Origin of the sequence: Gemmatimonas aurantiaca T-27 (genome assembly GCF_000010305.1) — a bacterium.
Taxonomy (GTDB): Bacteria; Gemmatimonadota; Gemmatimonadetes; order Gemmatimonadales; family Gemmatimonadaceae; genus Gemmatimonas; species Gemmatimonas aurantiaca.
The window spans coordinates 3,689,328-3,804,670 of the sequence record NC_012489.1; the positions used below are offsets into that span (position 1 = coordinate 3,689,328).

The 115,343-nt window shown below is 64.3% G+C and carries 87 protein-coding genes (2 of these 87 cut by a window edge); 41 read left to right on the plus strand and 46 right to left on the minus strand.

Annotated features, from left to right (window positions below; translation table 11 throughout):
• A protein-coding gene (locus GAU_RS15985; RefSeq protein ID WP_197525997.1) for a type IV pilus twitching motility protein PilT crosses the window boundary here: on the plus strand, window positions 1–1,030 show its 3' portion. The gene continues 467 nt to the left of window position 1, outside the view; the window shows 1,030 of its 1,497 coding nt (coding positions 468–1,497); its start codon lies off the left edge, out of view; its stop codon occupies window positions 1,028–1,030.
• A 9-nt stretch (window positions 1,031–1,039) separates the two neighbouring features.
• On the opposite strand, the gene GAU_RS15990 is transcribed toward GAU_RS15985, so the two are convergent.
• Window positions 1,040–1,897, minus strand: coding sequence for a bestrophin family protein (locus GAU_RS15990; protein WP_015894940.1), 858 nt, complete (start codon window positions 1,895–1,897; stop codon window positions 1,040–1,042).
• Window positions 1,898–1,931: 34 nt separating this feature from the next.
• The gene (locus GAU_RS15995) at window positions 1,932–2,459 is read right to left on the minus strand and encodes a RidA family protein (RefSeq protein WP_052574497.1); all 528 of its coding nucleotides are present in this window, start codon (window positions 2,457–2,459) and stop codon (window positions 1,932–1,934) included.
• A 185-nt stretch (window positions 2,460–2,644) separates the two neighbouring features.
• On the opposite strand from GAU_RS15995, the gene GAU_RS16000 reads away from it, so the two are divergent.
• From GAU_RS16000 to GAU_RS16015, 4 genes are all read left to right on the plus strand, one after another.
• Entirely contained in the window at window positions 2,645–4,333 is a 1,689-nt protein-coding gene (locus GAU_RS16000) for a GMC oxidoreductase (protein WP_015894942.1), read from the plus strand.
• An 8-nt stretch (window positions 4,334–4,341) separates the two neighbouring features.
• Window positions 4,342–4,986 carry a gluconate 2-dehydrogenase subunit 3 family protein gene (locus tag GAU_RS16005; protein WP_015894943.1) on the plus strand — a complete coding sequence of 215 codons (645 nt, stop codon included), beginning with the start codon at window positions 4,342–4,344 and terminating at the stop codon, window positions 4,984–4,986.
• A 41-nt stretch (window positions 4,987–5,027) separates the two neighbouring features.
• Window positions 5,028–5,531: a DinB family protein gene (locus GAU_RS16010; RefSeq protein ID WP_015894944.1), complete on the plus strand. Its 504-nt coding sequence runs from the start codon at window positions 5,028–5,030 to the stop codon at window positions 5,529–5,531.
• A 129-nt stretch (window positions 5,532–5,660) separates the two neighbouring features.
• On the plus strand, window positions 5,661–6,098 hold the full coding sequence (locus tag GAU_RS16015) for a hypothetical protein (RefSeq protein ID WP_041265610.1): 438 nt from the start codon (window positions 5,661–5,663) through the stop codon (window positions 6,096–6,098).
• A 154-nt stretch (window positions 6,099–6,252) separates the two neighbouring features.
• On the opposite strand, the gene GAU_RS16020 is transcribed toward GAU_RS16015, so the two are convergent.
• Window positions 6,253–7,461 (minus strand): PQQ-dependent sugar dehydrogenase, encoded by a 1,209-nt coding sequence (locus GAU_RS16020; RefSeq protein WP_015894945.1) that lies wholly within the window; start codon window positions 7,459–7,461, stop codon window positions 6,253–6,255.
• A 61-nt stretch (window positions 7,462–7,522) separates the two neighbouring features.
• Window positions 7,523–8,458, minus strand: a complete 936-nt coding sequence (locus tag GAU_RS16025; protein ID WP_015894946.1) for a histone deacetylase family protein — start codon at window positions 8,456–8,458, stop codon at window positions 7,523–7,525.
• Between the two features lie 107 nt (window positions 8,459–8,565).
• Here GAU_RS16025 and GAU_RS16030 point away from each other — a divergent pair, with 107 nt between their 5' ends.
• Entirely contained in the window at window positions 8,566–10,470 is a 1,905-nt protein-coding gene (locus tag GAU_RS16030; protein ID WP_156799088.1) for a M20/M25/M40 family metallo-hydrolase, read from the plus strand.
• A 239-nt stretch (window positions 10,471–10,709) separates the two neighbouring features.
• Here GAU_RS16030 and GAU_RS16035 read toward each other — a convergent pair whose 3' ends face one another.
• Together GAU_RS16035 and GAU_RS16040 are read right to left on the minus strand one after the other, a co-directional pair.
• Entirely contained in the window at window positions 10,710–12,215 is a 1,506-nt protein-coding gene (locus GAU_RS16035) for an ATP-binding protein (RefSeq protein WP_083765715.1), read from the minus strand.
• A complete protein-coding gene (locus GAU_RS16040; protein ID WP_015894949.1) occupies window positions 12,202–12,882 on the minus strand; it encodes a response regulator transcription factor in 681 nt (226 codons plus the stop codon). Before GAU_RS16040 ends, GAU_RS16035 begins: the two co-directional genes overlap by 14 nt.
• A 123-nt stretch (window positions 12,883–13,005) precedes the next feature.
• Here GAU_RS16040 and GAU_RS16045 point away from each other — a divergent pair, with 123 nt between their 5' ends.
• The gene (locus GAU_RS16045; RefSeq protein ID WP_015894950.1) at window positions 13,006–13,251 is read left to right on the plus strand and encodes a hypothetical protein; all 246 of its coding nucleotides are present in this window, start codon (window positions 13,006–13,008) and stop codon (window positions 13,249–13,251) included.
• A gap of 83 nt (window positions 13,252–13,334) precedes the next feature.
• On the opposite strand, the gene mprF is transcribed toward GAU_RS16045, so the two are convergent.
• Entirely contained in the window at window positions 13,335–16,043 is a 2,709-nt protein-coding gene (mprF, locus tag GAU_RS16050) for a bifunctional lysylphosphatidylglycerol flippase/synthetase MprF (RefSeq protein ID WP_052574498.1), read from the minus strand.
• A 213-nt stretch (window positions 16,044–16,256) separates the two neighbouring features.
• Between mprF and GAU_RS16055 the strand changes: the two genes are divergently transcribed.
• Window positions 16,257–20,384: an AcvB/VirJ family lysyl-phosphatidylglycerol hydrolase gene (locus GAU_RS16055; RefSeq protein ID WP_015894952.1), complete on the plus strand. Its 4,128-nt coding sequence runs from the start codon at window positions 16,257–16,259 to the stop codon at window positions 20,382–20,384.
• Window positions 20,385–20,415: 31 nt separating this feature from the next.
• On the opposite strand, the gene GAU_RS16060 is transcribed toward GAU_RS16055, so the two are convergent.
• The 3 genes from GAU_RS16060 to GAU_RS16070 form a co-directional block, all read right to left on the minus strand.
• Window positions 20,416–20,907 (minus strand): nuclear transport factor 2 family protein, encoded by a 492-nt coding sequence (locus GAU_RS16060; protein ID WP_052574499.1) that lies wholly within the window; start codon window positions 20,905–20,907, stop codon window positions 20,416–20,418.
• Window positions 20,904–22,538, minus strand: a complete 1,635-nt coding sequence (locus GAU_RS21250) for a methyltransferase (protein ID WP_156799089.1) — start codon at window positions 22,536–22,538, stop codon at window positions 20,904–20,906. Before GAU_RS21250 ends, GAU_RS16060 begins: the two co-directional genes overlap by 4 nt.
• A 95-nt stretch (window positions 22,539–22,633) precedes the next feature.
• Entirely contained in the window at window positions 22,634–24,238 is a 1,605-nt protein-coding gene (locus tag GAU_RS16070) for a methyltransferase (RefSeq protein ID WP_041265612.1), read from the minus strand.
• Window positions 24,239–24,301: 63 nt separating this feature from the next.
• Between GAU_RS16070 and GAU_RS16075 the strand changes: the two genes are divergently transcribed.
• A complete protein-coding gene (locus tag GAU_RS16075) occupies window positions 24,302–24,766 on the plus strand; it encodes a hypothetical protein (RefSeq protein ID WP_015894956.1) in 465 nt (154 codons plus the stop codon).
• Window positions 24,767–24,773: 7 nt separating this feature from the next.
• Here the strand turns inward: GAU_RS16075 and GAU_RS16080 are convergent, their stop codons facing one another.
• From GAU_RS16080 to GAU_RS16105, 6 genes are all read right to left on the minus strand, one after another.
• The gene (locus GAU_RS16080; RefSeq protein ID WP_041265613.1) at window positions 24,774–25,589 is read right to left on the minus strand and encodes a hypothetical protein; all 816 of its coding nucleotides are present in this window, start codon (window positions 25,587–25,589) and stop codon (window positions 24,774–24,776) included.
• A 47-nt stretch (window positions 25,590–25,636) separates the two neighbouring features.
• Complete coding sequence (locus tag GAU_RS16085; RefSeq protein WP_015894958.1) at window positions 25,637–27,847, minus strand: penicillin acylase family protein; 2,211 nt, start codon at window positions 27,845–27,847, stop codon at window positions 25,637–25,639.
• Window positions 27,844–28,422, minus strand: coding sequence for an RsmD family RNA methyltransferase (locus GAU_RS16090; protein ID WP_015894959.1), 579 nt, complete (start codon window positions 28,420–28,422; stop codon window positions 27,844–27,846). Before GAU_RS16090 ends, GAU_RS16085 begins: the two co-directional genes overlap by 4 nt.
• Before the next feature lie 3 nt (window positions 28,423–28,425).
• Window positions 28,426–28,815 carry a group II truncated hemoglobin gene (locus GAU_RS16095; protein ID WP_015894960.1) on the minus strand — a complete coding sequence of 130 codons (390 nt, stop codon included), beginning with the start codon at window positions 28,813–28,815 and terminating at the stop codon, window positions 28,426–28,428.
• A 78-nt stretch (window positions 28,816–28,893) separates the two neighbouring features.
• Complete coding sequence (locus GAU_RS16100) at window positions 28,894–29,496, minus strand: hypothetical protein (protein ID WP_015894961.1); 603 nt, start codon at window positions 29,494–29,496, stop codon at window positions 28,894–28,896.
• Between the two features lie 373 nt (window positions 29,497–29,869).
• Window positions 29,870–30,571: a hypothetical protein gene (locus GAU_RS16105; protein ID WP_169307712.1), complete on the minus strand. Its 702-nt coding sequence runs from the start codon at window positions 30,569–30,571 to the stop codon at window positions 29,870–29,872.
• Between GAU_RS16105 and GAU_RS16110 the strand changes: the two genes are divergently transcribed.
• Entirely contained in the window at window positions 30,561–31,163 is a 603-nt protein-coding gene (locus GAU_RS16110; protein ID WP_015894963.1) for a YybH family protein, read from the plus strand. The two genes, GAU_RS16105 and GAU_RS16110, sit on opposite strands and share 11 nt — an antisense overlap.
• A gap of 10 nt (window positions 31,164–31,173) precedes the next feature.
• On the opposite strand, the gene GAU_RS16115 is transcribed toward GAU_RS16110, so the two are convergent.
• A complete protein-coding gene (locus GAU_RS16115; RefSeq protein ID WP_015894964.1) occupies window positions 31,174–32,748 on the minus strand; it encodes an FMN-binding glutamate synthase family protein in 1,575 nt (524 codons plus the stop codon).
• A 551-nt stretch (window positions 32,749–33,299) separates the two neighbouring features.
• On the opposite strand from GAU_RS16115, the gene GAU_RS16120 reads away from it, so the two are divergent.
• The 3 genes from GAU_RS16120 (at window position 33,300) to GAU_RS16130 (ending at window position 39,650) form a co-directional block, all read left to right on the plus strand.
• On the plus strand, window positions 33,300–36,461 hold the full coding sequence (locus tag GAU_RS16120) for a SusC/RagA family TonB-linked outer membrane protein (protein ID WP_015894965.1): 3,162 nt from the start codon (window positions 33,300–33,302) through the stop codon (window positions 36,459–36,461).
• 2 nt (window positions 36,462–36,463) lie between these two features.
• Window positions 36,464–37,900, plus strand: a complete 1,437-nt coding sequence (locus GAU_RS16125) for a RagB/SusD family nutrient uptake outer membrane protein (protein ID WP_015894966.1) — start codon at window positions 36,464–36,466, stop codon at window positions 37,898–37,900.
• Between the two features lie 76 nt (window positions 37,901–37,976).
• A complete protein-coding gene (locus GAU_RS16130) occupies window positions 37,977–39,650 on the plus strand; it encodes an alpha/beta hydrolase-fold protein (RefSeq protein WP_015894967.1) in 1,674 nt (557 codons plus the stop codon).
• A gap of 44 nt (window positions 39,651–39,694) precedes the next feature.
• Here GAU_RS16130 and GAU_RS16135 read toward each other — a convergent pair whose 3' ends face one another.
• The 3 genes from GAU_RS16135 to GAU_RS16145 are packed head-to-tail and all read right to left on the minus strand — an operon-like array spanning window position 39,695 to window position 42,292.
• Window positions 39,695–41,095 (minus strand): NAD(P)/FAD-dependent oxidoreductase, encoded by a 1,401-nt coding sequence (locus GAU_RS16135; RefSeq protein WP_015894968.1) that lies wholly within the window; start codon window positions 41,093–41,095, stop codon window positions 39,695–39,697.
• A gap of 2 nt (window positions 41,096–41,097) precedes the next feature.
• Window positions 41,098–41,679, minus strand: coding sequence for a hypothetical protein (locus GAU_RS16140; RefSeq protein ID WP_015894969.1), 582 nt, complete (start codon window positions 41,677–41,679; stop codon window positions 41,098–41,100).
• Between the two features lie 46 nt (window positions 41,680–41,725).
• A complete protein-coding gene (locus GAU_RS16145; protein ID WP_197525999.1) occupies window positions 41,726–42,292 on the minus strand; it encodes a DUF1697 domain-containing protein in 567 nt (188 codons plus the stop codon).
• A 179-nt stretch (window positions 42,293–42,471) separates the two neighbouring features.
• Between GAU_RS16145 and GAU_RS16150 the strand changes: the two genes are divergently transcribed.
• Together GAU_RS16150 and GAU_RS16155 are read left to right on the plus strand one after the other, a co-directional pair.
• Window positions 42,472–43,044 carry a hypothetical protein gene (locus GAU_RS16150; RefSeq protein ID WP_015894971.1) on the plus strand — a complete coding sequence of 191 codons (573 nt, stop codon included), beginning with the start codon at window positions 42,472–42,474 and terminating at the stop codon, window positions 43,042–43,044.
• 9 nt (window positions 43,045–43,053) lie between these two features.
• Window positions 43,054–44,103: a zinc-binding dehydrogenase gene (locus GAU_RS16155; RefSeq protein ID WP_197526000.1), complete on the plus strand. Its 1,050-nt coding sequence runs from the start codon at window positions 43,054–43,056 to the stop codon at window positions 44,101–44,103.
• Window positions 44,104–44,142: 39 nt separating this feature from the next.
• Here the strand turns inward: GAU_RS16155 and GAU_RS16160 are convergent, their stop codons facing one another.
• The 5 genes from GAU_RS16160 to GAU_RS16180 are packed head-to-tail and all read right to left on the minus strand — an operon-like array spanning window position 44,143 to window position 48,290.
• Window positions 44,143–44,589: a nucleotide triphosphate diphosphatase NUDT15 gene (locus GAU_RS16160; RefSeq protein WP_015894973.1), complete on the minus strand. Its 447-nt coding sequence runs from the start codon at window positions 44,587–44,589 to the stop codon at window positions 44,143–44,145.
• The gene (locus GAU_RS16165) at window positions 44,580–46,004 is read right to left on the minus strand and encodes a lanthionine synthetase LanC family protein (protein ID WP_015894974.1); all 1,425 of its coding nucleotides are present in this window, start codon (window positions 46,002–46,004) and stop codon (window positions 44,580–44,582) included. The genes GAU_RS16160 and GAU_RS16165 overlap by 10 nt, the downstream gene beginning before the upstream one ends.
• Window positions 45,991–46,464, minus strand: a complete 474-nt coding sequence (locus GAU_RS16170) for an OsmC family protein (protein WP_015894975.1) — start codon at window positions 46,462–46,464, stop codon at window positions 45,991–45,993. Before GAU_RS16170 ends, GAU_RS16165 begins: the two co-directional genes overlap by 14 nt.
• Window positions 46,465–46,507: 43 nt before the next feature.
• Window positions 46,508–47,803, minus strand: a complete 1,296-nt coding sequence (locus GAU_RS16175; RefSeq protein ID WP_041265616.1) for a TlpA family protein disulfide reductase — start codon at window positions 47,801–47,803, stop codon at window positions 46,508–46,510.
• 4 nt (window positions 47,804–47,807) lie between these two features.
• Complete coding sequence (locus tag GAU_RS16180; protein WP_015894977.1) at window positions 47,808–48,290, minus strand: protein-disulfide reductase DsbD domain-containing protein; 483 nt, start codon at window positions 48,288–48,290, stop codon at window positions 47,808–47,810.
• A gap of 542 nt (window positions 48,291–48,832) precedes the next feature.
• Here GAU_RS16180 and metB point away from each other — a divergent pair.
• Window positions 48,833–50,056 carry a cystathionine gamma-synthase gene (gene metB, locus GAU_RS16185; protein WP_197526001.1) on the plus strand — a complete coding sequence of 408 codons (1,224 nt, stop codon included), beginning with the start codon at window positions 48,833–48,835 and terminating at the stop codon, window positions 50,054–50,056.
• A gap of 66 nt (window positions 50,057–50,122) precedes the next feature.
• Here the strand turns inward: metB and GAU_RS21255 are convergent, their stop codons facing one another.
• Entirely contained in the window at window positions 50,123–52,126 is a 2,004-nt protein-coding gene (locus tag GAU_RS21255; RefSeq protein ID WP_052574502.1) for a HAMP domain-containing methyl-accepting chemotaxis protein, read from the minus strand.
• Between the two features lie 262 nt (window positions 52,127–52,388).
• On the opposite strand from GAU_RS21255, the gene GAU_RS16200 reads away from it, so the two are divergent.
• A complete protein-coding gene (locus GAU_RS16200; RefSeq protein ID WP_015894980.1) occupies window positions 52,389–53,528 on the plus strand; it encodes a ketoacyl-ACP synthase III in 1,140 nt (379 codons plus the stop codon).
• A gap of 47 nt (window positions 53,529–53,575) precedes the next feature.
• Here GAU_RS16200 and GAU_RS16205 read toward each other — a convergent pair whose 3' ends face one another.
• The gene (locus GAU_RS16205; protein WP_041265618.1) at window positions 53,576–54,895 is read right to left on the minus strand and encodes a sensor histidine kinase; all 1,320 of its coding nucleotides are present in this window, start codon (window positions 54,893–54,895) and stop codon (window positions 53,576–53,578) included.
• Window positions 54,886–57,309, minus strand: a complete 2,424-nt coding sequence (locus tag GAU_RS16210; protein ID WP_052574503.1) for a zinc-dependent metalloprotease — start codon at window positions 57,307–57,309, stop codon at window positions 54,886–54,888. The genes GAU_RS16205 and GAU_RS16210 overlap by 10 nt, the downstream gene beginning before the upstream one ends.
• Window positions 57,310–57,627: 318 nt before the next feature.
• Between GAU_RS16210 and GAU_RS16215 the strand changes: the two genes are divergently transcribed.
• The 3 genes from GAU_RS16215 to GAU_RS16225 are packed head-to-tail and all read left to right on the plus strand — an operon-like array spanning window position 57,628 to window position 63,716.
• Window positions 57,628–60,582 carry a TonB-dependent receptor domain-containing protein gene (locus GAU_RS16215; RefSeq protein WP_169307713.1) on the plus strand — a complete coding sequence of 985 codons (2,955 nt, stop codon included), beginning with the start codon at window positions 57,628–57,630 and terminating at the stop codon, window positions 60,580–60,582.
• Window positions 60,583–60,584: 2 nt separating this feature from the next.
• Window positions 60,585–62,054 carry a hypothetical protein gene (locus GAU_RS16220; protein WP_015894984.1) on the plus strand — a complete coding sequence of 490 codons (1,470 nt, stop codon included), beginning with the start codon at window positions 60,585–60,587 and terminating at the stop codon, window positions 62,052–62,054.
• Window positions 62,055–62,087: 33 nt separating this feature from the next.
• Window positions 62,088–63,716 (plus strand): alkaline phosphatase D family protein, encoded by a 1,629-nt coding sequence (locus tag GAU_RS16225; RefSeq protein WP_015894985.1) that lies wholly within the window; start codon window positions 62,088–62,090, stop codon window positions 63,714–63,716.
• 12 nt (window positions 63,717–63,728) lie between these two features.
• Here GAU_RS16225 and recD read toward each other — a convergent pair whose 3' ends face one another.
• The 5 genes from recD to map are packed head-to-tail and all read right to left on the minus strand — an operon-like array spanning window position 63,729 to window position 74,611.
• Complete coding sequence (recD, locus tag GAU_RS16230) at window positions 63,729–65,513, minus strand: exodeoxyribonuclease V subunit alpha (protein ID WP_052574505.1); 1,785 nt, start codon at window positions 65,511–65,513, stop codon at window positions 63,729–63,731.
• The gene (gene recB, locus GAU_RS16235) at window positions 65,510–69,142 is read right to left on the minus strand and encodes an exodeoxyribonuclease V subunit beta (protein ID WP_015894987.1); all 3,633 of its coding nucleotides are present in this window, start codon (window positions 69,140–69,142) and stop codon (window positions 65,510–65,512) included. The genes recD and recB overlap by 4 nt, the downstream gene beginning before the upstream one ends.
• A complete protein-coding gene (locus GAU_RS16240) occupies window positions 69,139–72,444 on the minus strand; it encodes an exodeoxyribonuclease V subunit gamma (RefSeq protein WP_015894988.1) in 3,306 nt (1,101 codons plus the stop codon). Before GAU_RS16240 ends, recB begins: the two co-directional genes overlap by 4 nt.
• 49 nt (window positions 72,445–72,493) lie before the next feature.
• Entirely contained in the window at window positions 72,494–73,813 is a 1,320-nt protein-coding gene (locus GAU_RS16245) for a Zn-dependent hydrolase (RefSeq protein ID WP_083765722.1), read from the minus strand.
• 54 nt (window positions 73,814–73,867) lie between these two features.
• Window positions 73,868–74,611, minus strand: a complete 744-nt coding sequence (gene map / locus GAU_RS16250) for a type I methionyl aminopeptidase (protein ID WP_015894990.1) — start codon at window positions 74,609–74,611, stop codon at window positions 73,868–73,870.
• A gap of 142 nt (window positions 74,612–74,753) precedes the next feature.
• Between map and GAU_RS16255 the strand changes: the two genes are divergently transcribed.
• Window positions 74,754–75,791 carry a putative inward rectifier potassium channel protein gene (locus GAU_RS16255; protein ID WP_015894991.1) on the plus strand — a complete coding sequence of 346 codons (1,038 nt, stop codon included), beginning with the start codon at window positions 74,754–74,756 and terminating at the stop codon, window positions 75,789–75,791.
• Window positions 75,792–75,808: 17 nt separating this feature from the next.
• On the opposite strand, the gene GAU_RS16260 is transcribed toward GAU_RS16255, so the two are convergent.
• Window positions 75,809–77,413 carry a Na+/H+ antiporter gene (locus GAU_RS16260; RefSeq protein WP_015894992.1) on the minus strand — a complete coding sequence of 535 codons (1,605 nt, stop codon included), beginning with the start codon at window positions 77,411–77,413 and terminating at the stop codon, window positions 75,809–75,811.
• Between the two features lie 186 nt (window positions 77,414–77,599).
• Between GAU_RS16260 and GAU_RS16265 the strand changes: the two genes are divergently transcribed.
• Window positions 77,600–78,670, plus strand: a complete 1,071-nt coding sequence (locus GAU_RS16265) for an NADH:flavin oxidoreductase/NADH oxidase (RefSeq protein ID WP_015894993.1) — start codon at window positions 77,600–77,602, stop codon at window positions 78,668–78,670.
• 239 nt (window positions 78,671–78,909) lie between these two features.
• Here GAU_RS16265 and GAU_RS16270 read toward each other — a convergent pair whose 3' ends face one another.
• The 3 genes from GAU_RS16270 to GAU_RS16280 all read right to left on the minus strand — a co-directional run bounded on the left by GAU_RS16270 (window position 78,910) and on the right by GAU_RS16280 (window position 80,399).
• A complete protein-coding gene (locus GAU_RS16270) occupies window positions 78,910–79,386 on the minus strand; it encodes a hypothetical protein (RefSeq protein WP_015894994.1) in 477 nt (158 codons plus the stop codon).
• A gap of 120 nt (window positions 79,387–79,506) precedes the next feature.
• Complete coding sequence (locus GAU_RS16275) at window positions 79,507–80,181, minus strand: EVE domain-containing protein (protein ID WP_197526002.1); 675 nt, start codon at window positions 80,179–80,181, stop codon at window positions 79,507–79,509.
• Window positions 80,151–80,399, minus strand: coding sequence for an FmdB family zinc ribbon protein (locus tag GAU_RS16280; protein ID WP_041265619.1), 249 nt, complete (start codon window positions 80,397–80,399; stop codon window positions 80,151–80,153). Before GAU_RS16280 ends, GAU_RS16275 begins: the two co-directional genes overlap by 31 nt.
• A gap of 29 nt (window positions 80,400–80,428) precedes the next feature.
• Here GAU_RS16280 and GAU_RS16285 point away from each other — a divergent pair, with 29 nt between their 5' ends.
• The 4 genes from GAU_RS16285 to GAU_RS16300 are packed head-to-tail and all read left to right on the plus strand — an operon-like array spanning window position 80,429 to window position 85,458.
• Window positions 80,429–82,090, plus strand: a complete 1,662-nt coding sequence (locus GAU_RS16285) for a serine hydrolase (protein WP_041265620.1) — start codon at window positions 80,429–80,431, stop codon at window positions 82,088–82,090.
• A gap of 7 nt (window positions 82,091–82,097) precedes the next feature.
• The gene (locus GAU_RS16290; protein ID WP_015894998.1) at window positions 82,098–82,868 is read left to right on the plus strand and encodes an SDR family NAD(P)-dependent oxidoreductase; all 771 of its coding nucleotides are present in this window, start codon (window positions 82,098–82,100) and stop codon (window positions 82,866–82,868) included.
• Entirely contained in the window at window positions 82,868–83,773 is a 906-nt protein-coding gene (locus tag GAU_RS16295; RefSeq protein WP_015894999.1) for an NAD(P)-dependent oxidoreductase, read from the plus strand. Before GAU_RS16290 ends, GAU_RS16295 begins: the two co-directional genes overlap by 1 nt.
• On the plus strand, window positions 83,770–85,458 hold the full coding sequence (locus tag GAU_RS16300; protein WP_015895000.1) for a dihydroxy-acid dehydratase: 1,689 nt from the start codon (window positions 83,770–83,772) through the stop codon (window positions 85,456–85,458). The genes GAU_RS16295 and GAU_RS16300 overlap by 4 nt, the downstream gene beginning before the upstream one ends.
• Before the next feature lie 196 nt (window positions 85,459–85,654).
• Here the strand turns inward: GAU_RS16300 and GAU_RS16305 are convergent, their stop codons facing one another.
• The gene (locus GAU_RS16305; protein WP_015895001.1) at window positions 85,655–86,170 is read right to left on the minus strand and encodes a hypothetical protein; all 516 of its coding nucleotides are present in this window, start codon (window positions 86,168–86,170) and stop codon (window positions 85,655–85,657) included.
• Window positions 86,171–86,268: 98 nt separating this feature from the next.
• Here GAU_RS16305 and GAU_RS16310 point away from each other — a divergent pair, with 98 nt between their 5' ends.
• Together GAU_RS16310 and GAU_RS21260 are read left to right on the plus strand one after the other, a co-directional pair.
• Window positions 86,269–88,224, plus strand: coding sequence for a propionyl-CoA synthetase (locus tag GAU_RS16310; protein ID WP_269446060.1), 1,956 nt, complete (start codon window positions 86,269–86,271; stop codon window positions 88,222–88,224).
• Window positions 88,225–88,240: 16 nt separating this feature from the next.
• Window positions 88,241–90,310 carry a hybrid sensor histidine kinase/response regulator gene (locus GAU_RS21260; protein ID WP_015895003.1) on the plus strand — a complete coding sequence of 690 codons (2,070 nt, stop codon included), beginning with the start codon at window positions 88,241–88,243 and terminating at the stop codon, window positions 90,308–90,310.
• A 17-nt stretch (window positions 90,311–90,327) separates the two neighbouring features.
• Here GAU_RS21260 and GAU_RS16320 read toward each other — a convergent pair whose 3' ends face one another.
• Window positions 90,328–90,918, minus strand: a complete 591-nt coding sequence (locus tag GAU_RS16320) for a hypothetical protein (RefSeq protein ID WP_015895004.1) — start codon at window positions 90,916–90,918, stop codon at window positions 90,328–90,330.
• Window positions 90,919–91,296: 378 nt separating this feature from the next.
• Between GAU_RS16320 and GAU_RS16325 the strand changes: the two genes are divergently transcribed.
• Window positions 91,297–91,944: an OmpW/AlkL family protein gene (locus tag GAU_RS16325; protein WP_041265621.1), complete on the plus strand. Its 648-nt coding sequence runs from the start codon at window positions 91,297–91,299 to the stop codon at window positions 91,942–91,944.
• A 91-nt stretch (window positions 91,945–92,035) separates the two neighbouring features.
• Window positions 92,036–93,109, plus strand: coding sequence for a dienelactone hydrolase family protein (locus tag GAU_RS21265; protein WP_169307714.1), 1,074 nt, complete (start codon window positions 92,036–92,038; stop codon window positions 93,107–93,109).
• An 87-nt stretch (window positions 93,110–93,196) separates the two neighbouring features.
• Here the strand turns inward: GAU_RS21265 and GAU_RS16335 are convergent, their stop codons facing one another.
• The 4 genes from GAU_RS16335 to GAU_RS21990 all read right to left on the minus strand — a co-directional run bounded on the left by GAU_RS16335 (window position 93,197) and on the right by GAU_RS21990 (window position 98,711).
• Window positions 93,197–93,997: a DUF4397 domain-containing protein gene (locus GAU_RS16335; RefSeq protein ID WP_156799093.1), complete on the minus strand. Its 801-nt coding sequence runs from the start codon at window positions 93,995–93,997 to the stop codon at window positions 93,197–93,199.
• Between the two features lie 5 nt (window positions 93,998–94,002).
• Entirely contained in the window at window positions 94,003–95,580 is a 1,578-nt protein-coding gene (locus GAU_RS16340; protein WP_015895008.1) for a RagB/SusD family nutrient uptake outer membrane protein, read from the minus strand.
• Between the two features lie 68 nt (window positions 95,581–95,648).
• On the minus strand, window positions 95,649–97,658 hold the full coding sequence (locus GAU_RS16345) for a TonB-dependent receptor domain-containing protein (protein WP_015895009.1): 2,010 nt from the start codon (window positions 97,656–97,658) through the stop codon (window positions 95,649–95,651).
• Between the two features lie 12 nt (window positions 97,659–97,670).
• Window positions 97,671–98,711: a carboxypeptidase-like regulatory domain-containing protein gene (locus GAU_RS21990; RefSeq protein ID WP_015895010.1), complete on the minus strand. Its 1,041-nt coding sequence runs from the start codon at window positions 98,709–98,711 to the stop codon at window positions 97,671–97,673.
• 412 nt (window positions 98,712–99,123) lie between these two features.
• Between GAU_RS21990 and rfaD the strand changes: the two genes are divergently transcribed.
• Genes rfaD through GAU_RS16360 form a run of 3 tightly spaced genes read left to right on the plus strand, consistent with a single transcriptional unit; the run spans window position 99,124 to window position 102,531 of the window.
• On the plus strand, window positions 99,124–100,167 hold the full coding sequence (gene rfaD / locus GAU_RS16350) for an ADP-glyceromanno-heptose 6-epimerase (protein WP_015895011.1): 1,044 nt from the start codon (window positions 99,124–99,126) through the stop codon (window positions 100,165–100,167).
• A gap of 40 nt (window positions 100,168–100,207) precedes the next feature.
• Window positions 100,208–101,767, plus strand: coding sequence for an ABC transporter substrate-binding protein/permease (locus GAU_RS16355; protein ID WP_015895012.1), 1,560 nt, complete (start codon window positions 100,208–100,210; stop codon window positions 101,765–101,767).
• Window positions 101,768–101,769: 2 nt separating this feature from the next.
• Entirely contained in the window at window positions 101,770–102,531 is a 762-nt protein-coding gene (locus GAU_RS16360) for an amino acid ABC transporter ATP-binding protein (protein ID WP_015895013.1), read from the plus strand.
• 143 nt (window positions 102,532–102,674) lie between these two features.
• Here GAU_RS16360 and glgA read toward each other — a convergent pair whose 3' ends face one another.
• On the minus strand, window positions 102,675–104,108 hold the full coding sequence (gene glgA, locus GAU_RS16365) for a glycogen synthase GlgA (protein ID WP_015895014.1): 1,434 nt from the start codon (window positions 104,106–104,108) through the stop codon (window positions 102,675–102,677).
• A gap of 112 nt (window positions 104,109–104,220) precedes the next feature.
• Here glgA and glgC point away from each other — a divergent pair, with 112 nt between their 5' ends.
• The 5 genes from glgC to GAU_RS16385 all read left to right on the plus strand — a co-directional run bounded on the left by glgC (window position 104,221) and on the right by GAU_RS16385 (window position 108,692).
• Window positions 104,221–105,477 carry a glucose-1-phosphate adenylyltransferase gene (gene glgC / locus GAU_RS16370; protein WP_015895015.1) on the plus strand — a complete coding sequence of 419 codons (1,257 nt, stop codon included), beginning with the start codon at window positions 104,221–104,223 and terminating at the stop codon, window positions 105,475–105,477.
• An 11-nt stretch (window positions 105,478–105,488) separates the two neighbouring features.
• Window positions 105,489–105,923, plus strand: coding sequence for a hypothetical protein (locus tag GAU_RS16375; protein ID WP_015895016.1), 435 nt, complete (start codon window positions 105,489–105,491; stop codon window positions 105,921–105,923).
• A gap of 140 nt (window positions 105,924–106,063) precedes the next feature.
• Entirely contained in the window at window positions 106,064–107,065 is a 1,002-nt protein-coding gene (locus GAU_RS16380) for a sensor histidine kinase (RefSeq protein WP_015895017.1), read from the plus strand.
• A 13-nt stretch (window positions 107,066–107,078) separates the two neighbouring features.
• The gene (locus tag GAU_RS21275) at window positions 107,079–108,350 is read left to right on the plus strand and encodes a response regulator (RefSeq protein ID WP_015895018.1); all 1,272 of its coding nucleotides are present in this window, start codon (window positions 107,079–107,081) and stop codon (window positions 108,348–108,350) included.
• Between the two features lie 12 nt (window positions 108,351–108,362).
• On the plus strand, window positions 108,363–108,692 hold the full coding sequence (locus GAU_RS16385; RefSeq protein ID WP_015895019.1) for a response regulator: 330 nt from the start codon (window positions 108,363–108,365) through the stop codon (window positions 108,690–108,692).
• Between the two features lie 9 nt (window positions 108,693–108,701).
• Here the strand turns inward: GAU_RS16385 and GAU_RS16390 are convergent, their stop codons facing one another.
• On the minus strand, window positions 108,702–109,616 hold the full coding sequence (locus GAU_RS16390) for a serine hydrolase (protein ID WP_015895020.1): 915 nt from the start codon (window positions 109,614–109,616) through the stop codon (window positions 108,702–108,704).
• A gap of 144 nt (window positions 109,617–109,760) precedes the next feature.
• On the minus strand, window positions 109,761–110,636 hold the full coding sequence (locus GAU_RS16395) for an intradiol ring-cleavage dioxygenase (RefSeq protein WP_015895021.1): 876 nt from the start codon (window positions 110,634–110,636) through the stop codon (window positions 109,761–109,763).
• A 249-nt stretch (window positions 110,637–110,885) separates the two neighbouring features.
• On the opposite strand from GAU_RS16395, the gene GAU_RS16400 reads away from it, so the two are divergent.
• The 3 genes in view from GAU_RS16400 to GAU_RS16410 are tightly spaced (at most 31 nt apart) and all read left to right on the plus strand, a layout consistent with a single transcriptional unit that may run on beyond the window.
• Window positions 110,886–112,331, plus strand: a complete 1,446-nt coding sequence (locus tag GAU_RS16400; protein WP_015895022.1) for a nitronate monooxygenase — start codon at window positions 110,886–110,888, stop codon at window positions 112,329–112,331.
• A 31-nt stretch (window positions 112,332–112,362) separates the two neighbouring features.
• On the plus strand, window positions 112,363–113,934 hold the full coding sequence (locus GAU_RS16405; protein ID WP_015895023.1) for an aminopeptidase P N-terminal domain-containing protein: 1,572 nt from the start codon (window positions 112,363–112,365) through the stop codon (window positions 113,932–113,934).
• Window positions 113,935–113,939: 5 nt separating this feature from the next.
• Window positions 113,940–115,343 carry the 5' portion of a S9 family peptidase gene (locus tag GAU_RS16410; RefSeq protein WP_015895024.1) on the plus strand. The gene runs 1,332 nt beyond the window's last position, so the window shows 1,404 of its 2,736 coding nt (coding positions 1–1,404); the start codon lies at window positions 113,940–113,942; the stop codon falls past the right edge of the window.

Below are 115,343 nucleotides of genomic sequence, written 5' to 3' on the forward strand. Positions count from 1 at the left end.
AGTTGGCGAGCCGCCCATCCTGCGCATGGGGGGAGACCTCCTGCGCATCGAGGGCGAGCCGGTGCTCGATGACCCCACCGTATCGGGCATGCTGTGGTCGATCATGCCCGACAAGAACAAGGCGGAATTCGACGGTAGCTGGGACACCGATTTTGCCCATGAGATTCAGGGCCTTTCACGTTTCCGCGTGAATGTCCTGCGGGACCGGAACGGCGTCGCCTCCGTGATCCGCACCATCGCCACGGGTACGGTCACCGTGGAGCAGATGGGCATTTCAGCGGAAGTCCAGCAGCTCTGTCACCTCACCAAGGGACTGGTGCTGGTGACCGGCCCCACCGGCTCCGGCAAATCGACGACCCTGTGTGCGCTGGTGGACCTCATCAATCGCACACGCTCCGATCACATCATCACGATCGAAGATCCGATCGAGTTCGTGCACCAGAGCAAGAAGTGTCTGATCACGCAGCGTCAGGTGGGCGTGCACACGCAGTCGTTCAAGAGCGCTCTGCGCGCGGCGCTGCGTGAGGATCCGGACATCGTCCTCGTGGGCGAACTACGCGACCTGGAAACCATTGCCATAGCGCTCGAGACGGCCGAAACAGGCCACCTGGTGTTCGGCACACTGCACACCAGCACCGCCGCGTCGACCATCAATCGCATCGTGGACCAGTTTCCGGCCGACCGGCAGGATCAGATCCGCGTGATGCTCTCCGAGTCGCTCAAGGGTGTGGTATCGCAGACACTGTGCCGCAAGATCGGCGGTGGGCGTGTGGCCGCACGTGAGATTCTGCTCGTCAACAAGGCGGTCAGTTCGCTCATCCGCGAAGGCAAGACGGTGCAGATCCCCAACATCATCCAGACCAACCGCCGACTGGGCATGGAAACGCTCAACGACGCCCTGCTCACGCTGGTCCGCAACAAGACCATCGAGGCGGAAGAAGCGTTCGTGAAGTCGGTCGAAAAGAAGGAAATGGCGGGCAAACTCAAGGCGATGGGCTACAACCTCGACGGGCTGACGTCCGAGGAGTAGCAGCGCCCGTCAGTCCGTCGTTGCCGGTCCGGCATCGGGAGCGGCGCCCGTGAGAATAGCGGCCGTATCCCGCGCGATCCGATCGGCGATCTGATCCAGCGGCAGATCGTTGCGATCGGTGCCGAACGGCTCTTCGATTTCGGTGGCCAGCAGTTCCAGGCCCATCGTCGCAAAAAACGTGAACATGCTCGCGATGATCGTCCCGTAGCCGAACTCGCGGGCGAGACCGAACGGCAGTACCAGCGCGTACAGAATCACGAACTGCTTCACGTACGAACTGTACGAAAAGGGGATGGGCGTGTTGCGGATACGCTCGCAGGCGCCCGTGACATCATCGAATTGCACCACCAGCGGCGTGAGGGCCACCGTTGCTTCGCGCGGTAGCTGCCCTGCGGCGATATCGGCGTGCAGCCGCCGCGACAGTCGCTGCACAATATCGTTTGGCACATGAGGGCCGAGTGTGCCGCGCGGTGCACGCAGGTGCGCCGCCAACGCGACCGGGAACTCCTCGAACAATCGAACGTACTCCGCCCGCTGCGGCGCCTGCACCGGCAACAGCGCGTCGAGTTGATGCGCCAGCCCCCGTGAGATGTTCACCAACTGGCCCCACAACCGACGGCCCTCCCACCAGCGATCGTAGGAGGTGTTGGTCCGGAATACCAACAGCAGACCGAGAATGATGCCCAGGATGGACAACAACGACGGCCCCAGCGGCACGGCCACGCGGAAATAGTCGGTTTCCACCCACACCACGAGCGCGGCATACAAACCGGCCCCCACCACATCCAGCGCCAGCGTGCGAAACACCGGGCTGTGCGGAAAGTCCAGCAGGATGCGCAGCCAGTTTTTCGGATCGTACGTGATCATGACCGCGTGTACCGACAGAGAGGCATGTAGGGATCTACTTGGCCGCGGCCACGCATTCCATCTCGACCCGGGCGCCAAACAGCAGCGTCGCCTGCACCGCCGCGCGGGCCGGATACTTCCCGTTCGTGAAATACGATCGGTAGATCTCATTCATCGCCGGCCACTCGGCGAGATCCGCCATGTACACCGTGCAGCGCGCCACCCGCTCCATGCCCACTCCGACGGCACCCAGCGTGCCCTTGATGTTCTCGAGCAACTGCTTGGTCTCCGCCTGAATCCCGCCCGGAGCCAGCTTGCCGTCTGGCAAGGTGCCCAGCGTCCCCGACACGAAGATCAGATTCCCCACCCGCACCGCCGGCGAGAATGGATTGGCCGGTGGTCCGTCGGGCTGGATGAACTCGGGATCGGCGGCCGCGGAGGCGGGGCTGGCAGCAGCCGGCGCAGCGGCATCCTTGGGAGCGGCGCAGCCCGCCTGCAGGAGCACGGCGATCGCAGCGGTGCTCGCCGCCACGACAGCGGCCCGGGCCAGACGGAGGTGGTTCGGCGTGTTGGTGTTTTCCATTCCACCGAACCTGAACGGGAATCGGGCGGCGTCAAGCGGTACACCGTTCTTCGTCAATTCGGCCCTCATGCGTGCACCGCGCGGTTTCCGGCCGCATACTTGGAAGAGACGCGGCTCGCGCCTTCCTCGAGCCGTCCGCATGCACCGAGCGAGCACGCCCCCTGTGCTCGCGCCGAGGAGACCACGTGCAGACACCACAGACGACTGAGTTCGACGCGATCGTCGTTGGCTCCGGGATCTCGGGCGGTTGGGCCGCCAAAGAACTGACCGAGAAGGGCCTCAAGGTCCTGATGCTCGAACGGGGACGCAACGTCGAGCATATCAAGGACTACCCCAACGCCACCAAAGGCCCGTGGGAATACCCGCACCGCGGCGGGCGCACGCAGCAGATGATCGCCGACTATCCGGTGCTGCGCCGTGACTATCCGCTCAACGAGAAGAATCTCGACTTCTGGGTGAACGAGAAGGAATCCCCATACACCGAAGCGAAGCGCTTCGACTGGTATCGCGGCTACCATGTTGGTGGCCGGTCGCTGATGTGGGGACGTCAGTCATACCGCTGGAGCGATTTCGATTTCGAAGCCAATGCCCGCGAAGGCATCGCCATCGACTGGCCTATTCGGTACAACGACATCGCGTCGTGGTACTCGTATGTAGAGAAACACGCCGGCATTCAAGGTACCCGGGAAGGACTGCCGCACCTGCCGGACAGTGAGTTTTTGCCGGGCTTTCCGCTCAATTGCGGCGAGGAACACGTCGCGGCGCAGATCAAGAAGAACTACGGCGGCAAGCGGCACCTCATCATCGGACGCAGCGCCAACCTGACGCAACCACTGCCGGGTCGCGGGCAGTGTCAGACCCGCAACGCCTGCTGGTTGGGGTGCACGTTCGGCGCCTACTTCAGCACCCAGTCGTCCACGCTGCCGGCGGCCGTGAAAACCGGCAATCTCACACTCAAGACACACGCCATCGTGCACGAACTCGTGTACGACAAGGACCGCAAACGGGTGTCCGGTGTGCGTGTCGTGGATGCGCTCACCAACGAGGCCACGGAGTATCGTGCGAAGATCTTCTTCGTATGTGCCTCGACGCTCAACAGCACCTGGCTGCTCATGCGTTCGGCGCGCGACATCTGGCCTGGCGGTTTGGGCAGTGCGAGTGGCGCCCTCGGGCACAACCTGATGGATCACCACTTCCGCCTGGGCGCGAGCGGGTCACTCGAGGGATTCGACGACAAGTACTACAATGGGCGTCGTCCCACGGGCTACTACATCCCGCGCTTCCAGAACCTCTTCGGTGACAAACGGCCCTATCTGCGTGGGTTCGGCTATCAGGGCAGCGCCAGCCGACAGGGGTGGGAACGTGCGGTGGCGGAACTGGGCATTGGCGGCGCGTTCAAGGACAGCATGGCGCAGCCGGGTAGCTGGACCATCGGCGGCACCGCGTTTGGCGAGATGTTGCCCGACCATCGCAACATGATCAGCATCGATGAAAACACGCGCGACAAGTGGGGCTTGCCGGTGCTCAAGATCGACTGTGAGATCGGTGAAAACGAGCGCATGATGCGCAAGGACATGACCACCGAACTGGCCGAGATGTTCGAAAGCAGCGGGGCCAAGAATGTCCGCACTTTCGACAACGGCTACACACCCGGGCAGGGTATTCACGAGATGGGGACGGCGCGCATGGGCCGCGACCCCAAGACCTCGGTGTTGAATGCCAACAATCAGGTGTGGGACGCGCTGAACGTGTTTGTCACCGATGGATCGTGCATGACATCGGCCGCCGCCGTGAATCCCTCGCTCACGTACATGGCACTCACTGCACGCGCCGCCGATTTCGCGGTGAACGAACTCAATCGCCGCAACCTGTAGGAGCGCCCATGTCGAGCGATGCAGACACCACCATCTCCCCCCTCGGCCTCCACCGCCGCGAAGCGATCCGACGTGTGAGCCTGCTGCTTGGCGGCGTGGCCTTTGTCGGTGGCACTTCACTGCTTGAAGCCTGCGCCGGTGATGCGCCCGCGGGCGCGCGCACCGCGGGCGGCAGCAAGCCGATCGGCACATTCAGTGTGCAGGATCAGGCATATCTCGACGAGATCGCCGATACGATCCTGCCTACGACCGACAAGTCTCCCGGTGCCAAGGCGGCCGCGACCGGTGCGTTCATGGCGCTGATGGTCACGGACACCTACACAGCGGAAGATCAGGCCATTTTCCGATCCGGCATGTCGTCAGTGGATCACGCCTGCCGTACGGCACACCAGACATCGTTCATGGATGCCACCCCTGAACAGCGCGTGGCGGTGCTCACACAGCTCGATCAGGAACAACATGGTTACATGCGTAGCCGGAAATCCGGTGAACCCACGCATTATTTTCGCATGATGAAGGAACTGAGCCTGCTGGGTTTCTTCACCTCCGAAATCGGCTACAACCAGGCCATGCGCTACAAGGAAACCCCGGGTGCGTACGAGCCGTGCGTGCCGTACACCCCAGGCGAAACCATCTGGGCCTCACACGCGTGAGGCCACGCAGCGCAAACCGTTCCACTTCCCCTACCTGACCAATGTTTCACACCATCGACGAATTCCGCACGCAGTGGGCCTGGGAGTCCGAGCAGACACAGAATGTGCTCGACGCACTCACCGATGCCTCGCTGGCGCAACCCATCGACGCCCAGAGCCGCACCCTGGGCCGTCTGGCCTGGCACGTGGCACAGACTGTTCCGGAGATGATGAACAAGACGGGCCTCGCCGTTGGTGGACTGAGCGAGCACGATCCCGTCCCCGCCACCGCTGCCGCGATCAGCGCAGCGTATCGTGCCGCCTGCGTGTCGTTGCTGGAAGAGCTGGCATCCAAGTGGACGGATGCATCGCTCACCACGGAAGACGACATGTACGACATGCGCTGGACAAAGGCGCAAACACTTGGCGCACTCATCGGCCACCAGAATCATCATCGTGGCCAGATGACGGTGCTCATGCGTCAGGCCGGACTCCGCGTGCCAGGCATCTACGGTCCTGCACGGGAAGACTGGGCCGCATGGGGCATGGAGCCTCCCGTCATCTGAGTGGCGGAACCGGGTGGTGAGCGAGCGATCATGAGCTCTCTCACCACCTCCAGTCACCAGTGACGCGTCATCGTGCTACATGGTTGTCATGGTGAGACGACCCACTGGAGGTATGACGTGAGAAATCGAATGGCGGCACTATTGCTGCTGGCAGCTTGCCATGGCGATGCTGCTGGACCGGCGGCAGGTGTACAACTCACACTGGTGTCGCCCCCTGCTGAAGTAACGCTGGGCGATATACGCCGCCTGGAGGCGCTCGTGACGAACACAAGCCCCGATCCGGTGGTCGTCGAGACCAATTGTGCATTGTTCATCGAGACCTTCCTTCAAAGACGTTTCATGACTGCCGGCCCTCGTGTCTGCGCCGCGTACTCACGACCCGTTGTGGTACCGCCTGGAGAATCGACGCGACTCGTCGCCGGCTGGCACATCGGCACCATGGAGAACGAGACAGGCGAACGCACGCTCTTGCCGCCTGGTCGCTACGTCATGCGCGGCAGACTGCACATTGATGATGCCACCGTGTATACCACACCGCATGCCATGGACATCCGCCCCGCGCAGTAACAAGCACGTGGCGCATGACATGCCGCATCCTGTCGGGCACCGACGTTCGTGCCATACGCTGCGAACCACGGCTTCGATCGTCAAACCGGATCAGTCGCAAAAAACAAAACGGGCTCCCGTACAGGAGCCCGTTCGTCGTACTGGTGCGGAGCGTTTACTTCCGCGCGACCGGCTCGAGGCGCACGATCGGCGTCGGCTTGCCGGCCTGATCGTCGATGGCCAGATAGATCAGACCATCCGGTCCCTGACGCACGTCACGGATGCGCCCCTGACCCTTCACGAGATTGTCGGCCACTTCCGCCTTCTGTCCGTCGAGCGTCACACGCACCAGACGCATGCCGGCCAATCCGCCCACAAACAGGCTGTTGCGCCATTCCGGGAAACGTGTGCCGGTGTAGAGCAACAAGCCCGACACCGCGATGGACGGCACCCACACGTTCTTTGCGTTCTCCATGCCCGGTGCCATCGTGCCCGCGTGAATGGCTTTGCCCGGGCCGTAATTCACGCCGAAGCCCACCACCGGCCAGCCATAGTTCTTGCCGGCCTGTGAGAGATTGAGTTCATCGCCGCCCTGCGGACCATGCTCCGTCTCCCACACATCGCCCGTGGTGGGATGCACCACCAGTCCCTGCATGTTGCGATGACCGTAGCTCCAGATCTCCGGCTTCGCGCCCGCCTGCTTCACGAACGGATTGTCGGGCGGCACACGACCATCGTCCATCAGGCGCAGCACCTTACCGTGATGGTTGCTGAGATCCTGCGCGGGATGCTTCGTCAGATCACCCTCGGGCGGGATCTGACGATCACCCACGGTCATGAACAGGTGACCGCTCTTGTCGAACGCCACGCGTGAACCGAAGTGGCCCGGACGTCCACGCGTTTCCGCCACGAAGATGTCCTTGCCGTCCACCAGCGCGTCGTTCTCGAAACGCGCCCGGAACAGCGCAGTGGTGGAACCACCCTCGACCTGCTTGCTGTAGGTGAGGTACACGAAGTGGTTCTGCGCGAAGTTGGGATGCACCACCACATCGAGCAAACCACCCTGCCCCGCTGCCACCACGGCCGGCACACCCGCCACCGGCGTCGCGACCAGCGCACCGCGGCGCACAATACGCAGACGGCCCGGACGCTCGGTCACCAGCATGTCACCCGAAGGCAGGAAGGCGATGGCCCACGGATTCACGAAACCATCCGCGACCTTCACCACGCGGTAGTCCTGCAAGGACGACTTTTGCACGCCCGTCAGGATCACCGGCGATGGCGCGGTTTGCGCCTGCGCCTGCAACGCGGTCTGCGGCACGGCGGACAACAGGCTCGACAGCGACGCGGCCAGGGCAACACGTCCTGCGGAGGGGCGAATCATGCAATGCTCCAGTGAACGGGGGAAACGGACCCGCGAAAGGTACGTGCGAAACGGTGTGATTTCACGCCAACAGGCCGCGCGATCCGGCGAATGGCTCGTCGGCGTAGGCGGACAGCACCCGGACCGTGTTGACATGGACCGCCACGGTGTCATCGATGTTCCGACCGTACCCGCCCGACATCGTCACACACACGGGAATGCCCACCTCACGGCAGCTCGCAATCACATACCGGTCGCGTGTCATCAGTCCGTCGAAGGTCAGGGCCAGACGACCCAGCCGGTCCCCTTCGTGCGGATCGGCACCAGCCAGATACACCACCAGATCGGGCCGGGAAATCCGCAGCACCCGGGGCAGATGCGTCTGCAGCAGCGCGAGATAGGCCTCATCGCCCGTGCCATCCTCCAGCTCCACATCCAGGGTGCCGGGCACCTTGTGGAACGGAAAGTTCTTCGCGCCATGCATGCTGAACGTGAACACCTGCTCGTCGCCGGCGAAACAGCCGTGCGTGCCGTTGCCCTGATGCACATCGAGATCCACGATCGCCACCCGCTGCACCGCCCCCTCGGCCTGCAAACGGCGCACCGCCACGGCCACATCGTTGAAGGTGCAGAAGCCTTCTCCCCGATCCGGAAAGGCGTGATGTGTGCCTCCGGCCAGGTTCATGGCCAGCCCTTCACGCAGAGCGCACGCACTGGCTTCGATCGTGCCCTGCACCACACGAAAGGCCCGTTCCACAAAAGACGGGCTCCAGGGCAAGCCAATCCGTCGCTGTTCGGCCGCCGGCAGGGTACCATCGCGAATCTGCGCCACATAGTCGACCGTGTGGACGCGCCGCAGATCCTCCTCCAACGCCCGCTGTGGGTCGTGTACACGATCCGGCGCGACCAGCCCCTCGGCCAGCACGGCCTCGCGCAACAGGCGGTACTTGTCCATCGGAAACCGGTGCCCCTCGGGCAGGTCGATGGCATAGCTGGCGGAAGACCAGAGGTGCAGCATGCCGCAAGCTATGCGCAGACCCAGCAGGGGGTGGCCGCGTCGCGTAATTTCAGGGGTGGCGGGCGACGGACGTCCGCCGTCATACGACTTCCCTCCCGGTGATCCCTGTGTCCCGAGTCCTTTTGGCGACGGTGCTACTGACCGTCACCACCGGCGCCGCCAGTGCAGCCCTGCCCGCGCAGAACAGTCCGACGCGTGCGACCTCTGTGCCCTCCAAAGGCACTCCCACGAAGTCCGCTCGTCCCGTGTGGTCCGACGAAGGGCCGGCCAAGTGGGCCCCACGCCCGACCGAGTCGGCCATCACGGCCAACGACCTGCGTACCCGTCTCTATCAGTTTGCCGACGACTCCATGTCGGGGCGTCGCATCGGCGAACGTGGCAACTGGGTGGGCACTGAATACATCGCGCGCGAGTTCAAGCGCATGGGGCTCAAGCCGGCCGGCGACAGCGGCACCTACTTCCAGACGCTCCCCTTCGGCCCGATCGGCATCGACAGCAGCAGCGCCACGCTAACAGTGGGTGGCAAGGCACTCACCCAGCGTTCGCAGTGGGTGCCCACGGTCCCGTCGGCCGCCAACGGTGTGGGCTCGTCGGTCTCCATTCAGAATGTGCCGGCGGTGTTTGCTGGCCAGTGGGGCGACACCACGGTGATGCTCGACGCCGCAGCCATGCGCGGCAAGGTGCTGGTGTTCACGGCCTCCCCGGCCATGCGTGCGGTGGCCGCCAGCAGCGGCGCTCCGGCCAGCTTCGTGAGCTGCATGGACGTGCCCGACAAGTTCGGTGCCAATGCCGCCATCGCCGAAGAAGCGCGGCAGCGGGCCAATCCAAGCGCGCCGCCGGCTCGCCGTCCGGCCATCGCGACGGCGGTACGTGACGCCCGCGCACAGGCTGCGGGTGCGGCAGCGGTCCTGATCATCGGTCTCGACGACATGCAGCAGACCGCGATCAACGCCGCGTTCGCGCAGCCCATGGGCATGCGTCCGGCTTCTCCGCTCAACGCCGCGGCACCGGCCGGCGCCTCCATCTCACGCGCGGTGGCCGAGCAGTTGTTCGGCAAGCCCATCGATCAGGTGGCCGTTGGCACCACCGGCCAACCGGTGACCGCGTCGTGGCAGCACCGCTGGCGCGTGTCTCCGCATCCCGCCCGCAATGTGGTCGCCGTGCTGCCGGGGTCGGATCCGACCATCGGCGCCGAATATGTGCTGGTGGGCGCACACAACGATCATGTGGGCGTGAACCCGGTCGTGGTGGACCACGATTCGGTGCGCGCCTACAACACGGTGGTGCGGCGTCAGGGCGCCAACGATCCGGTGTGCACGCCAAGCCCCGAGCAGCAGAAGAAAATCGACTCGCTCATCGCGCACGCGCGCAGCATTCGCGCGCCGCGTCGCGACTCCATCATGAATGGCGCCGACGATGACGGCTCGGGCACGGTGGTGCTGCTCGAGATCGCCGAAAAGTTCGCGAAGGAGAAGCCGAAGCGCTCCATCATCTTCGTGTCACATCAGGGTGAAGAAGGCGGCCTGCTCGGCTCGCGCTGGTTCACCGACAATCCGACCATCCCACTCGACAAGATCGTTGCCGCCCACAACATGGACATGGTGGGCAAGGGCAAGAACTGGCAGGTGAAGTACGGCGGCCCCAACTCCGTACAGATGCTCGGCGCACGCCGCCTGTCACGGGAATTCGGCGATATGATCGACTCGGTGAATTCCAACAGCAAGGAGCCGATGGCGATCGACAAGAGCTGGGACGTGCCCGCGAATCCGCTCAACCGTTTCTGCCGCAGCGATCAGGTGAACTATGTCCGCAAGGACATTCCCACCGTGTACATGTCGCTGGGGTACGCCATCGACTATCACCAGCACACCGACGAGCCGCAGTACATCGACTACGACCACTCGGCGCGCCTTGGTCGTTTTGTGCACGAAGTCATGACGGCCATTGCGAACCGGCCCAACAAGCCGGCCATCGCCGGTCCCGATCCGACCATGCCCACCTGCGGGCGCTGATTTCGCAGGCAGTGAAGATTTGTCGGCCCATCGGACCTTGTGGTTCGGTGGGCCGATTTCTTTCAACATCGGTGGGAACGCAGATCGCACAGAAACTGAGCAGATTTACACAGATACCACCAAAGAAATCAAAACCATCAAATTGAACAGTTTTGGCGTTGATGGTTGGCTCGCCGTATCTGTGCCCTATCTGTTCTGTTTCGGTGTGATCTGTGTTCCCCCCGCTGTACCCCAGGGCACTACGCCAATCTCCCCGGAAGCGTAAGCTCGAATACACTGCCCGAGTCATCGCTGCGCACGAGCTGCAACGAACCACCATGTGCCTGCGCAATCCACGCCGCGATCGGCAGGCCCAGACCGGCGCCGGATGCGTCGGCAAGCCCCGAACGATCGGTGGTGTGCTGCACCCGGTAGAACCGCTCGAAGATGCGCGGCTGATGTTCAGCCGGAATGCCGACACCAGTGTCAGACACTCGCACCACCGCGCCTTCATGCGGACGTGGCTGGGCTTCCACACGCACACGACCACCCGCTGGTGTGTACTTGATGGCATTGTCGAGCAGGTTCATGACCACGCGTCGCAGCATGGCGTCATCACCCGTATACGGCACCTCGCTCATGGGGGAGAACTCCAGCGTAAGCCCTTTGGAGCGGGCAATGCCGCCGATCGCATCGACACAGTCGCCGACCAGTTCCTCGAGGAACAAGGGCACGGGGGCGATGGCCTGCTCCGCTCCATCGCGACGGGCAAGCAGGAACAGGTCACCCACAATGGATGCCAACCGGCGTGCCTCGCCGTGAATGATGCGCAGCGCCGAACGGTACTGATCAGCCGAACGATCGCTGCTCAGTGCCAGTTCACTTTCGCCGATCACAATGGCCACCGGCGTACGCAACTCGTGTGACGCATCGGCCGTGAAGCGACGACGTTGCTCGAAGGCGTCCTCCACCCGATCGAGCAGGGCGTTGAAGGTGCGCGAAAGACGAGAAAGCTCGTCCTCCGTGGACGGCACCGGCAATCGTTCGTGCAGATTGCTGGCCGTGATCTGCTCGGCTTGCGCGCGCATGGCATCCACCGGCCGCAGGCTCGCCGCCGCCAGCCCCAGTCCACCGGCCATGGCCAGCAGCAAGGCAATCGGTACTCCGATCCACATGGTTTCGCGCACACGGGCAAACAGCACGTCGCGTGCGGCCAGCGATTGACTCACCGCCACCACATACAACCCCCGACGTGTGGACACGGGTAGAGACACCACCCGTTCACGATGTGGATCGAGTGTCACGAGATCGGTGTCCATCAGCGCCAGCGCACGCACCGCCGATGTGCTGGCGATCTGCCATCCGGCCGCACCGCCGAAGTACCGCGTGGCGCTCGACGTGGTGTCCACCGCCAGCAGATGCAACACCGGTCCGTCGGCATTGGAGGTCCGCGCCTGAAAGATCGCCACGCCGATGTCTCGAAACCGATGATTCTCCAGTGTGCGATCTGCCGCCCACCGCGGCGCCAGGGAATCCTGCGCAAACGCCGGCGGCACACCGGCCAATGCCAACTGCAGCGACGCAGCAACCGCATCCGCCGTGTCGGTGAGATACGCATCACTGTCGGCACGGGTGACCCGCTTGAGCACCGCGTAGGTGGCACTGCCCATGATGAGCAGCAGGACACCGAGTGCGGCAGTGTACCACAGCGTGAGCCGCGTGCGGATGGACCAGCCGCGCGACGCCGGCATCTCAGTCGGTGACATCCGCCGACAGCAGGTACCCCGCCCCACGTCGTGTGTGCAGCAGTGGTGTATCGCTCACGCTTTCGAGCTTCTTGCGCACCCGTCCGACATAGACCTCGAGAGCATTGGATGCGGGATCATGATTCGCGTCCCAGACATGGTCGGTCAGTTCGGCGCGCCCAATCACCCGACCCGCCTGACGGGCGAGGTACGCGAGCAGCGTGTACTCGCGTGTCGTGAGGTTGAGCGGCACACCGGCACGCGTGGCCTGCTGCGCGCGGGTATCCACGACCAGATCGCCCACCACGATGCGTTCGTCCTGCAGCACTGGCCCTCGCCGCATGATGGCTCGCAGACGGGCCAGCAACTCGTCCAGCTCGAACGGCTTCACGAGATAGTCGTCGGCCCCGGCGTCCAGTCCCGCCACGCGATCAGTGAGTGCATCACGCGCGGTCAACATCAGGATAGGTGTGCGCTTGCCGCGCTTGCGCAATTCGGCGCACACCTCGAGCCCCGACCGACGCGGCATGGTCACATCGAGAATGATGGCGTCGTAGTCGTTGACCGCCGCCTCGATGATGGCCGCCTCGCCATCGGCGACGACGTCCACGGCAAATGCACGCTCGCGCAGAGCCCGGGCGAGCAGATCGTGGAGTCGGGTATCGTCTTCCGCAAGCAGGATGCGCATGGGACGAACGTCGTTACCTGTCGTTCAGGTTGAGGAACGCAGCTTTCGGTCGCACCATCTGCGGAGCCCGGCCGGTTGACCGATTGCCCTGCGGGAGTGCCATCGAAGACTTCAGGAGATCATATGTCGGCCATCCGCGCAACTGCATCCCTCGTCGCACTCGCGTTTGCCACCGTCGCCGGCGCACAGCAGCCCGCGAAGCATGAGCCTCAGGCCGCCAAGCCACCCGCGAAGGCCGCTCCAGCCAAGCCGGTCGCGCATGACTCGACCAAGCATGCCGCGCCTGGCACCGCCGCAACGCCGGCCGGCAAGACCAGCCACGACAGCACGAAGCACGCACCGGCCAAGCCGGCTGGCAAGAAGCCGTAAACGCGGACGGCGCTCCGACGCCGTCAGGCCCATGGCGAGTCAATCGGTCCCCCCACCGGTCGGCTCGCCGTGGTGCTTGTACGCTACTTGTGCACGATGCCACCGACACCGCCGGCGATCAGAGTCGCAACGTTCGCCAGCACACGTGGCAACGCGATCCCACCGGGTGACGCCAGATACCGCGGCTCCCACACGGGCGAGAACTTCTCTTTGAACGCACGCAGTCCCTGGAAGTTGTACAGCGACTCACCACGACCGTAGAGAAACGTGCCCGCACGCGCCCACAAGGGCGCCAGTTCAGGCCGCGCCAACGCCGGATCCATGAGACCGGCGAGTGGAGTCATGCCCAGATTCGCCGCGCGATAGCCCTGCGCCTGACCCCAGAGCAACAAATGGACGAAGAGCAGGTCCATCGTACCGCGTGGGGCATCGGCCGTGCGCCGCATCAGATCCGGCGAGACTTCTCCGCCGCTGGCACCCGCCCAGATATTCGCAAACGCCACAATGCGCGTACTGCTCGGACCATGCTCGCGAATGAGCGCCATGGGAAAGTGAGACAGGTATCGCTCGTCGAAACGCCCCAGGGAGAAGCCCTTTTCGCGTGCCGTCTTGCCACCCAGCCATTCGTCGGAAATACGGCGCAGTTCCGGCAGCAGCGGAGGCACCTCCGATGCCGGCACCACCACGAACTCGAGTCCCGCCTTGTCGGCGTCCTTGAGCACGCGGCGCATCCACTTGCGTTCACCACCTTCGAGTGTGAACCCCTCGAGTGGTACCACGGCCTCTTCACCCAACTTGAGCAGCGTCAGTCCAAGGTCGATGTACAGTGGCAGTCGTTGCGGTGTCACCTGGTAGAACACCGGCCACGCACCATGCGCATCGGCCTCCTCACGAAAGCGCCACGCCACATCGGATTGCCGCGTACCCACTCCCACCGGATCACCCATCGCAATCCAACTGCGTCCTGACACGCCATACATCACGAACGCTTCGGCATCATCGGCAAACAGCAATGCCTTGTCGCCCAGGAGAGCGAGTGCCGGCGTGCACTCCGGCACCTGGTGGATGACCGTATGCGCCTGTGCCAACTCCACGTCCGTGGGCAGGACCGCGTGATGCGAGGCGGGTCGAAAGAGTCGCCACAACCCCACCGTGAGCACCGCGACAATGGTGCCGGCACTCGCCCGCAGGAAACGCGGCGCATTGCCTCGCACCGCAAACTCCCACCAGAGGTCATTCGAAAAGTCGACCCGGCGATAGGCGAAGAACCCCAGCCAGATGCTCGCCCCTACCACACCGATCACGGCCACCATCCATCCCGGCGTGAGCAGGTTGGTGGTGAGTGCCGTGGGACGATAGAACGCGCGCCGTGACGCGACGACCGCCAGCAACACAATGCCCAGCAGCGTCGCTTCTTCCCAGTCGAGGCCTTTGAGCAGAGAGGTCGCAATGCCGAGTGTCAGCACCACCACGGTGGCGCCCCACGCAGCATCGAGCCGCCGTCGCAGAGCCGCCCCCAACACCATCAACCCCACGCCCGCCAGACTAGCCGTGAAATGGCTGAACTCGACAAGACCAAGTGGTAGCACCGCCGTCAGGGCACGCACCCGACCATGTGCCGCCGGAGTGGCGCCGGAGAACAGCAGCATCGCGCCGCCCACGAAGGTGCTGAACCCGATCGCGGTGGGCAGCAATGGCTGCAGCATCACCGCCACACGCGTCGCACCGCCGAGCACTGTGGCGGCCGTGGACGACACCGTGCCCAGAAACTCCGGCACCCGCGCACGATGCTGCCGGAGTTCCATCGTGGCCAGCGTGATCAGGCCCATCGTGAACGGCACGAAGTAGTACACCACCCGATAGGCCACCAGCATGGCCAGCAACTGCGCCGGGGGCGCCACACCACGCAGTGCCACGAGCATCACCGACTCGAACACACCCAGTCCGCCGGGCACGTGGCTCACGACGGCCACGAACTGCGCCAGCACGAACACACCAAGAAACGCCAGCAGCGGCAAATCGTGACCGACTGGCAGGAGTGCATACAACACCAGTCCTGCGACCCCCCAGTCGAGCAGCGCCAACAGCACCTGCGCCACCGCCAGCTTTGGGGCCGGCACGGCAATGCGCCACCCACGCACTTCGATGCTGGTGTTCGCCCGCAGTGTGGCCCAGCCGATGTAAGCCCCAACCGACGCCAGCAGACACACGCCGAGCACCCGGGCCAGCACCACCGGCACACCCAACACGCCCAGCATGGCGTGACTTTCCAGCGACAACGCAAACCCACACACCGCCAGCACACCCACAACAAATGTGGCACTCACGAATCCCGCGGCCTGCGCGATCTGCTGCGTGGACAATCCCCACATGCTCCAGAAACGCACACGAACCGCACCACCCGTCAGCAGCGCAAACCCCAGCGTCTGGCTGAGCGCATAGGCCAACAACGAAGTGAGCGCCGCACGTGCGATGCCCAGCGGTGTGCCCACATACCGCAGCGCCAACAGGTCGTATCCACACAACAACAGATAGGACAGCGCCGTAAGCAGTGCTGCCCGCTGCAGCGCGGCCCCGGGAATCTCCTGCAGCGACGCCCGCAGATGTGCGTACCCAGTGCCCGCGAGCTCGTGATGGACCACGAGCATGGCGCCGGCCAGCAACAGCAGCATCGCCACTGGAGGCAGCCACGCGCGCCACACCGCCGGCTGCTCTCGAGTCACGCTCGCAGAAGCGCCCGGTGCGGCTGGCGTGGATGCGGGATCGATGGAACTCACGGATGGATTGGGCATTGCCACAAAGAGTCGTTGACGATCAGGAATGTACGGGCGAATGCACGACTCTGGCGCATGACCGAGGCCGTCCCTGCAAACAAGGCGGCGAACCTGACAGCACCATGACACACGCGTGTGTCACGTGTTACCGCCGTGTCAGGCGCGCCGCGGTTGTTTGCGGGCGAGCCCCGTGCCACCGATTCTCCTGCTCTGCGCTAGTCGAGGTGCGTCATGTCGCAGCCCGTCAACCTGCTTCCGGTCTTTCTCGACCCCACCGGTCGTCGGTGGCGACGCATGCGGTACGCGGGCCTCGCCCTCCTGTTACTCGCCACCGTGGGCCTGTTCTACCTCGCGGTGGGCGTGCTCGTGCCGCCTGCACTCCCGGGATGGACAGGAGGTGACTCCACCATGCCGCCGACCCATCGTCGTCACCCTTCGTGGTCGACCAGACTGGCCTGGCTTCGGCATGCGGGACGTGCCGCATACTCCGGCACGGCGACGCGTCCCTCCCGTGTCCATCATTCACACGATCCGGTGCGCCGGGCGGCACCCATCCGCGCAGGTTTTTATGTGAACTGGGACGACGATGCCTGGCAGTCGCTCACCCAACATGTGCAGCAACTCGACTGGCTCATCGCCGAGTGGGGATTTCTCCGCGCCGACACAGGCGCGCTCGAAATGCGTCCGGACCCACGCGTGCAAACCCTATTGGCACAACAACCCGCGGATCGACGTCCACGGTTGCTCACCATGATCACCAACGTCGACAGTGGAGGCCGTGCGTTTTCCGGAGCCCGGGTCGCGACACTGGTGGCCTCGCCCCATGCACGTGCGGCATTTGTCCATAGTGTCGCACGCATGGTACAGCAGTACCATCTGGGTGGTGTGGTGATCGATTTCGAGATGGTGCCTGCTGACGCCCATCGAGGTGTCACCACATTGCTTCGTGAGTTACGACAGACGCTCGCTCCGGCACACGCATTGGTGGCCGTCACCGTGGCAGCCGACGCCGAACCCGCCATGCTGCAGCAGTGGTCCGCCGCCAGCGATATGGTCATCGCCATGCTGTATGACGAACACAGCAGCCGCGATGAGCCCGGCCCTGTGGCCAGTCAGGCGTGGTTCGAACGCAGTGCACGTCGCATGCTGCAGGTGATCCCGGCCAATCGCCTCATGCTCGCATTCGGTGCATTTGGCTATGAGTGGAATGATGCGGATGGTGCACCGCAGGCCACCGCCATGACGTACGCCGAGGCCATCGCGGCCGCACGGCAACACCATGTGCTGCCACAGTGGAATGCCGATCTCATGCAGCCCAGTATCCAGTGGATCGATGCCGATTCCACGGACCATGTGCTCTGGTACCTCGATGCGGTCACCAGTTGGAATGCGCTGCAATCGGCATCGTCGTTGGGCGTGGCCGGTGAGGCCGTGTGGAGGCTCGGTGCAGAAGACCCCTCGTTGTGGCGGATATTCGGCCGCAATACCAGCCCCATGGCGTGGCCGGAACTCGGACCGCTTCCGCCGGGATACGGCGTGGAGATTCAGGGCAACGGGGAGTTGTTGCGCGTCACATCGCACCCCTCAGCGGGTGAACGACAGCTCGTACACGATTCCGTGAGCGGCATGCTCACCAACGAACGATGGCTTTCACTGCCCAGTGCCTGGACCGTGGAGCGCACCGGCGCATCTCATCCGCATCGGGTGGCACTGACCTTCGATGATGGACCGGACGACCGGTGGACGCCGATGCTGCTCGATACGCTCCGCGCCAGACACGCACAGGCCACGTTTTTTGTCATCGGAGAGCAGGTCCAGCAGCACATCGCGCTCACACGTCGCATGGCGGCCGAGGGACACGCGTTGGGCAGTCACACGTTCACACATCCCGATCTGTCGCGTGTTTCGCCCTTTGCCACCCGGCTCGAGCTCGACGCCACCGCGCGTCTGCTGGAAGCGGTCGTGGGGCGGCACACCATGCTTTTTCGTCCACCGTACTTCGGCGACGCGGAGCCCAGCACGATCGACGAACTTGAACCGGTGGAAGCCGCCACTGCACTGGGCTACCTCACGGCCGGTGTGCACATCGACAGCGACGACTGGAAGCGCCCCGGCGTGACAGCGATCATTGCCCGCACCCTGCATCAGCGGGAACGCGGCAACATCGTGCTGCTGCACGACGGAGGTGGCGACCGGGCGCAAACCGTGGCCGCCGTGGGGCCTCTCATCGACTCGCTGCGCGCACGCGGCGACACCATCGTACCACTCGAAGCACTGGTAGACGCGCCCATGCAGACGTTCATGCCGCCGCTTTCCCCGGAAAGTGCTCGGCATCGTTGGCTGGCCTTGGGCGGCTACAGCGCGGTCAGTGCCTTGGAATGGCTGATCGTCACCACGCTGACCGTGGCCGTGTCGATGGGTGTCGTGCGCATGCTGTTGCTCACCGCACTGGCCATTCGGCAACGCTGGCAGTCGGCACACCATCCATTGCCCATCACCTTCGCGCCATCGGTGAGTGTGATCGTCCCGGCCTACCGGGAACAGTCGGTGATTGTCGCCACCGTGCACAGTCTGCTGCAGCAACAGTATGCCGGCGCACTCGAGATCATCGTGGTGGATGATGGCTCTCCCGATGATACCTATGCCATCGCGCGCAATACCTTTGCGGCCGACAAGCGGGTGATGGTGCTGACCAAGCCGAACGGCGGTAAGGCGTCAGCGCTCAACCTCGGCATTGCCCGTGCGCATGGCGAGGTCATCGTGGGGCTCGATGCCGACACGGTCTTTGCCCCCGACGCCATCGCAGAGCTGGTGCAACCATTGCGTGATCCGCAGGTGGGAGCGGTCGCGGGCAATGCTAAGGTCGGAAATCGGATCAATCTCGTGACCCGTTGGCAGGCGGTGGAATACATCACCAGCCAGAACCTCGACCGTCGCGCCTTCACCAACCTGAATGCCATCACGGTGGTACCCGGCGCTATCGGTGCCTGGCGCGCTTCGGCCGTGCGCGAGGCGGGGGGATTCACGCAAGACACGCTGGCCGAAGATCAGGATCTCACGATCACGCTGCGGCGACGCGGCTGGCGCATCGCCTACGCCGATGCCGCCGTGGCGTACACCGAAGCGCCAGACTCGCTGCGCACACTCGCACGGCAGCGTTTCCGCTGGGCATTCGGCACACTGCAGTGCGCCTGGAAACATCGCGACACACTGCTGCGCCCCACCTATGGCTCGCTGGGGCTGATCGCCATGCCCAACACCTGGCTGTTCCAGTTGGCGTTCACCGCACTTTCACCGCTGGCCGACCTGCTGTTTGTACTCAGCCTGACCCGCGTGGCAATCGTCTGGCAGCAACATGGTGCCACCTACGCCGGCACCGATGTCAGGCACATCATCAGTCTCTATCTGCTCTTCCTGCTCACCGATGTGGGATCGGCCGTCATCGCACTGCTCATGGAACCCCTCGAATCTCATCGCCTCGCCTGGCTCGTGCCGCTGCAGCGCTTCGCCTATCGCCAGGTCATGTACTGGGTGGTGTTGCGATCTCTGGCTGCCGCAGCACGCGGCCGTGTGGTAGGCTGGGGCAATCTCGAACGCAAAGCCACCGTTTCACCACTGTTGCCGGCGATCGTGCTGGTGTGTTGCCTGACCAGCATCGCACCGGTCGTCGGTCGTGCCCAACCCGTCACCACCTCCGCTGTCACGGCCGTCGCACCTGCGGCGCAGCTCACGCCCGCGCAGTTGCGCCGCTTCCCCCTCACCGAAATGCCGGCGGCCAACGGACGCACACTGGCGCTCTTCTGGAGTGGTGACGGCGGATGGAAAGAACTGGTGGATGGCGTGTCGCAGGAGCTCGTGCGGCAAGGCGTTGCGGTCGTGGGCATGAATTCGCGGTCCTGGCTCACATCGGCCACGCGCACGCCCGACTCCCTGAGCCATGACAGCGTGCTGCTGTTGCGGCACTATCTCGCCGCCTGGCAACGCGATCGCATCCTGCTCATCGGCTATTCACGCGGGGCAGGCTTCTCCGCCCTGCTGGCAGAACAATTGCCACCGGACTTGCGCGCGAAGGTGATCGGTGTGGCTCTCCTGGGCATGGAGCACACCGCCAGTTTCGAGTTCCATCTCCTCGATCTCGTACGCACCGTGAGTCGACCCACCGACATCCTGGTGAAGCCGTTCATCGAGCGCATCACGTGGACGCCCGTGCTGTGCATATACGGCAAGACGGAAGACGACACCGTCTGCCCGGAACTGGATGCCACCCGCGCACACATCCTGCCACGCGACGGTGACCATCATTTTGACCGCAATTACCCGCAGATCGCACACGACATCCTGACCAGAGTGGCGCACTGATTCCCCCCAGTGCGCCACGCCATTCCCGCAACTACTTCGTCCACATCTCGCAGTTCGTCATGCGACGCGTATCGGCCAGCTCCAGAATCTTCCACGCCCCGTCGGACTTCACGAGCAGGAAGTGATCGATGCCGCAGTGTGAAAACTTGGGACCGATGAAGAGACCGTAGTCCACCCACACCGACGCCAGGTCGCCATCGATGTGCACACGCTCATTGCGAATACGCTCATCGATCTTCTCGGGCCGCGGTGTACCCACCGATTTCACGAAACCGTCGGCCCCCTGCTGCACCGAGAGTGTCGGCGCGCCGTTGCGGGAAGCCGACGTGATCATGCGGACGCGGGCATCGAACACCGAACGCAGCATCGTGGAATCACCGGCGCGCATGCCATCGAACAGACGATTCACCACCGCCATCACGGCCTTCTGGTCTTCGGCGGGGCCAAAGGACTGAGCAGAAGCCGCTGGGGCGCTGGCCGCCATCAGGCCGGCGACAAGGAGTGTACGGAATGCGTGAGTCATGACGCCATCGTGCGATTGGGGAACGGCAGGAGATCCGTCTCCAGCACGCCTTTGGCCACCAGTGACACCATGGTGTGCATGAACTGCAAGGGTGGGAGATCGGGCGGAAGTGCGCCTTCAGCCTGAAGTTGGTGGAAAATCTCCGCAAACGTGCGTCCGCCGGTACAGGAGGCGTAAAACGCCGCATCGGCGGCATTCGCGGAGATCCGATCCGGAAACGGATGCGTGACCGATATCGCGCCTTCGGCCGGCGTCCATGCCTCTTCGGCGCCAGGGGTGGCCGTGTAGGTGAGTGACAGCCGCGCCGTTGCCGCCAGTCGGGGACGCGCTTCCAACATCGCCGCGAGTGCGCGCTCACCTTCGCCGAGAAAGTCCTGCATGCGCAGCAGCCACAGCACCTCTGCCCATCTCGTGCCGCCGTCCCGCTCCACAGCAACCGTTCCTCCCACACGCGGTTTGCCATGTCGTCGCATGACGATGGTGCAGAACTGCAACTGTTCGACCTCGAGGTCCCGGAGGCGCCGCATCTGCGTCACCACACCCGGGATGGCCTCGTCGGTGGCAGCCGCCAGTTCCTTGCCGTAGTGCTGCATGAAGTCCGAGAAGCCGTTGCTGAGCACCACGAGATCGAACTCGTCGGCCTGCGCGCCCAGGATATCCCGCAAGCGACGAGCAATGGGCTTGTTCTTGCGCGAACTGAAGAGGCAGGTGCAGTGGAAGATGCCTTCCGGTGCCAGAAAATCGGGCAATCGCGCCATGATCGCCCGAGAGATCTGTTCCCCGTCTTCCCCACCATCGCGGTAGATGAGCGCGGTCGATGTGGCGGGCACATACGGCGGGTGCGCCGAGATCACGTCGAACTGCTGTCCTTCCACCGGCGCATACAGATCGCCCTGAAGGGCGGTCACATTCGGTAGAGCGTTCATGCGGGCATTGAACGCCGCGAAATGCGTGGAGCGGGCCGTGATGTCGATGGCCCACGCATGCTCGGCGCCACGGTGCGCCGCATCGAGCGCAGCGATGCCCGTGCCCGAGCACAGTTCGAGATATCGCTTGCCGCGTGACGGCGGCAGCGTCGACACAAAAACGCGCACCGAGTTGGTGATGGCCGGATACACCAGGTCGGTTGCCCCGTCTTCCGGCCGCACGCCCTTTTCTCCGAACGTCGGCCGATCGGAGATCAGGTACAGTCCCGACGTGGGGTACAAAAGCACCGTGCCGACGATCGTGTCGCCGACTGCCTCGACCAACCCAAGGCGGCCGAGCAGTGCCGCGCTCCCGGAACCAAGCAGCGCATCGGCTTCCCCGGCCGGCATGGCGTGACAATCCAGGAACAGCCAGATCAAGGCATCGAGACCGTGCTCCGGCGTCGCCGTGCCGCGCTTGTGGTTCTGGCTGTGGAAGTCGTACAGCGACGGACTCTCAGTTCGGGCGCAGATCGTGGGCTCGTCGAACCGATGGGTCGCCAGCAGGGTCCTCAGCGCGGCGTAGTCCTCCTCGGGAGCGTCGAGACGGGGAGGGGCGGCCTGTGCCAAGGACCGGGGGGAAGAGCCAGCCGACGGGCCGGTCCGCGTGGAGACCGACGGATGATCACCGGCCACGTCGTTTTCTGGGAGCATTTCAGATGACATGCGCCATATCGTATCGTGCGTTGTGCACAACGACAATTCTGGTGCCGACGCGAACCGTCACGCTTCGCAGGAGAACAACACTCGACAGGCGCACTTCACCGCACCGAAGGCACAAAGGGAATCGGCAGCGCATCGGTCTCCAGCACACCGCTGAGTACCAGGGGCAGCATCGTGTGCATGAACTCATGGGGCGTGAGCGTCGGTGGCATCGTGCCCTCCGCCTGCAGGTCGCGAAGAATGTGTGCGAAGGTGCGATCGCCGGCGCAGGACGAGAGAAATGCCGCATCGGCGCCGTTGGCCGATATCCGCGCGGGGACCGGCTGCTCCACCGAAAGGAAACCCTCGGCTGCCCGCCACGGATCCTCGGGATTCCCACTGATCTGGTAGTTCAGCGAGAACTTCGCGACCGGGGACAGTCGGGGCCGCGACGCCAGCAACACGTCCAGTGCGTTCGTACCATCCGCGAGCAGCTCTTGCATCGCCAACAGCCAGGCCACCTGTCCCCACGTACCATCCAGATGACGCGTCACGGCCATCGCGGTACCTCTGCGCGGCATGCCGTGGCGACGGATGATGATCGTGCCGTACTCCATCTGCCGCACTTTGAGCGTCGTGAATCGCCTCATCAGGGCCACCACCCCCGGCTCGGTTTCGACGTCCGCGTTGAGCAACTGCTTCACAAAATGACTCTTCACATCCGTGACGCCCCTGCCGAACAGAATCAGATCGAATTCGTCAGCGGCATCACCCAGCATGGCACGCACACGATCCAATGCCGGTGCCCCTTCACGCGCCGTGATCTGACAGGTGCAGTGAAAGATGCCGTCCAGCGCCAGATATTCGGGCAGCTTGCCGATGATGGCGCGGGTGATCTGTTCTCCGTCCTCGCCACCATCCCGGTAGATGATTTCGGTGGATGTCGAGGGGATGTACGGCGGATGCGCGACGATGCAGTCGAACTGCTGGCCTTCGAGCGGTGCGTAGAGGTCACCTTGCAGCGAGGTTACGTGCTCGAGGTCATTGAGACGCGCGTTGAAGGCGGCGAAGTGCGTGCACCGTTCCGTGATGTCCACGGCCCATGCATGCGTCGCGCCGGCCTTGGCGGCCATGAGCGTTGCCACGCCCGTGCCGGAGCACAGTTCCAGAACACGCTTCCCGCGGCTGGGAGGCAATGTCGCCAGAAACACCCGAACAGATTTTGTGTTTGAGGGATACACAAAATCGGAGACAGCTTCGTAGCTGATGCTTCCTGCAGCGGAGAAGACGGGGCGGTCGGACACGAGCCACAATGCTTCCGTGGGGTACATGAGCACGGTGCCCATGATCTCGCCTTCATGCAGCGAGGCGAGTCCCAGACGAAGCAGCAAATCGCCACTCCCCTCACCCAGCAGCCGGTCACATACCCCACGATCCAGGGTGTGGCAGTCGTAGTAAAGATGGATCAGCGCATCGAGCCCCGTCTCCGGCGCCTGGCCATGACGCGCATGGGTGCGGGGTGTGAAGTCGTACAGATCCCCCCGCTCCGTGCGCGCACAGACACCCGGCACATCGTACCGGTGCCCGGTCAGCAGCGTGCGCAGCGCCACAAAATCTGCCGCCGACACGTCGAGGTTCGGACGAGGCAAGGCGAGCGCGGGATCGAGCGCAGAGGACGGTGCAGCCGTCGCCGACTGGGCGGTGGGTGGCATTGTCAGTGTCATAGGCCATATCGTACTCCTCATCGCAGGCACTGACAATTTCCCTGCCCCTCGCCCGGATCACCGATGCACATCGCTCCGCGTTCCGTCACGTCCATTGCGCGCCCCAGCGTCCCGATCACCGGTGCGACGATTTTGTCGGCGATCGCGCTGCTCTTGGCCATGCCATCGACCGCATGGGCACAGTCCACCGCGATGCCTCAGATCGGCACGATTTCCGGAGGCAACACCGTCCTGCTCGAAAGTCGCACGGTGAAACGCACACCGCAGGAGATCACAGCCACTCTGCGCGTGCCCTTCCTCAAACCGGCCAAAGTGCCGGGCGGCGAATGGTTCGGTTCACGCACGCTGGTGGCGGTGCGTTGCGCAGAGGGAACGGTGGCCGTGAAGGAAAATCGCTACTACGCCGATGCCAAGTTTGCGAAGGTGGCCAACGAGCGCATCGTGAAGATTCCAGGCTATGCCGCACCGGTGCCGGGTTCAGTGCCCGCCGTGGCCATGGCGCATCTGTGCAAACCCGCGAAACCCTGATCGCCCCTTACGCCAATCGATCCTGCACCACGAGCAGGGCCCCCAGTGCCGTGGCCGCGCCGCCATGTTCGGGCATAAGCAGCGACGCGCCATAAAATTGTGCCACCAGCTCGAAGACATGTCGCACACTCGGCATGTCTGCCAAATGGCCGACAATCACGGCGTCGGTCATCTGCTCGGCGCGCGTGGCGTTGATCGCAATCACGGCGATCACCTGCCCCACCATGTTCACGAGTGCCGCGGCCGTGTCTTCGCGCGACGCACTCACCGCGTGCCGAGCAACGCGACCGAAATTCACGGCCGTGGTGTCCACCGGCAGGCTGCCAATGGCCTCACCCAGCACTTCGTGCAGCATCAGGTTGTGCGTCGTGTCGGTACCGGCGCGGGACAGGGCATCGATCTCCGTCGGGTCAACAGTACCAATCAGCAGGCGCGACAGCCCCAGCAACGTCCCCCCGCCGACACCCGTGCCGGTGACATGACGTGCACGGTCTCGTGTGGCTGCAATCACCGCCGTGCCGGAACCCGCGCTCACCACCACGGCGGCGTCGCGTTGCGCCATCGCCAGTCCGCCACGACCAATGCCCTGCACTTCTTCGACACGATGCAGCGTACATCCATCGATGATGGACGGCACCAGCGCACGATTGCCGCCCGTGACGGCGATCCATGCCACGTACTGCGGGTCCAGATCCACCGCCGCCAATGCGCGGCGCACACGGGTTTCGTCGGGCTGCCCTTCGCTCGGAATACTCTCGTGCCGCGTCACGGCACCAGCCCGCCACACGATGTCGGTATTGCTGACCCCAAAATCAACCGCCACGACCGGAGTACTCTCCAGCCGTGGCGGTAGAAGGACATGCAGTGCGTTCACTTGCCCGGCTTGTATGTCCGCGTGGCGTTCTTCTCGACGTCCGCACGATAGTAGTTGACGTCCTTGAAATTGCCCGCGGCGTAGCGCTCGGCCTGATTGAAGAAGTACGGCGAGGACGGGCTGCTGTTCACACCACCAGCCAGCACACTCTTCGCACGCACCTTGGGGCCGAACTCGACCGCCGCCACGAAGCTGTTGCCGCGATTGCCGTACATGCGCTTGGTGGTGCGAGCGCCCGTTTGACCAAATGCCGCCAGCGAACCCCAGTTGGCGGAGGCAAACGGCACCGCGATGCTCGGCTTGTTGTCGTCGAACGCGGCACCGATGTCACCACTGAGGCGCTGGTAGCGATTGATCTCCCCCCACGGTGTCTTCCACGTGCCGAAATCCCGCGTCAGGCGATCCGATGCCCGGGACAGCGCCCCCAGCACCAGTGAAGCCGGTGCCTTGGTCTTCACGAACTCCAAGGTCAGCGTGCCACTCGCGCGCGCCGGTGCAGCGGCCGCCTGCGACACTTCTTCGCCGTAGGCATTGGCCAACGCCATCGGCACCGAATTGGCCGCAAAGCGATAGTCCCAGCTTCTCAACTGCGCCACCTGTTCGGCCAGCTTGGTCTTGAGCGAGTCACCGGCCGGCAACGCATCGTAGGCCGCCAGCAGTGGCGGCATGAGCTGCTCGAACGCGGGCAGGTAACTGTCGTACGCCGCACCGATCAGGCCATCGAGCGTGAAGTCCTTGCGATTCTGCAGCACCCGCACCGCGTGCACACCGCGCGGATTGTCATCGCGCTGCTCCGACATGTACACCGGCCAGTCCCCGATCTTCGGGCTGTCGGCGCCAGACGCCGTGAACGGCCAGTTGTTGGTGTTCATGAGCCAGCCGCTCTTCGGGTTGTGCACCGTGATCATCTCGTTGAGCGCGTGCAGTCCCTGCCAGTCGTTCTTCGCATCGCTGCCATCCACCGGCTTGCTGAAGTCGATGCCGGCGTTGCGCTTGGGGATGAAGTTGCCGTGGAAATACGAGATCACCCCATCCGCGTCGGCATACACGGTGTTGTTCGACGAGTTCGTGCGCAGCTCCATGATCTTGCGGAACGACGCATAGTCCTTGGCCTTGGTGCGCAGGTAGCTCTGCTGCAGCGCCTTGAGCGGCTCCTGCATCATGGCCACGGCCACCCACTTGCCATCCTGAGAGCGGATGACCGGGCCGTGGTGCGTGAAGTAGGCCGTCACGGTACGACGCTGCATGCCCGACGCGGTCTTGTACGGCAACACGATGGTCCGCACGCGCACCGGCTTCTCCACGCCACCATGGCGATAGGTGAAACCACTGCCCTTGGGCGTCACCGTCTCGAGATACTCATCGATGACGTCGCCACCGCCCGACGTGTGCATCCAGCCCAACCGGCTGTTGAAGCCCTGGTAGATGAAGAACTGCCCCCAGGTCACCGCGCCGTACGCATCCAACCCTTCTTCACTCGCCATGTGGATCTCGGGGCGAAAGTAGAAAGACGTGTGCGGATTGATCATCAGCAGCGCGTGGCCATTGGTCGTGTTGCCCGGCGCGATCGCAAAGCCATTGGAACCACCGGGTTCCTGACCGAACGGCGACAACGCGGCGTCAGCACCCGCCTCGACATCACCACCGGCACCGGCGCCACCGCGCGCGCCATAGAACTGCTCGATGCCGCGCAGGTTCACCGATTCGATATCACCACCGATGCTGCCTTCGCTGAAGGACAACGCCATCCAGGGCTGGAAGCGCGTGATCAGACGCGGCTTCACCTCGGGGTGCGTGTGCAGATAGTAGTTGAGGCCATCGGCAAAACCATTCATCAGCGCCTTGAGCCACGCCGGGCTGGCGGCGTACTGCTTCTTCATGTCCAGCGTATCGATGAACATCTTCATGCGCAGGTCGCGCCAGATCTCCTTCTCGCCCTCCACTTCGGCGAGACGCCCCATCGCGTTGATGTAGTTCGTCTCCACGCGATTGAAGTCGTCCTCCGCCTGCGCGTACACCATGCCGAACACGGCATCGGCGTCGGTCTTGCCGTAGACATGCGCAATACCCCACTGATCGCGCATGATCGTGACGCGCTGCGCCTGCTGGGTCCAGCGGGCCGGCTGTGCAGGGAGCGACGACGCAGCGAGTGACGGAGCAGCGAGCAACAGACTCGCCGCCAGGAGGCGACGGAAGCGTGTCTTCATGACGAGGCGGGGGCTGGAGCGAGGGGAGGAGCGGACACCGGGAGCTGATGGCGGTATACGGAGATCGCGCTGTCATCCACGATCACCTGCTGCATCGTGACGTAGCGGACCGTCCGTGGAAGCTTGTGCGTGCTCGCATGTTCGGCCACCAGAATGGGTGACCACGGCGCCTCCAGCCAGCGTTCGATGAGCCGATCGAGCATCCGGGATTCGTAGGGCGGATCCACAAAGGCCAGATCATATCGGCCAGCGATCAGGGCGTTGGCAAACGGCAACGCATCCTTCTTGTAGACGCGCGCCTTCGTCGTCACCCGCAGCGCGGCGATGTTGGCCTTGAGTGCGTGCAAACTGGACGGACGGAACTCCACGAAGTCCACGTACTTCGCCCCACGCGACAGCGCTTCGAGTCCGATCGCACCGGTGCCGGCGAACAGGTCGATGACCCGGGCACCTTCGAGATCGGCGCGCACCAGCTTCATCATCTCCACCCGCACCGCTTCGGCCGTGGGCCGCACGCGGAAGTCCTTCGGCGAGGTGAGGTTACGCCCGGCGTACTTGCCTCCCACAATGCGCATCGGTCAGCCCTCCTGGTTGCGCATGTGATCGGCCAGGGCATGCAGGCGCTGACGCAAATAGTCCTTGAGCTCTTGGGGAGCTTCATGTTCCGCCAGTGCGCGGTCCATGCACCACAGCCATTCATCGCGCTCACGCTCGCCGATGGCGAACGGGAAATGCCGCATGCGCAGGCGGGGGTGGCCGAACTTCTCGACGTATAGCTGCGGACCACCGGTCCACCCTGTCATGAAGAGGTACAGCTTTTCGCGCGAGGCCTTGAGGCTCGCCGCATGCAGCGCCCGGACGTTGGTGGCCTCGGGCGCGGTGTCCATCAGGTCGTAGAAGCGGTCCACCAGCGAGCGGATCCCCGTCTCGCCACCCAACTGCTCGTATTGCGTCTGCTCATGGGTCATCGTGAGGAAAGCCTAGTCCCCCGCGCCCGCACGAAGCAAGGCACAGCAGGCCCTGACCCTCACCGGGCAAACCGCCGATCAGTACCTCGGGTACCGTCCACGGGGCATGTTGCCGCCGATCGTGCCGCCAATGACTCCACCGATCACGCCGCCAATCACACCGCCCATGCCCGTGCCCGGCATGCCAACCGGTGGCATGCCACGACGCCCGCCACGCCGGCGATCATGCTCTTCACAGTGGTCCTCACCCGCCCCACCGCCCCGAATGATCACGCCGCCGCCACGGCCACGGCCCATGCCCTCCGTACCCCGACGCCCCTCACCTTCATCGGAGGCGCTGCCGGCCGAAGGCCCGCCGTCCGTCGGATACGAAATGCCCACCGGGGCTGGAGCACGCGTTTCCGGTTCCGGAACCGGGGCTGGCGTGGGCTCGACCTGCTCTGCCACGACCATCGCCGGAGCGGGCGCCTCGTCGACCACCGGTGCCACCGCCACTTCCTGCTCTTCGGCCTGTGGGGCAGGCCGCGGGGCCTGACGTCGGGTGGCCACCGCCTCCCGTCGCCCGCGCTGATCCCCACTCGGGGAGCCTGGACGCCCTCCCTCGAGCGCCGACACAATGCCGGTGCGTGGCCGCTGGGCGTTGACCGCCATCTGGAGATCACGCTCCAGGTCAGCGGTCATCGCCCCGGACTCCTCCCCCCCACAGCCCGCCATCCCCAGCGCGGCCGTCGCACCGAAGAGCGCAACCCAGGCACGACGACGTGTCGGAAGCCGAAAGCTCTGACTTTGCCACAGTGCTCGCATGCGAACCTCGGGCCGATCTGGCCGTGGGCGGTGTGTCCGGGCGGACACGGGAGATGATGCGCTTCGTCACCGAGAAAGGGTGCCGTGCAACAAGTCTAGCCCTGCAATTCCCGCACCAGTCGGTGAATTGCTCGTGGCGCAGGTGGAACCGCGCCAAGTGCCAGTTGCGCCGTCCCCAGCAGAGGACGAGAGGCGTCCTCCTTTGATGTCATTGATGTCGTCATCCGAACTCAGCATTACCGCCGCCGAGCTACCGCACCGCCCCCATCGTACCCGGAATTGTGAGGCTGTGGCGGTCGAGGATCGCCCGAATCGGCGCCTGCCGTTCGAGCACCTCGCGATAGACCCAGGGGTAGTGCTGCCAGGCGGCGAGGGTCCGGCGAGCCACCGCCTCGCCGAACAACTGACGAACCACGTCGAACTCCCCCAGACACACGAGTAAATGCAAATAGGTGCTCTGTCGATCCCGGGCGCCCAGCGGCGGTCCGTCCGGTGCGTCGGGGTACAGTTGCTGCAGTTCTCCCATCGCCGCATCGGTGGCAGCCTGCCGGCCGGCGAACCACCAGTGCAGTTGTTCGTGCAGGAAAGTCGCCAGTTGCGCCGTATCATTCGCCAGGTAGGCGGTGTTGACCGTCAGTACCGGATGGCTGTGGGGCACCACCCGCGACTGAATCCGCACCGTACGGGTGAATAGCCATGGGGAAAGGTCGTACGCCACCAGCAGTCGATCGAGCTGCTCCCGACCGCGCTGTTCGAAGGACGAGCCACCAGCCAATTCAATAGTCAACGACGCAGGTGAAACCGGCGGTGCCGCTTGTGCGAGGAGTTCCGCGTTGGAAACGCCGAGTGTCAGAAACAATCCCGCGATCACAGAGTTCGTCATGATGCATTCGTCCGATGAAAAGTCGCGTCGACAGCGGCCAATTCCCCACCCTGTGGTGATGACAGCCACACCGTCGTCACGGTTGGCTCCGACATCGTGGTGCACGGCTCTGCGATGGCCGTGGCTGCTGCTGCTCCTCGTGACCACGGCCTGCGCAGACCAGTCACAGGTCTCCGCATCTGCACGTCGCACCATCGCCGACAGCCTCAGCGGGCTCATCACGCGCGCCTACGACTTCTCGGCACCGGGGGCTGCCGATCGGTTGCTGGCACTCTACCCCGACAGCGGACGTGTCATTTCCGGCGTCGCGGGACACGTGACGACCACGCGCGACACGCTCGCGGGCGAAATCCGCGGCTTCTGGGAACGTGTGGGGCAGAACATGCGCGCGCCGCAATTTGTCCTGGGCTCCACATACGTGGATGTGATCACACGCGACGCGGTCGTGATGACATTGACGTACAGCATTCCACACACCACGCCGCGGAACACACCACACACCGTGAGTGGCGCATGGACCATGTTGTGGCGCAATCAGAACGGGCGGTGGATGATCGTACAGGAGCACCTCTCGGACACCCCTGAAAGCACGGCCCCGGGACCATCGCCAGCCGCATCACGACCAGCGGACACGGCTGCGGCGATGGTCCACCGTCATTGATGGTCCGTCATCAGAACTGCGCCACGCTCGCCTGCGCCCACGCGCGCGACATGCCCGTCGTCTCGGGATTCCGGAACAACTGACCAGGTTCGAGGTGAGGATAGATGTCCGCGTAGCTGCGGATTTCCATCGCGCTCACCCGCTTCATGATGAACCAGGGCTTGAGGTCGCGCGGGCGTGCCAATCCTGTCGCCCCCAGCACCTCCATGAAGCTCTTCACGGTTTCACGGTGATAGCGCGCCACACGCTGCGACTTGTCGCCCACATGCAGACCGTTCACCAGAGCCGCATCCTGTGTGGCCACACCCGTGGGACAGGCATTGCTGTTGCAGCGCAGCGCCTGGATGCATCCCAGTGCGATCATCATCGCCCGCGCCGCGTTACAGGCATCCGCGCCCAGCGCCACCTTCGTGGCCAGGGCAAAACCGGTATTCACCTTGCCCGAGGCAATCACCTTGATGTGATCACGCAGCTCGGTACCCACGAGAGCGTTGTGCACGAACGACAACCCTTCGTTGAGCGGTGTGCCCACTGAATCGGAAAACTCGATCGGGGCCGCGCCGGTGCCACCTTCACCGCCGTCCACGGTGATGAAGTCGGGGAGAATGCCGGTATCGAGCATGGCCTTCACGATGCCCAGGAACTCGTGACGCTTGCCCACACACAGCTTGAAGCCGATGGGTTTTCCACCCGACAGATCGCGCAGCTTCTTGATGAAGTGCACCATCTCGAGCGGTGTGCGGAACGACGAATGTGCCGGCGGTGAAATCACGTCATGGCCAGGCTCCACGCCACGAATATCCACGATCTCTTGCGTGAGCTTCGCTGCAGGCAGGATGCCACCGTGCCCAGGCTTGGCGCCTTGCGAGAGCTTGATCTCGATCATCTTCACGTTCGGCAGCGCCGCACGTTCCGCAAATGCATCCGGATTGAAGCGCCCCTGCTTGTCACGGCAACTGAAGTACCCGGTGCCGATCTGCCAGACGAGATCACCACCAGGCTCGAGATGGTACGGACTCAATCCCCCTTCACCGGTGCTGTGGGCGAAGTTGCCCATCTTGGCACCCGCGTTGAGTGCCAGCACGGCATTTTTGCTGAGCGAGCCATAGCTCATCCCCGACACGTTGAAAATCGAGGCCGAGTACGGCTGCTTGCAGTCGGCACCACCGATCAGGACACGAGCTTCCGCCGGATCGGGATGCACCGGTGCGAGCGAGTGGTTGATCCACTCGTAGCCGGTTTCGTACACGTCCTTCTGCGTGCCAAAGGGCAGCGTGTCCAGATCACCCTTCGCGCGCTGATAGATCACCGAGCGATCGTTGCGACTGAACGGTTTGCCGTCGCTGTTGGATTCGACGAAGTACTGGTTGATCTCGGGACGGATCATTTCCATCAGGTATCGCGCATTCCCGATCAGCGGAAAGTTACGACGGATGGCCTGCTTGGTCTGCAGCATGTCGACGACGCCACGACCGATGGCCGGCAGGATGATCACATAGGACCAGAGGATCGGCTGCCACAGGAACGACAGCCCGGCGACAAGCGCCACGACCAGCGCGGACAGGGAGAGAAAGAGTATGCGCATGGTCTATTCTACACATTCGGCTCGCCATTGACCCGATCCGGCACACTCCACTACAGTTCCCTGCATGTTCGCGTCCCTGCGCACCTCCATCTCCCTGCTCCCGGCCCCACACTGTCCGTGTGTCGCCGTGCGTGCCGCGTGTTGTCGCCGCGGTGCCGTTGCAGGCGGAGTGTGCTGACCCAGGTTATTTCCCACTGACGGATTGTTTCCGTCACCGGTGATCCTGGCATGCCGCCCGTCTCGTTTCCGAGTCGGGCGTTTTTGTTTTGCGGTGCGGTCATCCCGAACGCACATGTCCCCCTTTGAGCCCCGTTCATGTCGCTGACCCCGGTCCTGTTCACGTGTTGCTGTCCCTCGTGCTGTAAGCACCGGGGGAGGCACCTGCACGACCGGAACACTCGCCGTCACTGACGGACAGATCATTCGGCTTCGTTCTCCAAGGTCCACCCCCACGTACCCCGGGGGTGGACCTTCGTGCATTGCGGTTCCCGCACGTCCGACGTCCTTCACGTCACCCCCGGATCTCCCCTCCATTCTCTGCTGGAGTTCCGATGGGCCTGCAGGATCCTGTTCTTTCACGTCGGTTGGCGCTGTTGGCCGCCGGCTTGCTGACATTCACACCTCACGCGGCACTGACGGCACAATCGCCCCGGGGTGGCGCTGCTGCCAGCACGACCGGCGCACAGGCACAACGCCGCGTGACCGGCGTCGTGAAGGATGGCACCGGCCGTCCGATCACCTTCGCGACCATCGCCGTCACGGGCGGCGGCACGTCTCGCGTCGACGAAGCGGGGCGCTATACCGTGACGCTGCCTGCATCGGCCGCCACGATTCTCGTACGCGCCATCGGTTTCTCCGCACGCGAACTCCGTGTCGCGGCCGAAGTCTCCACACTCGATGTGGTGCTCGAACCGCAGGCGCTGTCCCTTGGCGAAATCACCATCGTGGGCTCCGCCTCCGATGTCGCCCGTCAACGCGCCACCACCGCCACGGCCAACGTATCCGCCGAGCAAGTCACCCGTGCGCCCGCGCAGTCCATCGAACAGGCGCTGCAGGGCAAGATCGTGGGCGCCAGCGTGAACATGAACACCGGCGCCCCCGGTGGTGGTGGTCAGATCCAGATCCGCGGCACGAGTTCCATTCTCGGGAGTGGTGAGCCCCTGGTGGTCATCGACGGCGTGATCTCGTCGAATGACGCCTACTCGGCCGGCGCCTCCACCGTGACACGCGGCGGCACCAGCCAGGACCAGAACGTGAATCGCCTGGCCGACATCAATCCCGCCGAAATCGAAAGCATCGAAATCGTGAAGGACGCATCGGCGACCGCCATTTACGGCTCACGCGCCAGCAATGGCGTGGTCGTGATCCGCACCAAACGCGGCAGCGCGGGCGCGCCACGCATTGCGGTGCGTCAGTCGGTGGGCACGGCGAGTCCGCTGCGATATCTCGGTGCCCGCAACTACAGCAACGTGAGCGAAGTGCTCGCGCTGCGGTACGGCGCCACGACCAACGCGGCGTCGCAGGCGTATCTCAACAGCCGTTTCCCCACGGGCGTGATTCCCGCCGAGGCCAATATCGATCTCGAGCGCGAATTTTTCCGCAACCGGCAGCCGTCGTACGAAACCACCATCTCGGTGTCGGGTGGTACCTCGGCCACCAAGTACTTCGCCTCGGCCACGCAGCGCAACGAAGAAGGCATCGCGGTGAACAATGCCGCGCGACTGCAGTCGTTGCGTCTCAATCTCGATCAGACCATTTCGCCGGACGTGAACCTCACGGTGAGCTTGGGCGTGATCCGCAACTTCCTCCGGCGCGGCCTCGCCAACAACGACAATTCGTTCACTAGCCCGGTGTATGCGTTTGCCTACACGCCGGGGGTGTTCGATCTGCGTGAGCGCACGGCATCGGGTGGCTATGTGCGCAATCCCATCTTCGGTGGTGGGTTTGCGGCATCCAATCCGTTCGAGACCTACGAGTATCTCGACTACTCGCAGGACGTATGGCGACAGATCGGCAGCGCCAACCTCACCTACACGCCGGTGCAGTCGGCGCGCCATCGTGTGACGCTTGGTGTGCTGTCGGGCTTTGACCGTTACCAGCAGGCCGGCCGCCTCTATTCGCCGGGCTTCCTGCAGTACGAAGGGCGCAACAACCTGTTCGGTACGTCGGAACAGACCACGGTGGATGGACTCAACTACAACCTGCAACCCACGGCGTCGTGGACCTTCGCGCCTGGTGGTGTGACGTTCAATACCTCGGTGGGTGGCAGCGTCGAACAGCAGTCGGTGAACAACTATGCACTGATCGGCCGCGGTCTCACGCCGGGGTCCGAGCTGGCCAGCCAGGGCACGCTCTCGGCGTCACACGGCATGACCCGCTTCCGCGATCAAGCCGTATTCGTCAGTGAACAGTTGCTCGCCTTCGACGAACGACTGGTGCTGAACGCCGGCCTGCGTGCCGATCGCTCCAGCGCCAACGGTGACACGGAGCGGTTCTTCGTTTTCCCACGGGCGTCGGCCGCCTATCGTTTCCTCGCGCCGGTGTCGGGCGTGGACGAACTCAAGCTGCGCGCCGGGTGGGGGCAGACCGGCAATCGTCCACGTTTCGGCGATCGAAACCAGACGCTCGATGCCGGCGGCATCGTGCAGGGGCAGCCGAGTGTCCAGGCGTCATCGATCATCGGCAACCCGGATATCACGCCTGAGACGCTGACGGAAGTCAGCGGTGGACTCGATCTGCGGGCGTTTGGCGGCCGTCTCGGATTTGAAGGCACACTGTACCGTCGCACCATCACCGACCTGCTGCTGCAGCCGCCAGCCAGGCCGTCTTCGGGCTACGGCACGTTGGTCATCAATGCCGGTGCGCTGCGCAATCAGGGTGTCGAACTGGCGCTCAATGGCACGCCCCTGCAGACCCGCTCGTTTTCACTCGACTCGCGCGTGACGTTCCAGCGCAAGAACGAATTGGTGACCAACCTGCCCGAGTCGGTGCCACCCTTCTCGCCGGCGAGCAGCTTCAATGCTTCGTTCGGCCGCAATCGCATCACGCAGGGCCATCAGAGCAGTGAGATCTGGGGCAACGTGCCCGTTGACGCCTCAGGACGCATTCTGCCCGTGGGATCGTACGTCACCAATCCCACCGCCATCGCGGCGCGTGTGGACACGGTGATCGGTAATGCGAACCCCGACTTCCAGATGTTCTTCGAGAACTCGCTGCGCTGGCGCCGCGTGCGTCTGAGCGCCACGGCCGACTGGCGTCACGGCGGTGATGTGGCCAACACCACCACCAAGCTGTACGACGAAGGGGGCAACAGCCGCGACTTCACCACGGGCATCACGTCGTCCAACGTGCCACGCGGCACGCCGGCATCGACGCTGGGCAACGTGCCGTCCACCGTGCTGGGGCTTGGCGATTTCCGTTTCCGCTCATGGAGTGGCGGCTCGGATGCGCGTGTGTACCTGCAGGACGGCTCGTACTTCCGCGTGCGTGAAGTCGCGCTCACGCTGGATGCACCGGAGCGCCTGGCCAAGGTCTTCCGTGCCTCGACTCTGAATGTGGCCGTGCGCGCCCGCAACCTGCTGCTGATCTCGGACTACTGGGGTTACGACCCCGAGTTCAACAACTTCGGCAACCAGAACCTCAATCGTTTCATCGACACCGCTCCGTATCCCGGCGCGCGTTCGTTCCACCTGACCTTCGATCTCACGTACTGATCATGCGCACGCTTTCAACACCGAAGCGTCGCTTCGGTCACGCTCTTTCGCTGTTCCCGATTGCGCTCACCGCCGCACTGGCGGCCTGCAGCGCCAGTGAACTCACCAACCCCAACAAGCCCACGCCGGGTGCACTGGCCACCGACCCGGCGCAGGCACTGCGTCTGGGGGCCACGGGACTCGTGGCCGGTGAACGGAGCAGCATTTCCGGTTTCATCAGTGGCAGTGGTCAGTTCGGACGCGAGCTGTTCAGCATCTCACCCACGGAAAGCCGCTCGGTCACGTCGTTTTATCTCAACTTCAGTGATCCGTCCGGGCAGTCCACTGGCGGCTGGTCCGATCGTTACGCCAATCTGCGCAACGTCAACATCTTCCTGCAGACGGCCTCGCAAGCCACCTCGCTGACACCAGCGCAGCAAGCGGCGGCGAAGGGATTTGGCCTGACCACCGAATCACTCAACCTGCTGTACATCATCCTGTCGCGGCACAACCTCGGCGCGGTGATCGAGATCCTGCCGGCGGCCAACGATCTGGCACCGTTTGTATCGCGAGATTCGGTGTACACCTACGTCGCCGCGCGCCTGGATGAAGGGTTCGCGCAGCTCCGGCAGGCCGGCAGCACGGCGTTCCCGTTCACGCTGCCGACGGGCACCGGTATCGGGTACGGTGGTTTCGACAACCCTGCGACCTACGCCACGTACAACCGGGCGCTCAAGGCCCGCGTGCAGGTGTACCGGGCCTCGCTGGCGTCGCGCAATCCGGCGCTGTACCAGAGTGCGCTCGACGCATTGGAGGGATCGTTCCTGCAACCCCTCGCCGCCGATCGCAGCAACCTCAAGCGGGGGCCACAGTACTTCTACGGCAATGTGAGCGGTGATGCATCGAATGGTCTGTCATCGAACAACGCGAACCTGTATGCCCATCCGTCCATCCGTGACGATGGCACGGTCAGCCTCACCGACCGTCGGTATGTGACCAAGATTCTCACCGGGCAGCCGCTGCGTGTGCCTGCCGAATCGAACACACCCACCGATTTGCGATTCCAGGCATACCCGGCGCTGACCAGTGGCATCCCGATCATCGACAACGAAGAACTCATCCTGCTGCGTGCGGAGGCGCGGTACTTCACCGGCAACACCACTGGGGCGCTCGAAGACATCAACGCGGTGCGCACGATCAGTGGCGGCCTCGCGGCACGTGGCGCGTTTGCATCGACGGATGATTTCATCACCGAGTTGCTGCAGCAGCGGCGTCTCTCACTACTGTTGCAGGGGCATCGTTGGGTGGATGTGCGCCGTTTCGGCCGACTGACCACGCTGCCGCTCAGCGGTGTGAACTTCCAGCTCACCAACAATCAGGTGGTGCCACAGGCCGAGTGCCTCGCCCGTATTCGGGCCGGCGTGACGTCGCTTGCGTGCCCCGCGTACACCGCGAACTGAGTGGTGTTAGTCCGGTATTGAGGCAGCGCTGACGAGCGGGCCGCGCAAAAGGAGGGAGGTCGCATAGATTCGTCACATGCGACTTCCCTCCTTTCGTGTACTCGCCGCGGTCACGGGCCTCCTGCTGACGCCGAGCTTCACACACGCCCAGACGTTTGCCATTTCGTTTCCGGCGACTGCCAGCGCCACGCCCATCACCGGACGTGCGTTTGTCTACATCGCCCGTACCGATCGCACCGAGCCGCGTCTGCAGGCCGGCGCCCGCCGCGGCAGTGAACAGTTCCTTGGCGTCGACGTAGAGCAGTTGGCACCCGGTGCCTCGGCCACGATCGATCAGAGCACGCTGGGGTTTCCCTTTGCGTCGCTCAAGGAGCTGCCAGCCGGCGAGTACTTCGTGCAGGGCATTGTCGTGCCCTACACCCGGTTTGCTCGGGCCGATGGCCACACCATCTGGGCACATATGGACCAATGGGAAGGCCAGCGCTACAACGACGCACCGGGGACCATCGTGAGCGCGGTACAGAAGGTGCGCGTTGATGGCGCCGCCCGCATCACATTGTCGGCCGACCGGGTGTTGCCGCCAGTGAAGAAGACCGCTGACACGGAATGGGTGCAGCGCTTCACGATGAAGTCGAAACTCGTCAGCGCGTTCTGGAATCATGACATGACAGTGGGCGCCGTGGTGCTGCTGCCCAAGGGGTACGCGCAGAACACCGCCAAGCGTTATCCGGTGGTGTACACCATCGGCCACTTCAACGACCGTGCGCCCTTTGGCTTCACGTTCGAGGGCTGCGATCGCCCGGAAACCGCCGAAGCCCGCACCATCCGTCTCGCGCGCAGTGCCCGTGAACCGGGATGTGAATTCCAGCAGGCGTGGACCACCGGCAAGGTGCCAGAGTTCATCGCCGTGTTCATCCAGCACCCCACGCCGTTTTACGACGACAGCTACGCACTCAATTCCGCCAACAACGGCCCCTACGGCGACGCCATCACCAAGGAACTCATCCCCGAGATCGATCGCCGCTATCGTACCGTCGCCTCGGGACATGCGCGTATGCTCACCGGTGGCTCGACGGGTGGCTGGGATGTGCTCGGCCTACAGATCCACTACCCCGATGTGTTCGGCGGCGCGTGGTCGCTGTATCCCGATCAGCTCGATTTCCGGAACTACCAGTTCGGCAACATCTACGCCGACTCCAATGCCTTCGAGCGCCGTGACGGGGCGTGGCTGTCGCGGGAAATTCCCTCGAGCCGAAGCCCGGAAGGCATGATGGAGCTGAGCATGCGCGAAGAGAATCAGGCCGAAATGGTGGTCGCGTCACGCGGCCGCTCTGGTGGCCAGTGGGATGGGTGGCAGGCGGCGTGGGCCCCAGTGGGCGCCGACGGATATCCCAAGCCGCTCTGGGACAAGCGTACCGGCGTGATCGATCACAGCGTGGCCGAAGCCATGCGCGCCAAGGGCTACGACCTGCGCGACTACGTGGAGAGGAACTGGTCGACCATTGGCCCCAAGCTGGTGGGCAAGCTGCACGTGGCCGTCGGTGACATGGACAACTACTTCCTCAACCTCGGCGTGTATCGCTTCGAGACATTCCTCGAGAGCACGAAGCAGCCAGGCAAGGGGCCGTATTACGGTGGCAAGTTCGAGTATGGTCGACCGCTCAAGCCACACGGCTGGCAGCCATGGAGCAACCAGGAGCTGCTGCGCATGATGGACGCGCAGGTGAAGAAGGGCGCGACGCGGCAGTAACAACCATCGGGGAACGGCACCGGATGGAGTGGCGGCGATTGCTGCTACAACTGCCCGGTGCCACCCCACGTGGCAACCCGCGCACGATAGGCCGGATCCTCATATCGGTCGGGACGGAATGCGGCCGCATGTGAGGGCACCGCTTCACCAGCCATGAGTTGCGCGAGTATTTCACCCGCTGCGGGTGCGGCCATGAGGCCAAACCCCGAAAAGCCAGCACACACATAGGCGCCTTGTGCACCTGACGCACCAATCAGCGGCCTGTTCTCGGCGGTCTTGGTGTAGTAGCCACCGTCGACATACATCGACGGCAGGCGATCGACATACTGCGCGAATCCCGGCACTAGTGCGGCCATGCCTCGGAGCACGATTTCGGCATAACTGAGATCATCCGGCATCGGAAACTCCGGTTCATCGAATCGGTGATCGCCGTGATAGTCCCACAGCATCAGCACGGTCTTCGACGCACCGTACCCCTCGGGGCGCAGATGAATGCCTGCCGGCATGACCTCGATGAAGCGGCGCGTTTCGTCAGATGCCGCAAGCTCCTCGCGCTCGTCATCAGCCCACCGGAGTTGTTGCACATCGTCCAGAATGACGAGTCCCGTATCTCGATCCAGCGCGCCGTGCACATCCTCGATGGCCACCTTGTAATGCGCTTCCGAGAACAGTGGCAAATCGCTCTGCACCATCCGCGCGACCTGCCGAGCATGAGGACCGGCGGCATTTACAAAGTGGGAGGTGGCAATGCGCTGCTCGATGCCCTGCGCATCACGCACGGCAACCCCGGCGACACGCGCGTGATCGTGATCGGGTTCGAAGGCAACATCGGTGATGCGGCCTTCCACCAGCACGACTCCCGCTTCACGCGCTTCCTCGAGCAGGTGCATGCCCAATTGCTGGCCACTGAACCAGCCACAGCGCCGCGCATGCAGCACGCCGCAGATGTCCGGTGCGAGCCAGGGAAACCAGTGGCGAATGGCGTCGCGGTCCAGAAAGAGATCGGCGCCCTCCGGATGATCGTGGTACCCACGGTGCCGGGAAGGCAGGTAGGACTCGCTTTCAGCGCGTGTCCGATACACTCGCACGGGACCGGCGCCCTGCGCCGCGGCGAGGGCCGCTTCCGTTTCGAACCGTTGAGCGCGCACCGGGTCGGCGGTGGTGTAGAGATACCCGCGGCGGTTGAGATGGAAACGATTGCCACAGGCATCGGCCCACGATTCCAGCAGGTCGATACTCCGGTTCATCAACCGCACCATGGCATCGTCGGGCCCGGGCCACCAATTGCGATACGCCTCGGTGGACTTGTCACTGGTCAGCGAGAGTGGCGGCCGTTCGTCCACCAGCACCACGTCGCGCCACCCCTGCTGCACCGCCAGGGCATGGGCCACCGCAATGCCCGCGATACCGGCCCCGCAGATCACCGCACTCGCCTGCACCGGCATGCTCACGTCGACGCCCCATTGGCCCAGAGCGCACGCTCGACCATCACGGCGTCCCATCCAGCACCGAGTTGTGACGCGCGCTCGACCAGTGCTGCGGCGTAACGCCGATAGTAGGTGGTGCTCCACGCCACTGGACCGAGTTCCTCCACCTGTGCGGCGACCAACTCATCGAAGAAGGGATAGCGATCGGGTGCCACGAGAGCGAGCACCGCAGAGGCCGTGGCAGGCCCCACACCGGCCAGTGTCGTGTAGGCGCCAATGGCCTTGCTGAGCTGCGTGATATGCGTGGCAGCCAACACCCCGGCATCGTGCACGGCGTCCGGCGTATTGCTGCGCACCAACGTGAGATTGGGGCCTCGCCACACTCCACGCGTCATCTTCCATTCGGTGAGGCGCACCAGTTCTTCCTGCGTCACCAGTCGCGGCGTTCTCGCCTGCACGTCGGACGTCAACGTGCCACGATACCACGTGTCCAGCTCCACAAGCCGCGCGGGAGGCTGCAGGGCGACCACCGCAGGATACGCGTCGAGGGCCGCCCGCCAGGGCGCTTCCGCGGGTGCGGTCCAGAGTCCGGGAGTGAGCATCGCGAGAATCTGTCAGCACCAATGCCCACGGCGGAAGAACCGAAACTCAGGGGCCCGCGACGTCCGTGGCCATGGTCAGCAGCTTTTGCATCGTGTTCCAGTTGCGTGCGGTGATCCGGTCCCCCAGACCGCGCGTCGCCTTCTCGTACACGGTGCTCGCCGACATGCCATCGGGGAACCACAGGTACGCCGCATGCGCGCCCACCAGGAACCGCTCGCGCACCGTCGGCGCCTCGGCGATGCACCGAAGATCCGCCGGCGTGACATCCGCACTCCACACGGTCACCACGAATCGTGATGGGTTGTCGAGGGCTTCCTCCGGCATCGGATTTTCCTGCAGTAGCTGTCGCATCTGTGCCGGCGTGCGCACAAACACCCGGGAATCCACACCCAGGACATCGAGAATCCCGTCATGCAGGGAAAGCGCTGCGGCATCGGGTTTCAGGCGGGTGCGGTACACCAGATTGCCGCTGTTGAGCAGGGAGCGTACGTCGGTACACCCGAGAGACTCCGCAATGGCGCGGAGCTCCGCCATGGGCACCTTCTTGCCACCTCCCACATTCACACCACGCAGGAGCGCTATCTGGAGGGACGATCGACTCTCTGGCATCATTTCCAAGGGCGAGGTTTCCGTGTCGTGTTGTGCGCGACGTCCCACCAGTCTAGCTTTCCCAAGGTGAGATGTCAGCGATTGTCGCTGCCCATCCGCCACGGGCCTGCCACCGCGCGCGGGCCCCATGCCATCCGTCAATTTTGTGACCTTGGCATCGCACACTGCCGGAGGATACCGGCATGATCCCACACGCTTCACCTGAGTTCGTGCGCGATTCGCGCCTGGGATTTGACCGGGGCGCGTTTCTGGTGACACATCGCGCGCAATCGGCCGCGTCGCGCGAGTTCACGCAACTCTCCGAACGCGCGATCGAAATCGCGAACCAGATCGCGGTCACACTCGACACCGATCCGCCCGAGCTGCGGCGCGCGCCGGAACGCTGCGTCATCCAGCTTGGCCTTGTGGCCCTGACGCTGGCCTATCTGCGAGCGGGTGGCGAAGTGCAGGCTGGTGGCCAGTTGCTGGCCATCGTCTGGCACGGCGTCATCGCTCCACGCGGTGATCACGCACCAGAACGTGGGCCGCGCCATGCGCCGCCGCCGCCGAAGCCGGTGTGGGAAGAAACACACCTGGTATCGGCCGAAAACGAATCGGGGTGGAACTGGCACCCCTTCGGCTTTGAACGGGAAGGCTTCACGTCGTTGGAAACGGCGGAGCGCTGCGTCGAACAACTGCGCCTCGCGCTCGTGGATGTGCCGCCGGGGCCGCGCACGTTGCCGCCGCCGCGTTCGTCAGCGCGGATGCGCCGATAGCCTGTGGATATGCCGGTGACGATGAAGGCCGTGCAGATGGTGCGCGCGGGCGATCCGGTCGTGTCTCATGAGGTTCCGGTACCATCGCTGGGCCCCGACGACGTGCTGGTGCGCGTGCGGGCCGCCGGCATCTGTCACTCGGATGCACACTATCGGAGCGGTCGCTCACCAGCGCACCCGCTCCCGCTCACCCTCGGACATGAGATCGCCGGAGAAGTCGCGGCCGTCGGCTCGGATGTCACGACGCTGGCGATCGGCGCCCGGGTGGCGCTGCACTACCTCGTGATCTGCGGCGCCTGCGATGACTGCCTCGCCGGGCGCGAACAGTTCTGCCGGACCGGTCTCATGCTCGGCCACTACACCAATGGTGGCTGGGCCGAGTACATCGTGGTACCAGCGTGGAACGCCGTACCACTGCCCGATGCGGTGTCGTACGAGCATGGCGCGGTCATGATGTGTTCGTCTTCCACGTCGCTGCATGCGTTGCGCAAAGGACGGATGCAGCCCGGTGAATCGGTGCTTGTCATCGGCGCGGGGGGACTGGGCATGTCGGCCATTCAGTTGGCGACTCACCTGGGCGCGTCGCAGGTCATCGCCGTGGACCGGGATGCCAAAAAGCTCGCGCTGGCGGCGCAGTTTGGTGCAACGCCGGTGTCGGCGGCGGACCTCACCGTGGATCAGGTCGTGGCAGCCGTTCGTGATGCGTCGAACGGCCGCGGTGTGAATGTGGCCCTCGAACTGGTGGGCAGTGTCGACACGGTGCAGGTGTCCCTGAAGGCCCTCGCTCCCCTCGGCCGCGCTGCCGTGGTTGGGCTCAACAACGTCGCCGTGCCGGTGGACAGCTACCGCGACATCATTGGCCGCGAGGCAGAGCTGATCGGGTCAAACGATCACCTGCGCAGTGAGCTCGAGGAGCTGATGGCACTGGCCGCCGCAGGACACCTCGATCTGCGTCACGTCGTCACCAACACCGTGCCACTCGACGCCGACGCCATCAATGGGGTGCTCGACGCGCTCGATCGTCACGCCGCACCGGTGCGCACCGTTATTCTGCCGTAGATCGGGTGATGATATGCCGTCTCACGGTGCCGAACATCGCTACCGTGGCGGCAGCACAAATCCCTGATCGAGCAGATGATCGATGGGGAGAAAACGTGGCGTCGGCAGTGCATCCCACCGAAACCACTCCCAGCCATCGCACTTGTCCGGCTCCTGCACCACGGCCTCACCATGAGGCGCCTCGGCAATCACGAACAGCGTGACGTAGTGACGCCCGCGCTGCGTGCCTTGCGCAGGAAAGACATCGTTGGTCCAGGGACCGTCGTGCGTGTCCGTCAGCACGAGTCCCGTTTCTTCGAGGGTTTCCCGGCGCGCGCAGTCGTGCACCGACTCCCCCCACTCGAGATGGCCGCCCGGAAACTGCCATACGCCGTCGCCATGAGAGGTGCTGCGACGCCGGCCGAGCAGTACGCGATCGGCGCGGCGAATGATCACCGCCACCCCGATCCGGGGCTGCAGCGCACCGGCCGATTCAGTCACGTCCACGACGGCGAATCAGGCAGTACGACCAGCGGCCTCCGTTCACGCAGCGCACCTTCCATGTGCAGCAATGCGATGCCCACGCCCGCAGCCCCCTGCATGAAACCCGTCTGCGCAATGACGTCATCGGGGCTGGTCCGATTTTCCGCTTGCACCCACTTGAGTCCACCCGCGTCGGGTGTGGCACGCCGGATCACGTCGTCCATGACCCGCTGCGCAAACGCCAGATCATCGGCACTGCGCGTCGCCGCATGGCGCGCCACGAAATACTCGGCCACGCCACAATTGCCGCAACACTGCGAGATGTTGTTCCAGAAACCCGAGCGATCAGGATGTTGTTCCGGGACACCGCTCTCGACGATCGCCTTGGCCAGCGCTGGCTGATAACGACGCCACGTGGCATCACCGGTGAGACGCTCGAGCTGCCGGTACAAACGCCCGGTGCCGGCCGGTCCATGGCACCAGCTCAGGTAATACAGCGACTCATTGCCCGGTTCGGAGTGGAAGATCTTCCGTGCACCGCTTGGCGATGTGGTGGTGATGCCATCGAGATAGCGCGCACCCGACAACGCACCTTCACGAGCAGCCCGTTGCAGCGTCCGATCGTCAGCGAGCGCGGGATGCATGGCCAGGGTAGCCAGCGTATAGCTCACCCCCGCCGTACCGTGCGAGAAGTTGGGGTAGCGGCGGGGGGTCGACGACGAAATCGCCCACTTGGTTCCGTTGCCTTCACTGACGCCGGCGTCCAACAGTGAGCGCGCCGCCCCCCGCAACACCCGGCTGGAATCCCGCCATGGTGAGGCGGAAGCACGATCACGCGCTTGCAGCCACACCAGGGCCAGAGCGAGACCTGCGGTACCAGAAATGATATCCGTGGAATCCTGCCAGACGGCCGCCTCGCCTTTCCACGAGGCGCTGCCGCGCACACGTTCGGCGATCTGCGCGAGTGCCGTCTGACCGGCCGCAAACGGTGCGCGCTCCTGTACGAGCTGCAACACGTAGGCGATGCCCGTGAGCCCGGTATACAGGCCCGCTCCAGCGGCGCCCACTCCTTCCGGGGGCAACGCGGCGACCAGTGCGCGCGCACCGCTCTGCGCTTCACGCAGGTAGCGCGCGTCGCCCGTGGCGTGATGCAGTTCGAGATAGAACAGCACCACGCCGGGCATCCCCGAGTAGAGACTCTGGTCCACGACCTTGGGCTTGAGCGGATCCACCGGCCATCGCACAGTGTCCCCTTCGCGCTGCGCAACGCTGTTGAGCCATCGCTCGGCGGCCAGCGCCGCCGCCCGGTAGTCTTCGGCCGATGACGTCGCCGACAGCACAGCGCTAGACGCCGTGGACTCCGATGCCGCCAGCCATCGCGGAGCCGCCAGCAGACTGGAACCCATCAGCACGTGCTTCAACAATTCACGGCGTTCCATGCGTTGCCTCCACCACCACGTCGGTCCGTACCGAGTTGGCGATAAAACAGGATTCATGCGCCTCATGATGCGCGGCATCTTCTTCAGCAGCCGAGGGCGGGTCACCGGCAAATCGCACGGCGGGGCGCAACGTCACCCGTGACATCACCAGTTGTCCGCGCTCGTTCCTGGTCATCTCGCCCTGTGCTTCATCGAGATAGCTGTCGACGGTCCAGCCACGTTCGGCAGCGATGGACAGAAACCAGAGCATGTGGCACGACGACAGCGACGCGACAAAGGCTTCTTCCGGATCCACACCCGACGGATCGGAGAGCGGAATGCGTACGACCTGCGGCGAGGACGACGCGGGCACCACAGCCCCGCCATCGAAGCGCCACTGATGTGCGCGGCTGTAGCGATTGTCGGTGAATCGCGCCTCACCGCGCGACCACTCGATGGTGGCGGAGTAGAGATGAGCCATACGGTCACACTACTCCGCCGCCACCGAGTGCGCTACCGAATGTTCAGCGCCCGCTCGCGCCGCTCACCGGTTCCTTCAGCAGTCCCTCCACGATGGCTTCGTACTCGGCCACCAAAGTCTCGTGGTGCACCCCGCTCGCCTTGGCTGCAAAACCGGTGCGTACCGCCCGCACCGTGCCGTCACGTCCCAGGAAAAACGTGGCCGGCCAGGTGTTCAGATTCACGGCCTGCGGCAGCTTGGCGGTGACCTCCTTGGGCTCACCGGCCACCAGATAGGCATAGTCCACGTCGTAGCGCTTCACGAACGCCTTGAGGCGGGAGAGATCCTGCAGTTCTTCGGTCTCCTCGAAATCCAGCGCCACCACCTCCAGCCCCTGCTCGCGATACTTGCGATAGAGCGACGACAGGAACGGCGCTTCGTCGTGGCAGTTCGGGCACCAGGTGCCGGTGACATTCACGACCACCACTTTGCCCGCATACCGCGCATCGCGGTTCGTGACTCGCGCTCCACTCACGTCCTTGAAGTCGAAGGCGAAGGTCTCACGCGCATCACGCACGGAGGTGTGCGTCGCCACATCGGCCGGCTCGGCCAATCCGCGGGCCCGCGCGTCAGCGTCGCGCCATGCCACATACCGGCGTGCCGCACCACGCGGAGAACGCTGCACAATTGTCAGCGAACCATCAGCATTGGGTTCGACATCGATACGCCCAGGCCGCGTGCCATCGAAGTGTGACAACGCGAATCGTCCATCGGCAAACGTGCCGGTATGTGCGCCAGCGTCACCATCCACCCGCAGGATGGTAGCCGTCACATTGGCGCCCGACTGCTGCGCGACAAAACGCCACGCGCGTTCGCCCTTGGAGCTTTCTACGGGGAAGATCCAGGTGCCGGCAATCGACGGGGCCTTGCCCGACGCCGCCACACGCGCGCGACCGGGATGTGCGGTCACCCGCACCGAATCCCGCCGGCGCGGATTGCCGAACCATCCTTCGAAACCGTCTGCCGTGCGGGTGCCGCGCAACCGCGATGCCAGGTGGGCAAAGTCGACGATGACCGAATCACCGGTGTTCACCGTGCCTGCCGTTCCTCGGCCTTTCGGCACGACGCGCACCGATGTGGACGTGATCGAATCGGTGCCATTGTACAGCGCGAGTTGCACGGCGCGTGACGTACCGGTGGTGCTCCACGTGAGGGGGAAGACCACCGTGAGCGAATCGTAGTGCAACGTGCCTTCCCAACGTCCTGTCAGCGCTGACGGCGCCTGGGCGGCAAGTGTTGTGCCGTGCACGCCGAGCAATCCCGCTGCAACGGCCAGCACAGTCTTCGTGCGATGTGTCATGTGTTCACCGTGCGGCAAGCCGCGTTGAGAGTTCGATGGTCTTGGGGGGCAGGCAGAGCGTGTCGCTGCAAGCCTGGTAGCGCACGCGGACAACTGCTGTGGTGTTCGCTCCTTTCCCGGGCGTTGCCACGACAGGCACGGAGAACTGCGGCGCACCGCTATACCACTCCACGGGAATACCAAACGGCGACGTGGGCTGCCGTTCGGGCGCCGGCCCTTTCACCGCGCCGGCAATCGTCCAACCACTGGCGGCACCCGTCGGTGCAGGCACCGTCACACGCAGTGGAAACGGACCGTCCGGATCCTGGGTGAGCGAATAGACATGCCAACCCGGATCGATCCGGGCGCCAAGCTCCACAAACTGCGTATCACCACGCACGGCGCGCGTCACGCGCGTGATGGCCCACTTCACCCGTTCAGCGGGTTGTGTGGGCGGAAAAGAAACGCTGCTGCCGATCAGCAGCGCGATGGAGGCCAACACCGACATGAAACCACCATGATGGAGGTGAACACATGCGGGGGCCTGAATGAAAAACGCCCGCCCCTCGCATGAGGGGCGGGCGCCGAAGCCGTACTGTACGCGATCAGCAAGAGTGCGATGCGCGTACTAGCCCGAACAGACGGACGTCACCAAGCCCCCGACGTGCGGTGTGCGACAGCACACCACGCGACAGCGGGGACAACAACAGGTGACATCGCGATGCGACACGTGAGCGTGGGCTCGGGTGATCGACAGTCCGCTCGGCAACCACCGGTCGGATATCTTCACGCAGCGTAATGTGGCTTGTCACGCCGTGTCAAGCGGCATACGCCGAATTGTATGACGCCCCCCTTGACTTCACGGGCCGGTCGACACTAACCTCAAAAGAGCAACACCAAGCAACAAGACAACCGAAGACGCAGTTCGCTCCGTGGTCATTTGCCGCTATTGCCGCCACGCTAAACAAGGTGCTAAAACGCGAATACCCGGCACGCGCTGGGTTTTTTGTTTTGGGACCTCGTCTATTCACCCAGCTCACGAGGCCCAAGATGTGCGCTCCCGCTGTCACTGCCGCCGCCGATTCTGTTTTGCCCGAGGCCATCAGTGCCCCGTCCCGCCGCACGCGTGCCGTGCGGGTCGGGATCGACACTGACGTAGCCCATGGCGCCGTGGTGCCGCCATTGCATCTCTCGTCGAACTTCTCGTTCGCGGCCTTCGGAGAGAAGCGCCCGTTCGACTACACGCGCAGCGGCAATCCCACGCGGCAGATTCTCGCCGACGCGCTGGCCGAACTCGAAGAAGGACATGGCGCCGTCGTGACGTCCAGCGGCATGTCGGCCGTCACACTGGTCCTGCAACTCGTGCCAGCGGGCGGTAGCATCGTGTGCGCGCACGATTGTTACGGCGGCACCTGGCGCCTGCTGCAGTCGCTGGCCACACGGGGGCTTTTCACCCTGCATCTGGTCGACCTCACGCAGGACAGCGCGGTGGCACGCATCGAGGCGCTCGCTCCGTCGCTGGTGTGGATCGAAACGCCCAGCAACCCGCTGCTGCGCATCACCGACGTGCGAACGATCTGTGCCGCCGCGCAGCGCGCCGGCGCGCTCAGTGTCGTGGACAACACCTTCCTGTCACCGGCCCTGCAACGCCCGCTGACACTCGGTGCCGACATCGTGGTGCACTCCACCACCAAGTACCTGAATGGTCACAGCGATGTCGTGGGCGGTGCCGTCATTGCGCGCAACGAACAAATCATCGAACAACTGTCCTTCTGGGCCAACTGCCTGGGTGTCACCGGCGCCCCATTCGACAGCTATCTCACGCTCCGCGGGGTGCGCACGCTGTATCCCCGACTGGCGCTGCATGAGGCCAACGCGCAACTGATCGCGGAAGCCCTGGATGGCCATCCGGCCGTGCGTGCGGTGCACTATCCGGGCCTGCGCTCACACCCTGGACATGCACTTGCCGCGTCACAACAGGATGGCTTTGGCGCGATGCTGAGTTTCGAACTGGCGGGCGGATCGGACGCGGTGCGCGCACTCACGGCATCGTTGCGCTGTTTCACGCTGGCCGAATCGCTGGGCGGAGTGGAGAGCCTCATCGCTCACCCGGCCACCATGACACATGCCTCCATGGCACCGGAGGCCCGTGCCGTGGCGGGCATCACCGACGGTCTCGTGCGCCTGTCGGTGGGGATCGAACACGGGGAAGATCTGCGTGACGATCTGCTCTCTGGTCTCGATCGTGTGCTCAATACGGGCTGGGCGCGCTGAACGACACGCGCTGCTGCCATGCACCTGCTGGTGAGTGAGACAGTCCCACTCACCAGCAGGTGCTGATCATGCCGCCACGCCGACACGGCGGCGGGATATCGACCGCGCGTGCTGCTGGATGCTGCCATCGCGCCGCACCTGGAACTGACCAACGAGTGACGTGAGTTCCTGTGCCTGCCCGGCCAACTCTTCGGAAGCGCTCGCCGACTCCTCGGCATTGGCCGCGACATGCTGGGTCGTGCCATTGAGCTGATTGACGGCGACTTCGATCTGCAGGATGCCATCCGCCTGTTGCCCACTGGCATCAGCGACCTGCGTGATCGCTTCACCCACCGAATGCACGGTGCGGTCGATGACGTCGAGACGTTCGGCCACCCGGGCGTTGAGCGCGACGCCTTCCGCCGCAATCTGCTGCGAGCGTTCGATCAGATCGGTGGTGTTGCGCGCCGCTTCCGCAGAGCGCAACGCGAGGGCACGCACCTCATCGGCCACCACGGCAAATCCGCGTCCGGCATCGCCGGCCCGCGCAGCTTCAACGGCGGCATTGAGCGCGAGCAGATTGGTCTGGAACGCGATCTCGTCGATGCTCTTGACGATACGCGCGGTCTGACTCGCCGCATCCTGGATTTCGCGCACCGTCGTGGACAACCGCGCCATCTCCGTCGTGCCCTCCCGCGCAGCTTCCCGGGCGCTGTCCGACAACCGCCGCCCTTCGGCCGCGTACTCCGCGCTGACCTTGGCTTGTGCACTGAGTTCGGTCAGCGAGCTGCTGATCTCTTCCAGCGATGCCGCCTGCTCCGACGACCCGGAGGCGAGGGCCTGACTGCCGCTGGCGATCTGTGCACCGGCCGAGGAGACCTGCTGCGCGGCGCCTCCCACCTGCGCCATCGCTTCTTCGAGATTGTTCGCCGCCGTATCGATCGCCGTGGCCATCGCGGCAAATTCGCCACGATACTGCCCCTGCACCCGAGCCGTCAGCTCGCGTTCGGCGATGGCTTCCAGCGTGCGCCCGGCATCACGCATCGGTGCGACCACGGCATCGAGCAGCGCGTTCACTTCCAACGTGAGCTGTCGGTAGCCTCCCTGCAGCGAACCCGCGTCTGCGCGCGAGGTGAGATCACCATTGGATGCACTGCCCACCAGTGACGAGGTCTGCGTGATGAGCTGCCGGAGGACACTGCGACCATTCTGGATGGCCTCTCCAGCTTCACGGGCTTCCGACGCCATGGTGTCGAAGGTGCGCGCCACATCGCCGATCTCGTCGGTGCGCGTCAGGCCCAATCGCGGAGCCGGCACGGCGATATCCGTGGTCAGATCGCCCTGCGCGATCGCGGACCCCATACGACCAACGGCATTGATGGTCTGCTCACGCACGGCATTGGCCGCCTGCACCACGGCGTGAATGGCCCGACCGAGTCGGTTGGCAATCAGCAGCCCCAGTCCGAGGCCGGCCAGCACCGACGTGACAATGACCAGCACCATGAAGTTCCGGCTCGAGCGATACAGCGCATCGGCTTCCACGCTGGCCGTCGCCGCATTGGCCGTCTTCATGTCCGACAGGAGCGTCATGAGCGTGTCGGCATGTGTGGCACGCGGGTTCAATTCGCTCTTGAGCAGCTCCACCGACGTCCGCTGCTGCGCCATGGGTTCGGCCAGCGTCGCTACCTGCACCTGCTTGTAGACGCGGAGATAGTCCTCGGCGGCAGCGCGCACCTGCGCCAGAGCCGCCTGACCGGCGGGTGTGTAGAATCGGGTGCCGGCGCTGTCGAGTTGCTCGAGGAGCACGATGCGTGCGTCTTCACCGGACTTGAGCGCGGCCTGCCGTTCCTCTTCGGACGTGGCCAGCACGAGGGCGCGGATGGAGCGGCCCAGATACACGAGGTTGATGTTCGCTTCCTTCACGAACGACAACCCGAGCAGTTCCTTGTTGTAGATGGTTCGGCTGGATTCACTCAGCTTCGCCATGTTGCTGATGCCCACCAGGCCGACCAGGGCCGTCAGTGTGGACAAGACGGTGAACGAGACCAACAGTTTGGTGCGGAGCTTCCAGTTGTCGAAGGCGGTCAGCATGGATGGCGGTTTCAACGAACGTCGGCCGTGCACTGAGCGGCGTGCTGCCGAACACATGATGAAGATCAGTATCGTCCGTCCGATGACCGACTTGATGGGTCTTTTCTCTCCTGTGATCCCCGGTGACGAGAGGCGCCAACAGAGTGGCAACTGGGGACTTTGTCTTGTCGACTATCGCATTCATGGGTAGGCTTTCCTCAGTCGTTCCCTCCTCCCCGCGCTGCGCCCATAGGCCCGCGCCTCCCCATCGTTCCCAAGTGCCATGACTCAGGCCCGCTACGCTGCCATCACCGGATGGGGGGAGGGACTTCCGCCCGCCATCCTGACCAACGAGGATCTCTCCACTTTTCTCGACACGTCGGACGAGTGGATCGTGCAGCGCACGGGCATGCAGGAACGTCGGATCTCGCATGTCTCTGCCATCGACATGGCCACGCTGGCCTCACGCCGTGCCCTGGCCTGTGCCGATCTCGATGCGGGAGCGCTGGAACTCATCGTCTACGGTAGTTGCAGCAACGACGAACAAGTGCCCAACTGCGCCTCCGGCGTGCAGATCGCACTGGGGGCGACTCGCGCGGCGTCGATGGATGTGAATACCGCGTGCACCAGCTTTCTCTACGGGCTGTCGACGGCCACGGCGATGATCCAGACCGGTGTGGTCAAGAACGCCCTGGTGATCGGCGTGGAACTGATCAGCCAGTTCATGGACTGGAGCAATCGCAACGTGGCGGTGCTGTTTGGCGATGGCGCGGCCGCTGTGGTACTGCAGGCGAGCGAAACGCCAGGCGGCGTGATCGGCACCGTCCTGGGGTGTGATGCTGAAGGGCGACAGACGCTGCGCGTACGTGGCATGGGGTGTGACTATGCCCGTGGCGCGCTGACCTATGGCGACACCATCTGGGACTTCGACGGACAGGCGATCTTCAAGCGCGCCGTGCATGGCATGAGCAATGCTTGCGCGCGGGTGCTCAGCGAGGCCGGGGTCGATGCGCAGGACATCGACCTGCTGGTTCCGCACCAGGCGAACCTGCGCATCATCGAATCGGTGGCGAAGTACGCCGGTGTCTCGATGGAACGCGTCATGCTCACCGTGCAGCGATACGGCAACATGAGCGCGGCCACCGTGCCCGTTGCATTGGTGGACGCGCTACGCGAAGGGCGCGTCAAGCCGGGCAGCCTGCTGCTCATGCCGGGCTTTGGTGGGGGACTGACGTATGGCGCACTACTGGTGCGCTGGGGCGATCGTGTGACGCCGCTCCGGGAAAGTGATGCCACCTTCCCGCCGGTGGAGCAGTCGGCACTCGACATGGTGAACGCCATCCGGCAGCGTCAGGATCCGCATGGCCGCTCACGCGAAGCGCTCTACGCCCCGCAGTTCATCGAAACCCATCTGCCCACGTGATATCGCCGTGTGAGATCGCGGTGATCTCACACGGTGCTCTGGGTCTCTCAGGCTCCCACCGTCGGCACCCAAAGCGTGAACGTGGTGCCGACACCGGGGGCACTCTGCACGGCCAACGTGCCTCCGGCTTCGCGCACCACCCGATCCACCAGCGACAAACCGAGCCCCGAGCCACCACGATGTGCACGGGTGGTGAAGTGCGCTTCGAAGATCCGCCCGCGCGTGGCCTCGTCCATGCCCACGCCATTGTCCTGCACTTGCAGCTCGATGCCTCGCACCCCTCCGGCGTCGACATCCGCGGTGCGCAGATGGAGCGTGCCACCACTGGGCATCGCGTCGCGTGCGTTGAGCGACAGATTGATCACCGCCTGCTCGAGCTGCAGACGACTCGCCGCCGGCTTGTTACGGGCGCCGTCCTCCACGACCAGCGTGATGCGCCGTCCAACCAAGGCCCGCAGCAGGTGCGTCATCCGATCGAGCCCGAAGGGCGCGGCGCCGTCTTCGTCTTCCACCTGCTGACGACCCATGGCCAGCAGGGTGCGCACGGTGGCAGAGGCCTGTGCACCAACCGTCCGGATGTCACTGACGACACGACGCGTTTCATCATCCAGCTCGTGGCCGTCCAGCATGTCGGCGCTGGACGTCATCACCTGCACCACATTGGCGATGTCGTGGGCCATGCCGGCCGCCATGGCCGCCACCAGTTCACCACGCTGCAACAATTCGGCTTCGCGCTGCGCCGCCAGCATGGCCTGCTGACGCGACGCCAGCGCCACCTGGGCATCGCGATAGATGCGCACCGTCTGATCCACCACGCCCGCACAGAACCACAGGCCGGAGAACATGATCAGCATCGTGACACCGCGATCCAGCCAAGGCAGATCCGACTCGGCCGTTGATGTGGCGTGCATGCCGTACGCATTGAGAGCGAGGCCCACGAGCACCATCACAATGAAAAAGAGCAGCAGACTGATGGCCGTCTTCCGGCGGAAGAACAACACCGTCAGTGTGAGCGTGACCGCAACGCCGGTGGCACTGGTGGCGCGTGGCCCACTGAGCAACAGACCAATGGCGGTGCCGATCGACGCGAGAATCACCGCACTGCCGGCACGCGCCATCGCCGATCGATGTGGTGAGGGCAACAGCAGCCAGCCCACCATCGGAATCAGCAAATAAAGCACATAGGGCAGCGAAAACCGTCCCCCTTGCAGCCATCGCACGAGGATGCTGGCGGCAAAGGCGGGGGTCCACACCCACAACACAATACGGGCAAGGAGCAATACGGCCGATTCACGTGTGGCCGCCAGAGGACCTTCCACCTCTGACGGCCAATGCCCATCATCCCCAGAGGAGACGATCAGGGCCACGGAAGCGTGATCACCGGATAGCGCGGACGCAATTCCGGCTTGTCATTGCCATCGAGGAAGCGCTGGATGTCATGGCGAGCCGCCACGACATGTGCAGCGGCGGCCGCATCACCCGCCCCTGCTGCGCCCGCGAGGCGTGTCTGCAGTTGCCGCACATGCGTGAGCGCCGTAGCGCGCACGTCCGGCATGGCACGCACATCGCCCGCGAGATCGAGCAGCACATCGAGTGTGGCACGCTGGGAGGCGCGCAACACGGCCCGTTCCGCAGCGGCGGTGGGGACGGCGGCCCCCCAGGTGCGCGACACGATCGTGCGCATCACCTCATCGAGTGTGAGCGCCTGTGGGTCACGGGCGGCAAACAGCACCACGCGAGCCGCACGATCACGGTCAAGCAGGTAGCCAACGACCTCGTTGGCCAATCCACCGGCCAGCGTGATGGCATCGAATGCCGGGCCACCGCTGCCTTCGATCCACGTCTGATCGGTGTTGAATCCCGGCGGCGGCGGCGGGATCAGCTTCTGCACCCGCTCAGGTACCGTGAGTTCTGCCGGTGCGAGTGCGTCGAGTGCCAGCTTGAGCGCGCGGCGCTGATCGGCAGCCGGCAATACGCGGGTGGGCACCTGTCCGTCGCCACGCAGGGCAAAGCTGAAGTCCATGCCGCCCACATACTTGCTCACCCCTTCGAGTGAGTAGCGGTGATGCAGGTACACGTGCGCAAACCGCATGTTGAGCAACGCCAGCGGCTCACCGGGCTGGATGGCCCGTTCGTCGAACTTGTCCATCAGGACGCGGCGCACCTTGCTGCTACGGGTGACGGCATCGAACATGGTGGCGCCTTCATCCCAGCGCGTGACTTCGGGGATGGACCCATTGGCATTGGCGTACGTGTCGTTGATGAAGCGCACGTTACGCGTTATGCCATCCTTCATGATGGCCGCCAGCCCCGACTTCTCGGCGTTGACATCCGGATACCAAGTGTATCCCAGCTTGATGGACAGCGAATCCCAGGCACCGGGTCCGGTACGGAAGGCATCCCGCAGATCCACACCACCATTCGCATCGAGCGTGATGAGCGGGAAGGGATAGTCCATCACACTGGAGCGACCCTGAGAGGACGCGATGTAGTTGTGCGACAGGCCGATCGTGTGGCCGATTTCATGCGCCGCGTGCTGACGACGGCGTGCCATCGCAAACGATTCCGCGCTCACATTCGGACCTGCCGTCCCAAACGCCGGCACCGTGCCGGCCCAGATGTTGTAATCGATGAGCGAGCGCCAGGCGTCCATACGCACCACGGCGCGAATGATCTCGCCCGTACGTGGATCGGAGTAGCTCGGCCCCACGCTGGGGCCTGGCCCGGTGCGGTGCACCCACATCAGCATGGAATAGCGGGCATCCATCGGGTCGGCACCAGCCGGTAGATCGAGCACGCGGAACGCATTGCGGAACCCGGCGGCTTCGAAGACTTTGGCCCACCAGTTCCCACCCTCGCGCATCGCCTCGCGATACGGTGCCGGAATGCCGGGATCGAGATAGTAGGTGATCGGCGTGACCGGCTCCACCACTTCGCCACGCGCGTAGGCGGCCGGATCCTTCGGCACGAGGCGCCAGCGGTTGATGAAACCCGACCGGTAGTCACCGTCGAAGCCTTCCGAGAGATCGGCGAACTGCGTGCCGCCATAGCCGAAACGCGGATCGTAGTCACGCGGACGGAACCCGTCCCGCTCAGGCAGTACGACCAGCGAATGATGCTCCTCGAAGGTCAGTGCGCGCGCATCAGGCACGGTGCGCTGCAAGGCCCGATTGGGCTGATCGGCCACGAACGTCAACACCGCATGCACTTCGGCGTTCTTCGGGAAGCCCTTGGTGCGTTCGGCGTCGAGATAGCTGCGCGCCGGATCCACACGATACGGGCCGCCACCAGCCCCGCCCTGCCCGCGCAAGCCATCGGCAACACCGTAGGCATCCGCGAGGAACAGCGAGGTGGCATCGACGGTGAGCACACCAGCGTTGTCGCTCTCCACCGGGAACGACGCGACGATGGAGCGCGGAAATCCTTCCCGTGCGGCGCGTTGGTTGGCCGCATCACCAGCGGGCGCGCGCACCGAATAGTTGTCGCGCACCATCAGCACACGATTGCCACGGCGCTCGAGGCGCACGATGCCACTGGAGCCCGTGTTGCCGCGGTCGAGGCTTCCTGTCCCCAATCCGGTGGCGAGCGTGACCTGATGCAGGAAGTCCCGATTCAACTGAGCGGCCGGAATCTCCAGCAGCGCGCGGTTGCGGGTGTCGTCCACGCGGACGCGGAGAAACGGCTCATCGGACTGTGCGCCGGCGGGCGCCGCGGCTGCGATGGCCAGCAGCGCGCCGGCGGGTATCGAGCGGAGGGCGGTGCGGAACAGAGACATGACCATTCGGTTCGAGGGAGGGAACGTCTGCGGCCATAGCCTAACGATTGTAACGGCCCGCGGCGAGAGTGAGAACGCACTCGATCGTCACGAATCGGTCGTCCGCCCACGCCAGAATGGCGACCGGATGCCGACCGGCTCGTTGCGGCGGCGTTACCGGTCTGTCGTCGGTCTGGCGAGCACGGCCGATAGCGTGGGACACACGATGGCATGCGTCGACGGGCACCGCTCGTGGCGCCTGCCTGCGGCGTCGGCTTGCAGCACTGGCTCCGGCATCCTCCGACAGTGCACGCCGCATCGTGTCCTCCACATCTCGAGATCCTCGTGACTTCCGAACCGTTCATGCCACGCCGCCACGGGTGGTTGCCGGGCATGTGGCGTCTGGTGCACGTCGCCATGACGCTCCTGCTTTTTGCGACCACTGTGCCGAGTGAGACCCTCCAGGCCCAGAGTGCCACCAGCGTAACGGGACTCGTACGCGACGAAACCGGCGCTCCGGTCGCCAACGCCCAGTTGCGCATTGTGGGCCAGGAGCGCGGCGGCCAGACCGACGAGCGAGGCCGCTTTGTCATCCAGAACGTGACACCGGGCGAACACACGCTGGAAGTGCGTCGCATCGGATTTGCCGTCAAGCGTTTGCCGATCACGGTACGTGCCGGCACCAACGAAGTACCGGTGGCCCTCGAACACTCTGCCCTCGCCCTCGATGGCGTCGTCGTGACCGGTCAGGGCGGTGAGATGGAACGCCGTCGCCTCTCCACCAACGTCGATGTCATTTCGCGCGACGAAATCGAGGCCTCACCCACCACGCGACTCGACCAACTGCTGCAAACCAAGTTGCCCGGCGCACAGATCCGCATGACCTCGGGCCAGCCCGGCACCACGTCGCTGATCCGGACCCGCGGCATCAATTCGGTGAGCACGAATTCCACGCCGGTCATCTACGTGGACGGTGTACGTGTGGACAACCTCAATACACCGGCCACACTGGGCATGAATGTGTCGGGTGGCGCGCACCAGGGCACGGCCACCAGCGCCCTGGCCGACATCCCGCTCGACAACATCGAGCGCATCGAACACATCCCGGGCGGCGCCGCCACCACGCTGTACGGATCCGATGCTGCCAATGGTGTGATCCAGATCTTCACCCGTCGCGGTGTCGCAGGCCCCACGCGGGCGAACATCGAAGTGGAGACGGGGATGGAAACCCCGCAGACACAGTTTCAGTTCTTCAATCGCACGCGCGATCTGCTGTACCGCAACGGTGCGACGCAGAAATACAGCGCCGGCGTGGAAGGTGGCACCGGCGGCTTCACCTACAGCATCTCCGGTAGCGCGCGCGCATCACAGAGCCACCGCGTCGAAGGCGAGAACAACGCCTTGTCGTTCCGCTCGGGCTTCGGCGCGGAAATGGGACGCAGTGGCCGATACCAGGGTTCGTTGTCGTACAACCAGGACGCGTACCCGCGTTTCCGGAATGGCAACTCCGGCGGATACAACTCGATCTGGTTCGTGGAAGGCGGACGGTCCAACGCCTTCGGCTTCAATCCAAACATCGACCAACTCGGCGATTCGGCCTGGCGTGCCCTGCAGGGGTTTGTGTCGAAGGCGGAAGCGTTGCAGGACAACTCCGTGCGTGTGCGCCGCTTCACCACCTCACACGGATTCACCATCGAGCCAATGACCGGGCTGTCGGTGAAGGCCAACGTGGGCATCGATCAGCGCCTCACGCATGAACGGGCCATCACCACCAACGAGTTCCTGATTCACACGAAACAGGTCGCCGTCGGCACGTCCGATCGTGGCACCATCCAGAACTACGATCGCACGTTCCAGGGGCTCACGGGTGAGCTCACGGCGCAACATCGGTACGACCGCGGCGCAGTATCGATCGTGTCGGCCGTTGGCGGGCAGCTCTTCCGCAACGACGACGAACAGGTTGCATACACCGCCACCAATGTGCGCGATGGCGCGCAGACGGTCACCGGTGCCGGCACCACCACGGGCGCGGACGCCACGTTGCGTGTGGCCAACTACGGCCTGTACGGCCAGACCAACATCGGCCTGAGCGACAAGTATTTCCTCGAGTTGGGCGTGCGGGCCGACCAGAACACCGCATTCGGTTCGACGGTGGGGGCGCAGTACTACCCGAAGGTCGGCCTCGTGTACGAACTCACGCAGGAATCGTGGGTGCGCAGCGTGGTGAGTGAGCGGTGGCTGCCCAAGTTCCGCCTGCGCGGCAACTACGGCGTGGCTGGCAACTTCCCGCGTCCCTTCGCCAACGATCAGACGATCAACTTCTCGTCGCTGGGCGGCGCTCTTGCCGCCACGTTTGGTCAGCCGGGTGATGCCAGCCTGCGCCCGGAGCGGACCAGCACGTTCGAAGGCGGTTTCGATGCGAGCCTATTGTCGGACCGTGCCACGGTGAGCCTCACCGTCTACAAGTCGCGTACCGACGACGCCCTGCTCAACGCACCGTCGGCTCCATCGTCGGGACAGACGGCGCAGCTACGCAACGTGGGCGTGATCGAGAATCGCGGCATCGAACTGCGCTCCTCGGTCGTGCCGTGGTCGGGCCCGTCCGGTCGTCTCACACTCACCGGTTCGCTCAACACGCTCAAGAACAAGATGGTGAGCACGGGCAACACCCCGGTGTTCAATCTCGGCGGCTTGAGTGAGCGCACCATTCAGGCGGTGGTGGAAGCGGGACAGCCGGTGGGCTACCTGCGCGGCACGAAGGCCACGTTCAATGCCGACGGCACCGTGGCAAAAATCGAGCAGCTTCAGTACCTCGGCAAGCCGCACCCCGATGCGTTTGGCTCGATGTCGGCGCAGCTCCGACTGGGCAGCCGTTTCACGATCAACGCCGACGGCGATTACCAGTTCGGCGCGTCGTCGCACTCGTTCGATCGTCACTTCCGCTTCCAGTACGGTCTGCCGGAAACGATCGTGCCCGCAGCCGCGGTGAAGGCGGCCGGTGGCCCGGCCAATATCTGGCTCGACGTATTCAACCTGTTCGTCGAGAAGACCGATTTTGTGAAGCTGCGGAACGTATCGGTGGAATACCGCCTGCCCGATCGCTTCATCCCGCGTGGTGCACGCTCGGCCCGCATCAGCTTCGCCGCCAACAACCTGCTCACCTGGGCCGCTTCGAGCTTCGATCCGGAAGTGGACCTCTCTGGCGCCATCGGCCAGGGCGGCGCGGCCGTGGGCGGTTTCAACTACTCCACCGACTCCGCGGCGCGCAGCTTCCTGCTGTCGATCGGCGTGGGCTTCTGATCATGACACCACTCTCTGCCATTCCGACCACCTCGCGTCGCCTCCTGTGCGGCGCGACGGCTGCGGCCGCCCTGCTGCTCTCGGCCTGCGATCAGTTCAATCCGACCGGGGTCGAAAACCCCAACGTCACCAACAATGCGTTTCTGCGCACGCCGGATGCATCGAAGATCTGGGTGAAGGGCGTTGAGCGCACGTACCTGTCCACGATCAACTCGCTGATGGCGAACGTGGAGATCGTGTCGGACAACTACTTCAACAACTACACCACGCAGAACAAGGTTTTTGACCAGCCGCGTATCGACAATCAGGATCTCGACGTGCGGTCGATGTTCATCGATCTCGCCCGCCTGCGGGAAAGTGCCACCTACGGCATCGATGTGGTGCTGCCGGCCGACACCCTGAACCGGGTGCGCAACGAAGCGGACCTGCTGTTCTATCGCGCGATGGCCTCCATCTGGGCGGGTGAGTACTTCGCGGGCATGCCGGCCGTGGCGCTCGGACCGATCGTCGATGGGCCGGGCCACCTGCGCCTCGCCATCGATGATCTCAAGCGCGCCCGCACGCTCTACACCGACGTCGCGCTGCGCAATGCGTGCACGGCAGCACTGGCTCGTGCGTACTACCGCCTGGGCGATCGAGCCAATGCCACCACCGAAGCCACGGCACTGCTCGCGGCCGCACCGTCATTCCTGCGCAACGCCACGTTCGACGGCATCACCGGCCCGTCCAACTCGTTCCAGGGGTTGATCACCGGCTCCACGAACAACTATCAGCCACTCCCCCGTCTCGACTTCCTCGACCCCAAGTACCCGAACCGCGGGGCGCAGGTGCAAAGCCCCCTGGCGGTGCTGAAAGCCGAAGAAGCCCATGCGATCCTGGCCGAAGCGGCGCTGGCCACCAGCGACGTGACGACCGCCCGCACGCGTCTCCGGGCACTGCTCACACTCATCCAGTCACGTCCCACGGAACTGGTGGATTCCCGTACGCAGAATCGCGGGCGTTCCGGCGGCACGGTCATCTACCCCGACAGCACCGACTACCGCGTGGCGTTCTCCCCGGGCGCGCCGTTCCAGTCCGGCTTTGTGCTCTACCGCCGTGGCGCAACCGTGCGCGTGGCCACAGTTTCGGGCACGTCGGTGACCGCTGAGCGGATCGACCAGATCACCAGCGCGAACGATGGCTACTACGTGCTGTATCTCATGCGGCAGGAGATGTTCTTCGCTGAAGGCCGGCGTTCCACCGATATCGGCCTGCGATTCCCGGTGCCGTTTGCCGAGGCGCAGGTGAACACGAACATCTCGATGAGTGCACCGTACATGTCCGGTGTGATTCCGTCGTTCCTGCCTACCAACCTGGGCATGGACAGCTTCGTGATGAGCACCACGGCCCGCACCGTGGAAATCCGCAACGACGTCAACGCCATCCTCGTGGCCAACCGCACGTCGCCGCTCATCATGCCGTTCAAGAACTGATCCCCACGTCTTCCACTTCATCAGGCTCTGCGCATGACCGACCCCACGATCTCCCGGCGTCTGTTTCTTGGTGCCACTGTCGCTTCCGGCGCCGCCCTGCTGCGTTCTCCGCAGCCCGCGTCGATCTGGTCGGCGCGCGGATTGCTCGAGGGAGCACCGGGGATCGTGACCTCGGAGCGCTTGCGACCGGTGTTGCCGGGCGGTGTGCAGACCGGCGACGTGCTGCATGACCGCGCGATTCTCTGGGGGCGCGTGGATCGGCCAGCCCAGTGCCTGGTGGAGTGGTCCACGTCGGAGAAGTTCACCAACGTGCGACGGGTAAAAGGTGGTGTGACCAACGCAGCGTCGGCCTTCACATCACATCTCGACGTGACAGGCCTGCCCCCCGGTCAAACCATTCACTATCGCATGCAGTACGAAAGTGCGGACTCGCCGGGTGCGTTCAGCGAACCGGTGATCGGCAGTCTCCGCACCCCTCAGCGCCCCGATGCGCGCGGCAACGTACGCCCCGTACGCATTGCCTGGTCGGGCGACATGGTCGGCCAGGGATGGGGCATCGACGAAGCGCGGGGTGGTCTGCGCATTTACGACGCCCTGCGCCGGGCCGAGCCCGATGTGTTCGTGCACTCGGGTGACAACATCTACGCCGATCAGCCCCTGCTGGCTGAAGTGAAGCTCGACGACGGTACGATCTGGAAGAACGTCGTCACCGAAGCCAAGTCGAAGGTGGCCGAAACCCTCGACGAGTTCCGAGGCTGTTTTGCGTACAACATGCTCGATCCGCATGCACAGAAGTTCGGATCCAGCGTGCCGCTCATCACCCAGTGGGATGATCACGAGGTGGTGGACAACTGGTTCCACGATCTGGTGCTGCAGAACGACACGCGTTTCACCGAAAAGCGCGTGCGCGTGCTGGCCGAGCGGGCCAAGCAGGCGGTGTTCGAGTTCCTGCCCATCCGGCGCCATGCCGTGGAGCGGGATCGCATCTATCGCTCGTTCTCGTATGGGCCACTGGTCGAGATCTTCGTGGTGGACCTGCGCAGCTATCGCGGCGCCAACTCGGGCAACAAACAGACGGAGCTCAATGCGGCGTCCTCCATTCTTGGCCCTGATCAGTTCAAGTGGCTGGAGCAAGGGCTCAAGAACAGCCGCGCCACGTGGAAGGTCGTGGCCTGCGACATGCCGATCGGCCTGATCGTCCCCGATCGCATGCGCAACGGTGAGCGCAACTACGAGGCCATTGCCAACGCCGACAACGGCGTGCCACTCGGGCGGGAACTCGAGATTGCGCAGTTGTTGCGCTCACTCAAGGCAGGCAACGTCCGCAATGTGGTGTGGGTGACGGCCGACGTACACTATGCCGCCGCGCACCACTATGCCCCGGACCGCGCAGCCTTCACCGAGTTCAATCCGTTCTGGGAACTCGTGGCGGGCCCGATGCATTCCGGCACCTTTGGCCCGAATCAACTGGATGGCACTTTTGGCCCCGAAGTGCGGTTTGCGAGCCCCGCCCCAAAGCCGAACCGTCCGCCCAGCGACAATATGCAGTTCTACGGCACGCTCGATGTGGATCCGCGCACACGCGCACTCACGGCCGGTCTGTGGGATGTGACCGGCAAGCGCCTCTGGAGCATCGAGATGCCGGACGAAACCGCGCGATAAGCTCGCGCGGCGCTATGACGCGCCAGCCTGTGCCAACAATCGATCCGTAAGACCGGAGCCGCGCACCACCGATCGGTGGATCGCGGCTTCGATCATTCGGTCACTGCCGCTGATGGTGACTGATCGGCGAGCCCGGGTCACGGCCGTATAGAGCAACTCGCGGGTCAGTACACGACTGTCCGCTTCCGGCAGCACCACCAGCACATGATCGAATTCTGATCCCTGTGATTTGTGCACGGTCATCGCCCATGCCGTCTCGTGGGCCGGCAATTGTGATGGCATGAAGGATCGCACCCCACCGTCAGACGCCGGGAAGTGCACCATGGGCACACCATCGATGGCCAGCGTGACACCGACATCACCGTTGTAGAGCTGCGTGGCCGCGTCATTGGCCGTGACAAGCACCGGTCGATGATCATACCATCCCATCACAGCACGTCCCTGCCGCTGCAGCCAACCCTCGGTCAGTGCATTGAGCCCCGTCACACCACCGGGGCCATCACGCAGCGCACAGAGCACACGGAATCGTGCCAGAGCAGCGAGTGCGGCCACCGGCGTATCAGTGGCAAGGAATGCCTGCACATGCGGCTCCACCGGCGCCAGCAGCTCCTGCGCGCTCCGATGCGGTAGTTGCCATGCGACATCCGTCAGTGCGGTGTCCTGCAGCGCCCGCATGGCCTGCTGGCTTTCGCCAACACGCGTGGCTTCGGCCAGCAGGCCAATGCCGACCTGCTGGCCGAATCGCCAGGAGTATGCCAGTCGCACCACCGAGCGCCTGATCGCCGAGCTTTTCACGGCATCGTGCGCAGCCCGCGTGACATCACCCAGCACGAACCCCGTGTCCACACTGGCCAGTTGGTCGGGATCACCCAATACGATCAGACGCGCGGACGGCTTGAGTGCGGCAAACAGCGCATCCATCATCAGCACGTCGATCATGCTGGCCTCGTCGACGATGACCACATCTTCGGCCAGAGGCCGTTGTGCATGATGACGGAATCGCTGGGTGGCCGTGTGGTAGCCCAACAGACGATGCAATGTCTTGCCGGACACGCCAGGTAGCGATGGAGCAAGTTCATGAAGGGCGTCACGCAGCGCCGCTGCGCCGATGGCCTCGGATAGCCGCGCCGCCGCTCGCCCGGTGGGTGCAGCCAGCGCAAACGTCAGCGTGGGATCACGATGGAGCAGCAGTGCCAGCAAGCGCGCCGCCACCGTGGTCTTGCCGGTGCCGGGCCCTCCCGTCACGAACACCAGTGGCGACGCGAGAGCCGTGGCAGCCGCACGCGCCTGCCAATCGACGACACCATCCACCGCCGGGAACAGTGCGTGGAATCGCGGCGTGTCCGGCAGCGCTTCCACGGGTGTGGCCTGCTGCGCCCGATGCACGATGGCTTCGGCCAGACGCACCTCGGCGCGATGATACCGCAGCAGGTACAGTCGTGTGCCTTCGAGCACAAACAGGGGCACGTTGGCATCCTGCGTGTGAGGCACACGCGCGCACACTCCGCTCGCTCGCAGGACATCACCCCAGTCATCCAGTGCGGGGAACTGCACCGTGCGGCTCCCCAACGTGATGATGCGGCCGGCATGCGCGGCCAAGTCCACACAACTGTTGCCCATGCCACGTTCAGCACTGACCAGCAGTGCGGTATTGGCAAGCACTTCACGGGCCAGCAGCGCTTCGGTGGTGCCCGCCTGCACGGCGGCCATACGCACCACGAGATCGGCGAAGGCCTCGTCGAGACGCGACACCTCCAGCGTCGATGCGGCGGCCTGGCCGACGAGTGGATGACTCATGCGCCGAGCGCCGCGCTGAGGGCGCGGATGAGCGCCGCCGGTGGCCGATGCACAAACCAACCGGTGCCATCGACTGACGCGTCAGCAAACCCACGCAGGAAGGCGTAGGCGGCCCCACCAATGTGCGTGTCGTAGTCATAATCGGGCACACGTTGCGCGAGAAACCGGTGCGCCGCGACCAGGTACAGATGGTACTGCAATGTGTAGTGGTGGTCGTCCATCACGGTCTGCAGCGCCGAGGATTTGTACGCCCCGTTGTCGGCCCCGAGCTGGTTGGACTTCCAGTCCACCACATACCACCGGCCTTCGTGCTCGAACAGCAGATCGACAAAGCCGGTCAGGTATCCGTGCAGGCGATTGAAGGACAGCCGACGAAGCTGGTCGGCATAGGCCGCGCCATGTGCACCGCCGTGTTGGGCAAACACCGCCGCCAGTGCCTGGCGGGTCATGACGTGATCGGCGGATGCCAGAGGCAGCAGGAACTGCCACTCGCGACGCGTGCGCGACGCAGGTACTGCCGCGAGGGCAAAACCGAGTCCCGGGAGAGGTGCCTGCAGCAGTCGTTGCATCATGCGTACGGTGCTGGCCGTGCGCAGTTCGTGCTCGTCTTCGTCGAACCCCAGTACAAGGAGCTCCCTATCGGCAATTTCCTGCCATGCCGCCGGGCTCCCATCGAAGTGGGCATGCTCGAAGATCGCATGCAGCACCGTGCCCGGTACGGCGCCCGCCGGGAAGGTGCGAAAGTCGTGTGGATCGTTCGTCACTGTGGTGACGGGCGTCGCATCAGGCTGGGCATCCCGATCCCGGGCCACCTGCTCGCTCATCTCTGCGCGCAGGGATTCGTACACCCCGGCGGTCAACGAGGTGAAGCTCGCAATGGAGAAGGTGGAGAAACGCTCTCGCAGAGACGGCACCGAGGGCAGTTGCCGTGCGTGCCCCGTGAGCGGTGGCGCCTGCGGCGCGGCGGCCACCGGTGCGATCGGCTGCCACGTGTCCACCATATCCAAGGCCATCAGCGATGGATGAGCATCCACCAGCGACCGCAGCATGCCCTGCCACGCATCGGGGGCGGCGCGCAACTGATCGGCCACCGCAGCAGGTCCGTCACGGTCTGGCGCAGCGGCACCATCGAAGAGCAACCACGACAAGGCCGACTGCTCGGAGCCGTTTGGCGCATTGCCGATCGGCCCCCACGCGACATAGGTGCGGAAGCGGGCCCGCGTGAGCGCGACATATACCAACCGGCAATCCTCAGCCAACCGCTCGCGTTCCGCCTGTGCTGTGCGTTCGGCCAGACGTGGAGAGCCGTGATCGTACACCACACGGCCCTGCTCGTGCACCAGCACCGGAGCATCGGGCTCGACGCGCCGCACGCCCCACAAGGTGGGGCAGAACACAAGATCGTATTCGAGGCCTTTGCTGCGATGCACCGTCACGATCTGCACCGCGTCGTCATCACTTTCGAGGCGCAACTCCCGCACCCCACGCGTCTCGGCGGGTTCGCGGCGCGCCGCATCGAGCCAGCGCAGGGTGCCCTCGATGCTCAGTGCGTCCTGCTCCGCCGCACCATGCAGCAGTTCCTGCGCATGCCGCAAATTGGTGAGCCGGCGATCACCATCGGTGTACGTCAGATAGCGCGACACGACCGCACGCGACTCGAACAACCGTTCGAGCAATTGCAGGGTGCCCTGCGTGGCCCACAGCTCGCGCAGGGACGCCACCTCGGTCAGGATTTCTTCCCATTCACGTTCCCCCTCCGGCGAAGCGAGACGCACGAGGTCTTCGTGGGTCGCGCCCCACAGGGTGGTGGCCAATGCCGCTCGCACGCGCGACGGATCGCGTGGCACCGCGATGGCCTCCAGGACCCGCTGCAATTCCGCCATCTCCAGCGACTGCATCACGTCACCAAGCCCGGAAACGACTGATCGCACGCCGGCCTCAGCGAGCACCTGCACCATCTCCACGCCCTCAAAGCCTTTGCGCACCAAGACAGCGATGCGGCCGGGCGGCACCTCCTGCTTGATGTAGGAGGCAATCCTGCTGGCACATGCGCGGAACAGCAGCGTCCGTGCTTGCCCTATTGGCGTGGGGACACTGTTCCCATTTCGAGTGTCGGGCGGCACAAACAGCCAATGCAGCCCATGCGAACCGGCCACCCCTTTGGGGTTGGGATCAAAATTCCGCGCCGTCGCCGGGTGAAATGCAATCTCCGGTTCCACGAACGGTGCAGTCGATCTCGAGAACAGCGCATTCACCGCCTGCACCATGGGTGGCGTGCTGCGGAAATTGAATTCGAGGCTGTAGCGGTGAGACGCCTGCCGCGCCGCCTCGAGGTACGCCCGGACGTCGGCACCACGAAACGCGTAGATCGCCTGCTTCGGATCACCGATCAGGAAGAGCGGCTGGCCGGCAAACGCGATGCGGAACACGTGAAACTGATGACTGTCCGTGTCCTGAAACTCGTCGATCAGCGCCGCCTGGAATTGCTGCCGAATGGCGCGGGCCAGCAACCCCTCGCTGCCCTGCGCCGCCAGCACCGCATGCAACTGCCCCAACAGGTCATCGAAGCCCATCAACGAGCGTTCGCGTTTGAGCGTGCGCACCCGATCATCCACGTCCTGCAAACAGTCCGCGCGCACGGCCAGCACGAGCTGCTGAATGGCGGCCGCAAGCGCCGTCGCGGCCACGGCAATGGGCCAGTCGGCAATGCCGTCGGCGGTCGCGCGATTCTGCTTGCCGACCTTGTTGGCCTTCGCTTGCAGCGCATCGATGTTGAGCGCACCCGCCAGCCCCTGCATCGCCGCCAGGCTGCCGGCGCGTGCTTCCTGAATCAGCGCATCCAACGAGGCCAGTCCATCCTCCGTGGCCAGCACCGCACCCTTGTTCCACTTGACTGCCGCAGCCGTGCCCCGGAGAGAATCCGGCGACCAGACGTCGAGCATCCGTTTCGCAACGGTCGTGAGCACACTTCGTGCTTCACTCAGGCGAATCATCGGATCGAGCACGGCATCGGGCCAGCGACGCCACATCGCATAGTCCTGCACGAAGCTGAGCGGCGACCACTGACGATGTACCGCCCACGCAGCGAGTGCCGGGTCGATGTAGAACGTGCGCCGCCACCAGTCGAACATCGCCTCTTCGATCAGTGGAGTCGGATCGTCCAGCAGCTCCATGCTGAATGGGGCACCACTTTCCAGCGCGAATTCATCCAACACGCGCTTGCAGAAGCCGTGAATGGTGAACACCGCCAGTGCATCGAGGGCTCGGAGGGCCTCCTGGGCCCGCGTCGCGGCCCACGGTTCACGCCCGTTCGCCAGCTCGCGCAGAATCTCGATCTCGGAGTTGCTCTTCGCATACAGTGCTCCGGACCACACCTCGTGGGCCAACTGCAGCATGCGCCGCACGCGCGTCACCAACTCCTCGGTGGCCGCGTTGGTGAACGTGACCACGAGGATGCCACCCAGTCCGCTCACGATCGGTTGCCCGGCGGCATCCTGCTCGAGCAGCAACCGCACGACGCTCATGGCGATGTTGAATGTCTTGCCGGTGCCGGCGCTGGCCTCGATCAGCGAGATACCAGGTGGGAACGGCGACCGCGCCACATCGAACGGACCTGCCGCACGGCTCATCTGACTGATGCCCCGGTGACATCGGACGCCGCGTGCACCGTCTGCGCGGCTTCCAGTGGCTCCCAGAACGCATCGACGAGCGCGACAAAGGCATCGGCATGGTGTGCGAAAGGGTCCCGCTCACGCCACAACAATGCGACGTAGGGATCGTCGAGATCTCCTTCGCCGTAGTCCCCGCCGGGCGCAAACTTTGCCCGCGCGGCTTCGAGTGGCGGCTTGGCCGCTCCACGACCACTCGACGCCGTGGCGATCGCCTTTCGATAGGCGACCGCAGCAGCGAGGAAGTAGGGCATTGGTTCGGCCAGCATGCGCTGATAGCCCTGCACCAATGCTTCCAACAGGACCATCGCATCTGCCTGTGGCGCAAACCGCAGCTCCTGATCGAGTGCCATGACGCGAGTGGTGCCACCGACGCCCATGGCCTGGCGGGCGAGGTGCGCGATCCAGCCACGCACGACATCACGCGGTTTGAGTGTGGCCGCCCGCACGCGCCACTGTTCTTCTGCGTGCTGGTAATCGAGTCGCCCCACGAGCTGCCAACCGTGTCCGCGCAGATCGACCGTCAGCGGCTCGAGAAACCGTGGCTGACCGACGCGCTGCAGCAGTGGATCGACCTGCTGCGCTAGCCGTTGCTGCCAGGCAGCACCCAGCGGCCCAGGTGGCAGTTCGCCAGACGCCGACAGGCGTGCCGTGGCTCCACGCTCACCAGCGCCGTGCAGTACCTCGTTGAGCAGACGCTGCTGCAATCGGGTGCGCAGCAGCGCGTCCACCACCGTGGGCTCCACATCATCCAGCGCATCACGATGGTCACGAAGGGACAGATGCAACGTACGCTCGGCATGCAGTTGCGATGGGTTGGACCATGCCAGCATGAGATCGTCGAGCGCGATCACCCCCTCGGTGTGCAATGGGGTCACCGCACGAGCCACGAAGGGTGGCGCCTTCCGGCGCTCGGTCACATCGCGGACACTGGCCGCAAGCACATCGTCGAAACTGAACAGCGCGGTATCGGTCGCCGTTGGCACGAAGTAGGCCGTACTGAATGGCTGCAGACGATGCTCCACCCGCAACAACGGATGGGGAGCCTTGTCGACCGTATGCACCATGCGCTGCAGGTACTGCAGCAGTTCGGCCACCACGATGGAGGGGGCGATCTCGGCGTTGTTCGTCTCTGATCGCCCGACGTACGACAGGTGCAACCGATCCTCGGCGCACAGCAGGGTGTCGAGCACGAGCTGTCGATCATCCGTACGCGGATCACGATCTCCAACCCGCCGAGCGCTCCCGATGAGATCGAACGCCGGCCGTCGCTCGCGGCGCGGATAGCTGCGATCGTCGAGGCCGAGCATCGCGATGACCCGATGCGGAATCGCGCGCATCGGTTTCATGGCGCAGATCGTGAGCCCCCCGGTGAGGAAACCCGTGGCATGATCATCGCTGTCGAGCGCCGCCAGAATCCAATCGCGGACCACCTCGAAGGCGACCTCGGGATCTTCCACATCGTGCGCCTCGCGCAGCCGGCGCTGGCGCGGTGCGCCGGACGGTTCCCGCAGCGCTTGCATGGCCTCGGCGATCTGCGCCATGGTCGCCTGTTCCGCACTGCCTTCCGGCACGACCGCCCAGGCGAACACCTCCGCCAGAACGGTCGACCAGGTCGATAGGGGCCGCGCCTCCCGCAGTCGCATCAGATGCCGCTCGAGGTCGTCCACCCAACGTACGAACACCCCGAGCAGCTCGGCATCACCGACGAGATCCCCCGCCACTGGTACATGCCCCTCGACCAGCACGTCCACGGGCCCCATGGCATAGCCGGCCATGAGACGATCGAGTCCGAGGCGCCAACTGTTCTCGACGAACGACGGTACGCCGAATCGTGACACCCGATCGTCAGCGTCCCATCCCCATCGAATGCCGGCTTGCTGCACCCAGCCAGTGAGCTGCTCGACCTGTGCCGGCGTAACTCCCACGCGCCGCCGCACGGAAGGCACGGACAACAGGTGGAGTACGTCACTCACACCCAGTCGCGACGACACGAGCTGCAACAACAGCTCCAGCGCCTGCAGGGGTGCCGACTCCCGGGCGAGCGCCCGATCGGCCACGCGAAACGGAATACGGGGGCGGGACTCGCTCATCGCTCCACCGAACACCACTTCCGCCAGTGGAGCATACAGCTCGACATCCGGCACCATCACGAGCACGTCATGCGGCCGCAGGGCAGGATTCACGGCGAACGCATCGAGGAGCTGGTCGCGCAACACCTCCATCTCGCGTAGCGGTGAGTGGCAGATGTGCACACTCACGGAGCGGTCGGTGGGCGACACCAGGCAGGCCGTCGGCGTGAGCTCCGAGCCACGCAGGGCACGCTGCAGATGATGCAACACGGAGTCCTCGGCGGGCATCGCGGCCTGCACATGCCGCGAACCGCCAGGCTCGTTCGCACCAAGCAACGTCAGGAGCTCCTGCGACGCGTGCCCGAACTGCGCCGTCAGGGGGTTCGGCGACCTGCCAACAAGCTGCGGATCTGCAGGTACCAGCACGAAGAAGCGCACTGCTGCGAAACGCGACACCGCCTTCAGCAGGCGCACGAACAGCGGTGGCAGCGTGGAGATGCCAAAGACCGACAAGCGATCAGGCAGACCGACCGGTCTGATCGCCGCCTGTTCAAGGCGCTCGATGGTGTGCAGGAACCACCGGGCAAAGTGCATCGGCCGCTCTCCCTGTAGCACCTGTTGCCATAGGGCGCACTGCCAGGCCGCATGCGGATTTTCGGCCGCGGTGTCGAAAGGCCCTTCGACAGATGCATGTCCGCCTGCCTCCCAGGCGAGCAGCATGTCCGGACGATACAGACGGTACTCATCGAACCGCGCACTGACGCGGCGTGCCAGTCCGTAACGCTTGGCAGGATCAGCCTGTTCGAGGAATGCACGCAGCGGCGCGTACACCGCGTCAGCGAGCATGTCCTCGTCGCTCAGCAACGCGAAGAGCCGCCAGGTGAGCGCTTCCTCCTCGAATCGTTTGTCGAGCGTCGGGGCGTCGGTCTCGTTGCCGGGTCCGCCGATACCCGCCAGCGACTCGGCCAGTTTTCGGCAGAAAGCGGCCGGGAATGGCAACTGCAGCGATGCCGCGCAACCACGACGACGGGCGAGCTGTTGCCGCACCCAGCGTTCCATACCTAGGCTTTGCACCACCACGATATCGTCGTCGAAGGGCGACAGCGGCCAGGTTGTCAGCGTGCGATCCAGCTCCGCCAACAGGGCATGCGGCGAATCGCCCGTGACGACCTGCAGTCCGGGTGTCTCCACGACTACGACAACCTGCGCACGACGCTCATGCCGGTTCCTGGTTGTTCACTCAGGCAAGCGCGCGATCGGCAGCGATGACCGCATTGAGCAGCACATTCGCACCGTGCGCCACGTCTTCCGGCTTCGTGAACTCACGTGGCGAATGACTGATCCCGCCAACACTGGGCACGAAGATCATGCCCATCGGGGCGATGTGCGCCACTTCCTGCGCATCGTGCCCGGCCCCGCTGGGCATGCGCTGATGGGTGAGCTGCAGCGCTGCAGCACTCGCCTGCACCACATCCATCACACGTGGGTCGGCCAAGGCCGGCTGGCTGTTGGCGTTGATCGCAAAGCTGAATTCCGTACGTGTCGCGTCGCCAATCTCCTTGGCAATCTGACGAAAGCGCGCCGCGAAACGTTCCAGCTTTGCCCCGTCGATGTCGCGCAGGTCGATGGTCATCACCACCTGACCGGGAATCACGTTGGTGGTGTTGGGTGTGACATTCATGCGCCCCACCGTCGCCACTTGCCGCCCGGGTTCGCTGCGAACGGCTTCGTTCACCGCCACCGTGAAACGCGCCGCGGCCAGCATGGCATCCTGCCGCTGATCCATGGGCGTGGTGCCGGCATGATTGGAGAACCCCTTGATGGTCACCTCGAACCAGCGCAGCCCCACGATGCCTTCCACCACGCCGATCTGTCGGCTGCCCCGTTCCAGCAAACCACCCTGCTCGATGTGCAATTCGATGTAACAGGCGACATCACCCTTCCGCTTCACACTTTCGCCAATGCGGTCAGGATCACCGCCAATGAGCGTGATGCCTTCGCGCAGTGTCTTGCCTGAGCGTGCCACCTTCGACAGGTCCTCGGGCTTGAGCAAGCCGATGAACCCCTGACTGCCGACGGTGCCCCCTTCTTCGTTCTGCCACACCACCACATCGATGGGATGCCGCAGCCGCACCCGCTGCTCGGCCAGCGACCGGGCCACCTCAATGGCACTGAACGATCCCACGGGCCCGTCGTAGTTGCCACCATCGGTCACCGAGTCGATGTGCGACCCGATCATGATGGGCGACAGTTTCGCATCGGTGCCCGGCACACGCGCGATGATGTTGCCGAGAGTGTCGAGCCGCGGTGTGAGACCACTCTGCCGAAAGAGATCGAGCGTGAACTTCCGCCCCGCCAGATCCGCGTCGCTGTACGCCACACGATTGATGCCACCTGCCGTGCGTCCGATGCGATCGAACTGGGCGAGCATGCCGTTCAGGCGTTCCCCGTTGACCCGGAGTGGCGTTGGCTGCCCACGATAGCCACGCACGATGGTACCACCCAGGGCCGGAACCGCGGCCAGTGCGGCAGCCTGCTGCAGGAAAGTGCGACGAAGCATTGACGGACGATGCGATAGGGAAGAATGAACGAACGACGAACGCCGTGTCGGCGATCAGACCTGCGTCAGGATCAGCGGCTCACCATTGCGGATCATGATCGTGTGCTCTTCGTGCACGGCGACGGTGCCGTTGTGCGTGCGGTATGTCCACCCGTCATCGTCTTCCACCACACGGGCCACACGACCGGCGATCATGGGCTCCACCGCAATCACCAAACCTTCGTGCAACACCATGGAGGCCGAGGGATCGTCCCAGTTCGGCACCGACGGTTCTTCGTGCAATTGGCGTCCAATGCCATGTCCGCTCAATTCCTTGAACACCCGTGCGCCGTAGCTGCGCACCGTGCGATCGATGGCGGCGCCCACATCGCGCACCCGCTTGCCTGGGCGGGCCGCCGCGAGGCCGGCTTCGAGGGCGAGATGCGCGGTTCGTACGAGCTGCTCCGCACCACGAGGGCCCGTGCCCACGATCACCGTGCGCGCACTGTCGGCCATGAATCCATCGAGCTCCAGCGTCACGTCGAGTGTCACCACATCCCCGTCGCGCAACACGCGCGGCCCGGGAATGCCATGCACGATTTCGTCGTTCACACTGATGCAGGTGAACCCGGGGAAGTCATAGGTGAGCTGCGGCGCCGACCGGCCGCCGGCGGCGCGGGCACACGCCGCGGCCACCTCGTCGAGTTCCCCCGTGGTGACTCCCGGGCGCACGGCCTGAGTCATGGTGTTCAGGGTACGGGCCACCAGTGCCCCCACCCGCTGCATGGCATCCAGCTCCGAAGCGTGTTCGATGGTCATGCAGCAACGCTAGCACGTGACGTCGCCGTTGGCGCGGGGTCGGGGACCAACGGTACGCACTGGACCGTACAACGATGGCCTTCCGACGTGGAATGGCGCACTTTCCAGCAGGCACCTTCCGCTGGAACTCTGTCGACGCCCGATGACCGCGCCCGCAACTGATCACCTGAACGACACCGACGCCGCCGACATCTCGGCGCCCGCCCCGCCCGCTGATTCCGACCTGGGCTTCGGCCGGGTCGTGGCTCAACAGACCCGCGGACGATTCCTCTCCAAAGACGGTCGGGCCACCGCCCGGAAGTTCGGACTCGGAGGACAACGCACCGAACATCTCTACCTGCGCGCGCTGAATGTGCCGTGGGGCACATTCCTGCTGTGGACGGTGGGCGCGGTCCTGCTGATGAACGGCATCTTTGCGCTGGGTTATGGCTCGCTGGGCAGTGGCGCAATCGCTGGCGCGGGCACCTTGGGCCTCGACGACCCGTTCATGCGGGCCTTCGTGTACAGCGTGGGCGCGTTCACGACCACGGGCACCGACGGCCTGCATGCCATGGGCAGCGCCGCTCATCTGCTCACCATCATGCAGTCGCTGATCGGTCCGCTCACCGGCATGATCATCGCCGGCCTTGTCATCGCGCGCCTCACCCGCCCCCGCGCGCGTCTGCGTTTCAGCGAGTCGGCCGTGATCGCGCCATACGAAGGCGGACGTGGACTGATGTTCCGCTTCGTGAACGAGTTGCCCAGCGAACTCACCGATGTGACGGTGAGCGTCAATCTCTTCTGGTACGAAGACATCGATGGCAAGCGCGAACGCAACTTCCACGTGCTCACTCTGGAGCGTGAACACGTGGCGTTTTTCCCGCTGCATTGGACGGTGGTGCATCCCATCACCGCCGATAGCCCGATGCGTGGCGTGACGCCGGAGCGCCTGTGCAGCGGAGACACGGAAATCCTCGTGCTCATCACCGCCCACGAAGAGACGTTCTCCACGCATGTCTCCGTGCGGGCGTCCTATCGATGGGATGAGGTCAGCTGGGATGCGAAGTTTGCCAACATCTTCACGACCGCCGGTGACGACGCACTGGCCATCGATGTGGATCGTCTGAGTCGTTTCGATCGACTGCCCGAAGGCACCACCCGCATCCCGGCGCCGGCCGAAGGCGCTCCCATCAGCGCCTGATCGGCCGTGTAGTGGCCCTACCGCGCGGCGGTGTGGGCCACTGCGCCATGGGACCCGGCATCCACGTGCTCGCCGCGCAGGGCGTCAAAGTCCAGCTCCCGTTCCAATTCGCGCAGCACCTCGTCCGAGATGGCCCCCTCATTGCGCAGCCGCACCAGCAAGCGGCGTTCGGCTTCCCGCATGCGCGCCCGCACCTCGTGGCGTGCATGCGCCCCATGGGGATCGCGATGATGTTCCTTGCGCTCGCGCAGTTCATGCCGGAGCCAGGCCACGTCTGCCTCACTGAGGGAGCCTTCCCGCGCGGCGTCTTCCAGCTCTTCGGCAGCACGGCGCATTGCTTCCAGCCTGGCGAACCGTTCTTCGTCATGCTGCCGGGTTTCCGGCGCGAACTTGAATGACCGAATGATCGGCGCCAGCGAGCAGCCCTGCACGACCAACGTGACGAGGATGACCACCATCGTCACGTACAGCAGTTGCTCGCGAAACGGGAACGCACTGCCATCGGCCAGCGTGAGCGGGAGAGCCAGCGCCGTGGCCAACGACACGATGCCACGCATGCTCGTCCAGGCCACCAGCACCAGCGACCGCACCGGTGGCGCGGGGTCACGTCGCGCGATCGAACGATCGAGCCAGCGCGGCAGATAGGTGGCGATCGGCACCCACAACAGACGCACCACGATCACCACGATCGAAATCACCAGCCCGGGCATGAGCAGCTCCGGCAATTCCGCCGCTTCACTGGTGCGGAGCAGTTTGGCGAATTGCATGCCGAGTAGCACGAAGATCATCGCATTCAGCACGAACACGAGCACATCCCACACCGCGTTCGACTGCAGACGCGACTTGGGGCCGACCGCGGTGGAGAGATGCTGGCGCGTGTAGAGACCACCGGCCACACAGGCGAGCACCGCCGACACGTGCAGCGTTTCAGCGAGCATCCAGGCCGCATAGGGTGCCGCGAGAATGAGCAGGGTTTCGGCCAGCTCATCACGTGTCCGCCGCGCGCCACGAATGATCAGCCATCCCACAGCCAGGCCGATCAACGTGCCAATGCCGGCGTCCACGAAAAACCGCACGATCGATTCGCCGAAGCTGAACACGCCGGCCACGGCGGCGACAACCGCGGACCGATACAACACGAGGGCCGACGCATCGTTGACGAGGCTCTCTCCCTCGAGAATCACGATCACGCGACGTGGCACCGGCAGGCGCGACACCACGGCCGCAGCCGCCACGGCATCGGGAGGCGAGACAATGGCGCCCAGCGCGATGGCCACCGCCCATGGCATCCCGGGGAACAGCGCGCGGGCCACCACCGCCACACCAACGGTGGTCACCACCACCAACCCGATCGCCAACAGCGCGATCGGTCGGCGATTGGCCTTGAACTCACGCAACGAGGTGAAGTACGCCGCGGCCCAGAGGATGGGCGGCAGGAACACGAAGAAGACGAGATCGGGTTCCAGTTCGGGCACCGTCACACTCGGGATGAACCCGAGCGCGAGGCCGGCCAGCACCTGTAGCACCGGCGCCGGCACCGGCAAGCGGCGTCCGAACGCGGTGAGCGCAGCCACCAGGGCCGCGAACGCGATGCCGATCAGGATGGGAGAATGCGAGTTCACGCGAGGGTGCTGAAGTGAAGAGGCGGTGATGCTCCCGAATCTGTCGACCCGGACGCCCCTTTGCACTCCAGTGGCGTGTCACGCCTCGGCAGGCCACCTGTTGAGCGTGGTGCGCCTCCCCATATTGCGAGAAGCAGGGTGTCCGCGCCCGAGGGTACCCATGGTGTCACCACAGCCCGATCCACAATGTCCGCGCTCTTTTCGCCGCTCACACTTCGTGGTGTCACCCTGCGCAATCGCGTGGGCGTCTCGCCGATGTGCCAGTACTCGTCCACCGACGGCATGGCCACCGATTGGCATCTGGTGCACCTCGGGGCTTTTGCCTCGGGTGGTGCGGGCCTCGTGATCACCGAGGCCACGGCCGTCTTGCCCGAAGGGCGCATCTCGCCCCAGGACCTTGGCATCTGGTCCGATGCACACGTGCCGATGCTGCGACGCATCACCGATTTCATTCACGAACAAGGCAGCGTGGCTGGCATCCAACTGGCCCATGCGGGCCGCAAGGCCAGCACCCGTCGCCCATGGTCCGGACATGGTGCAGCGCCAGTATCAGAGGGGGGCTGGGACAATGTGATGGCGCCGAGTGCGGTGGCGTTTGCCCCCGACTATCCGCAGCCGCACGCCCTCACGCTCGACGGCATCGCGCAGGTCGTTGAGGCCTTTGTCGCCGGCGCCCGCCGAGCCCTGGACGCCGGATTCCAGGTGGCGGAGGTGCATGCGGCACACGGCTACCTGATCCACCAGTTCCTGTCTCCGCTCGCCAACCAGCGCACCGATCAATACGGCGGCTCGTTCGAGAACCGTATCCGGCTTGCCTGCGAAGTGTCCGCCGCGGTCCGTGGCGTATGGCCCGACAACCTTCCGGTGATCGTGCGCATCTCGGCCACCGACTGGGCCGATGGCGGATGGGATATCGAGGAGTCCATCCAACTCGCCGACCGCCTGCGAGCCTTGGGAGTCGATCTCATCGACTGCTCAACCGGCGGCCTCGCGGCACATCAGCAGATCACGATCGGCCCTGGTTATCAGGTGCCGTTTGCGCGCCGCATTCGCCATGAGGGCAAGATCCCCACGGCAGCCGTTGGCCTGATCACCGAAGCACAGCAGGCCGAGGACATCATCACGAACGGCGACGCCGACATGGTGCTGCTGGCCCGAGAGGTCCTGCGCAATCCGCATTGGCCGCTGCTGGCCGCACATCAACTCGGCGACGCTGGATCGTGGCCGTCACAGTACCTGCGCGCGCGGCCACGGTAGCTTCGCGACGACTGAGATTGTGGGCAGGGCGAGCGTTGAGGGGCCGCCTTCGGCGGCGATACCAGCAGGATCAACCGCTGGATACCAGCAGGATAGAACAACTTGATGGGGATTGAGATGGACCCATCAACATCCCTATCTCCCGATGTTCATCCTGCGGGTATCCAGCGGTTGATCCTGCTGGTATCACGCCCGCAGGGCGCCTCCCCTGCTCGCCCCTACACCAAAACTCGCCGCGATCAGCCCGGCGCCCGCTTCCCGGTGATCGGCGTGGGATCCGCGTTGATCTGCAGTCCGGTGATCTCACGGGTCAGTGAGCCCTCGAGCTGATCGCCATTGGCGCGCACGGTCCAGGTGGTGATGGCTTCGCGCGTCATTTCCTCGCCGTTCATGTTCAGTCGCGCCTGCGAGATCTGACGAAAAACGGCACCGGCTGCCGTCATCCGTCCGCTGATCGTGAAAGGCTTGGGCGGCGCCGAGCCATCGGATCGCTTCGTGACATCCATGGTGCCGAGCAGCGAGTCGCCCGATGTCACGACGGTCAGTACGCCCGTGGAGTGGATGGGAGAAGGCACTCCGTTCTCCACGCGACGGCCGGCTTCCCATTCGACGGTCCATTTGCCGACCAGTGGAGTGGCAGACTGGGCGCCAAGGGGAGCGACGGCCAGGGCGGCGGCCGCCGCCGCGCCAACGAGTGTGACCAGAAAACGAGACATGGAGGGATTCGTCCGAAAATGAGTGACCCGACACAAACCACTGGTTGCGTCGGGTCAGTCACGAGTCGACATCGGAGGGTTTCCTGCGATCCGGGGTCCGCCTGCCCCCATACCAAACCCCTACACTTTCACGCCGCCCAGCGCGCACACGTGGGCCCACTCATCCGCCGTGACGGGCACTACCGACAGACGGCTCACCCGCAGCAGCGCCATCTCGGCGAGCGCGGGATCAGCCTTGATCTGGGGGAGGGTCACCAAGGTCTTGAACGCGGCAACGGCCTTCACATCCACCATGAACCAGGTCGGCATGGCCGGATCGGACTTTTCGTCGTAGTACTCGTGCGACGGGTCGAACGCCGTGTGATCGGGATACCCTTCGCGCACCACTTCGCACACACCCGCAATCGCCGACGGCTCGGCGTTGGAGTGGTAGTAGAAGCAGCGATCGCCCACCTTCATGCCATCGCGCAGAAAATTGCGCGCCCCCGAATTGCGGATGCTGTCCCAGCACGTCGTGCGCTGAGGCGCTTGCATCAGATCGTCGAAGGAAAACACATCCGGCTCGGACTTGATGAGCCAGTAGCGCCGCTCACCCTTTGCGCGCGGCGCAAACACGGAGGCCCAGGCTCCCTGCTCGTAGGGAGCCGACTGGGGAGCCTTCTTCGCCGCCTGTTTCGTGACCGCAGGCTTCGCGGCCGTCTTGGCCGCCGTCTTGGCCGCCGTCTTGGCCGCCGTCTTGGCCGCCGCCTTCTTGGCCGGCACGGTCAGTTCATGCAGCAGTTGCCCGCGCCACATCCCATGGCCGGCAGTCCTCGACCGGACGGCATGGCGCAACTGTCGCCACTCGCGCCATTGGTGAAAGTCACCAGACCACCGGAGAGCACCCGGCGCACCGGTCGTCCCGATTCGGGATGAGCCGTGAGTGGCGCTTCGGACATCGCCTGGCGCACTTCGAAGCGCTCAGGTGCCTCCCCCTGCGCCTCGGGGAGCGTTTCATAGACGTAGATGGGCATGGCTGAAAGATACGCGATACATTCGCGTCATGCGCCCCCTTCTGCTGCGCGTTGCCGCGCCCGCCCACCTCACCGTTGCCACGCTGCTGGCTGCCCTGGCAGCCGCCGCTCCGCTCCGCGCCCAGTCCGTCAATCTGGTGACCACGGCCGATCGCATCTTTGCCGCGTGGAACACCACGCACAGCCCGGGTTGTGCCGTGGGTGTGGCACGCGGTGGCGTGACGCTGCTCGAACGTGGTTATGGCATGGCGGACCTGGCCGGCGAGCGCCCCATCACTCCGGCCACGATTCTGGAATCGGGTTCGGTGGCCAAGCAGTTCACCGCCGCCGCCGTGATGGTCCTGGTGGCCGACGGCAAAGTCGCGCTGGAAGACGACGCGCGGAAATATCTCCCCGAGTTACCGCTGTACGGGCGCACGATCACCGTGCGCAATCTGCTCACCCACACCAGCGGCCTGCGGGAGTGGAGCAATCTGATGGCCTGGCAGGGCTGGCCGCGCGGTACACGCGTGCACACCCAGCCGTACGTGTACAGCGTCATCACGGCACAAAAGGCGCTCAACTACCCCGTCGGTGAGCACTATTCGTACACCAACTCCGGCTTCCTTCTGCTGCGCACCCTCGTCGAACGAGTGAGTGGAAAGACGTTTGCGGAGTTCAGCAAGGCACGTCTCTTTGCGCCGCTCGGCCTCACGCACACGCAGTGGCGCGACGACTATACGCGCATTGTGCCCGGCCTCGCGCAGGCCTATTCCCGTGAAGGCACGGGGTTCAGCATCGACATGCCCACCGACAACATCATCGCCGCCGGTGGCCTGCTCACCACCGTGGGCGACTGGTTGCGCTGGAACAACTCACTCACGAAGAAGACCCTTGGCGCCGGCGTGGTCGACTCCCTCACGCGTCAGATGCGCCTCACCAACGGCCTCGAGATCGCCTACGCGCTCGGCCTCACGGTCGGCAAGTACCGCGGCACCCGGGAAGTCGCGCATTCCGGGTCCACGGCGGGCTACTCCACCTATCTCGCCCGCTACCCCGAACTCGGCGATCTCTCCATTGCCGTATTGTGCAATGTGGCCGGCGCCAACCCCACGAGCTCCACCCGCCAGTTGGTGGACGCCCTGCATCCCGAATTGCCGCGTGCGGCCGCACTCGACACCGTGGCGGCCGATCAGAATGCACTGCGAGCGTGGCGGGGTCTGTACGAAGATGGTCGTTGGCACGAAGTCACGGTGCTAGATACCGCCGGCGGTCTGCTCCGGCAGGGCAACACACCCATCCGCGCATTGCGCGACGGCACGTTGATGATGGGCGGCCAGCGCATTCGGTTGGCGATGGACAAGGACGGCCGCACCCGCACCATCCGCACGGTCACCAGCGACGGTGACTCGGTGGTGTACACATGGCGCGCCGAGACCACAGCGAAACCAACGCCCACCGAACTCGCCGCGTATGCCGGTCGGTATCGCAGCGATGAGATTGGCACGACGTTCACGGTGGCCGTGGAAAACGGCGCGCTCACGGTGAGCCCACGGGCCGGTCTCAGCGAGACCCTCTCTCCCACCTTCCGTGATGCCTTCGACGGCCCGTCCAATGCCGTCTGGTTCACCCGCGATGCGAAAGGCCGTGTGACCGCCATGCACTTCGGTGCTGCGCGTGTCTGGGACTTCGTGTCGACACGCATCCCCTGATCGCCTCATGACCAATCGCTCTCCCGCAGTCCTCATCACCGGCGCCGCCACCGGTATCGGCGCGGCGTGCGCCACCGCCTTTGCGCGCGCCGGCTGGCGTGTCGGCGTGTGCACCCTGCCTGACACACGCGCCGAAGCGGACGCCGTGGTGGCCGCCTGTCAGGCGATCGGCCAGGATGCGCTCGTGGTCGAAGTGGATGTCACCGATGATGCCTCCTGCCGCGCTGCCGCTGCGGCTTTCGAAAACCACATGGGCCAGCTCGATGGCCTGGTGAACTGCGCCGGCACCACGCGATTCATTCCGCATGGCGACCTCGAGGCGCTGCCGTCGAGCGAATTTGGCCGCACGAACAACGTCAACGTGCTCGGCACGTTCCAGATGATCCGCGCCTGCCGCGCCGGACTGGAGCGCAGTGGCCGTGGGGCCATCGTGAACTACTCGTCCATCGCTGGCATTTCGGGTGTGGGCTCGTCGGTGGCGTACGCGGCCAGCAAGGGCGCCGTCAGCACCCTCACCATCTCCATGGCCCGCGCACTGGCGCCGCACATTCGCGTGAACGCCATCGCACCGGGTTATGTGGCGGGCGGATTGCCCAGCCGTGTGCTCGAAACCGAAGCGCTGGCGGCCGTGGAAGCCAAGTATCTCGAAACACAGCCGCTCAAGCGGTTGCTGACACCGGTGGAAGTGGCCGAGTTGACGATCTTCCTGATCGCCGGCCCGCCGGGCATCACAGGCGAGATCATCCGCATGGACAACGGCCTGCACCTCAACGGCTGATGTCCACATCCACGATCGGCTTCATCGGCACGGGCCTCATTGGCGCCCCCATGGTGGAACGACTGCTCGAATGCGGCCGTTCGGTGGTGGTGTGGAATCGTTCCTCCGAAAAGCTCGCGCCGCTGCTTGCCGCCGGCGCTACGGCCGCCGGCAGCATGCGTGAGCTCGCGGAGCAGGTGGACATCGTCTGCATCTGTCTCACCGACACCAGCGCGGTGGAAGATGTGCTCTTCGGCGCAAACGGTATTGCGAGTGCCATGCGCGCTGGGCAATTGCTGGTCGATCTGTCGAGCATTGCACCGGATGCCACACAGCGCATGGCCACACGCCTGCACAGCGAAGCCGGTGCACGCTGGATCGACGCACCGGTATCTGGTGGCGTGCCGGCGGCACGAGCGGGCCGTCTGATCATCTTTGCCGGTGGTGAGGCGGACGACATTGCACACGCGGCCCCGGTGTTCGATGCGCTGTCGCAGCGCGTGACACACATGGGCGCCAATGGCGCCGGTCAGTTGACCAAGAGCTGCAACCAGCAGATCGTGGCGTGCAACCTCATGGTCATTGCGGAGATGCTGGCGTTTGCCGAAAAGTCGGGCGTGGATGCGTCAAAGTTGCCGGCGGCGCTGGCCGGTGGGTTTGCCGATTCGCTGCCTCTGCAGATCTTCGGCCCGCGCATGGCGGCCAACATCGACACGCCGCGGCTCGGCGCCGTGGGCACGTTCCGCAAGGACATCGAACAGGTGGGCCGTTTGGCCGGCGAAGTGGGCGCGTCCATTCCCGTCACACGCGCAGCACTCGAGCGCTACCGCGAAGCCATTGCCGCCAGTGACATCGGCGCCGATGGAGATGCCTCGCGACTGATTCGCCTCACGCGCAACGCTACTTCGCAGCACCCGGCGTCGTGACCCGTCGATTCCGTTCGGCCACGATCTACGAAGGCACGGTTCGCGCCACGACACACGCATTTCTCGAGGCGTTGGGGCAGAGCGCTGAAGAGATCCGGCGTCCGCATATCGGCGTGTTTCACACCGGTGGCGAGATGAGTCCGTGCAACATGAACCTGCGCGACCAGGCGCAGCATGCCAAGACGGGCATCTACGCCGGCGGTGGCATGCCGCACGAATGTCCGGTGGTGTCGGTGTCCGATGGCTTGTCCATCGCACACAGCGGCATGCGCTACTCGCTGGTGTCACGCGAGCTGATTGCCGACAGTGTGGAAGCCAGCACCGAAGGGCATCAGTGGGACGGCATCTTCGCGATTGGCGGCTGCGACAAGAACCTGCCCGGCCTCATGATGGGCATGCTGCGCTGCAACGTGCCATCGGTGTTCGTGCATGGGGGGGCCGCACTGCCCGGACATTGGCAGGGACGTGACACCAACGTGGCCGAGACGTATGAGACCATCGGCAAGGTGTACGCCGGTGAAGCCACGACCGAGCAGCTCGAAGCGATCGCCCATGCCTGCCTGCCGACAGCGGGATCCTGCGCCGGCCAGTTCACCGCCAACACCATGGGCATGGTGTCGGAAGCCATCGGACTGGCACCGATTGGTTCGAGCATGGTGCCCGCAGTCTTCAGTGAACGTGCCCCGCTCATGCGTCGCGCCGCAGCGGCATTGATGCGCGCCGTGATGGCCGATGCACCGCGTCCACGGGATATCGTGACCCGCGACGCGTTGGAGAATGCCTGCGCGGTGGTATCGGCGACCGGCGGATCCACCAACGCCGCGCTGCATATCCCGGCGATGGCACATGAAGCCGGTATCACGTTCACCCTCGATGATGTGGCCGCGGTGTTTCGTCGCACGCCACTCATCGCCGATCTGCAGCCGGGCGGTAAATACCTGGCGCGTGACCTGCACTACGCCGGCGGCGCTGGTGTGGTGTTGCGTGCGCTGCTCGACGCAGGCGCTCTGCACGGTGATTGCATCACGTTCACAGGACGTACGCTGGCCGAAGAACTCGAAAACGCCGCGCCGGTGGACGGACGTGTGGTGCATGCCGTGGAGCAGGCATTGTCGGCCGATGGTGGCGTGACCGTGCTGCATGGTAACCTCTGCCCCGATGGCGCCCTGCTCAAGACCGCCGGCTTGGGCACACTGGTGCACCGTGGACCGGCACGGGTGTTCGAGAGTGAAGAGGCGGCATTGGTCGCGGTGCGCGACCAGCTCTATGCTGCCGGCGATGTGCTGGTGATCCGCAACGAAGGACCGCGCGGCGGTCCCGGCATGCGGGAGATGCTGGGCATCACCGCCCTGCTGTACGGTCAGGGCATGGGCGCCAAAGTGGCGCTACTCACCGATGGCCGTTTCAGCGGCGCCACCCGAGGCCTGTGCATCGGCCACGCCGGACCTGAGGCCGCCGACGGTGGCCCGATCGCCGTGCTGCGTGACGGTGATATCATCACCATCGATGCGCGGCCGGATGCACGCAGCATTCGCGTGGAACTCAGCGATGAAGCGCTCGCTGCACGACTATCGGCGCTTCCCGCCCATCAGATCCCTGCGCATGCGCGCGGCGGGCTACTGCAGAAGTACCTGAAGCTGGTTGGCCCCGCGCATCTCGGAGCGACCACACACAGCGGCCTGTAACTACTTGTACAGCGGGGGGAACACAGATGGCACAGAAACGAAGCAGATGAAAGACAGATACAACAAAAACTTGAACTGAAAAAGTAACGGGGGAGCAAGAACCGGATTGCTCCCCTTCTTTCAAATTGTTCTGGTTGTATCTGTGCCTTCTGCTCTGTTTCTGTGTGCTCTGTGTTCCCCCCGCTGTACCAGCTTTTCAGCGCTCGCTGGTATCTCGCGGCGCAGCAGGCATGGCCGGCAGACACATCGCGTACACGTGATACCGCACTTCGCCGGCCGCGAGCGGACGTGCCTGCCCGGCCTGTTCCTCGCCATCGGTCATCATCATCTCGGGACCGTAGAAGTTGAACAGGCAGTCAGCGCTATCCTTGCGGAAGCGCAGCGACGCTTCGGTGGGCGCATCGCGGGGATCGGGCGTCCGCACCCATCCGACCGCACGGATACGTTCGAAGAAAAACACCGCTTCCGGCTGCACGCCGCGAGTACTGCCACCCGCCGCCGAGATCTTGCATCCCTGCACGCGCTTGCGGGTGCGCCAGTCGTTCACGGTATCGGGCTCGATCACGGTCTTCATGTTCCGGTCCGTACGCAGAAAGGCGTCGGCCGCCACACACAGCGGTTGAGCCAACGCCGTGCGCGCGGGGGGCTGCGAAAGGAGCACGGCGCCGAGTGCGGGAAGGAGCACCGCCGGAAGAATCAGGTTCGCGATCATGATGGAAGTTGCCCAACACCCACCGAACCCGAAACCCCGAATCCATCACTGCGTCACGTGTCGCAGCCCTCGACACACCCTCACACGCTTCCGAACTTGTGATTCCCACCCCAATCACGAGCCGCCGCATGTCCGATCCCACCGCCTACGACATCGCCTATCAACAGGCCCTCTCCGATCCGGTCGCCTTCTGGAGCGAAGCAGCGAACGCGCTGCACTGGGACCGTCCGTGGGATCGTGTGCTCGATGACCGTGCCGCGCCGCTCTATCGCTGGTTCGAAGGCGGCATGCTGAACACCTGTTACAACGCCATCGACCGTCACGTGCTGGCTGGGCGCGGCGCACAACCGGCAGTGATCTACGACAGCCCCGTCACCGGTACGAAGCGGATCATCACCTACGCCGAACTGCAGGACGAGGTAGCGCGATGCGCCGGGGCATTGCGAGCTCTTGGGGTGGAGCGTGGGGATCGGGTGATCATCTACATGCCGATGACGCCCGAAACACTCATCGGTATGTATGCCTGCGCACGCCTCGGCGCCGTGCATTCCGTGGTATTCGGCGGGTTCGCGCCCAATGAACTCGCGGTGCGCATCGATGATGCCGAGCCCAAGGTGATTCTCACGGCGAGCTGCGGGATCGAAGTGCAGCGCATCGTACCCTACAAGCCGTTGCTCGATCAGGCCCTGACGATCGCTGCGCACCAACCCGCGCATTGCATCGTGCTGCAGCGTGATGTGCACCGCTGTGAACTGACGGCCGGACGCGATCACGATTGGCAGGAGACGGTCACCAACGCCGAACCAGTGCCATGTGTGCCCGTCGCGGCCACCGATCCGTTGTACATCCTGTACACGTCCGGCACGACCGGCAAACCCAAAGGGGTGGTGCGGGATCACGGCGGCCACGCCGTCGCCATGCACTGGTCCATTCAACACGTGTTCGGCATGTCGCCCGGCGAAGTGTTCTGGGCCGCTTCCGACTTTGGCTGGGCCGTGGGACACTCCTACATCGTGTATGCACCGCTGCTGGCGGGGTGCACCACGGTGGTCCACGAAGGCAAGCCGGTGGGTACGCCGGATGCCGGCGAATTCTGGCGTGTGATTCAGGAGCATCAGGTGCGGGTGCTGTTCACGGCGCCCACGGCCTTCCGCGCCATCAAGCGGGATGATCCCGACGGTCTGCACCACGCGCGCTACGACACGTCCGGGCTGCGCACGCTGTTCCTCGCCGGTGAACGGCTCGATCCCGACACCTATCACTGGGCCCGTGCGCTGCTCCAGAAACCGGTCATCGACAACTGGTGGCAAACGGAGACGGGATGGCCCGTTGCGGCCAATTGCCTGGGATTGACCACCTTCCCCGTGAAGCCGGGGTCACCCACCAAGCCGGTGCCGGGTTATGTGGTCGAGATTCTCGACGACGAAGGCCACCCCCTGCCCCCGAACCGGGAGGGCGCCGTCACCATCCGCCTGCCCCTGCCGCCAGGCACGCTCCCGACGCTCTGGCGCGACGACGCGCGATACATCGACACCTACCTGTCCCGCTATCCCGGACACTATCTCACGGGAGACGGCGGGTACATCGACGAAGACGGCTACCTGTTCATCATGGGCCGGGTCGACGACATCATCATCGTGGCCGGGCACAACCTCTCGTCGGGTGCCATGGAACAGGCGCTTGCCGGGCACCCCGATGTGGCCGAGTGCGCCGTGGTCGGCATACGGGACCCGCTCAAGACGCAGCTACCGGTGGGGCTGGTCGTCCTCAAGGCCGGTGTCACACGGGAGCACGCCGTCGTCACAGCGGAGCTGGTGCAACGCGTGCGTGATCTGGTCGGTCCGGTGGCCAATTTTCGCATGGTGGCCATCGTGTCCCGTCTGCCCAAAACCCGGTCCGGCAAGGTCCTGCGGAAAACGGTACGCTCAATTGCCGATGGCGAGAGCGTATCGGTTCCTGCTACTATCGAGGATCCAACTGTGCTCGACGAAATTCAGAAGGCACTGCAGACGCTGGGACTCGCCGGGAATCCGAGGACGGCGATCGGCGGCTGATCCTCCTCACGGCCTCATGCCGAGACGATCACCAAAGGCTCACCTCGCGGCAGTGCTGAAATGGATCGCGGCGTCGCCCACCTCCGCTGTGGACGCGTGGCGACGTCGCATTTTCTCGGCCTTGCTGCTGGGTGTGGCCGCGTTGGGCATGGTGGCGTACATCCCGAGCACGTGGTTTGCCTGGAAGTTTGGTGACTATGACGTCGTCATTCTCGGCACTGCCGTCTACGCCCTCGCGATCGTCGCCCTGCTGGCCAGGCAATGGAGTTTTGCGACGCGAGCCGGTCTGTTGGCTTCGCTGCCGGCCGGCATGGGAGCGTATTTCCTCTTCTCCTACGGACATGCCACGGCTGCGCCGGTCTGGCTCCTCACGTTCCCGATCTTCTGCGCCACCCTGATCGGACGCAAGGCCGCTCAGACGGCCATCCTGTTTGTCACGCTGACCTATGCCGTCTGCGCACTCGCCGTAGACCGGGGCATGCTGTGGTGGGCGCTCGATCAGCCCAATGCGCTGGGCATGCTCACCGTCACTGGCGGTTGCAGTGTGTTGTTGGCCACCGCGCTGTCGTTTGCCATCACGGCCATCTTCGATGGACTGGCCGCTGAGGCGCTCGCCCGCGTCGCGGCAGAAGAAGCCTCCGTGCAGTTCGCCCGCGCGGTCAATCAAAGCGACGGGTTTGTCATGCTGCTCAACGTCGACGGCTCCGTCGCCAACGGCAATGTCGCCACCAACGAGCTGCTGGCTCGCGAATCGGTGCCATGGGATGAGGCACCGTGGACCATCGTGCGTGCCGGTGAACCGTGGGCCGGGACCTTCGACTGGCCCCTGAAGGACGGCGCCGTGATGCGACTCTCGGGCACCATTTCGCTGGTTCGCGATGAACAGGGCACCGTGACGCAGTACCTGGCGACCCTGCGTGACGTGGAACGAGAGCGCTTCCTGGAGACCCGTCTCGAACAGGGGCAGCGTCTTGCCGCCATCGGTACGCTGGCCGGTGGCATCGCGCACGATTTCAACAACCTGCTGCACCCCATCCTCAGCAACACGGAGGCGGCGCGTGCGCAACTCGACAACAACGGCGAAGCGGCGATGTACCTCGACGATATTCGTCGATCGGCCGAACGCGCACGCACACTGGTGCGTCGCATCCTCAGCTACTCCCGCACCGACAACGCCGAACGCGAACCACTCGACCTTGGCGAATTGCTGACCGAGACCGACCGATTGTTGCGCGCCACGTTGCCGCAGTCGGTGCACCTGCACTGCGTGAGCGAGCCGGGGGTCATCGTGCGCGCAGAGTCCGGTGAGATCCAGCAGATTCTGCTCAATCTCGCCACCAATGCCGCCCACGCGATGCCGACGGGAGGCACACTGCGTATCTCCGCTACCGGCGCACCGGTGCGGGACGATGCGGTCCTCACCAGCACGTTCCGCGGCCAGCGTTTTGTGGCCTGCCTGCAGGTGCAGGACACCGGCATCGGCATGGACGATGACACGATCACACGGGCCTTCGAGCCATTTTTTACCACCAAGTCGCTCGGTCGTGGCACAGGACTGGGCCTGGCCATGGTCCATACCACGGTCACCGCGCTGGGTGGCGTGATCGTGCCCATGTCCCGCGTCGGCGCGGGCACGACCATGATGATCTACCTGCCATTGGCAGCGGCCGCTCCGCCGGAGCCCACGCGCGCCGACAAGCAGGCCCGCACACCAGGTGTCGATCGCATCCTCGTGGTGGACGATGAAGCCATGGTGCTCATGGCAACCCGTCGCCAACTCGAACGACTCGGCTGGCAAGTCACCGCACTGACCGATCCGGCCGAGGCCGCGAGCCTGCTCGCGGACAACACCACACAGTTCGACTGCCTCATGACCGATCTCGCGATGCCGGGCATGTCCGGTGTGCAGCTCGCCGGCGTGGCGGAACAGTTGCATCCCGAACTGCCGGTGGTGCTCACCACGGGCTACCTCGACCACGAACTACAGCCCGGTGAACGCTACCGCATTGTGGCCGTGCTTCCCAAGCCGTTCACCAGCGTCGAACTGAACGAAGTCCTGCTGCAGGCCATGCAGGCGCAGCGGTGACGGCGTAGTCGAACCGCTCAGCGACGACGACCGCCTCCACGCGGGCTCACGACGATCGGTACGCCGATATAGCCCGTGTAGAAGGGCCGATAGCCAAACGCGCCCATACCGCCGTAGGCCCCGTATCCGAATGGCCCGTACGCACCAAAGAGCCAGGGGTCGAAGTACGGATAGTTCGCGTATCGCGTGCGTCCACCGCGGTCATCCTGCTGCACATCGAGCGGCGCCACGGCCACAGACGCGTTGCCCTGCACGTCCTTGCAATTGCGCTTCTCCTTCTCGGCCTTCGCCACCAGCTTGTCGTTCACCCACAGCGCAATGTCTTCCTTCGACTTGGACGTGAACGCCACCTGTTCATGCGCCGCGAGCGTGATGCGTGTCTTGTCGGTGGCCTTGTCCACAGCCAGCTCCACGTTCACCTCACGATCACTGTCGTTGCGCACCACGAAATCATCGTCGCACAGGTAGCCAAACGTGAGGCGCGTGATGTCCGCCACCTGACTGCGTGTCACGCCAGTGATCTGCGCGTCGACCGGCGCCGCGGCGAGTGTGCCAGCCGCAGCCATCATCGCCGCAGCCCATGCCGCGCGATATCCGGATATCTGCATGTGTTCCTCCTGTCGTCATGATTCCCGTCTCTGAATCCCTTCATGACGGCCTGCACGACGACGCATGATGTGTCCTGTGAGTGCATCGCGCACGGTGCTGCGATGCCGTCACTGTGAAGAAGACACCGATGGGCGCATTCACCCTATCGCGGTGCAAGCCAGCGGGACGCCGACGTCGCATACGGCATTTTCCTGACAGAGACGACGCCACGCACGGAACTACGTTGCCGCGTCCGGTCGACTCGCCGACACCGGCGAGTCACTCATCATCGGATGGACATTCTCTCCGACATCAGGAGTGGTTTCATGCGGGATACAGGATTTTCGAACGTCTGCCGTTCACTGGCTGGGGGATTCGCGCAGGCACCGCGATCCAGGATGCGTCGCACCATTGGCATCATGGCAGGCACCGCCTTGCTCATGACGGCGCCGTTTTCGCACGGTGATGCGCAGACGGCGGCATCGACGACGGAAGGGTCATGGATGATTCGTGTGCGTGCGTTGTCACTCACCGCCGCCAACAAGTCCGACGCCATTCCATCGCTCGGCGTGAAAGCCGACCAGATCACCGTAAGCGACAAGATTTTCCCCGACGTCGATATCAGCTACTTCTTCGGCAAACATCTCGCCGCCGAACTCGTGTTGACGTATCCGCAACAGCATGACGTGAAACTCGGCAGCACCAAGATCGGCCATTTCAAACATCTGCCGCCGACGCTGCTGGCGCAGTATCACGTGTTGCCCGACGCGATCGTACGGCCGTACATCGGTGTGGGGGTGAATCTCACGCTCATTTCAGATGTCGATATCGCGGTGCCCGGTGTCGGCCGACTCGATCTCGAAAAGAGTTCGGTTGGTGTGGCCGGACAGGTCGGCGCCGACATTCGCCTGGCGCCCGGCAAGTTCCTGAACATCGACCTCAAGCGCGTCGGCATCGGCTCGGACGTGCTGCTGGGGAGCACAAAAGTGTCCGCCGTGCGGGTCGACCCGTGGCTGGCCAGTGTCGGACTGGGGGTACGCTTCTAGACCGCGTGCGCCGGCGGATATGCCTCCTGTGGGTGGGATTGGCCGTGTTAGATTTGGACGGTTGTTCCCACCCTTTGCGAGGACTCCGTTGATGTCCCGTCGGCCCTACGTGCCCCTGCTGCTGTTGTCGATCGGTGCGTGCACCGTGCAGCGTACTGCCCCTGCTCCGTCTCAAAGTCTCGCGATGCAGCGACAGGTTCCGGCCGTTTCGGAGCTTGGCCGCCACACGGGAGGCCCGTCTGCCATGGACGATCACATGGCGCACATGAACGCGGCCGACCTCGTGGCGCCGCAGATCAACGCGGTGACAACGCCGCAGGACCTGAGCCTACCCGCGTCGGCCAATGCCGCAGCGGAACGGGTGAAAAATTCACCGCGTCACGCCGAATGGGTGAAGATCCCCATGGCTGGTACGCCCGATACGCTCATGGCGTGGGTGGTGTATCCGTTTGCCAAGGACAGCCGCCAGAAGGCACCGGTGGTCGTCGTGGTCCATGAGATCTTCGGTCTGTCCACTTGGGTGCGTGGTGTGGCCGACCAGGTCGCGGCCGACGGCTTCATCGCCATCGCGCCCGATTTCCTGTCCCGTGCACGTGGTGGTCCAAGCTCGGTGGAGCTCAGCGCGGACACCGCGCGCCGTATCATCGCCGGTGTGAACACCACCGAACGCAATCAGATCATCAACGCGGCCGCCAACTACGCGATGATGTTGCCGAGTGCGCAGCAGAAGTATGCGGTGATCGGCTACTGCTGGGGTGGGCAGACGGTGTTTGCCCACGCCGTGAACGGCGGTGTGAAGGGTTTCTCGGGTGGTGTGGCGTTCTATGGTGCGCCGTATACGAAGGGCGGCACACCGGCCACGGCCACCACAGCGGCCGTGCCCGCGTCGGTGGACACGGATTCACTCAAGAAAATCTCGAAGCCGGTCATGTTGCTCAATGGCAGCAAGGATGCCCGTATCGGCGCGTTGATGCCGGCGCTCGAGGAAGCCATGAAGGGCAAGAAGTACGAGCAAAAGAACTACGAGGGCGCCGTGCACGGTTTCCTGCGTGCGCAGGGTGACCCGAAGGCGACGCGGGATGAGGCCGAGGAAGCGGCCAATATCGCCGCCACCAAGGACGGTTGGCCGCGCACCATTGCCTTCCTGCGCAAGAATCTGAAGTAAAGGCACGCTTTCGCAGGCAGCAACAAACAGAAGGCCCCCACACCAGACACGGTGTGGGGGCCTTCTGTTGTCCTGCGTGAATGACGCCTAGCGGTTCGTCGTGTTGTCCAGGAACGGCCGGTTGGTGGCCGTGGTGGAGGTGATCGTCATGTCGCCACGACCGCCGATCGTATACACGCGTCCTCCCGCGAACCCGGTGGCGGCTCGAGAGATGACGTTGGTCGTCGAGCCGGCCACCCGGGTGTTGAGATCGTACGTCCCGGCCGGAATCTCCACGAATGCCCCAGCGGACTTGTATGCGATCGCACCACCAATGGCGACTTCCGTGCCAGTGGTCGTGTTCCGCGCATACAAGGTCATGGGACTCGAATTCGGGATCGCGTTCACGAATCGCACATGAGTGACCAGGAATCGCCCGACCTCGAGCGGTTCCGGCGGCAACACGTCCTCTACGATGAAGCCTTCCACCGTCTTGGCCGTCGTGTTGTAGAACCCACTCACGAAGAGCGAGTACGCCTTGCCATCGGCCAGTGCGCCCGGAATCGTGGCCACGGCGACGTCCTTGTCGACGGTCGCCGCAATGCGTCCGGTGAACGTGTACTGGCCAGGTGCCAGCGCCGAATACAGCGACCCCAGGCCGACGCCACCGTACACGATGCCGGTGGTGGATTCCACGCCGGTGGCAGAACTGATGGCCGTCACCTTGTCGGTGTTGGCGTAGAAGTTCATGCCCGGAGCGTTGAGTCCGAAGTTGTAGAAGCGGATACGTGCCGTCGGCAGGGGGCCGTCGATGGTCTGCACCGCCGTCTTGTCACATGCCGCCAACACAACGGCACCCAGCAGCGTCACCGACCGAAGAGATCGGGAGAAGATTCTGTTGATGGTCATGGCGTTCACGGTTGGGTGATCCAAAGCGGCTTGGTGTGGTAGTCGGCGGCGCGGGCTCCGATGGCGTCGAGTGCGGGGATATTCCACACATACTCGGAGTTGTACCGCGGACGAATACGCTGGACGACCTTGCCGCCATTGTCTCCATAGAGGTTGGTCGGCGCCGCAAAACCAGGGTACACCTGACGGCCACTGGCGGGATCGATATCCGTGTAGTGATACCGGCGCATGTCCATCCACAGCTCGTTGTGTCCCCATCCCCACTGCGCGATGTACTTCTGGGACATGATATGCGTGAGCGTGAGTCCGGCCGCGCCCGGCATGATGGCCGTATTGGTCAGGAACGCATCCTTCTCGGCCGCCGTGATCTGCGTAGGCTGCTGGTTGTTGTCGAGATTGCGGGCGTTCACAAAGTCGATGTGCGACGACACGGCGTTGCGATATGCCGTATAGGCCGTGGCCTTGTCACCGGCGCGATATGCCGCTTCGGCCTTGATGAACTGCAACTGCGAGTACGTCATTACCGGGATCTTCGCCTTGTCGTCGAAGATGTAGCGCCCCGGCAACTGCGCTCCACCGCTGCCCGGATAGCCGTTGAAGTTGTTGGGCTGCTGCGTCGCCGTGAGCGCTCCGTAGTTCACGGCATTGATATCGAGACCACGATACTGTCCGTCCGGAGACGGAGACAGCATGCGGCTCAGGCGCGGATCCACCACGCCATTGAACGCCGTGCCGTTCATCAGCCCGACCACGAACTGCGTCTGACGATAGAACGTGGTACCACCGATGTTGCCGCGGGTCCGGCCCCAGAAGTTGATGTCGTCGTTCTGGGTGGCCGGATAGGTCAGAAGGGGATCGTCGGCGTTGCTCGCAAACGACTTGTCCACTGCCGCGATCACATCCGCTGGCTTGTAGCCCGCTTTGTTGCTGTAGTGGTTCAGGTTCATGGCCAGCATGGCGTAGGCCAGCTTGAGCCACTTGGCACGATCTCCGCCGTACATCTTGTCGCCACGGGCCAGATACGCCACGTCCACGCCACCATCGTTCCGCTGCAGCAGCTCGATCGCCTTGTTCAGCAGACGCTGGGTCTCCTGATAGGCGAACTCCTGCGAATCGTAGTTGAACGAGAAGGTGTTCTGGTTGATGGCCTCCTTGATGATGATCTCACCGTGCATGTCGGTGAGCACCTGCCATCCCCAGGCCTTGAGCACATAGCCCACGCCCAAGATGTCCCAGCGCTCTTCCGCCTCGGCCTTCGTCATCATGTCCACGAGGTTCTGGCCGAGCGTCCAATACACATCGCGCCACTGCTGGGCACCGTTGTCGCTGCCCGGGTCGTATCCCATACGGTCCCAGGTGGTCTGCGCCGTCGCCGCGACATACCACTGCTGCGTATAGCGGCCGATGAAACGCCCCTCATACTGCGGAGCGGTGGCCATCCAGTGGATCATCGGCGCCAGGTACAGATTGGCCGACACCACCTGCGGCGCGTTGGGGTTGGTGTTGACATCGAGGAATTCGTCGCAGCTCGTGGCGGGCAGTACCAACCCTCCCACCAGCAGCGCAGTGCAGAGCCGTTTCATCGGAAGACGGTTGATCGGAAACATGCCTAGGAGTCCTGCGGACGGAGTCAGGGATTCGCGTCGCATGATCAGTACCCCAGCTTGACGCCGAACGCGAAGCCGCGCGGCATCGGGAAGTTGCCGAAGTCGATGCCGGATGCACCCGAGCCACCAACCGCAGCCGTGTTGCCGTTCACCACCGGATCGAGTCCCGAATAGTTCGTGAAGAGGAACAAGTCGGTGCCGCGCACCCACACGCTCACGTCACGGGCCTTGAAATACCGGTTGGGCACCTGGTAACGCAGCGTGACATCGCGCAGACGGAACCAGTTGATGTCCTTCTCGATGAAGAGCTCTTCGCTCATCAGGCGGTAGTACTCCGTCTGCGCACCCGGCACGACGACAATCGTGTTCTTGGTCGGCGTGGAGCTGTTTTCCTTGCCGTCCCGCAACACCCCCTCCACCACACGCGGCTCCCACCGATCGAGCGTGCGCATGCTCAGGCCACGGGTCGTCAGATAGTGCTCGGTGGCATTGAACACATCACCACCGCGGCGCACATCCAGCAGCATGCTCAACTGGAAGTTCTTGAAGCGGAAGGTGTTGGTGATACCGATGGAGTAGTCGGGCTGACGATCGTAGCCGCCATCGATGAACGTGGCCGAACGCAGCGGAAGTCCGGTCGTCGGATCGATCAGTAGCTGCTTCTGATTGTTGCGCTGGTAGAAAAAGCCGGTCAGCGAGCGCGTCGACAGGTTGGGCGCTGTACCGTTGCGCACATTGCCGAACAGCCAGGTGTCGGACACGTAGGATTCCGGCAGATCATTCGGAATCTTGAGCGTCTTGCCGCGGGCTCGCTCGAAGTTGGTGGTGATGTCCCAACCGGCGCTGGCGGTCTGGATCGGGCTCAGACGCAGCGTGGCTTCGACGCCTTGGTTTTCCGTCTCGGCGCCATTGAGATTGAACAGGATGAACCCCGTGGCGTAGGAGCCGCGGATATCGTTCACGATCTGATCGGTCGTGCGCGCCTTGTAGTGCGTGATATCGAGGCCGACCCGGTTCTTGAGGAAGCTCAGCTCCGCACCGAATTCCACCGACGTCTTGAACTCCGGCTTGAGCCCGAGATTGGGGCCCGTGAAGCCGTACCCGTATCCGCCGTTGGCGGTCAGCTTGGATTCGAGCGATGGACGGAACGCATACGGACGCGCATCGCGACCCACCGCTGCGTAGCCCGCGCGCAGCTTGCCACTGACGAACTTGGCCACGGACGGGAAGGCGTCACTGAAGACAAAGGCCGCATTGACACCCGGATAGAAGAACGAGTTGCGCTCGACGGGAATGGTGGACGTCCAGTCGTTGCGCCCCGTCGCTGTCACGAACAGATAGTTGTCATAGCTGACCGTGGCGCTGCCGAACACACCGACCAGGCGACGCTGCAACAAGGTCGTGCGGTTCGTACGCAGCACGGTGTTGTTGGCCGACACGAACGCCGGGTCGAGGAAGTCCTGTCCCTTGATGGCATTCGTCTGTGACCAGGAGTCATTGATCGCGTTCGCCACCAGGCCGCGCACCGCAATCTTCGAAGTGAGCTGGTAGGTATTGAAGTTCAGAACCGTCTGCATGTTGGTGTTGCGCGTGACATCGTCCGCAAGATCCAACACGCCGTTGTACTGGAAGCCAGACGCACTCTGCGGATTCCGCAACAGCAACGCTTCGCTGATGTAGGTCTGCGTGCCGATGTTGGTTTGCAGAGAGGCCCAGCGCACCGGCGTCAGCGTCAACCCGAGATTCGCAATGATCTGGCTGGTGACGTTGTTGTTCCGGTTGGCCGACAGGTTGAAATACGGATTGTCCACTTCGGCCGAAGCGCCAAGGTTGGTGAGTCGACGGCGCTGACCGGACGGCGTCAGGTAGTCCTTGGCATTGTCGGTCTGCGGCCAGAGCAACAAACCGATCAGCGGACCGATCTCGCCCTTGTAGGGCTGATTGTTGTCGGCCTTGCTGTACTGCATGCTCAGGTCGGCCTTGAGCCAACTGGTCGCCTGCCCCGTCGCCGCACCGGTCACGTTGATACGCCGGTAGTCGGTGTTGATCACCACACCCTTGGTGTCCTAAAACGCCGTGCCGAGACGATAGGTGATGCGACCGTCGCTGGAGCCGCCGCTGAAGTTCAGGTTGTGGCGCTGATTCACCGACTGGCGAAAGAAGCCGTCGATGTTGTCGTAGAACTGTGTACCCGCCGGGTACTGGGGGCCAAAGTACGTGAAGCCCGCCGTCGACAGTCCGCTCGGCGAAAACACATTCTGCAGCTCAGGGTTCGCCCGCATATTGTCGATGCGGAAGTCATTGCTGTAGTCGAAACCGTTCGAGCCCGCACGGCCGCGCTTCGTCGTGATGACGATGGCGCCATTGGCTGCGTCGATGCCGTACAGCGCAGCCGCTTCAGGCCCCTTCAGCACCACGAGGGTTTCAATGTCTTCCGGGTTGATGTCGGCCGCCCGGTTGGTGAAATCGACACCGCGATTCGAGAAGGCCGTCAACGATCCCGGGGCGTCCGACGCGAGCACGCCGGTGCTCATCGTCTTGTTGTCGATGGGCAAACCATCGACGATCATGAGCGGCTGATTGCTCGAGCTGATCGAGCTCACACCGCGGATGGTGATGGAAGCCGACGCGCCCGGCACACCGGAGCTGCTCGTGACCTCCACGCCCGCCACGCGCCCCTGCAGGCCGTTCACGAAATTTTCGCGTCCCGTCTGTGCCAGGTCAGCACCGATCACGGTCTGCTGCGACACACCCAGACTGCGCTGCACCGTCTGCTGGCCGAGCGCAGTGACCACCATGGCATCGAGATTGGTCGCCGACTTCTCGAGGGTCACATTGATGACGCTGTTCGTGCCGACGGGGCGCTCCTGCGGGACATAGCCGATGAGTCGGTACTGCAGAGTTTGCCCCGGACTCACCCGGATGGTGTAATCGCCGTTGGTATTGGACTGAGTCCCCAACGTCGTGCCCTTGATGACAATGGAGGCGCCTGACAAGGGCACACTCCCATCGCGGGTGACCTTGCCGGTCACGGTTTGCTGTTGAGCCATCGCCGATGAGGCGATGAGGGCGGTGCCAAGCAGCACCGCCAGGACGCGTTTCTTCATCGTGAAGAGTGCCTGGGAGGGGGCCTGTGCACTGTCGGGAGCAGCGCACGGACAGGATGAAACAGTGGGCCTGCAAGGGGCACGATTTGCCGAAAATTCCGAGGAGTGATCCCCGTCGCAATCGGATGGCCTACCTTAGCCCTGCCCACATAGGCTGTCAAACCGTCCCGGGGACCAACAGGTGAGCCCTCCCGTCAATGCACGACTCAGCGACCCTGTCGCACTTTCAGCAGCGCTATTCCACAGCACTCAGCGGGCTGAGCCGCTCACCCGAATACTCATGGGCCCATCCGTATTCCGAATTGATGGGATAGTCGGGGACTCCGAACAGTCGCCTGCCGACGGCACCCCAGCCCATCGGCAGCCCTTGGCAGCAGCCCCGATAGGCGTCTCCGGGGACTAATTTCCCGCCATGACTGAAGCGAATTCTCACCGGCCCCTGCCACTCCTCTCTGTACTCGACACGCTGCCCACACGCGTACTCGTCACGGGTGGTGCCGGCTTCATCGGCAGCGCGCTGGTCTGGGCCCTCAATCAGCAGGGCGTCGACCGCATCGTCATCGCCGATCGGCTCGGGCAGGACGAGAAGTGGCGCAACCTCGTCCCGCTGCGGTTCGAGGACTACCTCGAGGCCGACGATCTCTTCCCGCGTCTCGAGTCAGGGGCATTGGGAGATTTCGACCTCATTCTCCACCTCGGCGCCTGTTCGGCCACGACCGAGCTCGATGCGACCTATCTCGCGCGCAACAACTTCGAGTTCACCAAACAGCTCGCCCACCGGGCGCTCGCGCGGGGATCACGATTCGTGTACGCGTCGAGTGCCGCCACGTATGGCGACGGCGCACACGGCATGGACGATATCGACAATTCGTCCGCCGCGCTCTCGCGGCTTCGTCCGCTGAACGCGTACGGTTACTCCAAGCACCTGTTCGACCAGTATGCGGCGCAGGCCGGGCTGCTGCATCGGATTGTGGGACTCAAGTACTTCAACGTGTACGGCCCCAACGAAGCGCACAAAGGCGATATGCGCTCGCTCGTCCATAAGGCCTTCGGGCAGATCCGCGACACCGGCCGCGTCCGGCTCTTTCGCTCACACCGGGTCGACTACAAGGATGGCGAGCAGCAACGCGACTTCCTCTACGTGAAGGACGCGGTGGCCATGACGTTGCACCTGGCCATGTCACCGGCGGCCGGTGGCCTGTACAACATCGGCAGCGGCCAGGCACACTCGTGGCTCGAGCTCACCGGCGCCCTGTTCGCCGCACTCGGTCGTGAACCGGAGATCGAGTTCATCGATATTCCCGAGTCCATCCGCGCCAAGTACCAGTATCACACCAAGGCCGAGATCGCGAAGCTACGGGCGGCCGGATATGCGGCGCTCGTGACGCCATTGGCGGACGCCGTGCGTGACTATGTGCAGGGTTACCTCACCGACGACCGGCGTCTGGGAGACTGAGGCGAGTGACGGCGGCCAGTGCGACAGCAGGTGACTGGACGTGAGTGACGCCGCACGGCGCTTCGCGCGCAGTCGATGGATGTGGTACCTGCTGACCGCGCTGCTCGCATCGATGCTGCTGACAGCCTGCGACCGGACCTCGACCAACACCAGCCAGACGGCCCCGACTCTGCGCTGGGGTGGTGACGCCGAAGGTGGTGCGCCTTTTGTGGAAGCCGATCCCGCCAATGCCAGTATCGTGCACGGTTTCGACGTGGAGATCGCGTCGGCCATCGCGACCGGACTTGGACGCACACCGCAATTCGTGCAGGTCAGCTGGCCGTCCATCGAACAATCGGTGACGCGCGGTGATTTTGATGTGGGGATGTCGGGTCTCGAAGACCGCCCCGAGTTGCGCGCCCGGATGGCCGTGAGCCTGCCGTACTTCGAGTTCCGCGAAGTGCTGGCCGTGCGTCCCGCGGACGCCACACGCTTCCGCACGCTGGCCGATCTGGCGAAGCGTCGTGTGGCGACGCTGGGTTCCACGCAGGCGTATACCATGCTGCTCGAGGCGCAGCGTGTGCATGGCGTCATTCCGGTCTCGTACGACGACGATGTGTATCCCTACAAAGATCTGGTGGCCGGTCGTGTGGATGCCGTGCTGCTCGACCACGTGCTGGCCGATCGGGCCATGCGGCGCACGGCGGGGTTTGTCGTACAGCCTGAACCCGTCGCGATCGGCCACTATGTCGCCGTGTTCGCCCCGGAACGACACGCACTGCGCGATTCCGCCGATGCGATATTGCGTGCACGCCTCGTCGATGGGTCGCTGGAACGGATCTTCCGCACGTGGGGCGTGTGGGACGAAGCCCAGGCGCGTTACCAGCAGCAACTCATCGCGCAGTTCGCCGAACAACCCACCAACGACACCGCGGCTGGCAGCACGGGCACCGTTGCCTCAGCTCCCCGTTCAGCCGGTACGTCGCCCGCGTCACTGACCGCATACCTGCCGGCACTGCTGCGCGCCGCGGTCATCACACTGGGCATCTCACTCGCCGCGATGGCGCTCGCCATGGTCGCTGGTGGCGCTATCGCGACCGGACGGGTGTACGGTGGTCCGGTACTGCGTGCGGCACTTTCCATCTATGTCGAAGTGGTGCGCGGCACACCCGTGTTGCTGCAGCTCTTTGTGCTGTACTACGGCTTGAGCGGAGTGATCCGCTTACCGGCATTGGTGGCCGCGATTCTCGGGCTCGGACTCAACTATGCCGCCTATGAGTCGGAGATTTACCGGTCGGCCCTCATGGCCATCCCACGCGCGCAGCTCGAGGCCGCCCGCACCCTCGGCCTCACGGAGTGGCAGGTTCTGCGACTGGTGCGCGGCCCCCAGGCACTGCGCCTCGCGCTCGCACCGATGACGAACGATTTCGTCGCGCTGCTCAAAGACTCGTCGCTCGTATCGGTGATCACGGTGGTGGAGCTCACCAAGCAGACCGCCATCTATGCGACCAACAGTGGGAGCTGGGTGGTTCCCGGGTTGATGTGTGGCGTGATCTATCTGTGCATGTCACTGCCACTGTCGCGATTGGCCCGCCGTCTTGAAGCGCGATGGAGCACCTGAGCATGACGGCACCGGCGCTCACGCTCGAGCAAGTCACACTGTCCCGCGACGGTCGTGCGGTATTGCGCGGCGTCGATCTCGCCGTGCCCACTGGCCAAGTCTGGGCGTTGATGGGGGTATCCGGCGCTGGCAAGTGCACCATCCTGCGTGCGGCGGTGGCCCTCGAGGCCTTCGACAGCGGCCGTATCACGATGGGCGACGTATCGCTGGTGCCGGGCCGCGTGCCGCCCGAATCGCAACTGCACGCGCTACGCCGCCGCGTGGGCATGGTGTTTCAACAGCACGCCCTCTTTGCGCATCTCTCGGCGCTCGACAACGTGACCCTGGCCCCGGTACACACTGGCGCCCTGACGCCGGCAACGGCGCGGTCGACGGCGATGCAGTTGCTCGATTCGCTCGGCGTGGCCCATCGTGCCGAAGCCTATCCCGCGCAACTCTCCGGCGGGGAAGCACAGCGAGTCGCCATTGCCCGCGCGCTCGCACTCGACCCACCGTTGTTGCTGATGGACGAACCCACCGCCGCTCTCGATCCGGCGCGACGCATGGCCCTCACCGAAACGTTGCGCCAGCTCGCACAGAGCGGACGGACATTGCTCATCACCACACATGATCTGGGCTTTGCACGTAACGTGGCCGATCAAGTCGCCGTGTTGTCTCACGGCATGGTGGTGGAATGCGGCAGCGCACGCCAAGTGCTCGACGCACCTTCGCATGAGGCGACCAAAGAATTGCTGATCTCCGCAACGGACTCAGCTCCGACTTAGCACCTACCACCTACAGCTTAGTACCGTGCCCCCTGACACCTGTGTCCAGCGGTTGGAGGCTGGGTCATAGGACGCGGGTACTAAGTGATACGTGGCAGGTGATAAGTTGGCGCTGGCTTCAGTGTGCTTGCGGACGGAAAAAACTATTGACCACGAGCCCATTGATAGAGACCGGCATAATGCCGCGCGGCCATCGTCCACGAATGATCTTCCCGCATGCCACGCTCACGCAGCAGCTTCCATCCGTCGACATCGCGATACGAGATCAACGCGCGCCGGATCGCATCGATGAAATGGCTCGCCTCATACGGATGGAATCGAAACCCATTGCCGTCATACCCTTCCCGCACGGTGTCGGCGAGTCCGCCGGTGGCCCGTACAATGGGCACACTGCCGTAGCGCAAGGCAATGAGCTGCCCGAGGCCACACGGTTCGAAACGTGAGGGCATCAGGAAGGCGTCGCTGCCAGCATATATCTGCTGCGCCAATGCCGCATCGAATCCGGTCGTGACGGCCACCCGCTGTGGATGATGGTGCGCGAGCCGTTGAAAAGCTTCCTGCAGATAGGGCTGTCCGGATCCCAGCAACACGAGTTGTGCGTCGGTCTCCTGCAGCAGCCACGGCATGATCACGTGCAACAGATCAAAACCTTTCTGTTCCACGAGTCGTGACACCACACCGAGCAGCGGCCGTGCGGCGTCCACGGGTAGCCCGCAGCGGGTCTGCAATGCCGCTTTGCACTCGGCCTTGCCCTCCAGGTGATCCACATCGTACGTCGCCACCAGGTGGCGGTCGGTCGCCGGATCGTAGCGCCCCGTATCGATGCCGTTCAGAATGCCCGCTACACGATCCTGCCGACGACGCAACAGCCCATCGAGACGCTCGCCGTATTCGGGCGTCATGATTTCGCGTGCGTACGTAGGGCTCACCGTGGAGACCACGTCGGCGTACAGGATGCCACGCGCCATGAAGTTGAACGAGTGGGCAATACCGGCGCCCAGGCCGTTCTCCACCAGCCCACCTTCGCTCAACCCCGCCACCGCCAGCACATCGGGGTGCACCTGCCCCTGATACGCCAAGTTGTGGATGGTGAACACCGTGGCGATATGGCCGAACGTGTAGGCGTAGTAGGTCTTGAGATAGTTGATGACCAGCGCGGCATGCCAATCGTGGCAGTGCACCACGTCGGGTTGCCACCCGTCCACCTCACGCAGGTGTTGCATGGTGGCCAGGACCGCGCGCGCGAACAGGATGAACCGTCGATGGTCATCGGATTCACCGTAGATCACGCCACGTTCGAAAGCCGCCGGGACGTCGAGCAGATAAGTGGGCACGTCATCATCCCGCGCCCGCCACACCCGCAATTCTTCGGCGCGCTCACCCAGCGGCAGGAAGGTGGCCGCGATGGGCCCCTCCATGGGCACACCGTTCTGCCGGATCTCACGGTAGCGCGGTAACACCACGCGCACATCATGGCCGAGCGTCCGCAGGGCGGCGGGCAACGCCCCGGCCACATCGGCCAGCCCCCCCGCCTTCACATAGGGTGTCGCTTCGGCAGCAACAAAGAGCACGTTCATGCCCCGTACCTTACGCCCTGCGCGCACGCGACGCAAAATGCGGGCAGGGGGATGGCGCCATCGCCCCCGGAAGGCCCGCCTGGTTTCACTCCGTTTCCCCGATCGCCCTCGTATGACCCCGTCCAATCGCGGCACGCTTGCCCGCACGGCCATGGCATATGTGCTCGCCGGCGGCCGCGGATCGCGCCTGTACGAACTCACCGACCCGCGCGCCAAGCCGGCGGTGTACTTCGGCGGCAAGACCCGCATCATCGACTTCGCGCTCTCCAACGCGATCAATTCCGGCATCCGACGCATCGGCGTGGCCACGCAGTACAAGGCCCACAGCCTGATCCGGCACCTGCAACGGGGCTGGAACTTCATGCGCCCCGAGCGGAACGAAAGCTTCGATATCCTGCCCGCCAGCCAGCGCGTGAGCGAGACCCAGTGGTACGACGGCACCGCCGATGCCGTCTACCAGAACGGGGACATCATCGCGGACTACGCGCCCGAGTACATGGTCATCCTCGCCGGTGACCACGTCTACAAGATGGATTACGAGCTGATGCTGCAGCAGCACGTGAACCAGAATGCCGATGTCACGGTGGGGGTGCTGGAGGTGCCGCAGCGGGAAGCGTCCGGGTTCGGCGTGATGCACGTCGATGCCAACGACCGCATCATCACGTTTCTCGAGAAGCCCGATGACCCGCCGGGGATTCCCGGCGCACCGCACCTGTCGCTCGCCAGCATGGGCATCTACGTGTTCCGCACCACGTACCTGTTCGAGCTGCTCCGCGCCGATGCGGCGGACCCACATTCCAGTCACGACTTCGGCAAGGACATCATTCCCACCGTGGTACGCCACGGCAAAGCCATTGCGCACCGGTTCAGTACGTCCTGTGTGCGCTCCCAGGACGAGTCCCTGGCGTACTGGAGAGACGTCGGTACCATCGACGCCTATTGGGAAGCCAATATCGATTTGACCACCGTTACGCCTCAGCTCGATCTGTTCGACAAGGACTGGCCGATCTGGACGTATTCGGAACTCACCGCGCCAGCCAAGTTCGTGCACAATGAAGAGGGCCGGCGTGGACATGCCCTGAATTCGCTGGTCTCCGGCGGCTGCATCGTATCCGGGTCCTACCTACACAAGTCGTTGCTGTTCACCGGCGTACGCGTGCACTCCTACTCGCACCTGGAAGGCGCGGTGGTCCAGCCATACGTGGATATCGGCCGGGCGGCACGGCTGCGTAACGTCGTGGTGGATCGCGGGGTACGAATACCTGCCGGATTGGTGGTCGGGGAAGATCCAGTCCTCGACGCCAGGCGATTCCGCCGCTCCGCGCGTGGCACTGTGCTGATCACCCAGCCGATGATTGATCGGCTCTGAGGACCCCAATCATGTCTGCCAGTTGGTTCACCCGCCGAACACTCCTGACCCTGGCCGTGGGGGCAGGAGTGTTTGGATTCTCCGGCTGCCGCAAGAATGCTCCGGCACCCGTGTCGGGCGATATGACCGCGATCGTGGTCGTGACCAATCGCGGGTTCTACGATGTGAATGTGTACGCGATCCGATCGGCGGGCGTGGTCGGCCGACGCCTGGGTACCATCTCCGGGGGCAGTGGCGCCACGCTGCGCATTCGCGAATCGGACCAGCAGCCGGGCGGTGGTGTCACGCTGCAACTGCGGGCCATCGGTGCGCGTTCGACCTGGACCAGCCCGACACTCAATCTCGGGTTTGGTGTGGTGGGCCGTCTGGATATCGCGTCGAGCAGTGGCGGCGATCTCAGTCGGACCATGTTCTACTCACTCTCGCAGCAACCAGGTACACTCTGACGTCGTGCGGCGTGCGAACGCCGGCACATCCGTCAGTCAATTCCGGATGGACAGCCCGACGAACTCGACGAAGAGTTCGGGGATCGCGCCGATGACACCCGGCGCGACGAAGTCGGCCCTCGATAGGCCTGTCGGACCGCATGAGCCTCTACGCACGCATCTTCGAGTTCATTCCCGACGCCGTGCTGGTGGTCGGTGCCGATGGTCGTATCCGAGAGGCCAATCCTCAGGCGGCCACCATGTTCGGCTTCAAGGCAAGCGAACTGCAGAGCCGACTGGTCGACGAGCTGATTCCTCGCCGTTTCGGGCACGGGCACGCCGCGCACCGGCAAGCTTATCTCTCAGGGCCACGCATGCGGCCCATGGGCGCCGGGCTGGAATTGCACGCGGTACGCGCAGACGGCCGCGAGTTTCCCGTGGACGTGCTCCTCAGTCCGATGGACGACGACAATGGTCTGGTCGTGCTCTGCGTCATCCGCGACGTGACCGAACGACGCAAGGCCGACCAACGCCTGCGCGATTCACTGCGCGAAAAAGAGATCCTGCTGCGCGAGATTCATCACCGGGTGAAGAACAACCTCGCGGTGATTTCCAGTCTGCTGTACATGCAGTCCACCCGCATCACCGACCTCGAAACGACCACGGTCCTCGAAGAAAGCCAGCGCCGGGTGCGGTCGATGGCATTGGTGCATGAAACACTGTATCGGTCGGGCAATCTGTCGTCGGTCGAGTTTGCCGACTACGCCGCTTCACTGTGCGAAGAAGTGCGCCACAGTCAGCGTATTCCCGGACAGTCCATCGAATTCGACCTCTCGCTCGAGCCCATCACGATGTCGGTGGATCTGGCCGTGCCGTGTGGCCTGATCCTCAACGAGCTGGTCACCAACGCCATGAAACACGCCTTCCCCGCCGGGCGCCCGGGGCACATTCGATTGACACTCTCGAATCAGGATCCCCAGTGGAGCGAGATGGTGGTGGAGGACGATGGCGTGGGCACGAACAAAGGGTTGCAGGACCGCCTGTCACTCGGCCTGACATTGGTGGAGGCACTCGCACGCCAGATCGATGGCCAATTTGAATTGACGCAGGGTGAACCGGGCACGGTCGCGCGCCTCAGGATCCCCACGCCTCACGCCGCGTGACACAGACATAATCATGCCTGTCCCGATCCCTGTTTCACCTGCACAACACCGCGTCCTGGTGGTTGAAGACGAAGCGCTGATCGCCGCCGAGCTGGTGGATCGGTTGCGGCGGCGCGGTTACGACGTGGTGGGCCCCGAAGACAGCGCGGCCGCGGCCATCGAGGCCGTCGCGACGTTGCGCCCCACGGTGGTACTGATGGACATCCGGCTCAAGGGCGAACGGGATGGCATCGACGCCGCCAACGAGATTCACCGACGCTTCAATGTGCCGGTGGTGTTTCTCACCGCCAACGCCGACAGCGCCACCTATGAGCGTGCGCACACCACCGCGCAGTACGGGTATGTCCTGAAGCCGTTCCACGAGCGCGATCTGTTTCTGGCGCTCGACCTGGCACTGCATCGACATCGCATCGAGCGGGATCTTCGCGCGAGCTCGCTCACCTTTGCCCCGATCAGTGATGGTGTCGCCGATGCGGTGGTGGTGGCCGACCGCGACGAGATGGTGCGCTACCTGAACCCGTCGGCCGAACGCCTGCTGGGCTGGACACTGTACGACGCGGTGGAGCAGGGGCTGGTGCTGTCACAACTGCTCAAGCTGGAATCGTCGGTCCCGGGTCGTACGGTGCCGCTCACCGAGGGTCTCCGCGGCGACTGGCATGATGACGACGCCTGGGTCATCAACCGGCAGGAAGAGCGTATTCCCGTCGCGTGGCGCTGCCGTGCCATGGTCTCACCACACGGTGAACCCGCAGGCCACGTGCACACGTTGACCGACCTGCGTGCCCAGCGCCGCCTCGAGAAGATGCGACGTGCGGCAGATGGATTGTTGCGCGTGGCCTTCGAAGCCTCACCGGCCGCCATCGCATTGCTGGATGGCGACGGCAATATCGTGCGCCACAATCCCGGCTTCCTGACGATGATCGGTCTGTCGGCGGATGCGTCGCAGATTGAAGGCGCGGCGGACACCCATGTGTGGCCCAGTGATCGCGCGGCGTTCACGGAATGGCTGAAATCGGCGCCCGCTCCCGGTACGCGGGCGGCCCCCGTCGAGATGCATCTGCGACACATGGCCGGACGTTCGGTGCAGGTGCTGGCAACCGTGGTGAAGGTGCCGGACACACTCGATGGACAACCGATCATCCTGTGGCAGTCGCAGCGGATCGAGCAACAGAAAGAACTGATCAACGAAGCCATGCATCGTTCGGCGGCCAACACCAAGGGTGTGAAAGCGCTCCTGCCGTTCCGCCATATCCTGCTGGTGGAAGACGAGCCCAGTCTGCGGTAGATCCTGCAACGCATGCTCATGCGCTTTGGGCTCAAAGTGACGGCCGCCCCGGATGGCGATCAGGCGCTGGAAGCTCTGCGGGCCACTGCGGAGATCGACGTCGTGCTCACCGATGTGATCATGCCCGGCATGTCCGGTGGCGAGCTGGCGCTACATATCGAACGGGACTATCCCGTGCTGCCGCTCATGTTCATGACGGGCTTTCACGACGACAGCTTCGTACGGGAACGTGTCAACTCGTCGCGGCGGCCATTGCTGTACAAACCGTTCTCTGGTGAAGAACTGGAACGGGCGCTGCGCGCACTGGCGCTTTCGGTTGGCGGGCCAACGCCACCGGCATGATGATGGGGGTCAGCGCGTCGGTCCCTGACGCGGCGCCCAGTGTGCCACGATCGCGGCGCCAATACGACCGATCACCGTATTGCCCTCGGCGTCCATCCAGTACCGCGTGTCCACGTTCTCCTTGGTGAGCACACACGCCACGACCCGGGCTGGCAAGTAGAGTACCCCACAATCGGTGCGCGCGTTGTCCACATCACCAGTCTTGTGGGCTGCACGCACGCCATAGGCGTACCGAAGCAGTTTTGCATCGTCGACATTGCGCGCGAGAATGGCCAACATGGTGGAATCCGCCGACGGACTCACGGCCTTGCCCTGGGCGAGCAGGGTGAAAAGGCGAGCCATCTCATTGGGAGTAGTGACTCCCAGCCCGTATTTGACGGAACTGTCGGGTGCGACGGTACCAATGCGGGTCATCGAGCCGGAATGCACCTTGGTGTGAGGAAGCCCGAGCGCTTCCATCTTCTGCCAGACACGCCGGATCTTGATGCGGTCGAGTACCAGATTGGTGGCGGTGTTGTCGCTCAGCGTCGTCATCAACCACGCGACATCCCACAGCCGCAGGGTGAGCGGCGTGCGCAGGAACTGCAGTTGTCCGGCTCCTCCGACCTTGTCGATCTCGGTGAGCACGATCGGATCATCGAGTGTGAGCTGCTTCTGTTCGGCCAGATCGAACAGCGCCACGAGCACCGGCACCTTGATGAGCGAAGCCGTGGTGAACGTTTCATCACCGCGTCGCTCGAGATGTTCACCGGTCTCGAGATTGGTGATGCTGTAGCCCACCACGCCGCGGTGTGCATCAGCGAGGCTGTCGATGACGCGACGCAGTGACGTCGGCCCGGGTCGCACGGCTTGCGCGGACGCCGGTGAGGCACTCACCAGCAACGCGCCGATGAGGATGGCAGCAAGAGCGGGGAGGAGTCGCATGCCGGGAACATATCGTTTCCCTCAGCGCCTCGCTCCCCGTCTCGCGGAACAGCCTGCCCCTCCGCAGGATGTCCGCCGGATACCCCTCTCCACGTGAGTATCCGGTGTCCTTCACCCGCCGCCTCGTACTGCAGCTTCAATCCATCAGACGGCCACCGCCACCGTGAGTGTGGCCGTGAAGCCTTCCGTGACACTGCCCGTCACCGTCGCCAACTGCAGCGATGCCCCGTCGCTGAAGACGTTGTCGCTGGCCAGGGTGACACCCGCCAGATTGCGCACGCTCGATTCGTATCCGCTGGTGGCATACACCAGGTCACACGTCGCCTTCGGCAGCGCGATCTGTGAGGTGGCCACCTTGTTGCGCACATCGGACGCCGCCGTGAGACTCTGGAACACCTCGAAGTGGATGTGGGGCCAGCGCCCCGCGTAACACCCCGGAAAGATCGTGGTGAAACTCAGACGCCCGTTGGCATCTGCAGCTTGGACACCACGCAGATAGTTTTGGTTGGTTACGCCGGACGAATAGAGCGAGTAGTTCCCCGCTCGGTCGCAGTGCCACAGGTACACGGCCCGATTCGCCAACGGTGAGCAACTGCTCGCCGACACGATGGTCAGGTTGACCGTGAGCGGAATGCCGACCGCCGTGCCACTCAGTCCCGCAAAGCTCGACCGGATATCCGAACGCACCACACCGGTCTGGTTGAGCACATTGGCTCCGTTCGATCCGTCACCCGGATACGGTCCCGCTGTTTCTTCCGGCACTCGACTGCAGGTGCCATTGTTGTTCACCGGTGACACGCCTTCGGTATCGGTACCGGTGCCGGTCACCGCGCTGCTGTCGCTGCAGCCGAGCAACTGCAACGCGCCGAACCCCGCCCCGAGACTGGCCGCCATGCGCAACATCGCCCGTCGATCGATGGTGCGGCCGGTGGCGATCAGATCGCGATGCAACCCACCATGGTCGTCGTGATCATCATGATCGTCGTGTGATGCCGTGGGCGAGAGAATGAGCAGGGACATGATTCGGCGCTCGGGTACGGGATGCGATGCGACGTCATCGTCGCAGGTGTTGTCGTTGGCGTTGTCTTCCAGGTGACACGCACGGGGCAACGCCCCCTATGTGCCATGTGCCACCCCTTCACCACGGTGCGACGTGTGGAAACCCTGACAGCCGTGTCGGGGAATGTGCGAATGCCGACAAGGTGACATGGTGATGCACATTGCGGAGTCACATCCTGCCGGCTTTCCGGTTCCTCTGCACCCCATCCGATGTCCGCTACACTCGTCCCTTCCGTCGCCACGTTGCCTCGCATCATTCAAGGCGGCATGGGCATCGGCGTGTCCAACTGGCGACTCGCCAACGCCGTGTCTTCGCTCGGCCATCTCGGTGTGGTCTCCGGCACCGTGATCGATACCGTGATGGTGCGCCGACTGCAGGATGGCGATCCGGGCGGACATGTACGCCGTGCGCTCGCGCACTTTCCGGTGCCGGCCATCGCGGACGAGATGTTGCATCGGTTTTTCATCGCGGAAGGTCGCGCCCCCGATGCCCCCTATCGTCTGTTGCCCATGTATCGCCAGGTCGTGAGTCGCGCGCGGCAGCGGGTCACGGTGGCGGCCGCGTTTGTGGAGACGTGGTTGGCCCGCGAAGGACATGATGGCGATGTCGGTATGAACTTGCTCACCAAGGTGCAGTTGCCCAACCTGCCCACGCTGTATGGCGCGATGCTCGCCGGTGTGGCCACGATCATCATGGGGGCCGGCATCCCGCGCGAAATCCCCGGTGCGCTCGATGCTCTGTCGGAGCATCGCCCCGCTTCGCTGCGTTTCGACGTGGAAGGCATGCCGCGTGATGTGATCGAGTCGATCACGTTCGATCCCATGGATTTCTGGCACGAGCATGCACCACCGATGACCGTGCTGCGACGTCCGTCGTTCTATCCCGTGGTTTCGGCCGTGTCACTGGCGGCCACGCTGGCCCGCAAGTCGAACGGTCGCGTGGACGGGTTCGTGGTGGAGAGTCCCACCGCCGGTGGGCACAATGCGCCGCCGCGAGGGGACATGCAGCTCGACGCCTCTGGTCAGCCGATCTACGGCGAACGTGATGTGGTGGACTTTGCGCGCATGCGCGACCTGGGCCTGCCGTTCTGGATTGCCGGCGGCTCCGGTACCCCGCGGGGATTCGCGCAGGCGCTCGAACAAGGCGCACAGGGCGTGCAGGTGGGCACCCTGTTCGCCTTCTGCGAAGAGTCAGGCCTCGAGCCGACGTTGCGAACGTCGGTCGTTGAGGCAGTGTGTGCGGGTCGTGCCCATGTGTTCACCGATCCGCTGGCTTCACCCACCGGCTACCCGTTCAAGGTGATTCACGGCGTGGCCGATCTGGCCGACAGCCGTGAACGGGTGTGCGACCTGGGCTACCTGCGCGTAGCCGTGCGCGGTGACGATGGTCGCACGGTGTATCGATGCCCGGCGGAACCGGTCGACGCCTACGTGGCCAAGGGCGGTGACGCCGCTGACTGTGAGGGGCGCCGATGCCTCTGCAACGGCCTGCTGGCGGATGTCGGGCTGGGACAGGTACGAACCGAGGGGGACGAGCCACCACTGGTCACCAGCGGTGACGATCTGGCCTCGGTGGCAACACTGGCCGCTGAGGGGTCATATCACGCAGCAGATGTCATCGCGTGGCTGGAAGGCGGCGTGCAGGCCACGCGCTGACGCCCGCTCCGGTGGGGCGTAGATTGGGCGGATGCACTTTCACAGCCGCCTCTCCGCCCCGCGTCTCCGTGCAGCCATCACCACGGCGTCGCTGACCGCTGCCTTCATGGCGGCCTTGCCCACTACGGTGGGTGCACAGTCTCCCCCGCCGGCGCGACGCCCGGCCACTCGGCCAGCCGCGACGCCCAATCGTGCGGCTGCCGTGGACACTGTCATCACGCAGGCCGAGGTGTCGGCCCGACGCGCAGCCCTCGCGGAGAAGGTCGAGAATGGCGTGGTGCTGTCCTACGGTGGCCGCGCGCTCGTGCACGACTTCAGCACCTTCTATCAGCTCTCGGCCTTCCGTTATCTCACTGAGCTGAATGAGCCCGACCATGCACTGGTCATGGTGGTGCGCGACAAGCAGGCGCAGAGCACCCTGTTCCTGACACCGCTCGACCCGCGCACGGCGTTCTACTACGGACAGCGGGTCGACACCGCGTCCAGCCTGGCCCGATACGGCATGCCGGGACGTTCCTTCGCCGCCCTCGCCGGCGTGCTCGACTCCCTGGCCGGTACGGGGTTGCCGTTCTACAACATCCCCGATGTGGAGACGATGGACTTTGCGCGCGACGATTCGCTCACGCGTGGCCAGGAAACGGTCAAGTCGCTGTCGCGCAAATTCCCGAACCTGGCCATCCGCAATGGCATGGCGTTGGTGTTGCAACTGCGGGCGAAGAAGTCTCCGGCCGAACTCGCACTGATTCGCCGCGCCGCCGAGATCAGCGCGGAAGGCCATCGCGCCGCCATGCTCACGGCCAACCCACAGGCCGAGTACGAGCTGCGCGCTGCGATCGAGTATGAGTTCACGCGTCGGGGCGCCGAACGTCCTGCGTACGGTTCCATTGTGGGTGGCGGATACAACGGCACCACCCTGCACTACATGAAAGACAGCGACCCCGTGAAGCCGGGGGATCTGGTGGTCATGGACGCCGGCGCCGAATTCCGCGGATATGCAGCCGACATTACGCGCACGATTCCGGTGAGCGGCACGTTCACGCCGGCTCAGCGCAAAGTGTATCAACTCGTGCGCGATGCCCAACACGTAGCCGAGCAGATGTCGAAGGTTGGCATGAGTGTGCGGGCGGCGGCCGATTCGTCGGTGGCCGTGCGCACACGTGGACTGGCCGCGCTGGGCCTCATCGAGAGCGAAGAAGCCACCTTCGATCCGCCGTGGGCCGTCAACTGCACGACCAATCCGGCACCATGTCGTCAGGCCAACCTTTGGATGATTCATGGCATCACACACGGCATCGGCCTCGCGGTGCACGACCCGATGCAGGGCGCCGGGCGCGACGCGACCTTCCAGGTGGGTGATGCGTTCACCATCGAACCCGGCATCTACATCAGCACCCGGGCGCTCGCGGTACTGCCTGATACGCCGAAAAATCGCGCCTTCATCGCCAAGGTGAAGGCCGTGGTGCAGCAGTACGAAAACACGGGCGTCCGCATCGAGGACGACTACGTGATCACCGAAAAGGGGCTCGAACGAATTTCCCTCGTGCCTCGTGAGATCGACGAAATCGAAGCGTTGATGAAGCGCCGCCGTACCATCCAACCCTGACCCGCATGCGTCGAACCACCGCTCCATTCGTTCCCGCGGCCCTGCTGCTGGGCGCCGCTCTCGGTGCACAGCCAAAGCCCACGGTCACACCGGCCGACTTTGCTCAGTGGGAAGTACCCGGTGCTCCGCGCATCTCCCCCCGTGGTGACTGGACCGCGCTGCCGATCTCGCGTCTGAACGACGACAACGAAGTCCGTCTCATCGGCGGGCCGCGCGACACCACCATCGTGGTTCCCTTCGGCTCACCGGTGACATTCGGGGCCTCCAACGAGTGGGTGGGCATGCTGATCGGCATGTCCACGGCGGAGCGCGAACGGCTCACCAAAGAGAAGAAGCCCATTCGCAACAGTGTGCAGTTGCGCAATCTCGCGAATGGTCAGGTGATCACCGAAGCCGAAGTCAGCGGCTTCACGTTCAGCGCCAACGGCCGCTACGCCGCGCTCACGCGATACCCCGCCGAAGGCAAGCAGGTTTCGGATGTGGTGGTGTACGATCTGGCCCGTGGGACGCGCCTCACGTTCTCCTCGGTCCGTGAGCACACCTGGGCCGATGCGGCTGGCGCGGGCGGAGCGCTGCTGGCACTGGCCATCGACGGCGACGGCTCGTCCGGTCATTCAGTGCAACTGTATGATGCGGCCGGCAACTCCCTGCGTGTACTGGAGAATGGCGGCGCCCCGTATCGGGCACTCGCCTGGCGTCGGCAGTCGCTGGAATTCGCCGCCCTGCGTGGTGTGGTGGACAAGGCATTTCGCGACACGGCGTATGTGGTGCTCAACTGGCGCGATGTGACGGCAACGGCCGCGCCGCGGACGCTGGATGGATCGAAGGCCACAGGATTCCCCGCTGGCGTCCGCATTGCGGAACACCGACGGCCGTCCTGGTCGCGGGATGGACAGGTGCTGTTCTTCGGCACGCGCCCGCGTCTCACCGTAGCCGACGCCATCAAGAAGAGCGCCGAGAAAGTTTCCGACGTGGAGATCTGGCACACCAATGATGTGCGCATGTTCGCGCAGCAGAAGGTGCAGGAAGCGCAGGACCTGCGTAGCACGCTGCTGGCAGCGTGGCGTGCCGATGATCGTGTGGTGCCGGTGGGCACTGATCTCAATGAGCAATCGGCGGCGCTGGAAAGCGGACGCTGGGCCACGGAGATCGATCGCAAGCCGTATCCGTGGGAATGGAAGTTCGGCCGCAACGTGCAGGACGTGTATGCCGTGAACCTGGAAACAGGCGCACGCAGCAAGGTGCTCGAACGGGTGCGTCACTACTACGGCGGCGACCCGACGGGCACGAAGCTCGCCTGGTCCGATGGTCGCGACTATTGGGTCGTCGATCTTGCCTCGGGGAAGCGCACCAACCTCACGGCATCGGTGACACGTGGCGGCAAGGCGGACTTCGTCGACCATGACGAC

Bases quoted from the DNA above. Each gene is read 5' to 3' on its own strand.
- GAU_RS15995 (WP_052574497.1), bottom strand. From the start codon at position 2,459: ATGGAAAACACCAACACGCCGAACCACCTCCGTCTGGCCCGGGCCGCT.
- GAU_RS16015 (WP_041265610.1), top strand. From the start codon at position 5,661: ATGGCGGCACTATTGCTGCTGGCAGCTTGCCATGGCGATGCTGCTGGA.
- glgC (WP_015895015.1), top strand. From the start codon at position 104,221: ATGACCCCGTCCAATCGCGGCACGCTTGCCCGCACGGCCATGGCATAT.
- rfaD (WP_015895011.1), top strand. From the start codon at position 99,124: ATGACTGAAGCGAATTCTCACCGGCCCCTGCCACTCCTCTCTGTACTC.
- GAU_RS16040 (WP_015894949.1), bottom strand. From the start codon at position 12,882: ATGCGCATCCTGCTTGCGGAAGACGATACCCGACTCCACGATCTGCTC.
- mprF (WP_052574498.1), bottom strand. From the start codon at position 16,043: ATGCCCAATCCATCCGTGAGTTCCATCGATCCCGCATCCACGCCAGCC.
- GAU_RS16180 (WP_015894977.1), bottom strand. From the start codon at position 48,290: ATGTCGGTGTTGGCCTCCATCGCGCTGCTGATCGGCAGCAGCGTTTCT.
- glgA (WP_015895014.1), bottom strand. From the start codon at position 104,108: ATGAACGTGCTCTTTGTTGCTGCCGAAGCGACACCCTATGTGAAGGCG.
- GAU_RS16020 (WP_015894945.1), bottom strand. From the start codon at position 7,461: ATGATTCGCCCCTCCGCAGGACGTGTTGCCCTGGCCGCGTCGCTGTCG.
- GAU_RS16380 (WP_015895017.1), top strand. From the start codon at position 106,064: ATGAGCCTCTACGCACGCATCTTCGAGTTCATTCCCGACGCCGTGCTG.
- GAU_RS16045 (WP_015894950.1), top strand. From the start codon at position 13,006: ATGTCGGCCATCCGCGCAACTGCATCCCTCGTCGCACTCGCGTTTGCC.
- GAU_RS16165 (WP_015894974.1), bottom strand. From the start codon at position 46,004: ATGGAACGCCGTGAATTGTTGAAGCACGTGCTGATGGGTTCCAGTCTG.
- GAU_RS16360 (WP_015895013.1), top strand. From the start codon at position 101,770: ATGACGGCACCGGCGCTCACGCTCGAGCAAGTCACACTGTCCCGCGAC.
- GAU_RS16225 (WP_015894985.1), top strand. From the start codon at position 62,088: ATGACCGACCCCACGATCTCCCGGCGTCTGTTTCTTGGTGCCACTGTC.
- GAU_RS16295 (WP_015894999.1), top strand. From the start codon at position 82,868: ATGTCCACATCCACGATCGGCTTCATCGGCACGGGCCTCATTGGCGCC.
- GAU_RS16005 (WP_015894943.1), top strand. From the start codon at position 4,342: ATGTCGAGCGATGCAGACACCACCATCTCCCCCCTCGGCCTCCACCGC.
- GAU_RS16290 (WP_015894998.1), top strand. From the start codon at position 82,098: ATGACCAATCGCTCTCCCGCAGTCCTCATCACCGGCGCCGCCACCGGT.
- GAU_RS16085 (WP_015894958.1), bottom strand. From the start codon at position 27,847: ATGAAGACACGCTTCCGTCGCCTCCTGGCGGCGAGTCTGTTGCTCGCT.
- GAU_RS16375 (WP_015895016.1), top strand. From the start codon at position 105,489: ATGTCTGCCAGTTGGTTCACCCGCCGAACACTCCTGACCCTGGCCGTG.
- GAU_RS16210 (WP_052574503.1), bottom strand. From the start codon at position 57,309: ATGGTCATGTCTCTGTTCCGCACCGCCCTCCGCTCGATACCCGCCGGC.
- GAU_RS16140 (WP_015894969.1), bottom strand. From the start codon at position 41,679: ATGCTCACTCCCGGACTCTGGACCGCACCCGCGGAAGCGCCCTGGCGG.
- GAU_RS16130 (WP_015894967.1), top strand. From the start codon at position 37,977: ATGCGACTTCCCTCCTTTCGTGTACTCGCCGCGGTCACGGGCCTCCTG.
- GAU_RS16150 (WP_015894971.1), top strand. From the start codon at position 42,472: ATGATCCCACACGCTTCACCTGAGTTCGTGCGCGATTCGCGCCTGGGA.
- GAU_RS16060 (WP_052574499.1), bottom strand. From the start codon at position 20,907: ATGACTCACGCATTCCGTACACTCCTTGTCGCCGGCCTGATGGCGGCC.
- GAU_RS21250 (WP_156799089.1), bottom strand. From the start codon at position 22,538: ATGTCATCTGAAATGCTCCCAGAAAACGACGTGGCCGGTGATCATCCG.
- GAU_RS16335 (WP_156799093.1), bottom strand. From the start codon at position 93,997: ATGACCATCAACAGAATCTTCTCCCGATCTCTTCGGTCGGTGACGCTG.
- GAU_RS21255 (WP_052574502.1), bottom strand. From the start codon at position 52,126: ATGCTGACCGCCTTCGACAACTGGAAGCTCCGCACCAAACTGTTGGTC.
- GAU_RS16325 (WP_041265621.1), top strand. From the start codon at position 91,297: ATGCGTCGCACCATTGGCATCATGGCAGGCACCGCCTTGCTCATGACG.
- GAU_RS16405 (WP_015895023.1), top strand. From the start codon at position 112,363: ATGCACTTTCACAGCCGCCTCTCCGCCCCGCGTCTCCGTGCAGCCATC.
- GAU_RS16035 (WP_083765715.1), bottom strand. From the start codon at position 12,215: ATGTCACCGACTGAGATGCCGGCGTCGCGCGGCTGGTCCATCCGCACG.
- GAU_RS16070 (WP_041265612.1), bottom strand. From the start codon at position 24,238: ATGACACTGACAATGCCACCCACCGCCCAGTCGGCGACGGCTGCACCG.
- GAU_RS16390 (WP_015895020.1), bottom strand. From the start codon at position 109,616: ATGCGACTCCTCCCCGCTCTTGCTGCCATCCTCATCGGCGCGTTGCTG.
- GAU_RS16125 (WP_015894966.1), top strand. From the start codon at position 36,464: ATGCGCACGCTTTCAACACCGAAGCGTCGCTTCGGTCACGCTCTTTCG.
- GAU_RS16135 (WP_015894968.1), bottom strand. From the start codon at position 41,095: ATGCCGGTGCAGGCGAGTGCGGTGATCTGCGGGGCCGGTATCGCGGGC.
- GAU_RS16055 (WP_015894952.1), top strand. From the start codon at position 16,257: ATGTCGCAGCCCGTCAACCTGCTTCCGGTCTTTCTCGACCCCACCGGT.
- GAU_RS16100 (WP_015894961.1), bottom strand. From the start codon at position 29,496: ATGACCGCTGACCTGGAGCGTGATCTCCAGATGGCGGTCAACGCCCAG.
- GAU_RS16120 (WP_015894965.1), top strand. From the start codon at position 33,300: ATGGGCCTGCAGGATCCTGTTCTTTCACGTCGGTTGGCGCTGTTGGCC.
- GAU_RS16170 (WP_015894975.1), bottom strand. From the start codon at position 46,464: ATGGCTCATCTCTACTCCGCCACCATCGAGTGGTCGCGCGGTGAGGCG.
- GAU_RS16220 (WP_015894984.1), top strand. From the start codon at position 60,585: ATGACACCACTCTCTGCCATTCCGACCACCTCGCGTCGCCTCCTGTGC.
- GAU_RS16385 (WP_015895019.1), top strand. From the start codon at position 108,363: ATGCTCATGCGCTTTGGGCTCAAAGTGACGGCCGCCCCGGATGGCGAT.
- map (WP_015894990.1), bottom strand. From the start codon at position 74,611: ATGACCATCGAACACGCTTCGGAGCTGGATGCCATGCAGCGGGTGGGG.
- recD (WP_052574505.1), bottom strand. From the start codon at position 65,513: ATGAGTCATCCACTCGTCGGCCAGGCCGCCGCATCGACGCTGGAGGTG.
- GAU_RS16265 (WP_015894993.1), top strand. From the start codon at position 77,600: ATGTCCGCGCTCTTTTCGCCGCTCACACTTCGTGGTGTCACCCTGCGC.
- recB (WP_015894987.1), bottom strand. From the start codon at position 69,142: ATGAGCCGTGCGGCAGGTCCGTTCGATGTGGCGCGGTCGCCGTTCCCA.
- GAU_RS16285 (WP_041265620.1), top strand. From the start codon at position 80,429: ATGCGCCCCCTTCTGCTGCGCGTTGCCGCGCCCGCCCACCTCACCGTT.
- GAU_RS21260 (WP_015895003.1), top strand. From the start codon at position 88,241: ATGCCGAGACGATCACCAAAGGCTCACCTCGCGGCAGTGCTGAAATGG.
- GAU_RS21265 (WP_169307714.1), top strand. From the start codon at position 92,036: ATGTCCCGTCGGCCCTACGTGCCCCTGCTGCTGTTGTCGATCGGTGCG.
- GAU_RS16305 (WP_015895001.1), bottom strand. From the start codon at position 86,170: ATGATCGCGAACCTGATTCTTCCGGCGGTGCTCCTTCCCGCACTCGGC.
- GAU_RS16115 (WP_015894964.1), bottom strand. From the start codon at position 32,748: ATGCGCATACTCTTTCTCTCCCTGTCCGCGCTGGTCGTGGCGCTTGTC.
- GAU_RS16320 (WP_015895004.1), bottom strand. From the start codon at position 90,918: ATGCAGATATCCGGATATCGCGCGGCATGGGCTGCGGCGATGATGGCT.
- GAU_RS16110 (WP_015894963.1), top strand. From the start codon at position 30,561: ATGACAGCCACACCGTCGTCACGGTTGGCTCCGACATCGTGGTGCACG.
- GAU_RS16395 (WP_015895021.1), bottom strand. From the start codon at position 110,636: ATGTCCCTGCTCATTCTCTCGCCCACGGCATCACACGACGATCATGAT.
- GAU_RS21990 (WP_015895010.1), bottom strand. From the start codon at position 98,711: ATGAAGAAACGCGTCCTGGCGGTGCTGCTTGGCACCGCCCTCATCGCC.
- GAU_RS16075 (WP_015894956.1), top strand. From the start codon at position 24,302: ATGCACATCGCTCCGCGTTCCGTCACGTCCATTGCGCGCCCCAGCGTC.
- GAU_RS21275 (WP_015895018.1), top strand. From the start codon at position 107,079: ATGCCTGTCCCGATCCCTGTTTCACCTGCACAACACCGCGTCCTGGTG.
- GAU_RS15990 (WP_015894940.1), bottom strand. From the start codon at position 1,897: ATGATCACGTACGATCCGAAAAACTGGCTGCGCATCCTGCTGGACTTT.
- GAU_RS16200 (WP_015894980.1), top strand. From the start codon at position 52,389: ATGACTCAGGCCCGCTACGCTGCCATCACCGGATGGGGGGAGGGACTT.
- GAU_RS16025 (WP_015894946.1), bottom strand. From the start codon at position 8,458: ATGCTGCACCTCTGGTCTTCCGCCAGCTATGCCATCGACCTGCCCGAG.
- GAU_RS16175 (WP_041265616.1), bottom strand. From the start codon at position 47,803: ATGACACATCGCACGAAGACTGTGCTGGCCGTTGCAGCGGGATTGCTC.
- GAU_RS16145 (WP_197525999.1), bottom strand. From the start codon at position 42,292: ATGATGCCAGAGAGTCGATCGTCCCTCCAGATAGCGCTCCTGCGTGGT.
- GAU_RS16270 (WP_015894994.1), bottom strand. From the start codon at position 79,386: ATGTCTCGTTTTCTGGTCACACTCGTTGGCGCGGCGGCGGCCGCCGCC.
- GAU_RS16095 (WP_015894960.1), bottom strand. From the start codon at position 28,815: ATGACCCATGAGCAGACGCAATACGAGCAGTTGGGTGGCGAGACGGGG.
- GAU_RS16275 (WP_197526002.1), bottom strand. From the start codon at position 80,181: ATGTGGCGCGGGCAACTGCTGCATGAACTGACCGTGCCGGCCAAGAAG.
- GAU_RS16245 (WP_083765722.1), bottom strand. From the start codon at position 73,813: ATGCTTCGTCGCACTTTCCTGCAGCAGGCTGCCGCACTGGCCGCGGTT.
- GAU_RS16155 (WP_197526000.1), top strand. From the start codon at position 43,054: ATGCCGGTGACGATGAAGGCCGTGCAGATGGTGCGCGCGGGCGATCCG.
- metB (WP_197526001.1), top strand. From the start codon at position 48,833: ATGTGCGCTCCCGCTGTCACTGCCGCCGCCGATTCTGTTTTGCCCGAG.
- GAU_RS16280 (WP_041265619.1), bottom strand. From the start codon at position 80,399: ATGCCCATCTACGTCTATGAAACGCTCCCCGAGGCGCAGGGGGAGGCA.
- GAU_RS16010 (WP_015894944.1), top strand. From the start codon at position 5,028: ATGTTTCACACCATCGACGAATTCCGCACGCAGTGGGCCTGGGAGTCC.
- GAU_RS16090 (WP_015894959.1), bottom strand. From the start codon at position 28,422: ATGCGCATTGTGGGAGGCAAGTACGCCGGGCGTAACCTCACCTCGCCG.
- GAU_RS16340 (WP_015895008.1), bottom strand. From the start codon at position 95,580: ATGAAACGGCTCTGCACTGCGCTGCTGGTGGGAGGGTTGGTACTGCCC.
- GAU_RS16400 (WP_015895022.1), top strand. From the start codon at position 110,886: ATGTCCGCTACACTCGTCCCTTCCGTCGCCACGTTGCCTCGCATCATT.
- GAU_RS16255 (WP_015894991.1), top strand. From the start codon at position 74,754: ATGACCGCGCCCGCAACTGATCACCTGAACGACACCGACGCCGCCGAC.